The following is a 108,189-nucleotide window of genomic DNA, read 5'->3' as shown; positions in this document are numbered from 1 at the left end:
GAGAAAGAGGAAACTATAGTACCAGGCGTGTTAAATTTCACTCGAATCAGTCTAATTAATTTTTTGTTACATACTTGTAAATTTTCCTGTCTACTTACTTAAGCTGAAAAATAAAATATAGCTTTCTGCGCTCGGCTCTCTTTTTGCAAGAGAAGGTTTCTTTTCAAAGAACTAGACTGAATTAAAATATTTGATAAAGCGATCGCATATTCTGATTACTTTGATTTTAAGGATAGGCGATCGCACGGTCTATTAGGCACTCAGCCTGTTTCAGCTTCTCGACTAAAATAGCCGTTACTTTGGCTTCCTTCGGTCAGTCCAATGCACTAGGGAGGACTAGCTTTCGCCAATTGCTCAGTTAGTTCTCGATCTTCTTGTTTGTAGATCGCATTTTCTTTTTGAATAAAGATGTTTGCTAAAGCATTATAGGCTTCAGCCCATGCTGCAATAACCTCATCAGTTGCGGCATCTTGCAAAACATCTTTCATCGCCTGCAACAGCTTTTCACCAATCAGCGGATATTGCTCTGGTAGTATGCGAGTTTCTACATGACGATGGGCAATTTTATCTACTGCAGTAGCCAATTCATCTAGGTGGTCAATATGAGTCGCATAGGCGTAAACAGCCGCAGCTAATTTGTGTGCTTACCCGCCACCGTCTAGATGCTGCATCCAAGTCGTTTCAAAGCCGCGTTTATAGTCAGGTCGTTCTTCAAATGCAATTTGATACATCCGCCTGGTAATTTCTTCACCTTTTTCTTTAATAATCGGCGCAGTTGCCTTAACAATTTCAATTGTTTTTTGACTAACCATTATTTAAAGTTCTCCTCTTACAATAGAGACTGTTGGGAAACTAAGAGATAACTATTAATACAATTGACTTTTTCTGTCTCATATCTTCAACATGTTTATGACACTAAATTTTGCAATCTAACTTTCCAAACCATGAAATTAAATTGCTGTGTAATTTGTATAATATAATACACTATTGTCTAATTTATTAGGCAGAGAACGGCGTCGAGTGGCGTGCATTCCACTCGACCCTTGAGAATTTATGGGATATTAGACCGGGTGAAAATAGAAAGCTAAGCCCAATACCGTATATGTTGCTAATAGCAATGTTCCTGCTAACCAGTTAGAATGCCCATCTAAACTAATTAGATTTGCAACTAACACAGCGATCGCTACAGCTACGGCTTCAAAGGGGAGGAAATTATAGCTTTCCCAAAAGGCAGAATACCTTTGCATTTGGGGCTACCGAGCCTTTCTCTGAAAAACTCTTGAATCCTGGTAGTAAAGCTTGCGGCTGCAACCTGATAAGCTCTCAAGTCTGGTCTGTGAGTATACCATGATAGTAACAGACAAAACGTTACGACCTTAAGTGAAGATGGGGCTACAAATCTCGATCTCTGATTCGATTGCGCAAGCCCTTCGCTTGCCCGAGCAGCGTATTGAGCAAGAATTGCGTAGGGAACTCGCCATTGCTCTTTATACACAAGACATTCTCTCCTTTGGGAAAGCGCGAGAGCTAGCTGAAATGGACAAATACGAATTTGGACAGTTGCTCTCTCGTCGTGGAGTGTTTCGGCATTATGGTTTTGAAGAATTGGATGATGACTTAAGCTATGCCCGTAGTGAGTAACACTTCACCAATTCTCAATTTGGCAATTGTGAATCAGCTTGAACTCTTACGCCAGCAATTTGGCGAAATTCTGATTCCCAATGCGGTATTGGAAGAACTGAAAGTTGATGAAGAACGACCCGGTTCTCAAGCAATTCGTGAAGCAATTTCATTTGGATGGATTCAAGTACAAGAGGTGAGCAACGAACCGCTTGCCCAACTGCTGAAGCAAACACTGGATCGAGGAGAAGCTGAGGCGATCGCCCTTGCCATTGAACTTAAGGCAGACTGGACACTCTTGGATGAACGTGAAGGCAGAAAAGTTGCCAAGTCTTTAGGATTGAGGGTAACGGGAATTTTGGGAATTCTGCTTCGGGCTAAACAGGCAGGTAAACTCGAATCATTACAGTCCGTTGTGGTCTCCGCTGAAGTACCGGAAGGCGGCAGTTCCGTCTGGGAACGGCTGGATCGCCGCTGCGCGATCGACCGCTTCACGTTCCGTATAGGTGGCTTTATGGATATCGCGATCGTGAGCCAGCATATTGCAGAAGAAGCCGCAGATGAACATCACGGTTGAAGTTAAGTCCACCGCCACGTTAGGGGCAATGAATGCTCGGTAGCCCGCGTCCAAAAAGGCTTTCGCGAACCCTTCACAGCCAGAGTCGCAGGCTGTAGTGATAAACGTCCCGCCAGCATTCTTGACATACTCTCCAATGTTGTCTGGGGTCAGGTTGAACTCTACCTCCTCGTACCTGTATTCCGTCCCGACCACCTTCTCAACAACCATCAGCCAGATACGATTCTCTTTCCCAATGCCGTGAGCACATAGGATTGTGTAATCAGCCTTTGGGATATGCCCTGCCAGAAAGTCTATAGCATTCCGCTTTTCGTTGAGCCAGACCAGAGAGACGTTGAGACCGTAACACTCAAGCATCCCTCGGATCGCGGTTGCCATCTGAAAGTTTTCAAGATTTTTATCGTAGGCAATAACGACCCTGTCGTATATGTTCATAGTAGTTGTCATACAAGTTCATGGTAGTTCCCGTCGTCGAGAAAGCCCATCTTGCAGTCTAACTGTTTATTGTACAGAAAATTTTCGTATAATCTTTTCCTAGATCGAGATATACTAAATACCTACAGTATTTTCCGGTCAGAATACCCAGAAATTTTTATTCTATGGAACAGCTTTTAAAAAAACTGCTCGAATAAGTACAAAACTTTATCCGTCTTAAGCACTATTCTTATCAAACAGAAAGAACTTACATTTACTAGATTAAACGCTATATTCTTTTTCGTAATAAACGTCACCCAAATGACATGAAAAGTGCGGAAGCCGAAGCATTTTTAGCAGATTTGATATTTTGGAAAAGTTCTTTATCTAATCAAAATCAAGCTTTAAATGTAATTTTTTGATGATTTATACTCGTGTATTAAATTGTAAGGATCGAGGAACGCGCAGTCCACTCGACCCTTGAGAATTTATGGGATATTAGACCGGGTGAAAATAGAAAGCTAAGCCCAATACCGTATATGTTGCTAATAGCAATGTTCCTTCTAACCAGTTAGAACGCCCATCTAAACTAATTAGATTTGCAACTAAGACAGCGATCGCTACAGCTACGGCTTCAAATGGATTGAAATCTAAATCCATTGGCTGTCCAATTACCTGTCCAACAATTACCAAGACAGGAGCCATAAACAATGCTACCAAAAGGCTCGAACCCATCGCGATCGAGACGGACAAGTCCATATTATTTTTGACCGCAACTCGCACTGCTGTCACGTATTCTGCCGCACCACCAACCAGAGGTAACAGCACCACACCTGTAAACAAGGGAGTTAGTCCCAATCCAGCGGTAGCTTCCTCCACCTGACCGACAAATAACTCTGATTCGTAAGCAACAGCAAGCGTAGCGGCGGCTAGAACGCCAACCCACAGCCAGAGATTAGGTTTATGGGTAGACGATTCAGACTCAGGTTGAGCTTCATTTTCCAAATCTACCAATCCCACATCGTATAAATAGCTGTGGGTTTTTAACGAAAATAGCAACGTCATTCCGTAGACCAGAATTAACACGACTGCGGCTGCAATGGAGAGATTTTTAATCGCTACTGGTTCGATGCCGCTAGAAGTTTCAATCACCAGTGTCGGTAGAATAATGGCGATCGCAGCTAGTGTCATGGAAGAACCATTCACCCGCGCTACCACAGGTTGAAAGTCCTGTTCTTTGTAACGCAAACCTCCCAACAACATCGCCAAACCCATAGCCAGAAGTAGATTGCTGATAATACTGCCCGTAATACTGGCTTTGACAATATCAACCAATCCTTCCTTGAGGGCAACTAGGGCGATAATTAGCTCTGTGGCATTGCCGAATACGGCATTTAACAACGCACCAATTGAGGAACCCGTAACAATCGCTACTTCTTCTGTTGCCGTACTCAGCCAAATTGCTAAAGGGACGATTGCGATCCCCGACGTGATAAATATTGTTAGCGATCCCCACTCTAAATAACGAGCTGCGATCGAGATGGGAATGAAAACCAACAATCCAAGCGAAATAATATTCTTGATTGACATGAGGGATTATCCGATACCGTCAATTACAGGGTGGAAATAAAACACCAACCCCAACACTGCATATGCAGCTAACAGCAATGTACCCTCTAACCAGTTCGAGCGACCATCAGAACTAATAGAATTTGCAATTAATACAGATACTGCTACCGCTACCAGTTCAAACGGATTGAAGTTGAGATCCATTGGCTGTCCCAACACCCAGCCAGTTATTGCCAGTACGGGAGTCGACAAATAACGCAATCTGCAAGCTCGATCCCAAAGCAACAGATACAGGAAAGATCCATTTTATTTTTCATTACCACGGTGACGGCTGTAGCGTGTTCTGCGGCATTACCGATAATTGGAACTAAAAAGATTAATTATCGGTACAACCGATTTTAGGCGGAGGTAATGGGTAATTCGCAATTCGCGCCTTTTCGCAATCAAAGTGTAAGGGCAGGTTTTGCGTGCAGATTTCCGATCGTAGACGTGAATCTTTGCTAAACCCGCCCTTACAATACCCGATTGCTGATAACTGATAACTGACATGTAACTAAACCTATAGATTCGTGAACCGATCCCCAAACCTAATTGGCAAAATATTAAGCCAAGCTTAAATAAACCTAAACTTGCAGTTTAATAAGATCGAGTGCGATCTCTTGCTTGGGAGCAAGGTCAAGCTAGGGTGCGACTGACTTCAACATCTGCCATCAGTCACCGATTTACCCCCAGCTATCTCGATCGTTGCTTCATTTGAGTTTTAATCTAGAGTCTTAAGCACGTTATTGCACATAGCTACTCCTTTGAGCAATATAGGGTAGCAGATTGTAGAGCTTGTAAAAATTAATTTGTAATTTGGATATAACTTTCATGACCTCTGCTGCCGATCTTCCAGCTGCTGAATCAAATTTTCCGCTCGATCGCGATGCCAAGCATCAAGTAAGTCTCAATCCCTTGCAAACGGCTACAGGTGTATACGTGACCGTTCACGGTCATTTCTATCAGCCACCTCGCGAGAATCCTTACTTAGATGCGATCGAGCGTCAGCCTAGTGCTGCACCCGCTCACGACTGGAACGAGCGCATCCACCATGAATGCTATCGTCCAAACGCTTTTGCCAGGGTATTGAACGATCGCGGTGAAGTTTTGGGGATCGTTAACAACTACGAGTATTTCAGCTTCAATTTCGGTTCTACGCTGCTGTCTTGGTTAGAGCGTTACGATTTGGAGATGTATCAGCGGATAATCGAAGCAGACCGCAACAGTTGCGCTCGTCTTAACGGTCACGGGAATGCGATCGCTCAAGTTTACAATCACATCATCCTACCTCTAGCTAACGAACGGGATAAGTACACCCAAATCCGCTGGGGGATAGAAGATTTCCGCTCTCGTTTTGGACGCGATCCCGAAGGCATGTGGTTGGCGGAAACTGCGGTAGACTATCCCACCTTAGAGGCTTTGGTAGCAGAGGGAATTCGCTTCATTATCCTTGCTCCCTCCCAAGCCCAACGCTGCCGAACGATCCCCACAGACGAACAGCCAGTAACTCAGTGGCACGAAGTTGGAGGTAGCCAGATCGATCCCACTCGTCCCTATCGTTGCTATTTGAAATCGTCTCACAATCCGATCCCCCCAACCCCCCTTGATAAGGGGGGCGAGGGGGGATCTCCATACATAGATATCTTCTTCTACGATGGTCCAATTTCGCGGGATATGGGTTTTAGCGATGCACTCAGCAATTCCCATCACTTTATCGGACGGTTGGGATTGGCAATTCGCGGGGATCGCCGTCCTGCACAGCTAATTTCTGTCGCTACAGATGGCGAAACCTTCGGACATCACAAAGGTGGTACGGAAAAAACTCTCGCCTATGCCTTTACAGAAGAATTTCCTCGCCGAGGTTGGACGGTGACGAACTACGCCCATTACCTCAGCCTCGATCCGCCAACTTGGGAAGTGGAACTCAAACCCGTTACTGCTTGGAGTTGTGCGCATGGTGTAGACCGCTGGCAAGATGATTGCGGTTGCGGTGGTGGCGGCGAGTGGAATCAAAAATGGCGGCGACCCCTACGCAATGCGCTGGATTGGCTGCGCGATCGCTTAATTGATGTTTACGAAACTGCTGCTAAAAATCTATTCTGCGATCCCTGGTTAGTACGGGATGAATATATTCAAGTCATTCGCGATCGCTCGGTGGCTAACGTTCAACGCTTCCTCTCTCGCCATCAATCCCATTCGCTGACGGACTCAGAACGAGTCGATGCCCTGCGGTTATTGGAAATGCAGCGTCATGCCTTGTTAATGTATACGAGTTGTGGTTGGTTCTTTGAAGAAATTTCCCGTCCTGAAGGCACGCAAATTTTGCGTTATGCTGCTAGAGCTTTGGAACTTGCGGAAGATGTGGCAGGCGTACAACTGGAAAAAGAATTTATCAACCATCTCAACCTTGCCCCTAGTAATGTCGAGTCTTTCGGTCATGGGGCGGAAGTCTACCGACAGTTGGTATTAACGGCTCAAGTTAACTTTCAGCAAATTGCCGCTCAATATGCCATTACTTCCTTATTTAGGAAACAGGAAATCGGCTCTAACGGTCAACGGTCAACGGTCAACAGCCAGTTGGATCGCTTTTCCACAACTCACTGTCCGCTTCCTACTCCCCATCTCTATTGCTATACGGTCAATCAGCTAGACTACCAATGGCAGCGCGTCGGTACGCTGACTTTAGCCGTAGGGCAATTGGAACTCACGTCAGAAATTACCTGGGAGAAAGAAGAGTTGGTGTTTGCCGTGTTGCATCTCGGTGGCTGGGATTTCCATTGTTGTATTCAGCCATTTACAGGGTGGCGATCGTACAACCAGATGAAAGAGCAAGTGTTTGAGTCTTTGCAACAAGCTAGCGCCGCCCATGCGATTCAGAAGATGATTCAAATATTTGGCGATCGCGCGTTCAATTTGCAAGATTTAATTGCCGAGGAACGTCACCGAATCGTCCAGATGTTGAGTCAGGAAAGCTTGACGCGCTTAGATCTGCTCTACACCCAAGTTTATCGCGATAACTATGGGGTACTCATGGCTTACCACCGCGATTATTTACCCGTCCCCCAAGAGTTGCAAGTTGCAGCTGAGATTGCTTTAGGTAGTCGCTGTTCAGATTTGGTGCGATCGCTATGTGAAGAAATTGGGGATCGCGACACTTGGGAACACTTGGCAGAATTAGAAGCAGTCGCTACAGAAGCTAACTTGTTACGCTGTCAGTTGAAATTACCAGAAGTCAAACAAAGTCTAGAACAGTTGATGCTGCGATCGCTCTGGCAACTATTACACGGTAATGTCGCTGTAGAAGAAGAAACTCAAAAAATCGAGCGTTCGATCGATATCGGTTGTCAGCTCAATCTCGGTTTATCTTTGGCGCGCGTCCAAGAAGTTTACTGCCGCTGTCTGCACAGTCAAATTATCCCGCAGTGTCTCCAAACTCTTGACGGTGACGCAGAAAGTCGAAATGGCGATCGTCCGATGTGGGATTTGACCCAATTACGCTATCTGTTGAGGTTGGGACAAAAATTATCTGTAGCTGTTGGCGGCTGGTTGGATCGAATTGGGTAGTGGCGAGATTGGGATAAGATGGCATACGTTGCTAGGGGCGCACAGCTGTGCGCCCCTACTACAGGTCTTGTATCTCATCCGGTTGAAAATCACGATCGAAGATCGCATCTCTACCCAGGCAAGAAATTTCTCCTTAAGATCGAAGTAGAAATTTCTTGACATCTGGGCATGAAGCGCATAGTACTGATCGCTGGGTTTGAATCTTTCAACGCTGACTTGTACCGCCAAGCGGCAGATTTGGCACGTTCCCGCTGCCCAGAATTAGAAATTTGCGTATTTAGCGATCGCGATATTTCTACCAAACCTACAGAAATAGAGGCTGCACTCGATAACGCTGATGTTTTCTTCGGTAGCTTGCTATTTGACTACGACCAAGTTTTATGGTTGCGCGATCGCCTCAGCGCGATCCCGATTCGCTTGGTATTTGAGTCAGCCTTGGAATTAATGAGTTTAACCAAACTCGGTGCATTTGCGATCGGTGACAAACCCAAGGGAATGCCCAAGCCAGTTAAATTTATTCTGGATAAATTTAGTCAAGGACGAGAAGAAGACCGCCTTGCAGGATATATCAGCTTTTTGAAAGTGGGACCAAAACTCTTAAAATACGTCCCAGTTCAAAAAGTGCAAGACTTACGCAACTGGCTAATTATTTACGGCTATTGGAATGCGGGTGGATCGGATAACGTTGCGGCACTCTTTTGGACGCTAGCCGAGAAATATTTAGGGTTAAAAATAGGTGATATTCCTCTCCCGATCGAAACACCTAACATGGGATTGTTACACCCCGATTACCAAGGCTTTTTCACCTCACCCCGCGAATATATAAACTGGTATCAAAAATGTAGAGACGTTACATGTAACGTCTCTACACAACCAATTGTCGGAATTCTACTCTACCGCAAACACGTCATTACCAAACAACCTTATATTCCTCAATTAATTCGCTATTTTGAAAGAGCGGGATTGATCCCTTTACCAATTTTTATTAACGGTGTAGAAGGACACGTTGCAGTCAGAGATTGGATGACGACAACTTATGAAACCGCACAAAGACAGTTAGGAAATGTCGAAACTCCTTCTTTATCGAGTGAAGCTGTTACAGTCGATGCAATCGTTTCTACAATTGGCTTTCCTTTGGTAGGTGGTCCGGCGGGTTCGATGGAAGCTGGACGACAGGTAGAAGTTGCAACGCGCATTCTCAGCGCCAAGAATGTACCCTATATCGTTGCTGCACCACTCTTAATTCAAGACATCCATTCTTGGACGCGCCAAGGAATCGGAGGCTTGCAAAGTGTCGTATTATATGCATTACCAGAACTCGACGGCGCGATCGATACCGTGCCTTTAGGTGGCTTGGTGGGAGAAAAGATCTATCTGATCCCCGAACGAGTCCAGCGTTTGGTAGCAAGGTTACAGAAATGGATTGCTTTGCGTCAGAAACCTGCGGCTGAAAGGAAAATAGCTATTATTCTCTATGGTTTTCCCCCTGGTTACGGGGCGACAGGAACGGCAGCCTTATTAAATGTACCGCGATCGCTGCTGAAATTTCTCCAAGCTTTAAAAGATCGAGGCTATACCGTAGGAGATTTACCGGAAGACGGGGAAGAATTGATCCGGTGGGTGAAAGCAGCGGATGAAGAGATCGTGTCGCGCAAAGACGCTAAGCCGCCAAGAGAGAAAGAAGGTAAGCTTTGCGCCTTTGCGTCTTTGCGTGAGATAAAATCCCAAGTTATGATTCCCACGCAGAGGTTAGAAAAATGGCTTGGTTACTTGCAAACATCTCGAATTGAGAAACATTGGAAATCTCTATCCGGTAGTGGAATTAAAACTTACGGTGATGAGTTACTTGTGGGTGGCGTGCAGTTAGGTAATGTTTGGATTGGCGTACAACCACCTTTAGGTATTCCTGGCGATCCGATGCGGTTGATGTTCGATCGCGATTTAACTCCCCATCCCCAATATGCTGCTTACTACAAATGGTTGCAGCAAGAATTTCAAGCGGATGCAGTGATTCATTTTGGAATGCATGGGACGGTGGAATGGTTGCCTGGTTCTCCTTTGGGAAACACAGGCTATTCTTGGTCGGATATTTTGTTAGGCAATCTGCCCAATTTGTATATTTATGCCGCGAATAATCCCTCTGAGTCAATTTTGGCAAAGCGGCGAGGATACGGGACGATTATTTCTCATAACGTTCCTCCTTATGGTCGGGCAGGCTTATACAAAGAGTTAGTAGCGTTGCGCGATTTGATTGCTGAATATCGCGAAGATCCAGAGAAGAACTATGCTTTGAAAGAGGCAATTTGTAAGAAAATTGTAGATGCGGGAATTAATACAGATTGTCCGTTAGCAGAAGCAAAGCATTTAGGGATTGCTTTTACTCCTGAGAACGCCCGGTTATTTAGTAAAGTCGTCTTCGATCGCTATTTATTACAGGTATACGAGTATTTACAAGTATTAGAGAACCGCCTATTTTCCAGTGGCTTACACGTTTTAGGAGAACCGCCCAGTGGAGAACAATTAGCAAGTTATCTGCAAGCATATTTTGGCGAAGAATTATCAGCAGATGTGGTAGACGCGATCGCCAATGGGAAAATTGTAGGGGCGGGTTTAGCCCAAGATTCACAGCTAAGACAAGAAATCTCTCCTCAAAACCCGCCCGTAAATACGATCGCCAATGGGAAAATTGTAGGGGCGGGTTTAGCCAAAAATTCACAGCTAAGACAAGAAATCTCCGTTCAAAACCCGCCCGTAAATGCGATCGCACAATTAGAAGAAGCATTACAAATTCGCGATTTATTGATGCAAACTGATGAGGAATTAATCAATTTACTACGTGGACTCAATGGTGAGTACATCCCTCCTGCACCTGGGGGCGATCTGTTGCGGGATGGTATGGGTGTGTTACCTACAGGACGCAACATTCACGCTTTAGATCCCTACAGAATGCCTTCACCTGCGGCATATGAAAGAGGAAAGGCGATCGCGCAAAATATTATCAGCCAACATCTACAAGAACATGGAGAATATCCCGAAACTGTAGCTGTGATGTTATGGGGACTGGATGCAATTAAGACGCGGGGCGAGTCTTTAGGAATTTTACTGGAATTAGTCGGAGCAGAACCCATCAAAGAAGGTACGGGGCGAATCGTCCGTTATGGATTGAAGCCGCTTGCCCAAGTGGGACATCCTCGAATTGACGTGCTAGGAAATCTTTCCGGCATATTTCGCGATAGCTTTGTCAACATTATCGAATTACTCGACGATCTATTCCAACGGGCGGCTATGGCTGAGGAATCGGAAACAGAAAATTTCATCCGCAAGCACTATTTAGCCTTACAAGCGCAGGGTGTAGAAAATCCGTCAGCGCGGCTATTTTCCAATCCAGCAGGCGATTTCGGTTCGATGGTGAACGAACGAGTCACGGATGGAAATTGGGAATCGGGGGATGAGTTAGGCAATACTTGGCGCGATCGCAATGTATTTAGTTATGGTAGACAAGATAAGGGACGGGCTAGACCGGAAGTCTTGACGCAATTGTTGCAAAAGTGCGATCGCATCGTTCAAGAAATCGATTCTGTCGAATACGGTCTGACGGATATTCAAGAATATTATGCTAATACAGGTGGTTTGAAAAAGGCAGCGGAAAAGCAGCGAGGGAAAAAAGTAACTGCGAGTTTTGTCGAAAGTTTTTCTCAGGATACGACACCGCGTAATTTGGACGATTTACTCAGAATGGAATACCGCACCAAATTACTCAATCCTAAATGGGCGGAGGCAATGGTAAATCAAGGTTCGGGAGGTGCGTTTGAAATTTCTCAGCGCATGACAGCTTTAATTGGTTGGGGTGGTACTGCCGATTTTACCGATGATTGGGTCTATGACCAAGCCGCAGATACTTACGTTCTTGATGCAGAGATGGCAGAAAAGTTACGCAAGGCAAATCCCGAAGCTTTTCGTAATATTGTTGGTAGAGCGATCGAAGCACACGGACGCGGTTTTTGGAACGCCGATCCTGAAAAGTTAGAAAAGTTACGCCAGATGTATGAAATGACCGAAAATGAATTGGAAGGAGTGAAAATTTAGTATCAGTTATCAGGATTTGTAGGGGCGGGTTTTTTTGAAGCTCTCCGTACCATCACCAATAATTCTAAGGTTAAACCCGCCTACCAATTACCAATTACCCATTACCCATGACCTCCTTCATATTACCCATTACCTCCTTCATAAATCGCTGCCAAGTATCATCAGGAACCCAAAGTTTGTGTAAGTCTTTTTGTGCTTGTTCCTCATTTATATTTTGATAAATTCGTCGATAGAGATACATAAATGCAGAAACGCGAAAGTTACCCGCACAGTGGACAAAAACAGGGCTATCGCTATTAGCTTGCATGACTTGCGCAAAGCGATCGAAGTCTTCTAAAGTTGGTTTATTCCAAATCACGGGAATGTGAACGTACTCCATACCGAAAGATTCTACAAGTGCTGCTTCGTTCGGTAATGTAGTTTCAAACTTTTCGAGTGGAGCAAGATTAATTAGCACTTGATAACCTGCATTTTTAATTGCTGTTATTTGTGGTTCAGTTGGTTGTCCTGATGTAGCAATTAAATCTGAAATTTGGAGATAATTAAAAATATCTTCAAGTTTCTCGCCCATGACATTCACACCTAAATTTGTACTAACGACCATTTTCAGAAGACTGTAAATAGTCTTTACTGGATTTGTTATTTTCATATGTTCTAGAACATGTCTATTTAAGTTACAAACACTCGTGAAGGTAGTCATTAGTCATGTGTCAAAGCAGTCTCTTCCACATTAGACTTAGTAGATAAAATGCGCCAAACATGATGAACTAAGGTTGTGGATGCAGAAAATAACGCGAATCCAAACAAGGGATGAAGTACACCTAAAGGTAAGGGTGACTTCAGATGAATCGTGAGAAATTGTAACCCCAGCAATATTGGCATACTTGTTGTCAAACTCCGCACTCGACGCGGATATGGAATTAGGTACACCCACACCAATAAAACTTAAAGACAATCCACTGTAACCACGCACCAGCCACACATGGACATTCCACCACTGAGGACTGTAAAAATAGGCGAGTCCAACGGTTAACACTTGGATAGTCAGGCAAAGGTTAAAAAGTACTGCAACTGTATAAAAACCGATTTGATTCCAGCGTCGAGATGCTGTCGGCGCAAAATTGAAGTTAGAACTGAGTGCCATGCTAAAGTTTTCCTTGAGGGTGAATTGACAAAAGATTGACTGTCACTGAAGTTAAGATAATATTGCTCTCCCAATTGCATCTAGTCCTCGATCGGGTACAGTTTGTACTCACAATGATGAGAGATTCTTTACAATCTTTATTAGCGGCGATCGCTCAGGCGCAAAATCTTCCAGAAGTACACCAGCGTGTCATGGTGACAGTCAGCGAGTACTTTGCAGCCCGCCGCTGTAGGCTATTTTTCTTTGATGAACTTTCCTCTGTCGATCCCAAGTGGCAAGGTATTCTCAAATTCGCTACATCGCTAGAATACAACCCAGTTTTACGTTACTTGGTCGAACACCACGCACCCGTACATGAAGCATTAGTCGTGTCGCCTAAAGCCTGGAGAGCAATTTGTCCCCGTGCCGATCATTGGCACGTCATGACAGGACCAATTGTCTCTAACAGTCAACTAGTGGGTGGAATTGGATTGACTCGCGAACGGGGCAATCTTGCCTTTACCACTCAAGATTTGACCGATCTGGGTGCAATTTGTCTGCATTTATCTACTCGCATGGCAACAATGCGATCGCCTTCTGTTAGCTGCCATTTAGAGATAGATCGAGCTAAATCCAGCGCTGACAATTCTCTTCGTCTTACGCCGCGTGAAATTCAAATTACCGATTTAGTGGCTCAAGGATTGACAAATGCCGAAATTGGCACGCAACTTTGGATTACTGAAAATTCTGTCAAACAAGCGCTCAAACGTATATTTCGCAAATTGAATGTCTCATCCCGCGCTCAAATGGTAGCACAATTGCAAAATGCCCTATCTAGGGCATTCTGATGACTGAGTTACTAGTCATCAAGCGAATCGGGTTCTTGCTGGACGATTCTGTCATACAGCGGTTGAAAGCTAAACCAGCCGATGTGGTGAGAACCTACTTGGCTGTGGGCAATACTTGCTTGTTGAGGATCGATGACGCGAGGCATACCAGCGGCTTCTGCCATGAGTTGCGCTTGACAGGAACGATCCATTGTCATGAACCACCAAGCTGCTTCGTCTACTGTTTCTCCTACAGTCAGTAGACCGTGATTTCTCAGAATAATGGCTTTGTTTTGTCCTAGAGTTTGGGCAATGCGTTTGCCTTCGGCTGGATCGAGTACGACTCCGGTATAGTCGTCAAATAATCTGTGGTCTTGGTAGAAAGCACAAGCATCCTGGAGGGGATCGAGGAGGCGACCGAGGCTAGACCAGCTTTTACCGTAGAGAGAGTGGGCGTGGGCGGCGGCGACGATATCGGGACGGGCGGCGTGAATTTGAGAATGGATGGCGAAGGCGGCTGCGTTAACTGGTTTGTTGCCTTCTACAACTTCACCTTTGTCGTTGACGAGAATCAAATCTCGCGCGCGAATCTGTCCGAAGTGCATTCCAAAGGGATTGACCCAAAAGCAATTGCGGTATTCAGGATCGCGGGCTGTGATGTGTCCGGCGATACCCTCATCAAAGCCGTAGCGGGAGAAGAGGCGGAAAGCAACCGCTAAGCGTTGTTTGCGATCGCGACGTTCTTCTGCAACTGTGGCAAAAGTTGGTGGTACTGGCATCTGAGGAATTGATGTGGATACTGTCATGCGATCGCCTCCTTTAATTTACAGCTATACCCGCACAAATCGACTAACTCTATTTTACCGTTCAGCAAAAATTTATTAGTGTATCTTTCAATTTTTTGTATATAAAATTACAGAGATTTCAAGCATACATAAGCTATTTTTGAACTATACTTTTCTGGAAAAGTATTAGCTTTTATTGTTTCTTGTAACTAGATCCCGGCTATTGTTCTGACTAAATCTTACTAATTTCAGAATGAATATGAGATTAAAGCAAGTCAAACAGATAGATTTATTAGTTTGTATAGGCTTTACGATTTTAGTTTTTCTCTTACGGTTGCCAGCCTTCTTTGAGTTTGGGATCAATAACAATGGTGATGAAGGTTTGTACTTTTTGATAGCCAGAGATTTTCTGGCGGGTAAACTTCCTTATACAGAAATTTGGGACAACAAACCCATTGGGATATACCTAGTTTATTGTCTGGGTATAATTCTATTCGGTAATTCAGTTTTTTCAACAGCTATTATGGCTTGTTTAGCTGTTGCACTGACCTGCTTTCTCTTATATAAGTTTGGTACATTACTGGGTAACGGTCAGCGTCAACTTGGATTAATAGCAGGTTTGCTTTACGCTACTTTTTCAACAGGAAACGATGAACTTGCCGCTAATACAGAAATATTTTTTGCCGTTTTTACCACATTCTCATTTTACCAGTTATTTCAAATAAATACTGAGGGTTCAGTGCGCCGCAATTTCCTACGGCTATTTACTATTGGTTTAGCAATGGGAATAGCACTATCAATTAAGCAAGTCGTGATATTTGAGTTCATTGCTATTGTAATTTTAACGGCGATCGTTTTGCGGTTTTTGCCACCAAAAACTAAAAAGTATCGATTCAAACACCTTTGGCGAAGCTACGTGTTTCTGCTTTCTGGTTTTATCCTTCCTACTATCTTAATCGCAGTTTATTTTTGGATTAACGGTCACTTCAACGATTATGTATCTGCTAATTTCACAGCTAACTTATTGCGTGTCACTGGTGAGAGGGTGACATTGGCAAGCTTGGCATCGGGATTGACAATTCAAATTAAGAGGAACTTATTTCTATTATTGGGTTTATTCGCGACACCTCTTTATATGAGAACAATTGGTAGAAATAATTTAGGCGAGAATAAAAAGCTAGTTTATATACTTGTGTGGATATTTGCAGCCATTCTTGGTGTTTCTTCTCCTAAAAGCTTTTATGCAAACTATTTTATTCAAGTTTTACCTTCTTTGGCTTTGCTAAATGCTTATTTAATTAACAATATAGTTTTAAAAATCAATAAGTTTACGAATTTTAAAAACATTCTTTTATTGACTTTCATCTTAGTAACGCCGATATTTAATAATTTATATCCTCAAATTCAACTCAGCGGAAAGTATATATACTTTCGCGGTATCAAAGGAATAGAAGATTGGGGAAATACTCCCTCTGCGATCGCTCGATACTTGAATCAAAGAGTGATTCCTACAGATTATATATATGTCTTTAACTATCACGCAGTAATTTACTGCTTAGTACCAGCTCAAGTACCAACTAGATATGCGTTTCCTCTATTTATCACCACAAAACTAGCAAAAATTACTGGTCAAGATCCGGCTAGAGAGCTAGATACAATTATGGCAAAAAAACCACTTTATGCGATCGTGTCTAGCGATCGCACTGAAAATAAAAATATTTTAGATAGAATGAAAAACTATCTTCGACAAAACTACAAGCTGGAAAAAACTTTTGTGGATCTAGAAAGGGAAATTCCAGGAAGAGAAAGATTACAGATTCAGCTCTATAGAAGAGTGTAGCGAGAAGAGAATTCAAAAGTCAAAAGTCAAAATCAAGTCACGAGTCACGAGTAATTCCCTCTACTCCCTGCTCCCTGTTAACTGATAAATGTTAAGCGATCGCTCTTTAACTGCAAGAAGATTAGATAATAATAGTAATTAGGAATTAATCAGCAAAGAGGTTCTCATGGCTTACGTATGCGAGATTGGCACGGGTCAAAGAGCCTACCTCGACAATCAAGGTAAGCAAACAATTGTGACTACTGCTAGTAGTAGCCTCGGACAGCAGCAACAATCGAGTCAAAGTTTTGTGACGGGAAGTTGGACAGCATCCCCAGAATCATTCCGAAATGCCAATGGTGTGGTCGTCAAAATTACGACTAGTCAAGGACAATACTTCATCCAAATCCAGGGTAATAGTATGGGCATGATGGCTGAATCTCCCTCACTTCAAGGCGCACAACAAATCCAACTACAGCAGGTCGATTATATTCCTACCTCATTGATGCCACCGATGGAGCCAATGAAACCGATGGAGCCAATGAAACCTATGAAAATGGGTGACATGGAAATGACTATGAACCCAATGCAAATGCGCATGGGTAACATGGAACTGCGCATGGATAAGGCAGTTTCAGGTACGCACCGCTTTTGCAGTCAGTGCGGTACGGAAGTCAGTCCGAGCGATCGCTTCTGTTCTGCTTGCGGACATCGCTTGCAGTAATTCATCAGTTTTAGGGGGCGTACAGCTAGCTGTACGCCCCCTAAAATACCCTATTAGCCTTTTTTAGCTTTTAGAATTGTTCGGTCTGACCAGGCGTACCGCCAGATTGCGTCAGATAGAAATTCTTGGCTCCGTCATTTTGATAAACGCAATTAATTTCTGGAGAAGTGCCTAAATCTCCCGTAAAACCAAACGTATTCATTCGGTTTTTGCAATCTCGCACTTGTTCGTTAGTCACTAATTTACGGTCTTCTAAAAGATTCCAGCTGTTGGTTCTCAGCACGCAACCTGGGCGCATACTAGGCTGAGATACATACACGTTGAAGGGGTTGAGAGAAACAAATAGTCTAGTATCCATGACCATTGCACTAGCGCCATACTGTACGCACAGATCGGCATTAGGTGCGGCGCGATCGATAAACTCGCGAGAGGCAACGTTTCGAGTATCGGTAATTGTCGTGGAACTAAAAGCAATGCCAATACCAATTCCTAAGATCAACACAGCCGCCAGTACCATAACCGAAAGGTAATTAAAGGCAGTTTTGACTGGTGAAGACTTCGGAGCAGGTGCAGTTCTAGTAGTAGCTTTACGTCTCATCGTTGATAGGGGTTTAGGGTGTAGGGTTTAGGGATAAGAAAGACTTAGGGACGAGGAAGACAAGGGAGACAGGGGAGACAAGGAAGCAATTCTAGCCACTATTCACTAGCCACTCTCTTTCCCGACTTCCCGATCCCTGATTTTTCATAAAATTAAGAAGTATGAATTCGTAGTTCGGACTCAAAGTAAGTGAATCTTCAAGTTGGCACGTTAAAAGCAAGAAAGATTTATCTACAAACCCTGATAGCAGATAGTTTAACGATATTTTGGGGCGATTGGCTAGAATTACGGGTGCGGATTGCCCAAGTTGCTGCTTCAGGCTTAGTATCGCCCTTGATTTATATTTTGGCGTTTGGTCTGGGTTTGGGAAGTTCGTTGCCCAAGCCTGCTGTAGGTGATAGCTATCTAGAGTTTATTTTGCCTGGAATGGCAGCGTTATCGTCCATGACCATTAGCTTTGGTGGCACGACATTTTCAATTTGTGGCGATCGCCTATTTGCCAAAACTTTTGAGGAATTGCTCTTAGTCCCTGTTCATCCCCTTGCCTTACACATGGGTAAAATGCTAGCTGGAGTTGTGAGGGGGTTAATGACTTCAGCGACGGTGGTTTTAGTAGCGGCGATCTTTACTGGTAAGGTTTGGAGTTTTCTCAATCCCTTATTTTGGCTACTGTTAGTTTTGAACTGTGCTGTCTTTGCAGGTTTAGGGGTAATAGTTGGGTTAAAGGTGCGATCGCTCGAAAGCGTAGGTTTGGTTAACAACTTTCTCATCGTGCCAATGTCATTCCTGGGAGCCACATTTTTCGAGCCTGGGACGCTACCAGGTTTCCTCAAAGTGGTTGTTTACCTTTTACCACTAACCTACACCAGTATTGGGCTAAGAGCGGCTGCATATTTACCACTATCGCAGTTTCCTTGGTATAGCATTCTTGTTTTATTCATAGTCGCGATCGCCTTATCTCTTTACGGTGCTTACTTGTTCTCCCACCAGCAGGATTAGTCAGGGAGCGCACGAGCAGTGAAGAATCGGGTGTGGGGTGTAGTGGAGAGAATTCGGAATTCGGAAGCGCGGAATTAACGTGAGTTCGACGAGCTTACAGAAGCGCAAAAGGAAAGCTGAGACTACCTTTAAAGGTATGTAATCATTTTAGTCTCAGCGATGGACTCTATCGTATCGCGTCTTGACCTGACTCAAATTTTCTGTGATGTGGATGATTTTTATCAGCAATTTGAACAGTTATGGGAACAGCAGGCACAACTACCTTCTATGCTAGGAGAGAAACGGAGTCGCTCGCGGATGCACCTAAGTGAAATCATTACCATCGTCATCGCCTTTCATGGGTCTGGAGCAAGAACATTTAAGGATTTCGCTTGCCCTGACAGTGCAACCCCATTGGCGTAAAGCATTTCCTCATAAGCGTCAGCTATGACCGCTTCGTAGAATTGATGCCTTGGTGTCTGAATGTTGCTATGCTGTTTATTTTATTCCGTCAACGAACACTGATTGAATCTGTTAACAATCGACTCAAAAACATCTGTCAGATTGAGCATTCTCGCCATCGCAGTGTGTTTAACTTTCTGGTCAATCTCTTGTCAGGTTTGGTGGCTTACACCTATCAGCCCAAGCTGCTTTCTTTAGATTTGCAACCCAAAGGCTTACCTGCCTTACCTCCAGCTATTTTTTAATCCGTCGAACTCAGGTTGTTATAAGGTGATTAATCAAAACAACTGCTGGAAATTGGTAAAACAGATTTAACTCATCGGGAGGATGCCATTCAATGACTGCTCGTCCATACGATCTCGTGCTTTACGGAGCTAGTGGTTTTACTGGAAAGCAAACAGTGCAATACTTTGCCCAGCATGTAGTTCCTGGCGAGGTACGTTGGGCGATCGCAGGTCGTAACCGTGAAAAACTCGAACAGGTAAAGGCGCAAATTGGTGTCAATGTCGATGTATTAGTTGCAGACAGTCAAGATGAAACTGCCGTAGATCGCATCATGTCTCAGACGCGGGTACTGCTGAATACGGCGGGACCATTCGCTCTCTATGGCAATAAAATTGTTGATGCCTGCGTGCGCTTCAAAACCCACTACGTTGATATTACCGGCGAAACTCCTTGGGTGAAGGAACTCTGCGATCGCTACCACGATAGAGCCGCAGCCGATGGCACGCGCATTATTCCCTGCTGTGGATTTGATTCCGTACCTTCAGATTTGGGGACTTACCTGATAGTCCGCTACATCCAGCGAGAACTAGGAGCGTCCTGCCGAGCGGTAAAAGCTTACTATCAAGCTATGGGCGGATTCAACGGTGGGACTCTAGCTTCTGTTTTTAATATCTATGATTCCACTCAGGTAAGTCAGGTAAGCAATCCTTTCCTACTCAATCCAACCAGCGATCGCTCCCCAGAAGAAATAGAACGCAATCGAGATCCAGAATTCCCGCAATACGATCCCGATCTGGATACGTGGGTAGCGCCATTTTTCATGGGTGTGGTTAATACCCGCGTGGCACGCCGTAGTAGTGCATTATACAGTCAGTGGCAGGAGCCATACGGTGTTGACTTTACCTACCAAGAATATCTGAAGTTCGACTCCCCGATAGGGTGGCTGCCAGCAGTTGGAATTACAGCAGCAACGGCTCTATTTGTAGGGGCAATCCAGCAACCGCCAATCCGTAGCCTGCTGCAACCCCTTTTACCCCAACCAGGTAGCGGACCATCGGAGAAAACAATGAACGAGGGATGGTTTCGCTGCGAACTTTTAGGATTGACGAGCGACGGACGCAAGGTACAGGGACTGATTTGCGATCGCGGCGATCCTGGCAACCGCGCCACGGTGAAATTTTTATGCGAGTCAGCACTGTGTTTGGCGTTGAATGAAGACAAACTCCCCGGCGATCGGCGTGGGGGTATCCTCACCCCTGCAACTGGACTTGGTGACGTTCTGGCACAACGGTTGCGCCATGCAGGTATGACTGTCGAGCTTGGAGTAGCTTGAGTTAAGAGATGCGATCGCCTCTAATTTGGGCGATCGCCCCCCTCAAGCAAGCACCACAGAGATTGGTATCGCTCGTGTTTGCGCCTGTTAAGTCTGCCCGCAATAAGTTTGCACTGCTTAAGTCGGCTCCACTCAAATTAGCATCGCTCAAATCTGCCGCAGTCAAGTCAGCACCACTGAGATCTGCACCGCTGAGGTTAGCCCCTCTCAACTTTGCCCAGCCGAAATTTATCTGACTGAGATTGAGATGGCTGAGATCGGCGCACATGAGATTGGCATTGATAAAGTGCCTATCTCCGACCGCATAGCGTCGTTTTAATATCTCAACACTGAGTTTGGGTAATAAAGTACAAGACTTACCGCTGTCACACCATCTAGCTTCCACCAAGCTAGCAGCAGTTTTAATTGCTATTTCATCTGAGCTAGGTATGACCGCACTATTACACTCATCCCATTGACCGTCGAGCATGAAAGCAACATTATAGGCTGCCTCACATGAATCGAATAAGAGAACGCGATTTTCCCCAGAGCGATCGCTTAATCCAACGGTCGCATTTCTCAATGATGAGAATTTTTGCAGTAAGTTTTTCATACTCTCGATCGCCCCATCACGATATTAACTGTTTGCCGATCCTGGCTCAGTCAGCTGGCGGTGCAGTTCGGCGTTGAGTGTATCGGGCAAGACTTTGCTCACCGCACCCTGAATCTTCGTCTTGAGCGATCCAGCGACTATACTATCCTTACCTTTCATCAAGGCTTCAAATCCCTGCTTGGCAACCTCAGCCGGATCGTCCTTTTCACTTGCACCTACATTAGTATCGTCCATTCCGGCACGGTGGAAAAAGTTAGTCTCAGTTGGTCCAGGCATGAGCGCAGTTACAGTTACGCCTGTATCCTTCAGCTTGTTGCGTAACCCTTCCGAAAAGGATTTGATAAAAGCTTTAGAAGCTGCATAGACTGCCTCAAACGAACCAGGCATCAGGGCGGCGATCGATGACGTGAAGAGAATTCGCCCCTTGCCGCGATTTACCATATCCTTGACAACCCGTTTGGCAAGATGGACGGACGATACAACGTTGAGGTTAATTAAATTAAGTTCGTCATGCAAGTCGGTTTCGCGGGCAAACTCACCACCAACACCAACACCTGCGTTAATGGCGATCGCATCCACTGCTCGATTCGAGTCTTGAATCTTCTTATACAGCGCCTCAACACCGTCATAAGTAGCAAGATCCGCCTGCACCGTCTCGACTTTGGCATCCATCCCTTCCAATGTCTGAGCAACTTCGTTCAGGTTTGAATTATTGGCTGTGATGAGGAGATCGAAGCCGTTTTGGGCGAACTGTTTGGCAAGTTCGTAGCCGATACCACTGGAAGCACCTGTAACGACAGCTAAGGGACGGGTGAATGAATTATCCATGAATGGTTAATAACTGCATACTTCTAACCCTTACAATCCTAGAAAAACAACAGTGCGATCGCGTCTTTCCAATGAAGTAGTACTACTGTGCCTTTTAGAGGAGTTTTGACCAAACAGCAGACGATCGCCGCCAATAAAACCCCAAACGCCTGCTACTGAATGAGAATTGTCACCTCTTCGGCTTTGGTATGCAAAGCTTTCTTCACCTGATGCCCGATCTTTTCAATCAGCTCGTCAAAAGCCTGCGGCTCTTGGGTCATTTTTTCCCTCAGACTTGACTCTAGTTCGGGCTTCATTTTGTCACATATACTATCTATTGTTTTATCTCCTAATGCCACAAAACGAATCCAACTAGGAATATCCAACTTTTCCTTAATCGTGGCTTCAATTTTCTCCCGATTTAACCCCACTCCCCCACCAACGAGAGCTGCACCATAAACTAGTGCGATCGGTACAATTAAATGCCCAGTTAAGAGTAGAGCGATAATGCTACCAACAGTACCACTGCCAATGACCAAATTAATTGTAAATGCCACTGCATCGGCAAGGATAGCATTCCCTATCGGTAAGTCAGGATTGACTAAAGTTGGGTCAATGCCACTTTCTAACCTTAAACTGCTTCTAGGAATTTGAAACTGACGACAAATCGGATCGGTTCGCTCTGCGATCTCAGGTTGAATGCTGTTGTTGAACCAAGTCACGCATTTATTATCGATGAGTTGCCGACCGCGATCGCTTTTCAACCACTGTTCTGCTTGGCTTTTCATCCAACTTTCAAGCTCTGCCAGAGTGCGGATTTGACCGTTTTTCCAGTTTTTTAATTCAGGTTTAACAGCATTTTCAATCAAGGCGATCGATAATGGCTGAGTTATTAGCTCAATTAGCTCTGGAATATTTCTGGCGATCGCCTCTTTGAGCTGGTGCGAGTCGTATAGTTTGTCAACTTCTGCTTTAAATGCACTAGCGCGTAGTTCCCATCTTCCTACTCGTGCTAGACCTAATGCAATGCATCGTTCTGGTTCTGGATCGGGACGAACTTGAGTTTCGGGTTCGGGAAAAATTTCTTCGCAAATTTGGCGCGTAAAATTCATGCGAGATGCACCACCAGTCATCAATAAAACTTTGGGCGTTACCCCAAAGTTTTCTAGCTTTTTCTTTGCCTCATTAATTGCCTGACGATACGACTCTTGCCAACTTTTATTTCCTAGTTCGGGTAGGGGCTGGTTTAAAATTTCTGTGATAATTTGCTGGTTGACTTTAGGAATAAAAAAAATCTGTTCGTTAATCGACTCAAAACCGCGTGCGAAGGATTGAGAATCGCTGTATATTTGTTCGTTAGAAAAGTAATCTTCTTTCGCTTTACGACAGGCAAGTTCGCACCGCGCTTGATGATGGGGGTATTCTGCAAATACTTGTTCTAGTAAAACTTTCTGTTCGTGGTTAGCAAGAGTACGAGCAAGAATTGCCTTATCGATCGAGCTAGCTCCTAGAGCATTACTACCAAAATCTAGTGGAATTTCGTGAAAGCTTTTAACTAAGGTAAAATCTGTAGTTGAAGAACCAATATCGACAATTAGCACTGATGACTTAAGCTGGTCGTAGCCAAACTTACCGACTTCTTTGGCTTGCATGAAAGCAGCCCGCGATTCGGGTACGACACTTAATAATGGAATGCCAGTTGACTCTAATAGATGTTGATATTTCTCTCGATCTTCCAACGACCATCCTGAAGGACATCCAACATAAAAATGGCTATTAATTCCACCTTCAATCTGTTTGCTTTCTTTCAGCAGGCGATAGTAAGTTTCTAAAAATCGACGCATCGTCTCTCTAGAATAAAGTTCGACATCTGGTTTTTGCTTAAAAGCAATTTCCAGTTGAGTCACACCAGCTTGAATTAATGCTTGTTCTCCCACAAGATAGCCGAGATCGGGATGCCAACCAAGAGCTGTAATTTGATTCTTTTTATGATTTATTTCTAGCATTTGGGGAGACTCAATACTTTGAGCTGGTGCTTTAGCTACAGCTGTTTCCCCATGCCCCAAATCGAAACCAATTATTTCGGAAACCTTCACGTTCATACTATTATTTATATTCAAGATTTAATCTCAATCTCGCTCGAATTTGAATGCAGCTTTAGACCAACTCACGATGACACAATATTTTCATTTTCGGTCAGAGAACGAGCTGGCTCAATAACTCGACCGCGTAGCAGCAGGCGATCGCCCTTCCATAAGGCAGGAGTTATAGTAATGTATTCTTGAGCCGAGCGGTCTATATTTGGCTCAAAGTCAAAATACTCGCGACGGCTAGATTCGTCCTGCGATCGATACATCTGAATTCTAATTCCCTGCTCTATTAAAATTTGTGGCAGAAGTTTCACGAGTTCGAGCGTCATTTGCGGTCGATCTAGAAATGACGCGCCACTGAGTCTTTGCAAAAAATTTAAAAGTTCTGGCAATTCTTCTATGCCACTAGCATCTATTGTCTTCTTAGTTTCCGAAGCTGCAACGGCAAGATCGATAGAGTTTAGGGCATCGCCTAAACTATTTAAAATGGCAGATTTATCAACCTGCACTTTTGACGGAAGTACGTCTTTCAGTATAGCAGAATCTAAGCGATTTTCTTGACTGACATTGAGTTGAAATACTACTTCTAGTCCGACTAACAGAAAGAGCAACAAAATTGCAATCCAGGCTTGCGAAGAATTTGAATACGATGAGAATAACGCTCCTAAAATGCCGATACAACTGAGTCCTTGCAACAGTTTTAAAATTAAGTTTTTGGGAGAAAACCTGGAAGTTCGACTAACAATTTGTCCCTGTTCTATACTAGAGGCTTGCGTAGAATCGATCGCGCTCAGAGTATTTAGAGACTGCCGCAGCACTTCTAAAAAAAAGGAAGCCAAACGCACCTGAGCGATACTGAGTTCGCCAAGATAACTTCTTTCAAGTTCATCAAGTCGGTTCTGCACCACCTTAACTACTTGCTCTAAGCTAGTCGCTCTCTCAATGTCTGAGTGTAGATCGCTGCGGCTTTCGTTAAAAAGTGTTGTGAGTGTCTTCATTGTGCTAGACGAGGCTTGGAGAGCTAGATTGCCTCTCTAAAAACGGTAACTTCTTCAATAGGCTGACGACCACTAACTCTAGGGTTACTTTTATTAGTCGGTGTGTTGGGGAAGATCTGGGGGGCGATCGCACTCAATATTTAGATAAGGCTCGATCCCCCCAACTCCCGTTGAAAAAGGGGGCTATAATTCGCAAATAATAAGGGGTGCAGTTTTAGAAATGCACCCCAGCTTTAACATAGAGATTTAAATTTAGAATTGAACCGTTGTTACTTATATCTTCAAAACGCGCCAGCTCGATTCCAGAAAATAACGATCCAAAGAACCCTGACCTCTGGTGGAGGTAGTGGGAGTAAAGTTATAGGCATAGTAGAACTGCTTTGTACTTTTGGCACAAACCAATGACTACAAGCAATTCGCATCTAGATGCAGTATTGCAGCGCTCAAACCCCCTCGTTCAGCTGTTTGCAGATGACGGCAGATTTCCTAACAATGAAAAACTTCCTCTAGTTCTGTACCAAAATGCGGTGAAGTTACCCCAATATGGTAAAGATGGACGGCTAGCCAAATACTGGCATTTACAGCAAGCAAAGGTGTGAGTCATGAGCCAGATAATAATCCCAAATACAGAGTTTTACACTTGGAAAAACTACCGCTGCGCTTACGAACACTACCCCACAGAAGCTCAAGATAGCACTCCTTTGCTACTGATTCACCCGATTGGTGTGGGCTTATCGCGTCGATTTTGGCATCGCTTCTGTCAAGCTTGGTATCAAGGCGGACACAATAATCCGATTTACAATCCCGACCTCCTCGGCTGCGGTGAGAGCGAGATGCCACATATCGCCTACACTCCTGCTGATTGGGCTGCGCAGTTGCAACATTTTCTGCAAACAGTCATCCAAAAACCCGTCACCCTAGTAGTGCAAGGGGCGCTGTTACCTGTAGCGCTTGAAACCGTCCGGTTACAAACTCAACCAAATCTCATCCAAAAATTGGTATTGGCTAGCCCTCCAGCGATCGCACTCATGACTCAACCAACTCCGGTGAGGCAGCAAAAACTGACATGGAATTTGCTAGATTCGCCCTTTGGCACTGCTTTTTATTTTTATGCTCGAAGACCGCAGTTTTTGAGTTCTTTCTCGAGCCGCCAGCTATTTGCTAGTAGAGATCGCGTCGATAGTGAATGGTTAGATCTGTTGGTCAAAGGTGCGGCAAATCCTGCCAGCCGTTACGCAGTCTTTTCCTTCTTAGCGGGTTTCTGGCGACAGAATTATCAAGCAGCGATCGCCGCGATCGCTCAACCAACATTAGTTGTTGTGGGCGATCGAACATCAAGTATCAGTAAAGATAAGCAGGATACGCCAGATCGACGATTAGCCGATTATCTTAAGTGTTTGCCTCAAGCCAAAGGTGTCAAGATTTCCGGTCGCAATGTCTTGCCCTACGAGTCAACGACTGATTTTATTGCGACATTAGCAGCATTTGAACCTTAGTCAATCCAATTTGGAAGTACTGAGAGGGAGCATTTATGCATATTCATCATCTGAATTGCGGTTGTATGTGTCCGCTGGGTGGAGCGCTCTTTGATGGCTTCAGCCGAGGTCTGAACGCTTGTCTTGTCTGCCATTGCCTGCTAGTCGAGACAGAACAGGGACTTGTCCTGATCGACACTGGCTTTGGTCAGCGCGATCTTGAAGCGCCTTACTCGCGACTTAGCCCGTTCTTTATTCAAGTTAATAACATTCAATTCGATCGCAAATATACAGCGCTCCACCAGCTCGAACAACTCGGTTTTAGTGCAAATGACGTGCGCCATATTGTAGTAACCCATCTCGATTTCGACCATGCTGGCGGTTTAGAAGATTTTCCCGAAGCAACCGTACATGTGATGCAGGCTGAGATTGAGGCTACCCAGTCAAGGCGCGGTTTCATTGCCAGCCGACGCTATCGTCCCGATCAGTGGGATGAGGTCAAAAGCTGGAAGTATTATTCTGCTGGGGGTGAACCTTGGTTCGGCTTTGAGGCAGTGCGCAACCTTGAGGGACTACCACCAGAAATCCTGATGATTCCGCTCGTCGGTCACACGCGGGGTCATGCTGGGATTGCGATCGACACGCCCGAAGGCTGGCTGCTTCATGCAGGCGATGCCTACTTTTATCGACATGAGATGGGTTCGCCCCAGCGTCGCTGTACGCCCGGTCTACGTGCCTACCAGTGGATGATGGAAGTCGATCGCCAAGCCCGCATCTACAACCAACAACGGCTACACGCACTGTCGCTCGATCGCAACAAAGACGTGCGCCTCTTTTGTAGTCACGACGCTGTTGAGTTTGAGACATTCGCCAAGCGATCGAATAATTGAGCCAGACAATTTCATCACAAATTATCCGTGACTCCGCTCGACCAGATCGTCTAGTTCTGCCTGCATGTGGCTGCAAACCCTTTCGTAACAAGCATCTACATAGTCGCGATCGCGTGCGGCGCTACGACCGTAACGCTCGAATACAACTGGCGCACAAACGCGAGTATGAATCTGCACGGGAAATGGGAAATTGGGAATTGGACCAATTCCAACACCCCAAGGTAGCCCCAGAAAAATTGGAAACACACCTGTATTACCGTCAAGCGATAAGGGAAAACCCCACTCCTGTAGCTGCTTCACCTGCGAGTAAAGATCGGTCAAGATAATGAGAGTTTCATGAGCGCCGTGGGAGACAAGCGGTACAATTGGTGCTGATTCGATCAGAGCTAACTTAATAAACGCCTTATTATTTGCTAGATGAATTTGGTTCCGCATTGCATAGGGACGAAACAAATCTTCTGCCCCGCCTGGGTAAACGAGTAGTGCTGCATCTTCTGAGAGTGCCGCACGAGCCATTTTTGGATGAGCTATAATTGCTCCAACCTGGGAACCTGGTCGAGCGAAAATCGGCGTTTGCCAAGCAGAGGGATGCATTAAGGCGTAGGCTAATCGTTCGTAGCCAAACCGACTAAACCAGTCATACAAAAACATTGATGTATCTGGGGAAGCCAAACCCCCATTATGAGAACCAACCAGCAACACCTTACCTGTCGATGGGATATGATGCCAGCCATCGGTTTGAACTTGGAAATAGTTATGGTAAAACCATTTCCAGATCGGCATCCAAGCTTTTATCGCTTCAGGGTTGCGTTCTGATAAAGACCAACCATCGAATCTGGACTTAGAAGTTGTGGCGCTATGGCTTTTCGTACCTGTGACAATGCCGATCTTTTCCAGTAAATCGGAGAGTTGTTGAGAGATTTGGTCATTACTGCCCCAGTTATGTCTAAATGTGTTCAAAATGATTCCAATAGATAGCTATAGCCCTTAATCATTCTATACATACCACTCAGTCATATTAACAGCGATCGCACTTCTACCACTGTTCGTGGCGATCTGCATAGTCTCAAAAGGTGCTAGCAGTCTAGCCTGACAACAAGCGCTCCTATTTCCAGTTTAGGTAAATCGATTGCCGACTAGCTTAGCTGTATGAAATTGTTTTTGCATCCACGTATACCCCTTATCAATGCAATTCGGACAAGCTTCGCCACAGGTTTCTCCACATTCATTGCATAAAATTATTGTTGCTTCTTTTCTCTCGAAATCTCGCTGACAGAAATAGCAGCGCTGGTATTTTAGAGAATAGCTTCTGTGTTCGATTTGAAATTTCATCATCTTAATCTTACTTAACTAAATTGGTTTACAAAGTATTGTGTGGTATTAAAAACAGCACGTTTTACAAAAAATACTTGTCGTCATGGCAAGTAGGCAAAAGGCTTATATTTATTAAAGATACAAACGAATTGTCCACAGATACGTTTAAGAAAATGTATGACTTTAGTTCTAGTTTGTATGACTTGTTTGTGTTACTTATAGCACTTTTCAATTGCGGGCATGAATCAATACATCTCGGTTAAAATTCGATCCTCCCTAGCCCCCCTTAAAAAGGGGGAAATCATAGCCCCCTTTTTAAGGGGGTTGGGGGGATCTCCAAGGACTATGCACTCTAACCAAGAAGTATTGGGCATCGATAGGAGCGCACATCTGTGCGCCCTTACAGCCCAGATATTTCATTCAATCCTGACAGTATTTGTTATTTAACCCGTCAAAAGAATTGTTAAGTCTTTTTTCAAGGATTCTTTATTGATAGTCGGTAAAAGCCTCTCTTTGACAGCAGAAACTTGTAAGAATGTAATGAGCGTTGCCCCTGAGTAGGTGACAAAATATTCAATTAAAAAGTTAAAAGTGTTATTTTGCTCAAAAAACTCAACTATTGGTATGTGCCAGAGATATATCCACATACTATTCTGGGCAATAAATAAAATCCAAAATTCTAATTTTTTGAACTTCCCGATCGTTGGAATAAATTTATCTGCTACCAGGTAAGCTAAAATAGTCATACCTATAGCATAGGAAATATAATACGCCGAAGGTGGATACTTATGGGTTTGCGTAGTAACCAATTCGCCCTTTTGAGTAAAGTAAACTATTCCCAAAGCAGCAAAGGTTAAGAGAAAAAATCCCGCTAAAATAAAACATCGCTCTTTTCTCAATTGCGGTATCCGAATGCCGATAGCGAACACCAAAGAAAATACTATTCCATAATAGACAAACAACGACACATTTTCTCCTAAATTGGTAGTTGTGTATGGCAAAGTTAGAGCTAGAAGCAATTCATAGAGTAAGTACGAAAAGATTAAAAGGGAGAAATAAACTCTATGGTTTTTGACTATTTGATTCGCTCTTGAAATAAAAGGAGCTGTTAGAGCGACTAAAAGAAATACTCGAATTATCCAAACATAGCCAATTCCCTCTGTCAGGGTGTAGCTATCTAATACAACTTCTGGAGGAATTAACGCGGTCTTTCCTAAGAGTGACAATCCAGTATTCGCTAAAAAGTAGAAAGATAAGAAAAGCCAAACGGGAAAGAGTAATCGTTTAATTCTTTTCCAGAGATAACTTTGATAAGATTCTACTTTTCGGGATTGTGTAAACGCTAGTCCAGAAACTACGACCATTAAAACTACATCAAAGTTTCTGAGCTGAGCCAGCCAGCTTGGTGGATCGACGTGAGCGAGAATAATCAGAGATAAACCTAAAAACCTCAAGAAGTCTATTTTGATGTCTCTCATGAGCATTTCCTATAGACGCAACTACATTATTAGGCTAATTTCATCCAGCCTACAGTACCTCTTTATGTACTAAGACAACAGATAAGCAATCAAAGCTTTGAGAGTCAATTGATCGGACTGCATGTTTGCTACACATGTTATCGAAATTTTTGCGATCGCAATCGCACACTACAAAAATTTTTCTCTTCTTTACACTCTTCTGAGATAGCGCTCGACGTTCGCTTAACGATACGATCGCGCTCAAAAATTGCTGTACGAGCGAAACAGTTCTTGCAACTGAGCTATGCAAAAAGCGCATAATCTAAATTCAGACAAGTGACAATTTCTCAGAATTGCGATCGCTGACTTAAACTCAAAACACAACGATTGAGTAAAACAGCAACGACTGTGTAGCGATCCCCAAACTGCGGTTGAGGCTGTTATTCTCTGAGAGACAAACGTAGATATGTAACAATTTAGAATTTTCTGTTCAGAAATGTTGCTGTCCTTCGATCCCGTTGTTAAGAAGGTATGGTGTGCGCACACAACTAACTCGGTAAATCCCAAATTCAAGGAGGTTGTGTCATGGTAGATTCAATCGCGCTCCCAGTAGCAGTGTTAATCCTCGGTTGGCTCTTAGCTGCCGCTATTGGTTCTTGGGCTTACTTTGCTGGCAGCAACAATGAAAACAACAAGTCGTTTCGCCTGCCTAAATTTGTCATGAAGCGATAAGCGATCGGCAATTATGGTAGAAAGTTTCCCACGTCCTTCGTAGAGGCTGGGAAACTTTACAGCAACTCTTCATCTGGTAGCACCTGTTGATGCTGCATTGGCAATGTGATGATGAATGTTGCTCCTTGTCCCGCCGTACTTGTAGCTGTAATACTACCTCTATGCCGTTCGGCAATCTTGCGGCAAATTGCTAACCCCATGCCTGTACCTTCGTACTGACTGCGACCGTGTAGGCGTTGAAATGTCTGAAAAATTCGCTCCTGATACTTTAGCTCAAACCCAATTCCATTGTCTGCCACTATCACTTGACACGCCGCGATATCTTCTAAGTCCTCTGCTTCGCTCTGGAGTGGAGCGACCAGTTGGCTATAAATCTTGACTACTGGTGGTGTTTGAGGACGATAAAATTTCAGCGCATTTCCGATGAGATTCTGAAACAGTTGTCGCATTTGTACTGGGTCAGCATCAATGGTGGGTAGCTTGTCAACTTCTACTTTTCCTCCTGTCTGTTGCAACCGCACTTCCAAGTCAGACAGTACCTCTTGCACCACTTGTTCTAGATCCGTCGCTACGAATGGCTGCGCTCTGGTAGCAATCCGGGCAAAAACGAGCAAGTCATCAATCAAGCTTTGCATCCGACCGACAGCGCTTTGCATTCGCTCGATATAATCTCGCCCTTGCGCTCCCAGTACTTCGCTAAATTTCTCCTTAAGCTGATTGCCAAAAACTTGAATCTTGCGTAGTGGTTCCTGTAAATCGTGGGAAGCAACAGAAGCAAATTGTTGCAGGTCGCTGTTGGACTGTGCTAAAAGTTGTTGCTGGCGTTTTAATTCCTTCTCCGTCTTTTGCCGTTCCTCTAGTTCGCTTTGCAACTGTTGATAAAGCTCCGCTTGCTGAAGTGCGATCGCCAACTGTGTTGCTAATTGTCGCAACAAGTCAATTTCCCATTGCTGCCATTGTCGTGGTGCTGCACATTGATTCACGACAAGCAGTCCCCATAACTCTTCTGCTTGTAATATTGGTACTACTAAGTCTGCTTGTACTTGAAACTTCGCCAAAAACTCCACATAGCACTCGGTTAGTTCTCCCGCATAAATATCTGCCGTCGCTTGCACTCGACCTTTTTTGTATAATTCAACGTAAGTTGGAGCAAAACTCGGATCTTTAGGTCTGCTACCTAAAATTGATGTCCATTCAGGCGCTACAGATTCAACTATTACGACTCCACCCCAGTCTGGTTCAAAACGGTAAATAAACACTCGATCTGCTTGAAGCAACTGCCGCACTTCTACTACAGTTGTGTTTAGCACTGCCTCTAGTTGCAAGCTTTGCCGAATGCGCTGCGCTATTCTCGCTACCAATAGCTCTCGCTGAGTTTGCTGTTGTAATATCTCCGTTACCTGCTGTTCCCGTGCAGCGCTTTCTAGCTCAACCAAGTGCTGACGCAGTGCGACCAGCTCTCGAATTAGTTGCTCTTTTGTCTTTTGCTCATCTTTCATTGTCATGAATTGACGAAGACAGCTCGATCCAACACTAGAAATTAATCATTACAATTAGCGAGTAACAACGATCCTAGCTTTTGACGGCTGCTATTTAGTGTCAAGTTTTATATAGTTGTGGCAAGGGTAACAGACTGCCCCAATATCGGCAGTTAGATGAATTGCTGAAATTTGGGGTGTATCGAGGCGATCGCTAAACTATAAGTATTACTTGACAAACCGTTCTTGATAGATAGCAACTAAATTCTTATTTTTTTCGCGTATAACCCTTGCGCTAATACGCATCATTAGAGAGTCAATCCGCATTTTGCACGCTCGAAGCCGCATAACCTTAGCTTCAAAACGTAGATTAGACAAATCGTCTTTCTGCTTGGAATACTCATCTTGAGAGGAAGTAGACACGATCGCAAACCACCTTTTTATTCAAAAATAATTTTCAAAATTTATCGTTTTATGAACTACAAAACGAGAATTGTCTAGTACTAAATGTCGAAGAAGTATTATTTGACGTTTTATTTAAGTATCTCCAGTTAGAACTAGAAGAATTTATGTCATTTTCTGCAAAAAATATTCGCTACCTCGATCGTTCTTAAAACACTAGCCTCGTTTATCAATTCATGACGAACTTCATTTACAAAATTTTACAAGAAACTGAATTTCTACCTTTGCTGTCTCAATTTTTAAAGACTAAAAGGTAATTGATATATACCTAGAGAAATAATGTTTTCAACAAAAAGTTGTTGCTTAAAATACACCTTGTGTTTCTTAGCTCTTAATTACTGCGTGTATTTTTACACATAAGTATTTACACTACTGTTATAAGTATATCGCATGATATTTATTCACAGGCACGCTACTTCGATTTTATTTAGCACGTCATTATCAATCGCTTAAATCTACACGTAGCCATAACCCAAATCGTTCTTGTATTAATGATTACAGAGTGGTTTACTATTACGTTCTATCTCTAGATGGAAGGATAAAAAATAAAGTTATAGAAACCTAAATATTAGTAGGGATTTTTGCGATTCCACAAAAGCAATTCATAAATTTTCTCTTCAAAGCTCTTGGGTAAAAGTATTTTGAATGGAGATGTTATGGGATATACAATTATTGCCAATACCTGTGAAGGTATTGCCGATTGCATTGATGCCTGCCCCGTTGCCTGTATTTATCCAGGCTCAGGCAAAAATGCCAAAGATACTGATTGGAACTGGATTGACTTTACTGGCTGCATTGACTGCGGTATTTGTCTGCAAGTATGTCCGGTAGAAGGTGCAATTCTTGCAGAAGAACGACCAGATTTGCAAAAAACTAATGCGTGAATTCATAATGCGTAAACTGGAGCGAAGCGACTCGACTTATTGGCTTCTGACTTGCTGCCAAACCTTTTTAATCAAAATTTCCTCTTGAGGCGAACGGACTAATTTTTGCAGTAATGGTGCAACTCGATTGGCTTCTGCTGCTGGTACTCCAGCGCGGATAAGGTTCCTGATAAGAATCTGTTCCTGCACTGGATTTCTACCTTGAGCATTCAGTTGCAAGTATTCCTCATCACTCATGCCTAGATTGAAAATTTCCGCCATAAATGCTTAGCCAACTCTTGTGCTTACCTCTTATGTAGAAGCGTTAAGACCTTATCCACTTTACCCAGGATGAATACAAGTCCTCTTCTACAACTCCTCGCTTTCCAGAAGTTTCAGCGTAATCTACTAAAACTTTCAATGTCGTTATATAAACACCATTAAGTATTTCGTGTCCGTAACCGATGACTTTACCGATGTGCCCTGTCTTTTGATGAAGCACATACTCTCCAATGCCGAACATAGATTTCTATTCTTTTAGTGAAATTATTGAAGCACCTTTTCATCTCTTATGATGAAAAACTCTAAGTATTACAGCTTCATCCTTTCAGTCTGTTTTACCTAGACTGAAGATATATTTTAGGTTAAGAAAAAAATTGTATTTTTTAATACAAAAGATAGCGATGCTTTTGGCGATTCGCGAAGCGACCATCTCACTTTGCTAAGGCTTCAGCCAAGTTACAGACGGATTGAGAAAATTGCTGGTATTCTAAGCTTACAAATAGATCTGTTGTTTCGCGCGGCAGCGAAGGCGTACAAACAGCGAGGAGTTGGTATTGTATTTAGCGTTACAACTAAACTTTAGATCGAGCTAACTCCTTTGATAGAACCATTTTTCAATCAGCTGGTTCTATAGAAAGATGCAGTCACTAATCAATATTTGAAACTATGGCAATACATGTGTTATTAAAAAACAACTAAACAATCATGCGATCGCCAGATAACCAAACACCAAACACAGAAACCCCCGATTCTCCCAAGAATACAGCTCCCGAAATCGATAACCGCGAAACTGCGCGCCCAGATCCGGCATCGAAAACCCCTCCTGCTTTAGCAAACGACACAACTTCTCACATTAATCCTGACTCGAAATCTGAACCGATAACTCAGGTACAAGCAGATAGCGTACTAACCAGCGAGCAACTGCCTAATACCAAGTTTCGTATCACTCTCAGCATAGTGACTCTAGCAATTCTCGTTTTTATTGCTGCTCTCTACTTCGGCATCATTAACCCTTAACTGAGTTCGGCGCAAAAGTAGTGTCAATCTAATATTAAGCTAATTGTCGCCTTTTCATACCCGCCAGGGTTATATCGCTGGCGGGTATGAAAAGGCGACAATAAAGTAACAAATAAGATAACTACTCTTCAAAGCTCAATCCTCTAACTAAGGAAAGAGATAAATCTCAAGTTTCATTGTGATAAAAATAACTAGAATATTTACCTAGCAACGCAGCTAATGTTCGCAGTCATTGAACTGAAATTTAAAAAATAGTGTCTTCTGAGACTTTATAGAAACTCCAACTTGAGTTTGCCAAGCTTCCCCCAAGTTGATGTTTGAGAATCATAATTGAGCGCGCGTTCTACATCTGTCTCATATTTCTGACACTTCCTAGTGAAACCGTAGTACAGCTCAAGCTTATTTCCTATCTAGCTTCGAGCAACATTTCTAGCACCGGGCGATCGCCAAAGCAAACTAAGAGCCTTGTTTAGAGTTGTAACAATTTTCTGTAATGGTTAAGAAATATTGCCGTTACTTGCTGTAGTTGCTAACGTATGCATGACAGGACGAGATCGAGTATTTCTACTATCAGGAGGTTTTATGTTGCTCCCTTTACTGACATTCATTGCCTTACTAGTTGGCATAGTTACTGTTTGGAGTAGCAAAGAGCGATCGCGATTGACTCAACCTGCTTTTCCCCGTCGTTCGTTCTCACTTTCATTCTCATTGTGGTCGTTCGTACTATTCCTCTTTTTTCCGCCAACAGAGACGCTATGGGCATCAAAGTACAAACCCAGCAGTAGGCAGAGGCATAACTACGGTAGTCAAACTGCCGGAAATCTTAAAATCGCTGCCAACCGGATTAAATTGCATAATTTTGGCGGGATTACCGCCCAAACCTTTGAGGGCGGTCAGGGGGATATCGAGCTGCGATCGCCAGCTTTGGTATTGACAAATAACAGTTATATCACGACCACATCTGGCGGTCGTGGGAATGGTGGCAACCTGAAGATCGACAGCAACATACTAATAGGAGCGCAAGTTACTGAAGCGCGCTAGTTGCAAAAGTGTGGATGATTGGAAAAATCAAATTCTCAATTTTATTGACGACTTCAACAAAACAACGGCTAAACCTTTTAAGTGAACATATAAGGGCAAAGTCTTGGCAATTTAATGGTCTGCTTATTTATGCCACATTGTACTAGAAAAAAGTAGTTAGCAATAACTTACGACTTACGACTTATTAAAGGTTTGTTGAGATGGCTTGCGTTGGACAAGTAGGAATGCATTGTTCGCAGACAATACAGCGCGATCGCGTGAATGTCAGTTCAAATGTGGCAGAATTAAGAGTTAAGGCTTCGGTGGGACAAACTCCAGTACACAAACCGCAGTCTACGCAAAGTTCGCGATCGATGGTAATTTCAGCCATTGCCGAAGAGACGTTGATGTTTTGCGATCGCATCCAATCAACCGCCGCATCGAGTTGATCGATATCTCCTGACAATTCTACAACTAACGTACCAACTTGATTAGGGGCAACTTGAGCGCGGATAATATTAGCAGCAACGTTAAAATCTTTTGCCAGTCTGTATGTCACTGGTACTTGTATGGCACGACGAGGGAAGGTCAGCGTAACTCTTTTTTTCATTAGGGAGCAGGGAGTAGGGAGTAGGGAGTAGGGAGTAGGGAGTAGGGAGTAAGTATTTCCTCCTACCAAATTCTCCTGTCTTCTCTTTCTTTTGTAACAAAAACCTTTGATGACTGTTCGATTAAAATGAGAACTGGTGTTAATTAAGTTTTCATAAAAATTCATGCGTATGAATAATCCAGATCCTCCAATTGAGCCTACTGAGTTAACGGTAGGAAAGCGGGTTAGAAATTTAATTGTAGTTTTAGTTGCGATCGCTCTCAGCGTCGTCTTATTCCTCGGCTTACGGACTCAAACGGGTGCAGTGACTCTAGCAACATTAAGCGATCGCTCGACACCGCTAGAAGTGGCTTTGAGCAACAGCAAGCCAACGCTGATGGAGTTTTATGCTGACTGGTGTACGGTATGTCAGAAAATGGTTCCAGATATTGCTCAGCTAGAACAAGAGTACGCCGGAAAGGTAAACTTTGTCATGCTGAATGTGGATAACAGCAAGTGGTTGCCAGAGATTCTGAAATATCGAGTTGACGGGATTCCCCATTTCGTGTATCTAGGTAAACAAGGAGAGGCGATCGCACAGGCGATCGGAGAACAACCGCGCAGTATTATGGCAAGTAACTTAGATGCGTTATTAAATGATGCCCCCTTGCCTTACACTTCCGCTAGCGGTAAAGTCTCCAAATACGAAGCAAATGTCACTCCATCCTCTGAGACTGACGATCCACGTTTGCATAGCTCCCAGGTGGTGAAGTGATGGATGGTAATTGGTAGTTGGTAGTTGGTAATTGATAAGTCAAAAGTCAGAAGTTAGAAGCGATTCACTCACCACGCACCCTATTTACTACTAGCCACCAGCCACTAGTCACTGACAACTATTTTGGATTGTACGGCGAGTATTCTGCAAATTCCCAGCGTAGATTAGTTGCATTTATCGTTTCTATGACGCGCTCGATTTGAAATTCTACTAAGCGTTCTGCACCGATAAATTGTGCTATGCGATTTGTATCCCAGATAATATTGGCTGTGCCAGTTAGTTGTAAGGTATGTCCATAGACAAAATCAACGAACAGTAAGCCGATTTGAGAATACTGGGCAATGTTACCAAGAGTATTGAACATATTATTGCCCGTATAATCGGGAAATACTAATTCAGTTGCGTTTAACACTTGTACGAAACCTGGATATCCTCCCCGATGAGATGCATCAGCACCACTTTGGGGATGGAAGCTAGCGATGAAAAATGTGTCTGCTTGAGTAATCGATTGCTGTTGTGCCGGAGTCAAGGCTGTGTAACCATAAACTTCGGGTATCGCTTCTTGGCGATCGCTATTAGCTACTAAATCTCGTACTTGAATGTATTTGGGGCAGTTAAAGTAGACTTGCTGTGTACGCACGTCAATATATCCATTTGGCTGAACCATCGCTTTGCCATTAATCCGCAAGCGCCGCCGAGTCGCTAAATCGATCGCCAGAATACCAATGTCATCATGTATTAATAGGTTTTCTAGCAGAGGATCGCTAGGATTGACTGTTGTTTGAATCCGAACTAGTTGTTCTGCTACAACTTCTATAAAACCAGGTTTCTCTATTAGCAGCGATGCCCAAATACCATCTTTACCAACAGTACTAGCGATCGCTAGTCTTTGCGTGTCTAGAAAGTCTCTTGCTATTAAACTGATATTTGCACCAATAATTTTGGTTAAACGTGCTGCTTCTGTCTGCACTCCCGCTTGTGCCTGAACTGCTAATTCCCCGGCATGATAAGTTGATATGTTACGCATATAGTTGACAAAATGTCTGAAACCAAAACACTCTGCATAATGAGTGTCACAATTTTGACTTTTAACTTTTGATTTTTGACTTACAGTCCTGGCATACTGACATAACCTGGAAGTTGCTTGATGCGATCGCACCAGGCAATAACGTGAGGATAGTTATCTAAAGCAACTTTTGCGTCTGCGGCTAGTCCGACATAGGGGAAGCAGGCAAGATCGGCTATTGTAGGATGACTGCATTCCAACCACTGGTTATTTGTTAAATGGCGATCGAGGAGCTGCAATACTTGATGAGCTTTCTGTTGAGTTAAATCTATATCGAGTTGTCCTTGAAAAATAAAATATCTCCTCGCCGCCGCTAGACTATTGGCAATCTCATTCGCGGCAAAAGATAACCACTGCATAATTTTTGCGATCGCTTCAGGCTCTAGAGGGAACCAATCTTCGCCGCCATAGCATCGGGCTAGGTAAACTAAAATAGCTTGGGAATCTCGTAATATTACATCACCATCCGCCAAAACTGGTACTTGTCCGCAAGGGTTGAGTTGCAGAAATCGTTCGGTTTTGTGTTCTCCTGCCTTTAAGTTGACGGGTACTGACTCATAATCTAAGTTCAACATCGACAGCAACAGCCTGACTTTATGACAGTTTCCCGATAATACAAAGTCATATAGCTGCATCATCAGTTCTTCTCCATTACTTCTGAATTCTTGCCCGAATTTTTTGTACCGATCGTTCAGTACAATGTCAAGGAGAATCAAAAATTTTCATCTGTGTAAATGTCCAAAGCAGAAGCGATCGCCCAAATCTTAAAAGTCTTTCGGCAGTATGGTTATGAAGGAACAACCCTATCGCGATTGTCCAAAGCGACGGGTTTGGGTAAAGCCAGTCTCTACCACTACTTTCCTAATGGCAAAGAAGAGATGGCACAAGCCGTACTTGACTTTGTTGATGAATGGATGAAAGCGAATATTTTTGTTCCCTTAAAAGGTGCGGGTACGCCTCGCGATCGCCTGGAGAAAATGAGCGAGAATGTAGATCGGTTGTATTGCGGCGGCGAACAAATGTGTATATTAGCCGTGCTGTCTTTGGGAGAAGCCAAGGATTTATTTAACATTCAAATTCAGCAAGCGCTGAAGAACTGGATCGATATTTTAGCTGAAGTTTTAGTAGAAGCAGGTATCGAGCCAACACTTGCCCGCCAAAAAGCAGAAGACGCTATTATCCAAATTCAAGGCTCTCTCGTCTTAACCAGAGGATTAGATAATACAGCGCCCTTCCAAAGAGTAGTGAAGCGGTTGCCAGAAATGTTGTTAGATAAGTCGTAAGTCGTAAGTCGTAATACCATTTCTTTAAAAATACGCCACAAAAGATCCCCCCAACCCCCCTTGATAAGGGGGGCTAGGGGGATCGAATTTAGTGCAATGATAAACAGAATTGGTATAAGTCGTAAGTCGTGAATTAACTGCTCACTGTTTACTGGTCACTGTTTACTGGTCACTGGTCACTGAAATAAAAGCAACTTGAGCCGCAGCTTGTTCGGCTGCTTTGATGGAACGTCCCGTACCTTCACCTAAGCATTTACCTTGAAGCCAGACTTCGGCTGAAAACCGTGCTGTGGCGCTACGGGGTTGGGGTGACTCTTGGACGCGATATTCTGGTAAAACCTTAAAATGTGCCTGAGTCCATTCTTGCAGTGCAGCTTTGTAGTTTAGTCTCGCCGGATCGGAGCGAATTTCTGCTGCTAGTTGCTTGAAGTGCGGATCGAGCCAAGGACGCACGAGTTCTTGGGTGCGGGTGCTGAGATAAAGAGCGCCGAGAACAGCTTCAAAAGCATCTGCTAGGCGCGATTCTCGTCCCGCTTTATCGGTAGAAGCACTGTTAGAAACAAGCAGATAGAGTTCTAAGCCGTATTCTGTGGCTAGTTGCGCCAAAATGCGATCGCTGACCAAAACTGACCGAATTGCGGCAAATTCTCCTACCGGACATTCAGGGTAAGTTTCCCATAAGACTTCAGCTGCTACGAGTCTCACAACTGCATCTCCGACAAATTCTAATTGTTCGTAGTTTGCTTGAGCTGAGACAGTAGGATGGGTCAATGCTAAGTCTAGCAATTGCCAATTAATTTGAGCTGAGGTCGAGATTCCCAGTTTATTGACTAAGCTTTGTAACTGCTTTTGCCGACGCGGATAGAATAAGGTCATAACGAAGTCAGAAGTCGGAACTCAGAAGTCAGAAGTGAAGATTTGAGGAGCGATTGCTATGTCCGTACTAGAAGGTACTTGGCAACACGAATACATTATCAGTAACGGGCTGAGGCTGCACTACGTCACCCAAGGTGAAGGTTCGTTGATGTTGATGTTACACGGCTTTCCTGAGTTTTGGTACTCTTGGCGACATCAAATCCCTGAGTTTGCCAAAGATTACAAAGTCGTAGCATTAGACTTGCGGGGATATAACGACAGCGACAAACCAAAAGCGCAATCAGCTTATGTCATGGCTGAGTTTATCAAAGATATTGAGGGTGTCATTAAGGGACTGGGATACGACAAGTGTATTTTAGTCGGACACGACTGGGGAGGAGCGATCGCGTGGAGTTTTGCCTACGCTCACCCAGAAATGGTAGAACGGCTGATCGTACTGAATATACCCCATCCTGCCAAATTTGCTGAGGGTTTCCGCACACCGCAACAATTGCTGAAAAGTTCTTATATGTTTCTATTTCAGCTTCCTGTCTTACCAGAAATGCTGCTCCAAGCAGGAGATTACCAAGCAATTGAAAATGGCTTTAAAGGTATGGCTGTGAATAAGAGCGCTTTTACTCCCGAAGATATTGAGGCTTACAAAAATGCGGCAGCTAAGCGTGGAGCATTAACAGCAGCCCTCAATTATTATCGCAATATGTTGCAACAAGGTATGACTAACCCAAATTGGGGTGTACTCAACGTACCAACATTGATGATTTGGGGTGAAAAAGATACAGCTTTGGGTAGGGAACTGAGTTATGGCACTGCTACTTACGTAAATCCATTCCAAGTGAGATACATCCCAGATGCTAGTCACTGGGTACAACAGGAAAAACCCGAATTAGTCAATGAGTATATGCGAGAGTTTCTCAATAGTTAGTCATTTGTCATTTGTCATTTGTCATTTGTGAGTAGCTGGTGGTTGATGACTAGACTCTTTTCTAGCCACTAGCCACCAGTTACTAGTAACTGATACCTGATTGACATTTTAGTCATAAAAATTCATACTAAGGTAAAAATACTCAAAGAACTTTCATCAAAAGCAGGGTTCAGTCATGAAAGATGGCTATTACGCTTTTGTACTGCGACGACTGGCTACAATTCTGGCTGTAGTGATGTTGACTTTAAGCTCGATCGCCGCACTGACAGGAATTTTACTGGCATTTTACTACGAACCAACAGCAGGGGGAGCATATAATTCTCTCAGGGCGATCGCAACTCAGATCCCTAACGGTTGGTTAATCAGACGGATTCACTCTCTTGCTGGTAATGGCTTAATCGGTGTCTCCTTAGTTGAAATTGTTGTCATGTTTTTAGGAGAAAGATTTCGCCCAAGCTGGATAACTGCCTGGATTAGCGGTATTTTACTAACACTCACCGCGATCGGTTTAAGCTGGACGGCAATATTACTTGATTGGACGCAAATTGGTTACTGGCGATTCACAATTGAGTTAGGTACGATTGAAGCACTTCCAGCGATTGGTTCTCAGCTTCGTAATATTCTTACGGGTGGCGGCGCGGTAAATACTGTCACAGTTCAACACCTGTTTACCATTCACAGTTACCTGCTTTCCGGTGGCGCGATCGTTCTATCTATTATTCATTTAACAGGTTTATTGCTACAGGAAAAAGAGGTAAAGCAGATCGAAGCGGTAAATTAGATCCAGATCGTTGTAGGGGCGGGTTCACCAAAAAGCTTTACTGCCAACTGCAATTTCCCGCAAACCCGCCCTTCTAAGAATCGAGCAACATATTTCATTGACACAAAACCGCAGCGTGGTGGCGAATATGATCCCCCACAAAGGTAGCAATAAAGTAATAACTGTGGTCGTAACCTTCCTGAAAGCGCAAAGTTAAAGGTTGTTTAACCCGATCGCAAGCTCGTTCAAATACCTCTGGCATCAACTGTTGACTTAAAAACTTATCTGCTGTACCTTGATCGATTAGGATGGGAGAAGTGTATTTACTACTGAGTATCAATTCACTTGCATCGTAATTTCGCCAAGTTTCCCGCTTGGTTCCCAAATAATTTGTCAAAGCCTTTTGTCCCCAAGCACACTGCATTGGCGCAGCAATTGGTGCAAAAGCAGAAACAGATTTAAAGAGTTCGGGATTGCGTAAAGCACAAACTAACGCCCCATGTCCGCCCATAGAATGACCGAAGATTCCTTGTCGTTCGACTTGGACGGGAAAATGTGCGGCAATTAACGCGGGTAATTCTTTCACTACATAACTATACATCTGATAGTGCGATCGCCACGGTTCCTCTGTTGCATTCACGTAAAAACCCGCACCCGTACCGAAATCCCAGTCTTTATCTTCTCCTGCGATTCCCGTATTGCGGGGACTCGTATCGGGAACTACTAGGATTAACCCATACTCGGCAGCATACCTTTGCGCTCCGGCTTTGGTGATAAAATTTTCTTCAGTGCAGGTTAAGCCAGAGAGAAAATAGAGGACGGGAACGGCTTGCGATCGCGCTTGAGGTGGTTGATAAACTGCAAATCGCATTTCGATATTGCAAGTTTGGGAACGATGGCTATAAAAACCCTGCGTCCCGTCAAAGCATTTGTATTCTGAAATTAAATTAATTTCGGTCATGAATCTTCTTGTGTCATAAATTGCTCTCTTAGCTTGGCACGGAAAGCACGTTTAGTTTGGGCTTCGCCTTGAGTATGGCATTGAGCTAAGAATTCGTAAATTATTGATTTAGTTAACGAAGGAAATGTAGGACTGGTTTCAGATTCCCGATATCGATCTCGCTCTAAAAGGTAAATCGTTAAAATTTTGCCATTGTAGCGCCAGAACTCAGGCACTTGCATTTCTTGATAAAGTTGATTCTTATTAATATCTGTGTGAGTAATATCTACTTCTAAAATTAGATCGGGAGGTGGATCGATAGATAAATCTACTCTCTTACCTCGAACAGCAGGCTCGTTTTGAATGTAGTAGCACTTATCTGGTTCTGCACCAATTTTTAAGGTAGGTATTTTTAGTGTAGTTGAAGCCATACTTTTGATATTTAAATTCAGTTCTTCTGTCAAAATATGAATTAAAATGCCTAAGCGATCGTGAGCGCTTTCATGTTCTTCTAAAGGAGTTACAATTTCTAGAGTCCCTTGATAATAAGTAATTCTAGCAGCGCGACGCTCACCCAAAGCCTCTAAAATTTTTTCATACGATCGCCAATCAATATGATAGAATGCGACTCGCTTTTCCGCTAATAATGTTTCTATAGGAGGACTGTTGACTGTTTCATTAGTAGTAAACATTTAGAACTCCTAGCTTGATTTATGACTCTATAATTATTTGAAAAAAATAGACATTTTTATCGGATGTGGGCATTGCCCACCCTACTAGCGATCGCTTGCTTCCACTAATATATCTTTAAGGATTTGCAGGGCAACTTGAATTTGAGCGCTGTCAATAACTAATGGCGGACAAAAACGAATTGCTGCTTTGCCACAACCTAAGAGTAACAAACCCTTTAAAAAAGCCAGATCGATAATGCGATCGCGTCGCTCTGAATCTAACTTACCATCTGCATCCAAGACATCAACTGCTACCATCAGTCCTTTACCGCGTGGAGGGGAGATCCAAGAAAATTGCTGTGACAGCTCCGTAAGCCCGGACATCAATAAGTTGCCCATGTTTTGAGCATTTTCAATCAAACCACCTTCCAACAACCGTAAAGTCGCGTTAGCCGCCGCACAAGCCACGGGATTACCTCCAAATGTCGTAGCGTGAGAGCCAGGTTGCCAAGTCATCAGGTGCGATCGCGCTAAAATTGCGCCCAAAGGTAGACCGCTAGCAATGCCTTTTGCCAAAGTAATAATATCCGGCACTACACCCCAATGCTCGATCGCAAATAAGCGCCCAGTCCGCCCCATCCCCGCTTGCACTTCATCGACAACCATCAAAATACCGTGGCGATCGCAAATCTGCCGAATTCGTTTTAAAAAACCATCTTCGGGTACGATATAGCCGCCTTCCCCTTGAATCGGTTCGACAAAAATTGCTGCAATATCTTCTGGAGGCAGAACGGTAGGAAAAAGCTTTGATTCTAAATAGTCTAACGCTGCATGAGTACCATAGGGAATGTGAGTCACTCCTGGTAATAGAGGACCGAAGTGCTGTCGTTGCAAGGCTTTAGAACCCGTCAGCGACATTGCCCCGTAAGTACGTCCGTGGAATGCACCCAAGAAAGCAACAACTTGAGAACGTCTGGTATAGTAACGAGCAAGTTTCAACGCCCCCTCGTTAGACTCAGCCCCAGAATTGCTAAAAAAGACTTTTGCCGGAATCAAAAAAGGGGCGCGAGTTGCTAAATTTTCCGCCAACTCCACCATCGACTCGTAGTAAAAATCAGTTCCCGACATATGTAGCAAATTGGCAGCTTGTGCTTGAACTGCTGCTACAACTTCAGGATGAGCGTGTCCAGTCGATGCTACGGCAATACCTGCGGTTAGATCTAAAAATACGTTACCATCGACATCTTCCACCATACAGCCTTCACCACGGGCAACCACAAGCGGATAGCCACGGGTATAGGAAGGAGAAGTAACAGCGCGATCGCGTTCTACCAATACTTGAGCGCGGGGACCAGGTAAGGAAGTCACTAACTGAGGCACAAGCGGCAGAGGGCGTTTAGTTGGGATACTTAGCATAGAAAGGACAAGGGGGACAAGGGGGACAAGGGGGAATAACTACCAACTACCACTTTTCACTGATAACTGATAACTGACAACTGATTTTATCTTCTGTCTCCTTTTTGACAAAAAATACACCATAAGCCCGATACCTCTACGATGACTTCTAAATTAATAATGATGAATTCTGAGTTCTCAATTCTGCCATGCTTGCCTTAGTTGCTGCCGTACTGATTGTCATTTCTGGTTCTGCCCTCTGTTCTAGCGTAGAAGCTGCTTTATTTTCTGTTTCTACACTTAAAGCCAGACAGCTAGCACAGTCAAAAAATCCTGCCGCAGTCGCACTACTAGCAATTCGCGATCGCATGAATCGCCCGATCGCGACAATCGTGGTTCTAAATAATATTTTTAATATTGTTGGTAGTATTGCGATCGCCCGCATTGCCGAGACGGTTTTAGGTAACACTTTATTAGGAGTTTTTTCTGGACTTTTGACTTTTCTCATCATCATCTTTGGTGAAATTATTCCCAAAACTTTAGGCGAACGATATTCTCAAAGATTAGCGCTCCTTGCTGCTCTACCTGTGACTGCACTGACTTTTATTTTCACTCCCTTAGTTTGGATTATGGAGAAAGTCACAGCACCTTTTACCCGCAAAGAAAAACTGCCGACTACAAATGAATCGGAAATCATGCTACTAGCCAAGATTGGCTATCAAGAGGGAATTATTGAAGATGATGAAGCCGAAATGATTCAGAGAGTGTTTATGCTAAACGACCTCACGGCTGCCGATTTAATGACTCCTAGAACAGCTTTAACTTACTTACGAGGTGATTTGACTTTAGCTGCAAGCAGAGTGGACATAATTAATTCTCAGCACACGCGAATTATTGTTATAGAAGATTCATTAGATCGAGTTATTGGAGTTACTTTAAAAGACGAACTTCTAACAGCAATGGTAGAAGGAAAGCGCGAGCGTAAAATTGCTGAATTCACTCGTAAAGTTCGATTTGTGCCAGAAACAATTCATGCCGATCGCTTGTTGAGAGCATTTCAAAAAAGCCGCAATCACCTTGTCGTCGTAGTCGATGAATATGGCACGGTTTCCGGTGTTGTCACTCTCGAAGACGTATTAGAAATCCTGACAGGCGAAATTGTCGATGAAACAGACAAAATCATCGATTTACAAGCAGCAGCACGCAATAGATTAGCCAGAATGTTAAAAATACAGTAAATTTAGGTTCGCTAACATTAGTCAATCGCTAAAAGTTTGACAATCGCATCACTTTTAACTTTTAACTTTTAACTTTTGACTTGCTCAATCGCGATTATCAATTTGGGCGCGTTGCAAACTCCCAGAATAATCTACATAAACAGTTTTCCATTCTGTAAACACATCTAAAGCCGCAGTTCCCACCTCCCGATGCCCGTTTCCCGTCTGTTTCATACCACCAAAAGGCAAATGGACTTCTGCCCCAATTGTAGGACCGTTAATATAAGTAATTCCAGCTTCAATATCGCGCATTGCCTGAAACGCCAAATTGACATCGCGGGTATAAACCGAAGAAGATAAACCGTATGGGGTGTTGTTGAGAATTGCGATCGCCTCTTCAAAAGAACCGACTTCTATTAGCCCCACCACAGGACCAAAAATTTCTTCTTTCGCCACGCGCATCTCTGGCGTGACTTTATCTAATATTGTTGGTTGAAAGAAAAAGCCATGTATGAGATTTTCCGTATTAGCTATCTCCCCACCAGTTAATACTTTTGTTCCCTCAGCACGGGCAATTTCTAAATAATGGTTCACTCTTTGCAATTGGGCAGAATTAATCAGCGGTCCCACTTCAGTTTGCGGATCTGTACCAAGACCTAATCGTAACTGATGAACTCTTTCTAACAACGAGTTAGTAAACTCTTCCTTAATATCGCGGTGGAGGATCAGCCGACTCGTAGCAGTACAACGCTGTCCGCTAGTGCCAAAAGCGCCCCAAACAGCCCCATCTAATGCTAGGTGCAAGTCGGCATCTGCCATCACGATTTGAGCATTCTTACCTCCCATTTCCAAGCAGGAACGCTTGTGAGTGCGTCCGCAAACAGAACCCACTTCAGCCCCCGTTTCCGAAGATCCGGTAAACGACACCAAATTTACGTCAGGATGTTCGACTAACGCCCGTCCTGTCTCTTCTCCCAAACCATGCACGATATTAACAACGCCATTTGGTAAGCCTGCTTTGTGAAATAACTGGCTGAGATAATGAACGCAAGTTGGAGTATCTTCCGCTGGCTTGAGAATGACTGTATTACCGCAAATCAAAGCAGGAAAAGCTTTCCAGCAAGGAATAGCCACAGGAAAATTCCAGGGAGTGATGAGGGCGCAAACTCCTACAGGTATCCGCATTGTCATCGCGAACTTATTGGGCATTTCTGAAGGGGTAGTTTGCCCAAACATCCTTCGTCCTTCTCCTGCCATGTAGAGGGCGCAATCAATGCCTTCTTGCACGTCTCCTCGGGCTTCTGTCAGGGGTTTACCCATTTCCCTGCTAATGAGTTGAGCGAGTTTCTCTTTGTGTTGGAGCAATAATTCTCCAACACGATAAATTATTTCGGCACGGGCGGGAGCAGGTACGAGTCGCCAAGATTTAAAGGCTTTACGGGCAGCTACTACGGCTGCATCGACATCAGCAGCGCTGGAACGGGGAAAAGTTGCTACTATGTCTCGCCAATCAGAGGGATTGCGGCTTTCTAAAGTTTCACCTGATGCGGCAACCCATTGACCGTTGATATAATTCTGGCACTCTAGCAGGGGGGCGGTCATGAGGCAAGACCTCCAACAATTTCTGTAATTCTATGGTAGTTGGTAGCTGACGGCTACGCAGCATAAGTTGTTTGTGGAGCGAATGAGAGCGTCGATATCAGTAAAAATACGATTATTTTGTTGATGGTGTTTATTAAAATGACAAGTTTCTATAGTTTTGAATTAAGTAAGTGTGAATTTACACTGTAATTTTAAATACCTATGCCATACTGATTTTAATTCCACTAGGTTATGGATCCGAAATTCTATGTAGTTCTCTGGTAGTTAAGTTTACACAAATTGATTTACAACTTCACTAAAACTGTGCCATAAAAGATCCCCCCAACCCCCCGATAAATTGGGGGGCTAAGAATGGTCTAGCTTTCACATTTTGAAAGAGAGTGTAGGGTGGGCATTGCCCACTCACAATAAAACTTGCTTATCTATATTAAAACTATGTAATAAATCAGTTTTTATTGCAGTCAAATATTAGAGATAAATAATTAACGTTACAGGTTATCGTCAGACAATGCTTTTATTTGGAAAAAACCCTTTAAATCAATACCAACAAAATTCTAGTCAGGATAATAGCGATCGCCTCATTTTTAACTGGTTTAAAGATATCGGCTTGCGGGAATCATTATTACTATCAATTTATGCATTTGGCTTAACTACAGTCATTTATCTTACTTGCCAAAATAACCAACCTTCATTCGCATCATCAAGTGTTGTCAAACAAGATATTCCGGTGGGAAAATTAGAGTTTACTGGTACAGTTTATCCAGCCAAAAGAATGAAGATTTCTACTAGCACAGCAGCAGTTGTAAAAGAAATCTATGTCGATATTGGCGATCGCATTCAGCCTGGTCAACCGATATTAAAATTAGAAAACTTAGCGAGTTGGCAAAAACTCGATCGGTTAAAAAAAGAACAATTTCAGAGTAATTTAGAACTTGAAAAAGCTCAACAAAAACACGAAAATGCCGCTCAAAAAACAGTGCAACTCCAGCTAAAAACAGCAATTGTTAATCGCAAAATCGGAGCGATCGAACAACTGTTTGATACAGAATCACGTTTGAGTAAGGCTGAATTAACTTTACAATTATGGCAACAACAGCAAGATATCGTTCAAAAAGCTAAAGGCATATACCTAAGAGCAGCAATGCAGCACGATCGCCTCAAAAAATTAGCTAGTCAGGGGGCAGTTTCTTCAAGTGAAGTCGAGCGATCGCAAGCTAAGTTAGCTACTGCTAAAACAAATTTAGTTAAAGCAGAAACAGGCGCAATCTTACAAGAAATCGAGCAACAACAACGCCGACAGTGGCAACTTCGCAAACAACTAACGCTACTCGAACACCAACAACAACTTGCTGCGATCGAAGGACAAATACAACTTGCTCGTTCGCAGTCTCGTCAAGCAACTCAGAGGCTAAATCTGCTTCACCAGCAGCGCTCTTTGTTACCGAAAGAATCAGATCTCACAGGATCGTTTCCAGTCACGGCTAAAGCAGCAGGCGTTGTTGTCAATTTACCCGTAGTTGTGGGCGATCGCATCTACGCAGGTAGAGATTTAGTAGAATTAGCGCAACTAAAATCTTTAAAAGTACGAGTTTCTGTTAGTACTAGTTTAATTAATACATTACGTTTAGGTCAAAGAGCAGTCGTACAACTAGGCAAAGCAGCTTCTGCTCAGCAGATTGAGGCAACAGTCGTGACAATTAGTCCGATTCCAGAGCAAGATCGGACTCATATAGTCGAGGTACAATTTCAAAACCCACAAGAAAACTTGTTAGTCGGTCAGGCTGCAAAAGTTCGCTTTGTTGCAGAAGAATAAAACGTTAAGGACAACGTGGATGATATCCTCCGTAAACGCAAATATAAGCAATCTGCTGGGCATCTAAATTTTTCACCTGGCTAAAATTTACACCCTGCACTAATGCTGCTTGAGTATATTCTGGTGGCGTGGCAATGAAGCGATCGCCTGATGCCGGAGGTTGAGGACTAAACAGGATCGTCCCCCGAAAGTCAGCTCCTGCTAAATTTGCTCCGCGCAAATCTGCCATTCGCAAATCTGCCTGACGCAAGTTGAGATTTTGCATTTGGGCATGATTTAAATTACTGCTGCTGAGACGCGCTAGGCTCAAGTCAGCATGACTGAGATTGGAGTGACTCAGATCCGCACTCGATAAATCTGCCCCCTGCCAATTCGATTTGGTCAAATTAGCTGACTGCAAGCGCGTGCTTAAAGCGCTGACGCGGCTCAAACGAGCGGCGTGTAAATTAACATCAGACAAATTTGCCGTACTCAAGTTTGCTCCTGTCAAGCTAGCATCTACGAGAGTTGCTGCTTGTAAATTAGCCCCTACGAGTTGGGCGCTACTGAGATTAGCATGACCGAGACTAGCCGCAGATAAATTGGCTTGGTTGAGATTTGCCTGCATCAGCTCGATCCGCTCCATCGGTACGCGGCTGAGATTAGCTTTAGTTAGGTTAGCGCCCTTCATCTGGGCATGGTTCAAATTGGCGATCGCGTCGTCAAAAGTATCCCAGTGCCGATCTGCCCCAGCGTCACGCCACTGACTAGCTGGTAAACTAGCACGGTTCAGATTAGCGCCTTTGAATGCTACGCCAGCAAAATTGACTCGTTCTAGCTCTAGGGTAAAAGCCCGATCTTGACTGGTGCTAGGAGCGAGATTAACGCGGCTCAAATCCATGCCCTGTAACCTACCACCATAAACTGCCAAAATTTTGCCGATCGCCTGTTGAGTGGCTTGCAAATGTTGCGTCCGTCGAGCTAATTCGGTAGGGCTACTGTTATAACGTCCGGCAGCTATTTCATTCGCGATCGATTGATTCAAGCGCTGTAAGTATGGCAAAGCCGAGGAACCAGAACTAACCAAAGCTTGCTGTACCGTGCCGATAATCTCGTGGCGTTGCTCTTGTCCGAGCAGATCGACAAGTAACTGAAGTACCTGCGGATCGCCAATCGTACCCAAAGCTAAAATTGCCCTTTGGCGATCGCTCAGGGTAGTGCCACTAGCATCTAGGTGTTGAATTAGAGTGAGAAACTGCGTACTTTTATTCTCTGCTAACTGCCGCTGATATTTTTGCGCCTGAATGTAGATTTGAATTCCAATCAAGGTTCCTAATACTGCCACCATGCAGGACAAAAAAGCTAAAAGTAGTAACACATTAGGATGTTGGCGCATCAACTGCCACCAACTACGCCGCACTTTTGGTTTAGTAGTGACAGATTTACCAACTGATGGCTGAGGCTGTAACCGAGGCGAAGGACTATTATGAAGCCCCCTACTCCCCGCTCCCTGCTCCCTACTCCCTGCCCCCTGCTCCCAGTTCGTCCCTGCGCTCTGCGCTCTGCGCTCTGCTCCCTGCCCCCTGCTCCCTATTAACTGTTTCGCTCTAGTCCCAGGCAAAATAGTCATAGCGCGATTGGCATCTACCACGTAAGTGCCTGCAATTAAATCGTGCCAACAGCGACGCTGACGGTGAAAACGGGCAGTCATGCCTTCACCTAGTACGAAGAAACAAGACAAGCCGAAAAATATGCCCAAATGAGGAAAAGCCGTCGCCCGCCACATAATATAGGCTACGGAGAGTGGTAAGCCCCACATTCCCAAAGCTTCTCGGATCGCGATCCGAGATAGACCTGGAACCGTGCCAGCAGCAGAAACAACCCGTACCCCCAACCAGCGCTTGGGTAGAGTACTGCCTGTTTTTCCCAGTAAATACAGTTGCCATCCCCCTACTAACAAAGGAGTGACGACAGCGACAGACCAAAATATATTCGTCAGGGGTGTGACGAGACGGCGATCGCTCGGCTCGGCGGATATAGTTAGGGTACTGGCGATCGCTTTTTGAGTTAGGACTACCACTGGATTTGGGGTAACTTGCTCCCCCGACGGCTCCAGTTTTGCCTGTTCTCCCAAGCTATAGGGTATGAGTCCGCTGAGTGCAATCAGCGATACTTCTACTGCCCATGCCGCAAAGCGTCTAGTTGCTAATGGTAGCGGTTTGCTTTCCGCCTGCACCGAACGACGAGCGCGATTGGCATTTCTCCTCACACTTGAATTCGCCATCTTAATAGTTCCCCTTATCGTTGTTTTCACTCCTCGATCGCGGGCATCAAGCTATCGGTTATTTGTTTCAGCTCGACTGACAAAAAACCGATATCCCACATACAACACCAATGCCAGCACTCCTAAGCTGATGACCGCTGCTACTAGGTTTAGCACCGCTCTGAGAATTGCAATTCCAAATACAGCTCCAACACTTATGACTATAAGCTTGCTGACACTCGATAGATTACGAAACCAGTTGAAAAACTGTCCCAAAGGCGATGGCTCGCTAGCAGCGATTTTTGTCTCTTGTATTATTTGAGGTGTTGCAGGCTGCGGTCTTGTCACCTCCGCAGATGCAGAATTCGCTTCTCTTTCTAGTTGTTCTAAGCGTTGTTGCAAATCTCGATCTGATTGAGGATTCATATGCTTTTACCGAATCGATTAGAAAGTAGTGAGTGGTGCGTGGTGAGTGGTGCGTCAGAAGAGGAGAGAGGCAAAAGGCGCTCTTGCAAGAGGCAGTTTCTCCCTCAGCTCCCCTACTCCCTACTCCCTGCTCCCTGCTCACTGTTATTAGGGCGATTGTAGCTAATGCAAAGCACAACTACACACTGACTTGGATAGGAAAACTTGACAAACAACTATATATGTTTGTTATGAATGGTTTTCCGCCCAAAAAATGGAGAAATTACGCAAGTTTTTGAGAAAATTCAATTGTTATAATTAGATTCAATAGCAGTCTAACCGTCACTGTAAATTAATTGCAAATTACAGCTACAACTCTATCGGAAGATGCAGATTTAGCGGCGGAGGTTATGAGGTAGTAACAGATTCAGCCTTGTGATAGTTGCAGTAGATTCAAGCATTTGATTCTCGAAAAGCAAATAAATGACCTGCATTTCAGGTAGTTTAAACCTAGTAATTTAAAGTCCGTAATGGATAAATAAAATGACAAAGCAAGCTACTATGTACAAGTTCATAAAGTGGAATATACTACCTTCCGTTTTAATTATGAGTTGTGCGATCGCAGCTACAACTTTCGCTCAGGAAGCAGTAGTAAAAGTTCCCCCCCAATTAGAAGCAGACCCCCTAGTTGTTAAAGGTAGATCTGGAGGAGAAAAAAACAGCGATTGCGGTAACATCAGTACGACTCCCAGTCAGGTGCTACAAGTACCAGAACCTTTACCATATCTCAAGCTACAAGTACAGAGCGAAGGAGAACCTACACTACTGATTGAAGGACCAGGAAAACGGCGTTTTTGCGTACTGGCGGATACAGCAGCAGGAGAAGCTCCCGAAATCTCAGGTTACTGGGAAGCAGGAAAATACTCGCTATACGTTGGCGATCGCACTCAAGGACAATATCCCTATACCCTTTCAATCTCTCAGAAAAAAGGTGAATAGATCGATCGTTGGTCGTTCGTCATTTGTCATTGGTTAACACTGCACTCACGACCAATGACAACTGATAACTTTGTAGAGACGTTACATGTAACGTCTCTACACTGACAACTAAATTATCACTCTTCCGAGCTAGCTGCGACTTCCACAGCTTGTACGTCAATCGTCCCTGGAGGTGTTAAGCGACTCAACTTGCCTTGCTCTACTTTCAAGAGTTCGCCACAACTAGGACACTGAAGTTGGGTACGATTGAGTGCTGCTAGTTCGTAGCTACACACCGGACATTCAGACTGAACGAGGTTGCGTTGCAGCCACCAGCGAAACCAGACGAATGCGATCGCAGGAGCCAACAACAGCAGTCCCATTAAAATTAGAAATGAGTTGACCAACCAGCCAAGACCTACCGCACCCAATAACCAGATGAAGAGGAATAGGGTGAGCCAACCGGAGAGGCGGGAAAAACTAAGTTGAAAAGACTTGAGGCTCATGTTCTTTCTATTAAGCTGCTCTGCCTCTAGGATAGCTAGGGGTCGGGAGTTTTAGGGGCGGGTTTTCAGCATACCTATCGAAGAGCAAACAATTCTACGGTTAAACCCGCCCGTACAGGGAAGTAGGAGAATTGTAAAAAATTTGTCATTAATTACACAATACCAATTACCCTGCGCGATTTATGTCTTAACTTCTTGGCGGTTTTTATCGCTTTTTACAATTAGTAAGCAATTTCTGCCGTCAGCAGCCCGTTCGTATACGACTCGATCTGCTAAGCGTCGCAATAGAAACCAGCCATAGCCTCCTTCTTGTAAGGTTCCTGGTTTAGGTTCGGCAATTGCATCGGGGTTAAAAGGCTGACCCCGATCCCAAATTCTAATCTCAATGCGATCGCTCCATAATAACAGATCGATATCTATTGCCGTTTCTCGCGGTAGGGCTTGATGGGCGTGTCTGACCGCATTCGTAAATCCTTCTGCTAAAGCTAAATTTAAGCGATATAGTTGACCCTCAGACCAAGGTATTTGACCGCTATGTTGAAGACAAAAATCTTCAAACCAGTCTTGTACCTGGTTCAGTAATTTTAAATCGCTACACACCCTCAGATGATTTTGCTCCAACATGCCACGGCTTGACCGCGATCCGATGTTAATTGCTTGTCAACTCAATAAATGTTTACTTATTCTTTTTTTATTCTGTAATCGCGACTACTATCAAGTCTCTGTAATTAAAATTGACACCTGTTGGCGTTTCTCATTCAGTGGATACGCTTTTTGAGAAACCCACAGGTGTCAAGACAAATCCATACTTAATACACTTGATTAAGTGCAGAACTGAACGACTAGAACAGACCGAAAGTAAAAGATTTGTCAATCGGGAAAGCAGCACCAATACCGAGCCACAAGGTAACTAAAGTTCCAACTAAAAACACAGTTGTTGCGACTGGACGGCGGAAGGGATTTTGGAACTTATTGACATTCTCAATAAATGGAACCAGAATTAACCCCAGTGGTACGGAAGCCATCAGCACGACTCCCAATAATTTATTGGGAACTGACCGCAGAATTTGAAATACTGGGTATAAATACCACTCAGGTAAAATTTCCAGAGGCGTAGCGAAAGGATTTGCTGGTTCGCCTACCATTGCTGGGTCTAGTACGGACAAAGCGACTATACAAGCACCCGTTCCCAAAATTACCACAGGGAAAATATAGAGCAAGTCGTTAGGCCAAGCAGGTTCGCCATAATAATTATGACCCATGCCCTTAGCCAGCTTGGCACGTAATTGAGGGTCGCTCAGGTCTGGTTTTTTTAGTGTTCCCATCTTTAAAGTTGTTCTCCTTTTTTGTCATTGGTCATTGGTCAACTGTCATTTGTCAGCAGTTTGATTCAAATGACAAATGACAGTTGACGAACATCAAATTACAACGGACCAGAAATACCTTGCTTGCGGATCATTAGGAAATGCAGCAGCATGAAGACAGCGATCGCCCAAGGTAAGACAAAGGTATGAGCGCTGTAGTAGCGAGTTAGCGTTGCTTGACCTACACTCGAACCGCCGCGCAACAAGTCAGCAATGAGAGTACCGACGACTGGAATCGCTTCTGGTACACCACTAACGATTTTTACCGCCCAATAGCCGACCTGATCCCAAGGTAAGGAGTAACCCGTTACACCAAAGGAAACGGTAATTACTGCCAAAATTACGCCTGTTACCCATGTCAGTTCGCGGGGCTTTTTGAAACCGCCAGTTAAGTAAACTCTGAATGTATGCAAGATCATCATCAGCACCATCATGCTGGCTGACCAGCGGTGGATGGAGCGGATCAACCAGCCGAAGTTTACATCCGTCATGAGGTACTGTACGGAAGCATAAGCTTCAGTTACAGTTGGCTTGTAATAAAAAGTCATGGCGAATCCAGTCGCAAACTGGATTAAAAAGCAAACCAGGGTGATACCACCGAGACAGTAAAAAATATTGACGTGTGGGGGGACGTACTTACTGGTTACATCTTCAGCAAGAGCCTGGATCTCCAAGCGCTCCTCAAACCAGTTGTATGCTTTTGAATCAGTTACCTGTTTACTAAACATCAACCAAAAGTTCCTAAAAATGGATTGCGTCTGTTCAAATTCCCGATTGTCTTTGCAGGGATCGTCTATTCAAGGTTTTCTAGTGGCTAGAAATCCAGTCATTTCGATCTTAATTGCGATCGCGAACAATTTGCTCGTCCAGACTGCATCAGATTCTATAAAAAAAGTAACATAGTCGAGAGGACAGTTGGAAGAAGTCGGAAGTCAGAAGTCGGAAGTCGGAAGTCAGAATTAACTTGCTCCCTACTCCCTGTCCCCTGTTCCCTAGTTCCACTGATAACTGAGTAACTGATAACTGATGATGTCAAAGCGAATTTTCCAGATCGGAGTTTTGTTGGTCATGCCAATTCTGCTAGCGTTGAGTATTTGGACTCAGCCAGCAACCGCCATCACGGAAGAGCAGAGAGTGGTAGTAGAAGCATGGCGAATTGTCAATCGCGCCTATCTGGACGATACGTTTAACCATCAAAATTGGTCGGCAGTGCGGCAACAAGCACTCAAACAACCCCTTGACAACCCAGAGTCAGCATATACAACAGTCGAAAAAATGCTGGCAAGTTTGAACGAGCCTTTTACTCGCTTTTTACGACCAGAACAGTATCGTAGTTTACAAGTTAATACTTCTGGCGAACTGACAGGTGTAGGACTGCAAATTGCCCTCAATTCCAAAACAGGACAGTTAGAGGTCGTAGCACCAATTGCTGGTTCTCCAGCGGAAAAAGCAGGTATTCAATCTCGCGATCGCATTCTCAAAATCGATGGTATCCCGACTACCCAATTAACTCTAGATGAAGCAGCAGCCAAAATGCGGGGTCCGGCAGGCAGTAAAGTTCTGCTGATAGTAGAACGGGATGGTTCGCCAACAGAAATCCAAGTAGCCCGCGATCGCATTGCTGTCAATCCCGTAGTTGCCCAACTCCAAACCTCACCTAGCGGAGCAGAGATCGGCTACATACGCCTGATTCAATTTAATGCCAACGCCACAGCAGAAGTTGCCCACGCGATCGCCAATTTAGAAAAACAAGGTGCTGATGCATACATTTTGGATTTACGCAATAATCCTGGAGGCTTATTGCAATCGGGAATTGAAATTGCCCGTCTGTGGTTAGACGAAGGCACAATCGTCTATACGGTTAACCGCCAAGGCATCCAAGGAAATTTTGAAGCTTTTGGCTCGGCATTAACTCACGACCCCCTAGTCGTCTTAGTCGATCGCGGTACGGCTAGCGCCAGTGAAATTCTCGCTGGAGCGCTGCAAGACAACGGACGAGCGAAAATTGTTGGCGAAAAGACGTTTGGTAAAGGCTTAATTCAATCTTTGTTTGAACTATCGGATGGCTCGGGTATGGCTGTCACCGTTGCCAAATACGAAACCCCAAATCATCGAGACATTCACAAGCAGGGCATTGTCCCAGATCTTAACGTAGCAACCGATCGCCTCAGCCGCGACCAAATCGCCACCGCAGCAGACCCACAATATTTAGCAGCAGTAGAATTATTAAGCAATACACCAGCTATTGCTAAAAGTGACAAATGATTTGTTGGTAGTTGGTAGTTGGTTGTTGATTGACGGTTGACGGTTGACTGATAACTGGTCGCTGATAACTGATAATAAAGCAGAAGTTGTTAAGCGATCGTGTATGTTGCGACAAGTATCTTTAGGAAAGCTAGGTTTAGTTGTTGGTGGTTTAATTACAATTGTGGGATTCGTTGCCTATTTTATTGATAATCCCACACTCAACCTTGTGGGTTTTTTTTATGGCATTCCCCTTTTATTAGGAGGTTTGGCGTTGACGGCAGCGGAACTGAAGCCAGTGCCATACACTCAACCAACTTCCCCTGAAGTAGTTGCTTTGCGCCAACAGCAAGCTACAGCAACTCAAAATCAAGTCCGTCAGGATATTACCCGCTATCGTTACGGTCAGTCAGCTCATTTAGATACAGCGTTGGAACGGCTGGGACTTGCGCCAACAGATGAAGAAAGACCGATTGTTAAGGGCGTGCGAGAAACACAAATCGATGGTGCTTATGGGTTGATTTTAGAATTTGATTCTCCCTTCGTGACACTGGAACAGTGGCAAAAAAAACAAGACAAAATGGAAAGTTTTTTTGGTCCTGGGATACATGTTGAAGTCACACAACCTGCTGAAGATGAGATTGAAATAGCAATGATTGCGACTTCTAGTCAAGGGACTTCCAGCTAGGTGTTAGAACAGTAGCTATCACCATACTTGGCAGGAAGCGATCGAATGCTTGAAGGAATGACGGATGCTATTAACTCTTTTGGATATCTGGGCATCTTCCTGCTAGTCTTAATCGCTCCAACTCCTCCAGAAATTGTTTTACCCTTCGCGGGCTTTTTAGCTGCACAAGGCAAGCTCAGCTTACCATACGCGATTTTAGCTGGAGTTTTGGGTTGTACTCTATCAATCGTACCTTGGTACTTAGCAGGTAAATACTTGGGCGAACGGCGCTTGAAAGTATTTGCTAGGCGCAACCGCAAGTGGTTAAAACTCTCCTTTGGAGAAATAGAGCGAGCCAAACAATGGTTCGATCGCCACGGTGGGAAAACTGTCTTTTTTAGTCGCCCCATCCCCAGCGTCCGCACGTTAATTGCGCTACCAGCAGGTATTAGTGGAATGAGATTGCTACCATTCTTATTCCATGTCATGTCTGGTGAGGCAATCTGGCAAACTGCCTTAGCTTACGCTGGATACCTGCTTGGCAGGCGTTATGAAGTCGTCGTTTGGTATACTGCCCCCATTGCCAGAATTTTAATTGCTGTACTACTGTTAGTACTCCTGTTCTGGTTAATTAGGCGTAACAGATTGAATAGTTAAACTGCGGTGACGTTAAGCTAGTTTACCAGCGCGATCGCCTGCCAAACACTTACACCCTGCTCGTGCGCTCCCTAATTTGTGACTTATCACACCCTGCTCCCAGTTCCCTACTCCCTGCTCCCTGATGTAGCAGAAATTTGTTGCAAGAAAAACTCTTCCAAAGAAGGACGAGACAAATTCATGCCAACGATCTGCCCGCCGAGAGAACGTAACTTTGCCAGAAAATCGTAAGGTTCACCGCTAAGTTCGCCTTTCCAAGTCCCATCAGCTTCTACTTGCAAATTAGTTAACCATTGGCGGAGTATTGCTACATCACCACCTTTGCCTTTGATATGATAAGCATCAGTCGTTCCCAATAATTCATCTAAGGAACCGCTACAAATTAAATTTCCTTGAGTTAAGATGGCAACGCGATCGCAAATTTGCTCGACTTCAGACAATATATGACTGTTGAAAAAGAGTGTCTTTCCTTGAGCTTTGAGAGAAAGAATAATCTGTCGCATCTGGTAACGTCCTAACGGATCTAAACCAGACATCGGCTCGTCTAAAAACACTAATTCGGGGTCATTGATCAAAGCTTGTGCCATTCCTACCCGCTGCACCATACCCTTAGAATATTGGCGTAGTTGCTTTTTGCGGGCAGCAATTAATGGTAGTCCGACTAATTCCAGCAGTTGAGGAATGCGCTGACGTTGAACGCTGCGGGGAATTTGGAACAGTCCCGCTGCCATTTCTAAAACTTCCCAACCAGTTAGATAGTCGTAGTAATAAGCATTTTCTGGTAGATAGCCGATGCGTTGTTTGATCGGGCGATCGCCTAAAGGTTGACCTAATAATAAACCTTGTCCGCTCGTGGGGCGCAGAATACCTAACAATAACTTTAATAGCGTTGTTTTCCCCGCTCCATTGGGACCCAAAAGACCAAAAGTTTCGCCCCGATATACCGTTAGAGAGCAACCTTTGAGCGAGGGAATTTTCTGATTCATCCAAAAGCCAGTACGGTAAACTTTTCGCAATTGAGAAGTTTGGATGACTGCTGGACGCTCGGAAGGATTAGATTCAAAAGTAGGCGAATCAGTAGTAACAGTCTTCATCGCGTCAAACTACCTTTGCTCCAAAAAAATGACAACAGTTATTATGGCTTACTCGATCGCCCAATGCCGACAGCGATCGCACGGTTAGCAATTCGCAATCAGCTTTTTAGCAGTAAACTGCTAAATTAGAGAAAAATGTACTTTTAATAATTTTAATGAACCGCTCGAAAATCGTTGCTATTATCACAGGGGCAATTTCAATCCTATTAGCGATCGCCTATCTCCTCCTCGTACAACTACTAGACTTTCGTGGCGAAATGCAACCAGCACCAGTCAGTCAGTTACCAGTTGTCAGTTATTCAGTTGTCAGTGGTAATTGGTAGTTGGTAGTTGTCCCCCTTGTCCCCCTTGTCCCCCTTGTCCCCCTCAGCTCTCTTCTCTCCCTTGTCTCCCAATTAACGGGGATAATGCTCAAATAGATAACTCTCAGCCTCCGTGCGATCGCGGATAATTCCATCTAGGGTGGCAGCAAGTAGATCGTCGAGAATTTGACGATATTGAGGTCCTGGTTTGTATTCCAATTGTTTCAAGTCGTGACCGCTTAATAGTGGTTGGACGTTAGCCCACTGAGTGACGTATTGCCAGACAAGCGATCGCACAGGGCGATAACTGCGTAGAGCAATTAAGATTAGCATCGGTAGGTCGTATTGCCGCAACAAGTCAAATACTTGACTGGGTAGCCGACAGGAAGGCAAAACCGTCAAGACTTGCTCTTGTGCCTGTTGCAAGTGGCATAAACGATTGATACTGTCATCGGGTAATTGTAAATTTTGGGCAACGCGATCGCGGTATTCTGGGGCAAGATATGCAATGAGAACTTCTAGACGTAACAGCCAAGGAGGGATAGGAACATTTTGACTTTTAACTTTTGATTTTTGACTTTCTCGATTAAATCGTCTCAAACAACGCTCCAAAAACCGCAACTGCTGCCAAAGAGTTTTATCCAGTTTCAAAGTTTCATGCAGGCATTGCAAAGCATCTAAATCTCCCAGTAAACTTAATGCTGCTTGCCAGTAGGGTGCTTGCAGAATGTATTTCAGCTCGTTTTTCAATCGCGTTTGTAAGGCAGGCGCTCTGGAATTATTGCCTTGGGTACGCTTGTAGATACCGCTATTAACGGCATAGCGAATATAATTTTCCGTCTGAGATTCGATCGCAAATTCTAAACGAACGGCAAAGCGGACGGCACGATAAATTCGAGTTGGGTCTTCAATAAAGCTGTTGGGGTGTAAAACCCGAATTTGCTTTGCCTGTAAATCGAGCAATCCGCCAAAGAAATCTAACATTTCCCCTGCTCTTGGTGGTGTCAAACGGACGGCAAGGGAATTAATTGTAAAGTCGCGTCGATATAAGTCTTGGCGAATGGAACTCGCTTCTACTTCAGGATTGGCAGCAGGATAGGGATAAAACTCCGTGCGTGCAGTGGCAATATCAATCCAAAGAGAGCCGAAAATAGGGTCTTTGTGCCACAACAATGCTGCTGTTTGAAATGCCCCATGAATTTCGAGACGAGCAGCAGGGTAAAGTTGCTGAAGGGCGCGAGCTAACTCCACTCCCGCTCCTACATCAGCAGCACGATGAAAGCCATCTACAACTAGATCGATATCTTGTAGATACAGGGGTGCTGCACCGTTCTGTTTTGCCAACAGTAAATCACGCACTCCTCCCCCAACTAAATACAAGTGCCAACCTCGCTGTTCTGCCTGAGCAGAGGCTTGAGTCAGCAGTTCCCAAAAAGGTGCGGCAAGGCGATCGCTTAACAATCTCAAGAATGCCGCAGGTGGAATAATCCCAACAGCATTCCCTCTCACCCCTAGCTCCTCGCTCCTCGCTCCTTCCTGATGCAGTTCCCGCAGTACGTCGGTACGGGTGACAATGCCACGCAATTCTCCGTCTTGCAACACTGGCAAGCGTCCGATATCGTATGTCACCATCAACGCTTGAATTTCTGGCAAGGTTGTATCTGGAGTAATAGTCTTGATATTTGTCGTCATATACCCCTTGGCAGGGGCGTGACTGAAGCCGTGGTGCAAGGCAATATCAATATCGCGGCGGGAAATAATTCCTACCAACTTGCCCGTAGGATCGACCACGGATAATCCAGAGTGACCGTAACGCAGCAAAATTCTCTGTGCCTCGGCAATAGTTGTATCTGGGCGGATCGTGCGGACGGGGGATGACATTAATTCCCTAGCTGTCGGCGGATGGGGAATCGTGGTTTTGAGTCGGTCTACCAAGTGTTGTAAAGTTGCCTGTCCATCGACACCCCGTAACGAGAGAGACGCAGCTTGAGAATGTCCCCCACCGCCGAGGGGCTGAAACAATTCATTCAGATTTGTGCCAGGAATTTGCGATCGCCCAATAACTGTTAGCCTTTCTTCGCCACTGTCTCCCAAAGCATACCTTGCTCCCAGTAGGACGGCATCGCTTTCGGTCAATTCCATTAGTCGCGCTGCCAAGCTAGATAATCCAGATACATAACCTAGAGTTTTTAGCAAGACCCAAGTGACTGTATATCCCCGTAAGCGATCGCAGTGGAAGTTATCCAGTGCCTCAGTTAACAACGCTTGTAACTGCGGCGAAAACCCAGGATCGATGTAATCCCGTACGACATGCAAGCTAGTTCCTTGCTGCATCAACCATGCTAGAGCCAACGCATCGAGATGGTTGGCTTGGTCAAATGAAAGCGAACCCGTATCAACGTGGATGCCTAACGCCATCACAGTTGCTTCAAACGGCGTAATTTCCACCTGCTGAGCTTGTAATTCTTCGACAATTAGCGTCGTGGTCGCTCCCACATCAGCAATATGAGTTGCCGTAGCCGAAATATCGCTATCAATCTCTAAGTGGTGGTCGTAAACAACAATCTGTTCGATTTGGGGCAGATCCAGCCACTCCGCCGCCGCACCCAAGCGATCGCGGTGTTGTGTATCGACGACAATCAGCGATCGAATTTGTTTTGGATTCACAGAACGGCGCTCGATCAATGCATATTCGTCCCGATGCAATGCCAAAAAATCCTTTACCGCTGGATGGCTACCACCCGTTAGCACGATCTTTGCCCCAGCCCACAGCCGCGACAAGCCTACGGCTGCGCCCAGAGCGTCAAAATCTGCTGTTGTGTGACAAAGAATTAGATCCATGTAGTGCGTGATGAGCAGGGTGTGGGAAATTGGTAGTTGGTAGTTGGTAGTTGGTAATGGGTAATAGGTAATGGGTTGTTATTCTCCTCAGCTCCGTCAGCAACCTTACGCTCCCTCAGCTCCCTCAGCCCCCTCAGCTCCCTCAGCTCTCTTCACCGACTCCCTATATTGTGCCAATTTCTGATAGGTTACATATAGGTTATAAGCAAAATTAGCAAGCTTTAAGCTTAATCTAGATCTATTCTGGTTTGTTGCTGTGTAGGGAGACATACTGATGTTATCTGCTCTGTTTCAATTGACTTTAGTTGCCTTGGTATTCTTGTCCTTTGCTTTGGTAATTGGCGTTCCCGTGGCTTACGCTACTCCCCAAAATTGGGTGGAATCAAAAAGGCTGCTTTGGATCGGTTCGATCGCCTGGTTCGGTCTAGTGATCGTCATCGGTGTTTTGAACTTTCTAGTTGTATAAGCAACTTGAGGCGATCGCCCTTGTCGATCGTCGCGATTGACAAGCAAGCGATCGCTACTTTGTAGAGACTTACACGTAATGTCTCTACGCTGACAACTGATAACTGATAACTGATTTAGTAATGGCAGTTTTCGAGGGAACTTTTACTCAGACAGAACCTTTACGGTTTGCGATCGTCATCGGTCGGTTTAACGATTTAGTGATTGGTAAGCTGTTAGAAGGATGTCAAGATTGCTTGAAACGTCATGGCATCGATCCGAATCCTCACGGCAGTCAAGTCGATTATGCTTACGTCCCTGGTAGTTTTGAAGTGCCAATTGTGGCGCGACAATTAGCATTATCTCATCGCTATGATGCCGTGATCTGTCTTGGAGCAGTCATTCGCGGTCAAACTCCTCATTTCGATTATGTTGCGGGAGAAGTAGCTAAGGGCATTGCTGCGGCAGGATTTCAAACTGGCGTACCAGTCATTTTTGGTATTCTGACTGTAGACTCGATGCAGCAAGCTCTGGAAAGAGCCGGAATTAAGAGCAACAAGGGTTGGGACTACGCCATGAACGCGATTGAGATGGCTAGCTTGATGCGGCAACTAAATTCCGATATTACTGTAGAACCCTACAACAATAATTCTCAATCCTTGCCCGCTGCATCGCTGAAAAGTGCCGTTGCTAACGAGCGATCGCCAATTACAGAAAGTGGCGAGTGACAATGCAGGAGTGGCAAGTGAAAAATGCTACTCAATACTCTGAAAAATAGTGGGTAGCGTTAGTTATATGCGCTACCTTTTTTGTCTAGTAAAAATCCTCCAATCGAGGTATATCAATAAGTTGAAATTAGGTTAAGTTCATGGCAGTTGAAGTCTTTGCTTTGAGCCGATCTCCAGCGCATATATTGGCATTAATTTAGTGACAAACTGTAAGCCAGTAATGTACGCTATCAAACATAACTTTTCAGTTTGTAGTCCAGACTAAATTAGGTAGCACAAATGCGAGGCAACACAATTGGTATTGAGCTAGAATCAGAAGATATAGAGTTATTGACCAGAATTGAACGGGAAACTGGTAAGTCAATTCACCAACTCGCAGGTGAAGCCATTAAAAATACTTATAATACAAAATATAAAAGTAATGACGATGATGGTACTGCTCTGCTAGAGGCTATAGACAAAATTGGTAAGCAAGTCCAGCAAGTCAAGATAGCTGTAGAAAGACAGCGCCAGGAAATCGAGCTATTTTCAAACAGCTCAAAAAAACACTTGCGACAATCTACCCCCCCCCCCGCATAGTATTTATACCTAGTACTGAAAGTTAGAAGGGAGAAGTCGTAAGTCGTAAGTCGTAAGTAGAGAATTAACTGCTCCCTGCTCGTGCGCTCCCTGCTCCCCACTCGCTGATAACTGACAACCTCGCAAAAAAAACTTGACAAACTCAGCCAAATCTGAGACATTAGTAAATGCACAGTAAATTGCGGGTATAGCTCAGTGGTAGAGCGCAACCTTGCCAAGGTTGATGTCGCGCGTTCGAATCGCGTTACCCGCTTAAAGTCAACTGAAAAATAGTAAAGCTTTAGAACGAATAAGTTAATTAAATAATCGCTCTGAGTACAGTCAAAGCGACTTTTATCTGTTCTAGAATCTCAGATAGGAGGGAAAACCTACTAACCTCGCGTTGTGTTAAGCAACAAGAAGCAATCTGAGTCGAGAGCAAATCACTTGGCATTTGGAAAATGTAATGGAAAGCTGAGAATTATTTGGTTAGACTTAGAAAGTATTATGTAAACTCGTAGGATAGCCACATTTTGGTTCTACGGCGGCTCGTGCAACCTCAAAAGACCCAAAAAATCGATCTGAGTGTAGATTACCCTTGTCCCTGTCGCCGACACGGGCGATTAATTCCGATTACGCTGACAGAAGCATTCGGCTGCGATCGCTGTCAGCAACTCTTCGTTGTGGAAGAAAACGGGTATGTATTAGAGCAATTATCCACCAGCTACCCCTACAAGAGAGCATGGCGCTGGCTAGGCAATCGCTGGAGCGTAGCTAAGCCACGTTTGGGACAGAGCTATCTTCCAGTCGCACTATTAGTAGTGTTTGGGCTGCTAATTTTTTGGTTGCCTTTGGCACTGCGATCGCCACACCATGCCAGTATTCTAGTATGGGCATTAGTAGCAGTACTGCTAGCAGTACTGCCAGCACTAATGGTCTGGCTGATTTACAGACGTTAAGTCGATGACAGGTGACACATCTCATACTCACTCAGGCTTGGTCGCTACTGCTCGTCGCGCCTACGGAGCTTCCCTAAAACTAGGAATTAGTAAGGGGGCAGACCGCAGTCGTGCCGTGCAAAAAATGGCAGAAGCACTCAAGCAATCTTTCGATGACATTTTGGAAGCCAACACTTTGGACTTGGAAGCTAGTCGCGAAATGGCAGTGCCAGAATTAATCGTGGATTGGCTGAAGTTGACTCCCGAACGCCTCCAAGCTGCGGTAGAAATTTTGCAACGCTTGGGCGAACTGTCAGACCCTTTGCGACGGATCAGAAACGCTGACTACCAACTTGCCGATTCTCAAACTTATTGCCAGTTGATGCCGTTAGGAACGATCGCCTTAGTTTACGAAGCGTTTCCAGAACTTGGGGCGATCGCCGCAGGACTGTGTATCAAAACTGGTAACAGCCTCATTCTCAAAGGTGGGGGTGAAGCCAGTCACTCTAATGCTGCTATTGCCAAGGTTCTGCAAATTGCCTTAGAGGAAAGCGGAATGCCTTCCGGTTGTCTGGAAAGAATTGAGACAGAGGAAGGGAGCTTAACACAGGAATTAATTACCCAAGACCAATACATAAACCTCGTTATTCCCTACGGTCGCCCCAGCTTAGTTCAGCAAGTCGTGCGACAGTCCACCGCCCCAGTTTTGAAATCGGCGATGGGGAACTGTTACCTTTACTGGTCGCTATCTGGCAGCATCGAAATGATGCGCTGGACGATCTTAGACAGTCATGCTAGCGAACCCGATCCGGTGAATGCGATCGAGAAAGTCTTGATTCACCGCACCACCAATCCCTCGTCCCTCGTTACCCTGTGGAACAGCTTGCAAGAAAAAGGTTTTCAAATTAAGGGAGATACCGCATTAGTCGAAGCATTTCCCCAGCTACAACTAGCAAAGGATTCTGAGTGGAGTCAATCATATTTAAACAAAACAGTAGCTTTTAAGGTAGTAGACAACTTAGAAGCAGCCATTTCGTGGATCAATCGTTATAGTAGCGGTCATGCCGACTGCATCGTTACCGAGTCCTATCAAGAAAGCCGTCACTTTGCTTTGCGGGTGAATAGTGCCTCCACTTATATCAACGCCTCCCCGCGTTTTTGCCGCAATCCTGCCCGAGGAGAGTCAATATTTCTGGGGATGTCAAATCAGAAAGGACACCGCCGAGGACTGATCAGCCCCGAAAGCCTGACGACAGTAAAGCATATCGTGCAGGGAAATAGCAGATTTTAGTTGATACAGGAGTTACGCACTTGAAGTTTCAGAACTCGGCGCTCCCTCAAGCGCCTCCCTTAAAAAGGGAGGAATAAAGCCCCCGATTTGGCGGGGGTTGGGGGATCGACTGCGTAACTCCTGTGATAGTTGACAGTTATACAGTTAACCGTTAACTGTTAACGTCAACCTTCAGCCTTTCCAGCCAGCTTCACATTTTTAGCCAAGCCAAGAGCTTGTAGCAAGCAGATTGTCATCCAGGTGAGATCGATTTCCCACCACTCTAAGCCGTGTCGGGCAGAGTATTGGAAAGCGTGGTGGTTGTTGTGCCAGCCTTCGCCAAACACCAACAGGGCTACCCACCAACAGTTAGTCGAGCGATCGCCGGATTCATGGCTGCGATAGCCAAATTTGTGCGTGGCGCTGTTTACCAACCAGGTGCAGTGGTAGACGAACACGACTCGCACGAAAATTCCCCAAACAACAAACGACCAGCCACCGAGTAAAAGCAGGACTACACCCAGAGCGATCTGGATGAAAATCATATTTTTTTCTAGAAATTGATAAACTGGATCGCCAGCAATATCTTTTGTAAAACGAGCAAGATCTAATTCAATCGGTCTGCGATAAATTAACCAGCCGATGTGACTCCACCAAAAACCTTTGTTAGAGTCGTGAGGATCGGGGTCGGTATCGGAGTAAAGATGATGGGCGCGGTGCGTCCCTACCCATTCAATTGGTCCTCCTTGACAGGCGAGTGTTCCGCAAAATACTAAGAAATACTCCAGCCATTTCGGAGTTTGAAAGCTGCGGTGGGTGACAAGACGGTGAAATCCTAGAGTAACTCCCAAACCGCCAGTGACCCAGTAGAGAAACACGGCAACACCAACTGCTTTCCAGCTGAAGTTGCTAGGGAGTAGAGCAAATAAAGCTCCAAAATGCAAACCAATAAAAAATAGGGTATTGACCCAGTTGATTGTCGGTTTGGTTGGGGTAGCAATCGTCATGCGATAACCTAAATTCAAAAACTAGTGCCCGATCCGCCAGAATCAAAGATCCACTGATAAGTTAAACTAAAGCGATAAATTTGACGATGAACAGCTACAAACAGCTGCAACTAGCAGAACAGGAACTATCTCCGATTTTTTCTGGAATTGACGCTCAGGTCAAGCAAAATCTTAAACGAGTGCTGAGTGCTTTTTGTCACCAGCGGGTGGGGGCGCATCATTTTGCTTCTGTCAGTGGCTATGGTCACGACGATCTCGGTCGTCAGACGTTAGATCGGGTGTTTGCCGAGGTGATGCAAGCAGAAGCAGCCGCAGTAAGAGTCCAGTTTGTTTCTGGAACCCACGCGATCGCCTGTGCTTTGTTCGGTGTATTGCGCCCAGGGGATGAGATGCTGGCGGTTGCAGGTGCGCCCTACGATACGCTGGAAGAAGCGATCGGGCTGAGGGGCAGCGGGCAAGGCTCCTTAATTGAGTTTGGCATTAATTATCGTCAACTGGATCTAACCGCAGCAGGAACTATTGATTGGCAAGCGTTAGAAACAGCAGTGAGCGATCGCACCCGTTTAGTCTCGATCCAGCGTTCTTGTGGTTATTCCTGGCGTTCTAGCCTTTCCATTGCCGAGATTGAAAAGATCGTCCACATCGTCAAACAGCAAAACCCGAATACAGTTTGTTTTGTGGATAACTGCTACGGCGAATTTATCGAAGACAAAGAACCTACGGCTGTCGGTGCGGATTTGATGGCGGGGTCTTTGATTAAAAATCCTGGCGGGACGATCGTTACTGCTGGCGGCTACGTGGCGGGGAAAGAGGAGTTGGTAGAAGCGGCTACCTGTCGCCTCACAGCCCCAGGAATTGGTAGTGCTGGTGGGGCGACATTCGACCAGCATCGACTGATGTTTCAAGGGCTATTTCTCGCGCCGCAGATGGTAGGAGAGGCAATGAAAGGTAATCACCTGACTGCATACGTGTTCGACAAGTTAGGATATCCGGTGAATCCTGCCCCGTTGGTTCCGCGTCGAGACACGATTCAAGCAGTTCGATTGGGTTCGCCGCAAAAATTAGTGGCTTTTTGTCGGGCAATTCAGCAAAATTCGCCTATCGGTTCTTATCTCGACCCCGTACCCGCCGAGATGCCTGGTTATGAGAGCGAGTTAGTCATGGCTGGGGGGACGTTTATCGATGGTAGTACTTCGGAATTTTCGGCTGATGGTCCTTTACGAGAGCCATACGTAATTTTTTGTCAAGGGGGTACTCATTGGACGCACGTAGCGATCGCCTTAGAAGCTGCGATTAAGGCAGTAGGAGCTGCCAATTAATCTCCAATTGGAGTGTATAGAACGTCTACCCAGTAATTGCTACTTTTATATGTTTGGCTGGGGAAGCTGGAGCTACCGTATTTATACACGCCATTATTACCATCAAGAAATTGCAAACCAGAATTGCTCATAGGGCTGGCAAAGTGATTCAGCGTGTAAGCGTAGTTACCTTTTGGAGCGTGATAGGAAGCTACGTAAATCGTATCTGCCGAGATCCGAATTGGCTGGTCGAATTTAAGTTGTTGCCAGCCAGAAGTTGTTTCGGAAGCAAACGTACCGCGTGCGATGAGCTGACCTCCAGCAGTCCATAAAGAGCCGACGTGCGTACCAGTGTTAGTAGCGGCTTTGTAGAATCGAATGCCAGTCACAAAGCCTTCTTTTGTGGCTTTAAACTTTACACCTAACTCTATTGCTCTAGAATCAAAAGTGGCGATGTTAGATGGAGCGACAGAATCATTCCAAATACTCGTTGTTTTGGGTTTGAAGACAACATCTATCCAGTAGTTAGTGCTATTGTATGACTGAGTTGGAAAACCACCGCCATAACCGTAAATGTATGTACTGTTACTTCCAGCTTCACCATTACGCAGAGCATGTAAAAACCCATTGTCTACCCCAGCATGCTCGAAGAATTTTTCGCTGGCGACATATCGCCCAGAGTTGACGTAATAAGAAGCAATATATATTTGTTTCGCCTTAACTGGTATGGGTGGATAGAATTGTACGGTTTGCCAACCTGGAGCAGGTTGCTGTCCTTCAAAAGCCATGCCCGTACCGAGTAATTCTCCAGTACTAGACCAAAGATGAACGAAGTAACCGCTTTCGTTTGCTACGGCTCGATAAAATCTAATTGCCGATACTTCCCCATCTACATCGCTACGGAATTTTAGACCTAGCTCTACAGGTTTAGTATCTTTGTCTACAACTGCATTTAAAGGTGCAGAATCAGACCAAATAGAATAACTTGACGGTTCGGCTAGAGAGCGTGGAGCTGCGATCGCCAATAATGCTGTAATGATACTGACACTCGATAATAATAATTTTTTATACATAATTTCTCCGGTTTTTTATAATTAATATATGTATCTAAAAACGAACGAATTAAATCAAATTCAAATTGTTATTTCAACTTAGTTTTGCATACTACAAACTTTCAAATAATCCGTGATAAATTTGGATTTTGATTCTACATAGTTTTCAAAACAAAGCTGCATAACTTTTTCAATGACTCACACTAAAGTTGGCATGAACAACACTAGTATGACTCACTTTTAGAAATTATTGAACTAATTCATAAAATCCACATTTACTCAGTAATTTTACAGGTAGAAAAACAAAGATATGTTAAAGATTGGCAAGGTAAATCGATGAGTATCGAAAATGAAATAACGTATGAAAAACTCAAACTCTATCGAATTAACGGAATGAAACTAAATCGTACTGAAGGATGAGAAGAGTAGATTTTGCCACAGCACGATCGCTAATTCTAGTGATGTCGTAATGCAAAATTCCTCGTCCATTATGCGTCATTCTACCCAAACTAAATTGGATTTTAATATTAGAGTTAGTATGGCGATCGAATTGTTCTAATTTCCACATGAATCCACTCCACGCACCAGTCAGGCGTTGTCGCTCTGCATCAGCTACAACTTCTAATATTTCTACCGTTGTCCCATATGGAGTTTCTAGAAGATTGCGGTCAAGATCGAGTGTGATTCCGGTTAAATTAGACAAAGAATTATTACCTAAAAATACGTATTTATTCCCCTCACGTTTGATTTGTAAGATAGACGTTCCTGTCTTCTTCATAATTAATTTGTGAGAGAGGCTAAGAAATTCTTGATACTCAGTTTTAGAAACACCAAGCCGAGAATCGTAAGGTAGAGGTTGTCCGGCAGAGGTATTTTTGATTAAGCTCGATAACCATTCACTATCGGATTTTTTTTGCAATGCTATTTTAAATTTCTGGCTCAGTTCGACCAAACGAATTGGTGGTACAATTTGCATTAAATCGACAGTTGTACGATTGCTAGGGATGAGAGCTTCAACATCATATATGGGAATGTTGTATAAATTGATTTTATTTATCTGGGGAGAAGATTTGATGCTTGTATGTGAAATAGCGATCGCCTTGACAACTGTATTTAGATAAAATAATAATCCCGTTACTAAATAGCAGAGCGAGAGATAAGAGATTTTAACTTTTATTTTCATAGAATTAAGTCATATAACTTCACTATAATAATGAGTTTTAGGTCGGCACGCTAAGATTAGCGATCGCATCGGTAATATTGACGAACGCGATCGATCGCACTAAAATTTAAAGTTTAGCCGGATCGACTTATTTTTTTTGTAGAAATAACTCGATTTGATAAATACCTATTTTAGATAGACCGAGTTGAATCTATCAGAAATAACAAAATATCCAGTCAAAGGTTTACAATTCTAATTTTGATGCAATAAATCTATTTTTAGATGCGATCGCGTTGAGAAAACATTAGTAACAATATTTAATCAACTATGCGATGAGGATCGAATCACTTCAAAGCTACTGTCTGCGAACTTGACATCAACTGAGTGTATAGAGTATTAGCTTGTGATTGATTCAGATTAGCATCAACAAATCGAAATGCAGAAGTTGCGAGATACGATCTGTTTTGTTCAAACGCGATCCAATGTCGTTGTAATGATTCGGCTGCTGCACCTGTAGTATTAGAACCTGCAAAGATATCGAGGACTGTATCACCTGGTTCTGTCAAAAAATTAATAAAGAACTGGGGAAGTTTCTGCGGAAAACGTGCTGGATGTGCGCCAATCTTAGCTGCTTTACATAATTGGATGTAACGAGAGCCACTTTCAGTATTAGGTATTTGTAATAAATTAGAAGGGATTGCTCCTCCATTATTGTTAGCAAAAGCTTTACCGATATCGTGTCCTGATGGACGTTCTTTTGGTTGATAAAATTTTTCTGGATTCTGGAGTAATTTTTTCATGCGCTCTGAGTAAGGCACAAGTACATTACTCACATTAGCTTTGGGATTATCAGTTTTTGATAACCACCAAATAGTATTGACAGCATCCTTAGTGCGGATCTTGCGTTTATTGACCCACTCAATCGGAGATGGTAATTTTGAGGGATTATACCAAAAAAACTCCTCAGCAAGACGGAAATCTAGCTCGTCGCAAAGTTTAATTAAAATGCGGTAATTATAGAGCGATCGCACGGGACGTTTACTTTGATATGCTCCTCCTAAATCGAGGACAAAACTACCGTGTGGTGCCAAGACTCGATAGACTTTTTCACAAAAATTAAATAACCAATTTACATAAGCCTCTTGCTCGACATTACCATAACTCTTTTCACGTTGTAGGGCAAAAGGTGGAGAAGTAATAACTAAATCGATAGAATTGGATTCGAGGCAGTCAAGTAATTCTAAAGCATTACCAACATATGCAGAACCATAATCAGTATTGTATAAAGGGCAACATAGAAACATATTTACTTTGCTATTAAAACACAATGCGTAACTCATTTTATTTGCAGTCGATAGAATATATTTATGCAACAAGTTGAAATAATTTAGGAAATATCTACTTGTACTTGGCGACTGCGAGTCGTGGAACTATGCAGATACAACCTGCCGATCGCGCTGGCACTGTGCGAAGCGCACCAAACAGGTTCAAAAGCTGTGAATTTCCTCAGTCCGCGCCAGCGAACTTCCCTTTGGGAAGCCGCTATGCACTCATATTTGTGTAGTTGGAGTTTGGAACATGGTGCTAGAAAGCTGGCAGTCTCATAATGGTAAACAGGAAGATGCTATTTTACTCTTTAACTTCAATAGCAAGGACGAGGAGAGCGTTGCGCTATTACACCATCTACTTTCTAGGGTGAGAGAGAATTATCAGCAGTTGTCCGACCTACAATTCCTACCTGTCCGCTTACCTCTACCTGACTTAAAGTTGTGGAGTTACTGGTTAGCTGCTCAATTAATTGCTAAGTGGCGCGATCGCTCGGCAGAGCAAATTGCTGTAGGTACAATTCTCGATCGACTGGGGTTCATCAAGACAGAAAATACTTATCCCATTGTTACAGCTCTGGATCGGATGGAGCAAGGAACGCTGATTTCTGTAGAACTGGTGGCGAACGTTAAGTCGATTGACAAATTCGGCTGGCAATCTTCAGATTCTGATATCAAAGAATGGATCGAGCAGAAAGCTGCCGATCTAGTTGAATTTACTCAACGCACATCTTCTTACCCAGCCGACGGCTTCAGAGCGCAATTGCAGTCAAATGTGGAAGCAATGCGATCGCAGCACCAAGTTCAGATGCAGGAGTTCTTCAACTCACTACAGCACTCCGGTTCGCGCTCGGTGCTAAGAGTATTAGAAACTTTGAGCGCGATCTTCCAGCGATTAATAGAAGAATGCGAGGCTCAAAAACAAGAGTTATTGCAAAAAGCTATGGCAGCGGAACGCGCTTACAGCAATTTAAAAACCAGAATTGAACCGCGAGATCGGCAATTCGGTCGGCGACAGACTGACTGGGAAGCAGTTGTAGAAGCACTTGCCAAGCGATGCTACTTTACATTTAATGCTGAAATTTACGACCGCTTCGGTCAATTAGTTAGCCAGCTCATACAACAGACAGGCGATTGCGTTGCCTCCATAACTCATACAGATCGCTCTCTGACGATTTTGGAAAGTTGGTTTAGCCAACAATGTCCTCAAGAGCCAGTCTTTGCACCTATTTTAAAACAGCGCTTAGAGCAAAAGGTAGACATAATCAAATTACTTAGCGAGATAGAAGCAACAGTAAGCTGTCCTCTGCAAAAATGGCATAGTTTAAGCTGGACTCAAACAGAATTATTGTGTCAGGAAATTTTGATAAAACTGCATCCAGTTTGTATGGAAGTATATATAGAGTGCTACCAATATTTACTAAAAATCAATCGAGCTGAAATTTTAGACCAAAATAGTTAAGCAAATAATTGGTTTTTGTCAAGCAGAAATATGGCTCCAAAACCACCAAAATCATCCATAACCTGTCACAACTGTGGCTATGATGGCAATTCTATTACTGCCATTCGGTGCGATTTATGCAAGCAGCCACTAGAGCTAAATTATGCTTTAAATAGCAATAGTACTTTTAGAAATAGTGGATCTAATAGTAAAAAAACAACTCAGTATCGGTTTTACCTCCCTAGTACTTGGTTGACATTAGCGTCAATACTATCACTGCTACTGGGAGGAAGCTTGTTCTTTTGGCGCAGTCAAAGCGTTAGCACTCAAAATTTTCAGCGGTTAGGAGATCGGGGTAACGCAAAAGCGATCGCAATTTTGGGCGACACCTTTAGCGGCTACAGTACTTTTCGGAGCGATCGCTTGCGACAAGCACTCAAAGAATTTCAAATTGAAGCGCACTATAAAGATGAATTTAATCAAGCTCGACGCGCTCGACTTTTAAGTGAAGGACAAGCCGATTTCTTAGTCACAACTCTAGATCAGTTTTTGAAACAAAAACCCCAAGGGAAAATAGTTGGTTTGATTAACTATACAATGGGAGGTGATGCAGTTGTTTTAAACACGAAACAATATCCTAACCTCAGATCGCTCCAAGCTCTGAACCAATTAGTCCAACAGAGGCGATCGCAGAACCAGTTAGGCATTATTTTTGCTGGCGATTCTCCCAGTGAATATCTAGGTTTGTTGCTAGATGCTAAATTTGAAGCATTTAGGTTATTAGATTTTCAAACAATAAAAGTAGTCGATGCTGCTGATGCCTGGAAGCAATTGCAATCTAATTCAAATCTAGCAGCAGCTATACTTTGGGAACCTTTTGTCACGAAAGCTCGGCAACAAGGATATACAGTAGTCTTATCAAGTCGAGATACTCCAGGTGCAATTGTCGATGTTATTGTTGCTGGCGATCGCATTCTCCAATCGCAACCTGAAAAAATCTCCGCTTTTTTAGAAGCTTATTATCGTTTAATTGATAGATCTACTAGCGATCGTCTGTTATTGCAAAATCAAATCGCTCGGGATAGTAATTTATCAGCTAGCGATGCAACATCGGTCATGCAAGGAATTGAGTTTTTTACGTCAGTTGAGGCGAAAAACTGGATGACCAATGGCACACTAGAAAAAAGAATAAATTCTACAGCTGCGGTGTTGGCACTAACAGGTAGGATAGAACAAGTGCCTCCAGTTCCTCAAAACTTATTTACTTACCAGTTCCTCGATCGCGCCGCTAGTCATACCCAGAAGCTCATTAGTTCGATCCGCTCTGACAATCCAAAACTAGCTGATAGTCTACTAGAAGGAGTAGCGAACGATCCTAATTCTAAATTTGAAACTGCCTCTAATCTGGGAAATTTGCGCGTACAAGGAGAGATAGAGTTTCAATTTGGCTCGACTACACTCACTAGGAAAGGTAAGCAAACACTCGATAGGTTGGCTAAGCAAATAGCCGAGTTTAACTCGCAGACTGTAGCTATAAGAGTGAGCGGTCATACTTCTAGAAAAGGATTAGCCGATTTAAACCAAAAATTAAGTCAGCAAAGAGCGCAAGAAGTTGTTAATTATCTCAAACAACGCGGTCTGCAACACAAAATGTTTGCAGTAGGAAAAGGTTTTAGCCAGCTCAGAGAGGATATTTCTCCCTATGATAATCGGAACCAACGAACAGAGATTCAATTGTTGCGATTGAAGAGTTAAATGTCTGGGTACAGTTATCAGTTATCAGTTATCGTAGGGGAGGACAGTTGCGTGCGGGGGTATCCCCCGTTGATTTGCTTCTGCGTTGCGGGGGTGTCCCCCGTTGTAGCACGTCGCGTCAAACTGCCCGTGCGGGTTTTGATCAAAAATTTATAGCTTTGGTTGTCAATCTATATGCTAAACCCGTCCGTACAGTTATCAGTATAGAGACGTTACATGTAACGTCTGTATAAAGCGATCGGTGAAGAGAGGGTGTGGGGTGTAGAGATGAGCGAGAAATTATCAGATTATTTTTATAATTGGTTAATGTTGTATGTAGCAATATATGCAGTCTTAAGCGGTCAAGTGTAGATCGGGAGAGCGATCGCCTGAAAAGTCACGCGCGACTATGACTAACTTTATTGCTATCTTAGGCTGATATTCTGTAATTTGAAGCGACGAATGAAAGCAAACTTATTTGGGAGGTATTTACAACCACGTCGAAGCTGGATTCCCTATTTTGTTTTGACGATCTCGCTCTTATTTACTACGGCAGCTACTTATTATGTATCGAGTACGGTTCAAAATAAAGAGCGGTTACGGTTTGAAAATGATGTCCAAACAACTCAAGCCAAGATTCAAGATCGGATTGAGGCTTACATAACTCTGTTACGGGCAGGAAGTGGTCTATTTGCCGCAAGTGAAGCAGTAACATCGCAAGAATTTCGGGCTTTTGTCAATCGGATGAAATTGCGCGGTAGCTATCCTGGGATTCAAGGAATTGGCTATTCGGCGCGAGTGCCAGCAGCAGCGAAAGATGCCTTTGTCACCCAGATGCAGCAACAGGGAATCGCTAACTTCAATATCCGCCCCAACTATCCTCGTTTGGAATATCATGCCATTATTTATCTAGAACCACAAGAGCGTCGCAACCGAGTTGCAGTTGGTTACGATATGTTCTCCGAGCCAGTGCGCCGTGCTGCGATGGAACGCGCCCGCGATACTGGTATTCCCGCTGCTTCAGGTAAAGTGACTTTAGTTCAAGAAATTGACAAACACAAGCAAGCGGGTTTTCTCATCTACGTTCCGGTTTACCGTGGTGGTAATATTCCCGCCACAAAAACGCAAAGGCAAACAGAGTTAATGGGTTTTATTTACAGTCCTTTTCGGGCTGACGATCTAATTAATGGTATTTTTGGCGATGAAGACCGCTTGGTGAATTTTGAAATTTACGATAGTAACAACCTTAGCTCGGTGAATTTGCTACACTCATCCAGATCTTATACGCTAAATAACCGCGATCGGTCGCAATTTCAGACTAACAAAAAGATCGATCTTGGCGGACGGACTTGGAGTTTAGTTTTTACCTCTCGCCCTGAATTAGAACTGGCTTCAGAAATCAATCTCGCGCCTTTCGTCGCCTTTATTGGAGTGGCAATGAGTATGACTCTATTTGCCATGACGCACTCGCTCTCTTCGTCGCGCCAAGCCGCCGAGCGATCGGCAGCAGCTCTTACAGAAAGTGAAAAGCGGTTTCGACGTTTGGTAGAGTCAAATATTTTTGGCGTTGCCTTTGGGGACTTTCAGGGGAAAATTCATTATGCAAACGACTATTTTCTCCAACTCATAGGTTACGAGCGAGAAGATTTGCTGGCAGGAAGATTGCATTGGGATAGTTTAACTCCTGCGGAGTTTCTTCCTTTAGATCTTCAAGCAGCTGAAGAACTGAAAAAACACGGAATTGCAGCTCCGTTTGAGAAACAATATATCCGTAAAGATGGTACGCGAGTCCCAATTCTAATTGGTGGCGCATTGTTAGCAGATACGGATACGTTTCGATCGGAAATTATCGGCTTTATTCTAGATTTGAGCGATCGCAAAGCTGCGCAGGAAGCTCTACGTTGGAGTGAAGAACGTTATCGTTCTTTGGTAGAAGCGACGACAAACATTATTTGGGATACCAAAGCAGAAGGGGAAGTCGTTACCGAACTGCCTGGATGGAGTGCTTTTACCGGACAAAAGTTTGAAGAGTATCAAGGATGGGGATGGATTGCCGCCATTCATCCAGAAGATCGCGATCGCACTGCGCAAGCATGGTTAAAAGCTCTGGCTCATCGCAGTGTGTACGAGATGGAGCATCGGGTGCGGCGCTATGACGGCGAGTATAGGTATATGAATGCCCGTGGCGTGCCAGTTTTAGAAACAGATGGTAGCGTGAGGGAATGGATTGGCGTTCATACGGACATTACGGAACGCAAGCAAGCGGAAGTAGAACGAGAACGATTGTTACAACGGGAAAAGGTAGCTCGCGAAGAAGCAGAAACAGCCAATCGAATCAAGGACGAGTTTTTGGCTACCCTGTCTCACGAATTACGCACGCCTTTAAATGCGATGCTGGGGTGGACGCAGTTACTTCGTAACCGCAAGTTTAATGAAGAGATGACAGCGCGCGCTTTAGAGACAATCGATCGCAACACAAAATCTCTGGCGCAGTTGATCGAAGATATTTTAGATATGTCGCGGATCGTTACGGGAAAGCTGCATTTAGAGATTCACACGATAGACATTGCACCAGTTATCGTTGACGCGATTGAAACGGTCTTACCCGCAGCAACAGCCAAAAACATTCAGATTGAATCGAAATTAGATTCTAGCGTTAGACCAGTCATGGGAGATGCCAATCGCTTGCAGCAAGTATTCTGGAATTTGCTTGCTAATGCCGTTAATTTACTCCCAAGGACGGACGAATTGAAGTGCGTTTATTTCAGTTTGATTCTCAAGTACAAGTACAAGTTGCTGATAACGGACAAGGTATTAGTTCCGAGTTTTTACCCCACGTCTTCGATCGCTTCCTGCAAGCAGACAGCACTACGACCAGAGAGTATGGTGGTTTAGGACTGGGTTTATCGATCGTACGTCATTTGGTAGAACTGCACGGTGGTATGGTAGGAGCTGAAAGTGCGGGATTGGGTAAAGGGGCTACATTTACCGTAGCTCTGCCAATTCGCGCCGTAGATTATCATCTGGATGAGCCAGAGCAACCTCAGAGCCAAAAAGCAGAAACTGCGATCGCGCCTTCATCCCTAGAAGGTTTACGGATTGTTGTCGTCGATGATGAAGCCGATGCCAGAGACTTACTCAATACAGTTTTGACCCAGTATGGAGCTAAAGTCGTGACTCATGAAACTGCCCGGGATACAATTGAGGCGATCGCTCAATTTCAGCCGCACGTCCTCGTCAGCGATATTGGAATGCCAGAAGAGGATGGATATGCTTTGATTCAGCGCTTGCGACAACTACCACCAGAACAAGGCGGACAAATTCCCGCGATCGCGCTTACAGCCTATGCTAGAACAGAAGACCGCGATCGAGCTTTAGCAGCAGGTTTTCAGCGCCATATTGCCAAGCCAGTCAATCCTGATAAATTAGCTGCGGTTGTAAGTGAATTGGCTCGAAAAGTGAGTTGATGGCTATTGGTTGTTTTCTCCCTTGTCTCCCCTGTCTCCCTTGTCTCCCTCAGCTCTCTTCCCTCTGCTCCCTGCTCCCAATTTTATGCATGTAAATTCGCTTGTTCCTGCAACCAAGGATCGACTGGTTGTCCGTCTTTGCGCCGGAGTTCAATTTCAACTGCAATGACGGCTTTGGAGCTTGGTGGAGCTGGTTTTTGATGGAAAAGAATGTCGTAGTCAGCAGGATTTTCGTTACGTTGTTTTAACCAATCTTGCACCTTGATTGTGGCAAAAAACGATTGTCCCTGCTCGAACAAGCGGGTAATTTCCATCTGCAAGTTGTAGGGATTATGTCGCGGCATAGTAATATTTTTCGTTAGGTTTTTCTAATAAATGCTTTTCTAAAAAATGTAAATCGAGCCAGTCTTAGCAATTCTGACTACACTCATTCTGCTATCTTCTCTAGATAAAACTTGGACTGTCACATCATTATTTTGTTTATCAACAGTAGTTTTATACTTCAATCCGCCAGTCTTGCTAGTAGGGGTTTGAGGCACGGGATCGTAAATAGCAATATCGATGGGGAGGAAAGAAATTTTTTCTTGAACGCTGTCCCCGACTGGTAAATCTTTCTCACCGCGATCGTCGAGAAAATTGTATTTTAAAGGCGACTTGGTGCGATTAACTAACATCACATTAACAGGACCACCAGGATTTACTCGCGATACTGGCTGCCAGTAATTAGATTGATAAGCGCTGACAGGAGAGTTTTGGGCAAAAATTGGCACGGCTATGCTGATACAGAGCGAAACTATCGTCAGCCAAAGTAATTTTTTCCAAGCTTGCCCTAGCATAACTTCCCTACCTTGCAACGACTGCTATCTAAACAAGTGAGATGCTAATTAACTCAAGTTTGTATATTATGATTCATATTTTGCGAAGTGTGAACTATACTGGCGTAGATTTACGTAAGTAACCGCAATTGCAGGCGGGAGTCGGGAGTCGGGGAGCAGAGGGGCAGAGGGACAGAGGGGCAGAGGGAGCAAGAACTGTCAACCAACTACCAACTACCACTTTTCACTGATAACTGATAACTGATTATTGCCAGCCGTTCCAGTCTCTTTATAGAGTGAGTAAAGTAAACAAACATCAGCACTCATTGTCAGCTGCTCATCACTGACGACTTACAACTTACGACTTACAACTTTTTTTAATGCCTCGTACTCCTACTCTATCGTTCGATCGCGGTACGTTAATTTTGCACCCACCACCCAGAGGTAAATCGTGGATGGACTATGCGACGTGGGATGACAGAGTAGAAAAATTTCGCATTCCTGCCATTCAATATCGCCAAGTTGTAGAAGCACTACAAGCAGAAGGAAGTTACTTTAGCGACGAAGCCAAAGCCTTTGAACCGCTAGAACTATCTCCTAGCATGGAAATGGAGCCATATCCGCATCAAAGCGAGGCATTGGCAGCCTGGAAACTAGCCGGACGTAGGGGAGTTGTCGTGTTACCAACAGCGGCGGGGAAAACTTATCTAGCGCAGTTGGCGATGCAAGCTACTCCTCGCAGCACGTTGATTGTCGTGCCAACTTTGGATTTGATGCACCAGTGGTACGCCCACCTAACAGCTGCATTTCCCGATGTTGAAGTGGGATTATTGGGGGGTGGTTCCCGCGATCGCACACCCATATTAGTATCGACATACGATAGTGCGGCAATTCATGCCGAAGCATTAGGCAACCGTTATGCATTGTTGATCTTTGACGAATGCCATCACCTACCCACAGATTTTAATCGCGTCATTGCTGAATACGCGATCGCGCCCTATCGTCTCGGACTGACTGCAACCCCAGAACGCACCGATGGCAAACATTCAGACTTAAATCTGCTTATCGGACAAGAAATCTATCGCAAAACTGCCGCAGATTTAGCAGGTAAAGCGCTGGCAGAACACGAAGTCGTGCAGATTAAAGTCAAACTATCACAACACGAACGCGATCGCTACAACCAACTGATTCAAACCCGTAACGACTTTCTCCGCGAAGCCAAAATCTCTCTTGGTAGCCTCAAAGGCTGGCAATTATTCGTCCAAGCCAGCGCCAGATCCGCCGCCGGACGCAGAGCCATGCTAGCACACCGTCAAGCCAAAGAAATTGCTTTAGGTACAGATGGCAAAATCAGAATTCTCGCCGACTTGTTAGCAGAACACTATCCAGAACGAACGCTAATTTTCACCGCCGACAACGCCACAGTCTATCGCATTTCGCAAGAATTTCTCATTCCCGCCATCACCCACCAAACCCCCGTCAAAGAACGCCACGAAGTTTTAACCAAATTTCGTTCAGGGGAATACAAAACCCTCATCGCCTCTCACGTCCTCAACGAAGGTGTAGACGTACCAGCCGCCAGAATTGCCATTATTTTATCCGGTACAGGCTCAGCACGGGAATACATTCAACGCTTGGGGCGAGTTCTGCGTAAAGGCAAAGACAAAGACAAATTTGCCCTCATGTATGAAGTCATAGCCGAAGACACCAGCGAAGAAAGAACTTCAGTGAGAAGACGAGGGGAGACAAAGACAAGGGGACAGGGAGACAAGGAGACAAGGGGAAATGAGAAAGTCAGGCAGTTGGAGATCTTACCTACCAAACAGATTACCTACGGAAGTGGAGATCGCACCAGCCAACGCGCCGCCGAATCCCCAGGAAAATGGGACGATAATACTTCCTTAGAAACCGAAGAATAACTTTGTCCCTTTGCGCCTTTGCGCCTTTGCGTGACATTAATCTGGCAATTGATTGCACTAACATTCGGTAAGGGCGGGTTTTGACCAAAGATTTACCATTGAGGTTGTCCACCTATTTGCTAAACCCGCCCCTACGATAATTACGGGCGGGTTTTGACCAAAGATTTACCATTGAGGTTGTCCACCTATTTGCTAAACCCGCCCCTACGATAACTGAATTATGCTTCCAACCGACTTACTCATGCACCGCCAAAATGGGGAAGAAATCACCCCCAAACGGCTCAAAATAGACAAACACAATCTAGAAATCGCCACTGATATTATTACCACATTCCAAGAAAATCTCGGTAACATCCAAGCAGCACTCGACCGACAACTGCAAGAACTCGAAGGAGATAGTCCCGACTATCGCCTCAAACGCGGCTTAGCATATCTCCTGCGCAGTGGCTTTTGTGAATTTGAAATTGTCAGCCCCTTAGAACCACCAATGCTGCGCGAACGAGTTTTCGCCCTTGCAGCACAATCAGCGCCCAGTCCCCAGCAAAGCCACCAAGTATTGGAACAGTTAGCATTACAACTCAGCCGCGAATTAGACAAAGAAGTCTTCCCCGAACAAATTCGCACGGGTTTGTATGCAGACTTAGCAGAAAATCGCATCATGACACGGTTCGAGCCACCAACACCAGAAGCACTACTGCACCGCTACAATTTATCCCAAGTCCAGGGGGTATTTTATCGCGCCAGCCACTTAACTCTCAACGCTCATCGCAACGTTCCAGGAGAATATAAGCTGTTATTTCGCTATCTCAAATTATTTCAATTAATGGCATACATCGAAGGAGATGCCGACCACGGATTTACAATTACAGTTGATGGTCCGGCGAGTTTATTTAATCCTAGTACGAGATATGGGCTGGCGATCGCTAAACTTATTCCGGCTTTACTCCACGTCACCAAATGGAGTTTGAGCGCAATTTTACAAACCCGCGATTTCTACACTAATAACTGGAAAACAGGACGATTTACGCTGAATTCTGAGTGCGGTTTAGTCTCTCATTATCCACCAGGTAAGCCTTATGACAGTATGCTAGAAGCGGCTTTTGTCGAGCGTTGGAATGCTACAAAAACCGAATGGGTACTAGAGCGAGAAGTCGATCTAATTCCAATTCCTGGTAGCGTCATGATTCCCGATTTTCGTTTGGTACATCCTGACGGACGAGTATTTTTGTTAGAAATTGTGGGGTACTGGCGACCGGAATATTTACAAAAGAAATTTTCTCAAGTTCGTCGCGCTCAATCAGATAATTTGATTTTGGCAATTTCCGAGCGGTTGAATTTAGAAAAAGCAGGTGTCAAAATGAATGATGTGCCAGCTAGGATTGTTTGGTTTAAAGATAAGCTCTTGCCAAGAGATGTATTGAAGGTGATGGATTAAACTTCATCGTTCGATTAGAAGAATCAGTTTACATACCAGTACAGCGATCGCAATTCTCAACTGTCCTAGTTTAAATACACTGAATTGTACCGGGTACAGTTTGGAAAAATCTTTTATAGTGCAATTATCAGTTATCAGTTATCGTAAAGGCGGGTTTAGCTAATAGATTGACAATTAAAACGGTAAATTAGGAGTCAAAAACCGCCCGTACACAAGTCAGTTATCAGTGGTGGTTGACAAGTGAAATAACCAATTACCCATTACCCATTACCCATTACCAGTTTATTATGAAAATTATTTTAAATCGCCACTCTCCCCAACCGCTTTATCTACAAATCCGCGACTATTTGAGCCGTTTAATTCAATCTGGTAAACTCCCACCTGGGGAAAAGTTGCCTTCAATTCGGAATTTAGCAGCAAGTATTAGTGTGAATAAATTGACGATTGTTGAGGCTTATGCTGTATTAGAAGCTGACAGTTTAATTCAATCTCGTCCAGGTGCGGGATATTTTGTCAGCAGTGCTTTATCCTCGCCACAGCGCCAATCGCATTTTGCTCCCACTCAAAAAGTGACTATTTCTGAAACGGGAGAAACTTTTTGCGAACAAATTATGGCTACTTTGCAAGCTCAACAACAAAAAGACATTATTAATTTTAGTTCTGGATTTCCTCTCACACCAGAATCGGCTAATTTCCAACGCATTGCCAAACGAGCGATCGCCAATTCTACCGATACTTTATTTCGCTACGATCTGCCACAAGGACAGCTTGTTTTACGTCAACAAATAGCTCAGATGCTATTAAACCAAGGTCTAGAAGTTTCCCCTGAAGAAATTATCGTGACCACTGGTTCGGAACAAGGATTATCGCTGGCAATGCGTTACTATCTTCAGCCTGGAGATTGGGTAATTGTTGAAACACCTACCTATCATGGAGCGTTGGGAATCTTAGCAAGTTTAGGAGTAAAAGTTATTGGTATTCCTATGACAGCAGAAGGTATGAATTTAGAGCTGTTAGAACAATATCTTTGCAGTCATTGCCCTAAATTAATTTATACAATTAGTACTTTACACAATCCGACTGGGATTACGACTTCCCAAACTCATCGCCAAAAATTGTTAGCCCTGGCTCAACAATACGAATGTCCCATTTTGGAAGATAATGCTTATGAAGCCCTAAATTTTGAATCTGAGCCTGTTGCAGCTCCAATTAAAGCTTTAGATCGCAGCGATATTGTCACCTATATCAGTACGTTTTCTAAAACTTTAATGCCTGGTTTGCGAGTTGGTTACACGGTTGTGACGGGCAGGCATTATCAACCAATTTTAGAACAGAAAATTCTGCAAGATTTGCACTCATCTACAGTTTCGCAAGCAATTGTCAGCGAGTTTTTGGCTGGCGGACATTATCGTCGCTATCTCAACCGCTTGCGGACAAACCATCTTCAAAGTCGTAACGCCATGCTTCAGGCTTTAGAGCGTTATTTTCCTGCTCAAGCCAGTTGGACTATTCCCCAGGGAGGGCTATTTCTTTGGGTACATTTACCAGAAGGTATATCCGTACAAGCGATTTGTCGAGAAGCATTGTCTCGTAAGATTCTCGTCGCCTCGGGAACGGCATTTTTTCCCAATCACCAAGGTTATCCAGCCCTGCGCTTAAATTTTTCTAATTCCCTTGCAGACATCGATCGCGGGGTTGCTGTGTTGGGTGAGCTAGTCCAAAAATATTTAGCAGCAGTCGTGCCTCAACCTAGCCGCGCGATTAGCGATCGCCCGCTGGAAATAGCGAGTAACGTGCGCGTTCCAAATCTGGGAATGTTGACAAAAAATTAGGTACAAGGCTATTGACAAATTACATCTTTTTTGCAGTTAGCCTTAATGTTTTCTCTCTAAGGTTGAGTATAATTGCTATCCAGTTCCACCTATTGCCCGATGAAAATACCATGTTAATTGAGCGATTCTAATAACAAGCTACTTAGTAGCTGCATCCGTGAATTGAGGTGAAGCAAGATGAAACTAGCAATGCTCTCTACAACGGTTGCGATCGCTGCTCTTTCGATTGCGACTCCTGTACAGGCAGAAAACCCAGCCCATGTCAGACAATTAATGGCAACTGGAGAATGTCAGAGTTGCGATCTTTCTGGGGCAAATTTGAGTGGCGCTCATTTAATTGGTGCGGATTTGCGAAATGCAAATTTATCAGGCGCTAACCTGACAAATGCCAATTTAGAAGGTGCAGATTTAGAGGGTGCTAACTTACAAAAAGCCAATTTGCAGAAAGTTTTGGCTAGCGATACAAGTTTGATTGATGCAAATTTAAAAGGTGCTAATTTTCAACAAGCGCAACTAGCAAGTACAATCTTTGACGGTGCTGTTGTAACTGGCGCAAATTTCCAAGGTGCGAAGCTTTATACGGCAAATTTTAATAATTAGTGACCAGTTATAGCGATTCTCAGTTAAATGAGGTACGCGGATCTGTAGGGGCGCACAGCCGTGCGCCCCTGCGAATGTATTACACCCGCATGGGAATGATATATCAGTGACTAATTAATAGGGTGCGGGATGTAGAGTGTAGGGAGATTTTATTACTTCTGCCTCTGCCTCCTACCTTCTTACACTAAACTATAATATGTCGGTCTACATTCCCAGGTTTAAATGCGATGTCCCTGGCAAAAGACTTAGAAACTCCAGAATTTGAACCAGAAGATGTTATCTTTCCTCCTGGGGACTTATGGAGTGACGAACCGCCTTTGGAAAGCGAACTGCATTTACGCCAACTGCTGCTACTAATTGAATGCCTGGAATTGTGGTGGAAGGATCGTCAAGATTTCTATGCTTTCGGCAATCTCACCATATACTACAGTCCTCGCCAACTTAAATCAGAACAATTTCGGGGTCCAGATTTTTTTGTCGTGCTGGGTACAGAACGCAAACCGCGCAAAAGCTGGGTTGTTTGGCAAGAGGATGGTAAATATCCGAATGTCATTGTAGAAGTTCTCTCCGATACAACCGCCAAAACTGATAGGGGTTTAAAAAAACAAATTTATCAAGATACTTTTCGCACTCCAGAATATTTCTGGTTCGACCCAAAAAGTTTTGAATTTAAAGGCTTTCAATTGGTTGGAGGTCAATACCAAGAATTACAGCCAAATCCTCAAGGTTGGTTGTGGAGTCAGCAACTAGAGTTGTACTTGGGGATTCATGAAGAAAGGTTACGGTTTTTTACTCCTGATGGTCAATTAGTCCCGACTCCGCAAGAAGTTGCGATCGCCGAACAGCAGCAAAGAGAAATAGCGCAGCAACAGGCACAAGCAGCGCAGCAACAGGCAACAGAGTTAAAGTCTATGTTGACACGCTATCGGGAATGCTTTGGTGAATTACCTGAGTGAGGTCATGGTTATATTTTCAACAAATTAAACTTTAGTTAACACGAAGATACTACCTTCATTACCCCGTCCGATGCGTAAATCGCTATCGAGATAGGTAATATCTACCCAACCTTGTTGTCTGTTACTATTAATCTTGGTATCCAAAGCCGTAAATTTTTTTCCTGCTTCTATTTCTTGAATAAAACTAGCAGGAGACTGATAGCTAAACAAGCGTTGTAACCCAATAATCGATCGCTCGAATTTAACTTCAATCCGGCGTTCGGAGACAGGAGTAAATTTAGCTACAACGCTAACTACCCCTTCAAGAAAAGGTAAACCGTAAACCTCAGCAATATTGTAAAGACTTTGAGTTTGAACGCGAACGCATTGATAAATTTGTCCGAGTTTGAGTAATGGGAATTGGTCGATATTTAACAATCCTTTACTTGTCGTATAGAGCAAGCGCCAGTCTCCATTCAAAAGTTCGCTAGCTTCTACCGGACGAGGTGTAGGATTACGGTCTTCTAACTGAGCGATCGCGGCGAGGACAGCTTGTTTATCTACCTCTGTTGATAACAACCCGCGATTCTTACCAGCAATCTTTTCCAAAAGTGTTTCTTTTCCTAACATTTTTTATCTCCTCTTTGTCGGGAGTCGGGAGTCAACTCTGACTTCTGACTTCTTTGCTATATAGTCTCATCATACGAAGCCATGTAGTTTTTGCTATCTGTGATTAGATAATTTTTTTGTCATACTTGTTATTGTCGATCGTTTGTCACTTACAACAACTAGCAATCAACTACCAACTACCAATTATCCATTACCAATTACCAAGTGATAAACTTTAGATGTATAATTGCATCTCCTTGTCTAGACAAAGCCTAAATATGCACAACTCTCCGCTTAGAGAAGAACCACGGGAACAGCCAGCTCGCGTCATTCCTTTAAAACAAGAATCGTCACTAATTGACTGGTTGAAATCTAACGGTCGGTTGATCCCCCGCGATGGTGTTCAGGAACCAGATTTGCTAACCGAAGTGGAAGACGGCGACTCTTCTCTCGACTTGCTTGAAGGTGATGATGTTGGCGATTTCTATGATGATGACGATGATTTAGGAGATATTGATGAAGCTGATGACGCGTAGCTGAGAGTCATTTGTCATCTATCATTGGTCATTAGCAACTCACAAATGACGAATAACTAATGACCAATGACTCTTCAAAAATATTACATTTAAATACTTTCAAGGCAGCACTTTCGATTCAGTTCCGATAATGTCCTCAGCACATATCTAGTCAAAAGGCAACTTTGTTGTGGACGCGAAATCATCTTCTTTCTGGTCTTTCCATCTCTCCGGTACGAGACTGCTTATCGTCCTAAGCCTTGCACTCGCTACCGCCTCGCTGACTCTCGATCTAACAGCGCAGCGCCTACCCTGGCAAGGGCGATCGCTAACTTTTCCTTTCTTATTCTGCGCTGCTGTCACTGCCGCAGTTGGCTTTTGGATCGTCCCGATCCTCCAGCAGTTAAAAGCTGGACAAGTCATTCGCGAAGACGGTCCCCAAGCACACTTAAAAAAAGCAGGTACGCCGACGATGGGTGGCATATTTTTCGTACCTGTAGCGGTCATCGCTAGCATCATCTTATCGGCGTTGGTGCTGGAAATTCATCACCTTGCCCCTGTATTGGCGATCGCTGGAATTACGGTCGGTTACGGGTTTATTGGCTGGTTGGATGATTGGCAAATTTTGCGTCGCCAGTCTAATAAAGGTATTTCCCCACGTCTGAAACTGGCTCTGCAAGTTGGTTTTGGTTGTCTATATTGCCTGTGGCTGTGGAGTCGATCGGGGGATCTGACGACGATCGCGTTACCGTTTGGGTTTGCTTTACCCTTGGGTTTGCTATTCTGGGCGTTAGCAGTGTTTGTCTTGACTGCCGAAAGCAATGCCACTAATTTAACCGACGGTGTGGATGGTTTGGCAGGAGGAACGGTAGCGATCGCGCTTTTAGGATTGGGAGCGATCGTCGCGCCTAATTTCCCCAGTTTGGCAATTTTCTGTGCTTGTTTAAGTGGTAGCTGTATCGGCTTTTTAGTACATAACCGCAATCCCGCTCGCGTCTTTATGGGAGATACGGGTTCTTTAGCACTAGGAGGCGCGTTAGCAGGAGTCGCTCTCATGAGTAACACCCTCTGGGCGCTATTTATCCTCAGTGGGATCTTTTTTGTCGAATCTTTATCAGTGATCGCACAAGTTAGTTATTACAAAGCCACCAAAGGAGCCGATGGTAAAGGCAAGCGTCTGTTTAAAATGGCTCCCTTCCATCACCATTTAGAATTGTCTGGATGGTCTGAATTACAAGTGGTTGCGGTATTTTATACAGTTAATGCTTTTTTGGCTTTGATATCTATGTGGCTAGCTGGAGCGATCTAAAAATAAACCACAATCATTTCGTAGGGGCGTAGACATAGACATTTTGTAGGGATATTTAGTAGGGGCGCACATTTTTAGGGATATTTAGTAGGGGCGCACAGCTGTGCGCCCCTACAAGTTTTATGCACTGGACTGAGAATCGCTATCAGTTAAACGGCGATCGCGCCACAGAACTACATGAATCCGCCGCCAGCACCACCGCCGAAAGGATTGCCCCCGCCACCGAAGGGATTTTCGCCGCCGCCAGCACCACCACCGAAGGGATTTTCGCCGCCGCCAGAAGCACCACCGCCGAAGGGATTTTCGCCACCGCCAGCACCGCCGCCAAAGGGGTTTTCGCCACCGCCAGAAGCACCAACATTGCCGAAGACATCTTCAAAGCTGTCGATGCCAACTTCTTGCAACGAACCCCAAGGCGATCGTTGAAAGAGGCTATCCATATCGGTGCTGTCGCTCATCCCGGTGCTGTCACCACTACCCTCGCTACCTTCACTACCTTCACTAGCAGGGCTTGACTCCCCGCCAGATACCTGACTAAAATCCCATGTATAGCTACCGGAATCGCCAGTAGGCGATTGGTTAGCACCGCTATCACCAGTCAGAGAATCGCTTCCTTCTGGCGTGTCACCCCAAGGAGCTGAGTTTGTCCCTACAATGTTGTCTGAGCTTAACTGTTCGCCTTGTGGTTGACCGCTATCATCTGTGAATTGTATTGTCATATTCGTACCTACAGCAAAGGGTTCGCTACTATCACTTGGTGGGTTGCTATCAGAGGGAAGTTGCAATGTAATGTTCGATCCAACAGCAAAAGGTGTATCTTCACTATTGGTGGTGTTGCCACCGTTATTGTCGTTTTCAGACGTTGCCATTCAACACAAATCCTCTTACTTCTATGACTGAAATTGCCTAGAGTTCAAGCACAACTTTTTGCTAAAAATGTTTTTTGGTTAGCAATTTATAGGTACTTAAAAACTCAAGGATTGCCTTTTTACTTCTAGTTTTGGCACTTTAAGCTAGAAAAGCGTGAAAAAGAGAGCATAGCAAGCTCGACAATTTGCCCGATTGCAGTCAAATTACAAGCTTAATTCCATCAATAAAAATGCAACAACCGCTACACTATGCCTAGCAGTTTATGCAAGTTGAGAAAAGATTACTATGAGAAATATTTAGATTGACTTGTCAGTTCTTTTGAATGGTGGAGAGACAAAATTTTATGTTTCTACTTATATCTTTTGCTAGATGTCTGCGCATCTACCAACGATCGCCAACTACTTTTGTAACTGTCTGACTAAATGAGTCAACTCTGGCAAAATTAGCTTTTCCATTGCCAGTTGTACGGCGTTAGTAGAACCTGGAAGCGAAAAAATTAGTTTACCCTGATATACACCCGCGATCGCTCGCGAAGCTATGGCGCGGGAACCAATGTCTTGATAGCTCAGATACCGAAATAATTCGCCAAATCCTGGTAAAGTTTTCTCCAGTAAAGAGGCGATCGCGTCGTAGGTTGTATCTCTGGGGGCGATACCCGTACCCCCGTTAAAAATTGCCACATCTAAATCTACACGCTGGCTGAACGATTCTATCTGCGATTGAATTTGCTCTGGTTCGTCTTTAACAATCGCATAAAATCCCACAGTATGACGCGCTGCTACGAGCAATTGCTCGATTCGGCGACCGCTTTTATCTGTTTCTGGGGAACGGGTATCGCTAACGGTGATAACAGCACAACTGACTGTCAATCCTGGTATGTCAGGGTGAGGCTGATGTGTCACAGATTCCTAAAAAACTATGATTTGTTGAATCCCAAGCCGTGTTCGTTGGCGTATCTTTCCATAAACCGCATAAACCGATCCCACTCTTCGGTCGATTTCATCAGGTAGATCGCTTCAATGGCTTCTGGTTTGCCGTTGATAAATTTTCCTTTGACTTCGCGGGTCACGAGTTCCCCTTCTTCATCAATCAAGTACATCCCCGTCACTTCTTCATTGCTACCCTCACTCAAAATTTGGGGATTTTGAAAATAAAAAGTTGCCGTACCATTACTCCCATCTCGCGATCGCGTCAAGCGTACATCTGGGACTGTTTTTTCGGTAACACCTTTAGAAAACTGAATCTGAGCCATAATGACGATCTGTAAATTTCTATGATGAGTTGTTTAAGTATTTTCTCATCATTTTGAGCTACCTAACGCATCAGTCAGTGTAGAGACATTACATGTAACGTCTCTACACTGACTTAACCACTACCAAGTTGAATTGTTTTCGGATTGCGTTGGTGCGGCAGATTCGGGAACATTACCTGAATCAGTAGAGTTAGTGGGTTGAGTGTTGGTTGGTTGGTTTAGATTGGTGGAATTATCTGATGGTGAAGTTGTTGTTGGAGTCACTACAGGTGCGGGTACTGCGGGAATTACTGGCATTGCTTGAATGCTCTCAATTTTCTCCAATGCTTTTTGATAATTCGCGCTGTCGTTTTTTTGCTGGAATATGTTAGCAGCCAGCTGTAAGTCCTCGATCGCACCTTGGCGATCGCCTAAATCGCGCCGCACGAGACCTCGGTTGTAATGAGCTTCCGCGTTTTTCGGCTCTATACTGATGACTTTACTAAAATCATCAACTGCCCCTTGTCGGTCTCCCAAGCGGCGGCGGAGAATTGCTCTGTTGTTGTACACTGTCGTCCAACTAGGATCGAGATTTAAAGCATGGCTAAAATCATCCAGCGCTCCTTTAGAGTCTCGCAACATTGTCCGAGCCAAGCCACGATTGTAATATGCCCTAGAATTATCCGGTTCGAGCCGGACGACGCGATCGAAATCGTCAAACGTTCCCTGACCGTCTCCCATACTGCGGCGAATCGCACCGCGACTGTGATAGGCTTGAGCGTCGTTAGGAACGAGAGTGATGTAGCGATCGAAATTTGACAGCGCTCCCTGCTTGTTGCCCCGATTATAAAGAATCACTGCTCTTTGGTAATAAGCATTAGCATAGTTGGGGTCAAATTTCAGCGCTTGGTCGTAGTCTACTAGCGCCCCCTGCTTGTCTCCTTGGTCGTAACGGGCGTTTCCCCGTTGATAGTAAGCATCGGCGTAGTTGGGGTTGCGGGCGATCGCTTGGGTGTAGTTAGCAATTGCTCTCGATCGATCGCCGCGATCGCGTTCTACCGATCCTTTAGCGAAAAAGTCTGAAGCAGATTTGGGATTTTCTAACCTTTGAGCTGGTTTATCCGTACTGGGGGCAGTATCCACCGCGACTGCTGGAGCTTGAGGGATCTGCGATCGCATTGCCAAAAACGTATTAATCGGAATTGCCCCATTAAAGCCAGTTTTCATATTCACCGCCATCGTCGCGTCGCTCCCCTGCTGCTTCACGTCTACGCGATCGCTACCTCCCAACCCATGAATCCCAACGACGCGACCATCAATATCAAAGACAGGACCACCGCTCATTCCACCTTTTGTCACTGAGTTATAACGCAGTGTATAGCCTTCTGGCGCACTGCTGGGGCGACTGGTCACGAATCCCGGCGAAAAGACAAAATCGCGGTCTGCACCAAATTTCCGATCTAAAGCAGGGAAGCCCATGACAAAAATTTCTGCTCCTACAGGCACGTTAGACGGCGCTAGCTTGGCAACGGGGTATACAGCCGCACTACTAAATGTCACCAATGCCAAATCGGGTTCGTTCGGGCTTTTTTGCAATTTTTCCGTACTCACAACTGCATAACTCTGACCGTCATGAGTACGAATCGTATGCGGTGCAGGCATTAAAGCAACATGATTGCACGTCAGGACAGTGTAAGTATTGCCCTGCCGTTGAATAATCACTCCAGAACCGCCATCTTTAACTCCCATCGGAGGATTGACTTGCACCGTCATGGGACTGCCAATTTTGACAATTTCTTGAGGAGATAGAGCCAGCGCTAAATTATGACTCGTTACTAACACTGCTAAAGTTACCGTTCCGGTCAACAAAGGATAAGTAAAGTTTGTTTTCATAAATCAGTTATCAGTTATCAGTTATCAGTTAATTTTGACTTTTGACTTCTTCACGCTTCTACTTCAGTGCTTGCCAAAAAGCCGTGGCGGGGATTGCCCAGCTCAATGCTTCCATTTGCTGGTACATTTGCTCGGATGGTGCAGAGCCATCAGTAAATGTAAATGCACTAATACCTTGAGGCGGATATTTCAAGCGACCGTTGATTCCAATTAGTTGTCCTTTGCGATTTAAAACTGGTCCACCGCTCATCCCTGGATCGATCTCGTTGGTATAACCCAGTTGATACCCTTCCTGTAGAGATTTTTCTGGCAGCATTGCCACTTCACCATCCGTCACTCGTAAGGCTTTAATACCCCAAGTCCGAGTGTCTTCAACTGCATCCGCACTCGTCCATTGCCAATTAGGAAATCCGGCAGCATAGATGGAATCGCCGACAGCTACAGCTTTGGTATCGGCGATCGCCACGACTTGATATGCTGTTTTGCTGGTAAACTCTACCAAGGCTAAATCCGATCCAGACAATACAGGCGATCGCAACCGCTTGCCTACGTGCTTTTGTCCGTCTGCGGTTAGAATCGTGAAGCGCTCGTCCTCACCCTCACCCACAATGTGAGCGCAGGTCAATATGGTGTACGTTTCTCCTCTGTGCCGCACGATCGCGCCCGAACCTGTAGCAGCAGTGGCAAAAATTCGTACGGTCACTTGTCTAGCAACTACTGGCACTGCGATCGCTACGGCGGTTTCTGCACTTGTAACCTGACTCATCAGCATCGGCTGAGACTGCGATCGCGCTAAGGCTTGCTCGGAGTTTTTTAGTATAGAAATATACACCAACATTATAGCGATCGGTGTACTTACAAAGACTTTAACAATCAATTTACCTCTTGCCTCTCGCCAACTACCAATTACCAACTACTATTTGCAGGAGAGTTACTAGGTTGCTGCACGGGAGATGCTTCGCTTGCGCCTGTACCTGCTGATTCGTAACCAGCTGAAAAAGCCTCCTCTACTGCTGCTTCCATATCAATAGCGCCAGTAGGTGCACTCTCACCTTCACCGCTAGCACTCTCACGAATTGCCGAATAGTCGGCACGCTGACCGAAACGCAGCAAATTAGCTAAAGCTGCACCAGGGTTTTTAGCATTTTCTGGAGAGAGAGTAAATAGTGTATTGCTTGTATCGCACCTAGCGCCAGAATTGACATAACAGATAACTGTCTCATTTTTAATGATTCCAGTTGTCAGTAGTAAATTACTTAGTCTCCCACCATTCGCGGCAACTGCTTTAGTCAACTTCTGGGAAACTAGCTGACAGCGTTCTTGAGGCGTATATTCTGCACTGACTTGTCTTTGCCAGGTAATCATTGGTGCAGAGCGTTGATTTCCCCTAGCTGCAACCGTAGCAAAGCCATTCCCAGAACGGACGCAAACAAAAGTGGTTGCCTGATTGGAGGTATTTTGTGGAGATCCTTGACTACGACTGGTATTCTGCGCCCCTACTCGATCCTGAAATCCTATGACACTGGCAGATGTCACGCTAGCTACTAAAACAAAGATTGGAAATTTGAATTTCATGAGGAACTTTTTTAATTATCAGTTATCAGTTATTCAGTGTAGAGACGTTACATGCAACGTTTGTACCAAGTTATCGGTTAATTCCGACTTACGACTTATGACTTCCTTTACACTACTCACTCTCTATACAAACTGACATCTTAAATTTTCGTGAAATGTCTCGAATAATTTATTCAATTTTTCTTAACTTACATAGAAAATAGTACCTTTTTTCTACCTATCCGCAGGAAATTTAAGAATTTTTTGATTATTTTTCGTAAATTATTATACTTTATTTGTATACGTATTTTAAGGAGCTATGGCGCGATCGCTTACTTACCACGGTTCCAGCGGTTGTGGTGATGTGGGTGGAGTTGAAGGGGTTTGAGTTGGAGGCTTGGATTGAGGTAGCAAAAAATACAAATAGAAAATGCCAGCCACAAGTGCCACTCCTGCTACTCCTAACACAAAGCCCGCACTAGACAATAACCATAAGTTTCTTCTAGTTCTTTGTGGTTCGCGACTATTTTGCTCAACAGGAGGGTTTTGCAACTGAGTTTGGCTCAACTGTTGCGCTCGTCTTGAGTCGATTCGATTCGAGTTTATGGCATCGGTACGATGAGCTGGCGGCGTATATTGCTTGGGTTGATGTTGGTGCAGATCGAATATGCGCGTTTGAGGAGTCTGAGTTCGATTGGACGAGGGGGGAGTTACTGACGGCGGTGTAGGCTTTCTCTCATCTGTAGCTGAGTTTGCCGAATTTGGGGCGATCGCCTCCTTGGTGGGTTGAGAATGGATAAAACCAGCAGTATGCCCCAAAGAAGTTGGTAGCACGGATTGTAGTGCCGCACTCAATTCCATCACTGAGCCAAAGCGTTGCTCTGGTTGCTTGTTTAAACAGCGCATGACAATTGCTTCTAGCTCGACCGACAAGTGGGCGCATTTAGGTTGCGATCGCAATGATTGAGGCATTTGGGAAGTGTGGGCAATTCCCCATGACACGCCACTTGTTTTGCGGGCTTCAGTTCCGAAGCCAAATGGATCGGAACCACTGAGCATCTCGTAGAGAATCATCCCCAAACTGTAAATATCTGCCCGTCCATCGATATTTTTCTCTATCTGTAACTGTTCCGGTGCAGCGTAGCGGAACGTACCCAAGAACGTACTGGTCAGGTTAGTTAACTCTAGTGCTTCATCGCGGATTTTAGCAATTCCGAAATCGAGAATTTTGACCAACTCTCCCAAAGCGGTTGGAATCAGAAAAATATTATCGGGTTTGAGGTCGCGGTGAACGATTTGGATCGGATCGCTCGTGGTGACAACTCCCTCACGCCGAATCCTAACACCTTGGTGAGCAAGTTGCAGTCCCGCACAGACTTGACAGGCAATTTCAATCGTTCGTTCTACAGGCAATCGTGTCTCTCGTCGTAGGAGTTGACCTAGCGTTTCGCCAACGAGGTATTCCATCACGTAGAAAGGGTATCCCTCTTCCGTCACGCCGTAGTCACTAATATCGACAATATGGTCGCTTTTGAGGGCAGCACAAAGCATCGCCTCGCGCTCAAAACGTTTATGCAATGGAATCGAGACAGCGAGCGTGTCTCTCAGTAATTTCAGCGCTACCTCCTGTCCCAGCCGCGTATCCATAGCTAGATAAACGTTACCCATCCCACCCGCACCGATGCGCTGTTCTAGATAATAGCGTCGGCAATCGCCAATAAAACGACCGATCCAGGGATCTGAGCTTGAAGTGTTCATCAAGAAGGTGGTGCGTTGTGCGTGGTGCGTGACAAATGATTGTAGGGTGAAGGGTGTGGGGTGTAGGGAATTTTAAATTTTGAATTGTGAATTTGTAGTTGCTCCCCCAGCTCTCTTTCTCCCTGCTCGTGCGCTCCCTGCTCCCTTTCCTATGCTACATATTTATGCTGTAACTCTTGCTGCAACTGACTGGGAGAAAAAGCCCCATGCTCGGTAATAATTGCTGTAATCAAATGAGCGGGAGTTACGTCAAAAGCTGGGTTGTAAAATTCCACGCCTGCTGGAGTCAAGATAGTATCGTCAATCTGATAGACTTCAACCGGATCGCGTTCCTCAATTGGGATTTCTCGACCAGTTGCGATCGCAAAATCAATTGTTGCTACGGGTGCGGCAACATAAAAAGGAACGTCATGTGCCTTAGCTACCAGCGCTAAGCTGTACGTGCCAATTTTATTTGCTGTATCGCCATTAGCGGCGATGCGGTCAGCGCCCACCACAACGGCGTGAATCATACCTTGCTGCATACAGTGGGCAGCCATACTATCTGTAATTACCGTAACGGGTATCCCTTCCTGGACGCATTCCCAAGCAGTTAGTTTTGCCCCCTGGAGACGAGGGCGAGTTTCATCGGCATAGAGGCGCGATAACCTACCACAAGACCAAGCAGAACGCACAACACCCAAAGCCGTACCATAACCTGCGGTTGCTAAGGCTCCAGCATTGCAATGAGTTAAGAGATTGAGTTGAGCGGGAGTTTTTGGCAAGAGTTCCAGACCGCGATCGCCAATTGCCTGACAAGTTTGTAAATCTTCGGTTTGAATTGTCTGTGCTGTAGTTAACAAAACTTGGCGAATTTCCTCAACCGTGCCGATCGTTTCGTAGGCAGTTTTTAACATGCGAGAGATCGCCCAAAACAAATTTACCGCTGTCGGACGGGTTGTTCGCAACATCTGAGCCACTTGCTCTAGCTGCGACAAAAACTGCTCTCGATCTTGGGTTTCAATCTCCCGCGCCCCCAAGTACATACCGTAGGCAGCAGCGATGCCGATTGCTGGTGCGCCTCGGACAATCATCGTTTTGATTGCCTGCGCCATATCTTCACAGCGATGAATTTCCACAAAGGCATACTCGGCTGGCAAGTGCGTTTGGTCGATAAGTAAAACCGAGCCTTCGTACCAAATTACAGGGTAGACGTGGGTAGGACTAGAGATCATAAAGAGCTAGGGGCTAGGGAAAAGTCAAAAGTCAAAAGCCAGGAGAAGCTGGATATAAATTCTTATATATCACTACTCACTACCTACTCTACTCACTCATAACAAATGACGAATGAGGAATGACTATTTACCAATTACCAATATAAAAAAGGTGGGCGATCGCCCACCTCAAAATCAAAAATTACGAACCTACAGGAGATAACTGCTGGCTGAAGAACGCTTGACGCACGGTTTCAGCAATTTGCGGACTGGTCAAACCCAAATCGGCTTTCGATTCATTTGGTTCGGCGTGATCTACCAAAGTATCTGGTATGCCAATTCGCTTGACAGGAACGACAACATTTGCATCGAGTAAAGCTTCGGCTACCGCAGAACCAAACCCACCCATCAAGCAGCCTTCTTCTAGAGTCACGACGCGCCCGATTTGTTTTGCCAAAGGTAGAATTAGCTCTGTATCTAAAGGCTTAGCAAAACGAGCGTTAATCACTGTTGCTTCAATCCCATGTTCGCGCAAAATTTCTGCGACTTGCATCGCAGGGTGAACCATCGCACCAAAACCAATCAGTAAGAGATCGTCCCCATGTCTGAGGATTTCCCCTTTCCCAATTGGCAAGGATTCCCAACCTTCCTCCATGAGGGGAACGCCGTAACCGTTACCGCGTGGATAACGCATGGCGATCGGTCCATCAGTGTAGTTAACTCCAGTAACGACCATCTGCTGCAACTCAGCTTCGTCTTTAGGAGCCATCAAAACCATGTTGGGCAAGCAGCGCAGGTAGGCAATATCGTACATACCTTGGTGCGTCGGACCGTCAGACCCCACAATTCCCGCCCTGTCCATACAGAAAAAGACGGGTAGATTTTGGATGCAGACATCGTGGACTATCTGATCGTAGGCACGTTGCAAGAAAGTCGAGTAGATAGCCACTACAGGACGCATTCCCTCACAAGCCAAGCCAGCGCCTAGAGTGACGGCGTGTTGTTCGGCAATCCCAACATCGATATATTGCTTGGGTAACTTGCTGGCAAGTTTATCCAGTCCCGTACCAGTTGCCATCGCTGCTGTAATCCCAATAATTTTGGGGTTATTTTCGGCTAGTTTAACCAAAGTATGAGCAAAAACTTTAGAGTAGCCAGGGGGTTTGGGCTTGCTGGAGGGTATGGCTTTACCCGTTGTCAAGTCGAAGGGCGATTGGGCGTGGTATCCCACTTGGTCTTTTTCGGCAATCTCGTAACCTTTCCCTTTAACTGTTGCAACGTGGACGAGTACTGGTCCTTGGATGTGATGTGCTTGCTCGAAGGTCGCAATCAATTCTGCCAGATTATGACCGTCTACTGGTCCGAGATAGGTGAATCCGAGTTCTTCGATAATTGCTCCAACTTTTGACACGGCTAACCGCTTCATGCCACCCTTAAGCCGATGCAATTCGGGGGTGAGAGATTCGCCAACAAAGGGAATGTGTTTAACTTGTTCTTCTAAATTATCGGCAAGAAACTGTACTGGTGCAGAAAGACGCATTTTATTTAAGTAACGAGAGATTGCACCAACATTCGGTGAAATTGACATCTCGTTATCGTTCAATATCACGAGTAAATTTGTCTTAGGCAAGTGTCCGGCGTGGTTGATCGCTTCAAGTGCCATACCACCTGTTAGCGCTCCATCACCAATAATTGCTGCGACTTTAAATTTATCCCCTTTGAGATCTCGTGCCAGTGCCATTCCCAGTGCAGCAGAAATACTCGTAGAAGCATGTCCCGCGCCGAAATGGTCGAATTTGCTCTCACAGCGCTTGAGATAGCCAGCGACTCCATCTTTCTGCCGGAGAGTGTGAAACTCACTGTATCGACCAGTAATCAGCTTGTGCGGATAGGCTTGATGCCCGACATCCCAAATCACCTTGTCGCGATCGAGATCTAATGTATGATATAGCGCTAGGGTCAATTCCACCACGCCTAGCCCTGGTCCCAGGTGTCCGCCACTAGCGGCGATCGTTTGCAAGTGTTTTTCGCGAATTTGACGAGCAATCTGTTGTAATTGACGAATCGACAAACCGTGCAACTGATTAGGATGGGTGATTTCACTCAGGTGCATATTGGGTGTTCCCTCTGCGTTGCGTCTTGTGCTTCACCGCTCGACTATTGCCAACTGTCTTGGGTGGAGTCGTAGTGGTGAAGTATGTATTCCTTCCTCAATGTAAAAGATTTCGGGTGCAATGCATATTAGTAAATATTTTCTGTTCGGAGATTTACCGCGATCGCCCTCTCTGCTATACCTTAAATTCACATCCTACAGGTTATACCCGAGTTTTAGTCATTAAATTGACATAAAAAGTTGTTGCCTTGCCAAGGCTTTAACTCTACTGTAAAGATTGGGTAAATAGCTAGTAGAGGGTAGGGAATATGTCATCTACCTTATGTATTAGCTTTCATCCACAAATTAAGGATTATGGATGAAGGTACTCTTTATGAGTAAAAATCTTAATTGCTTAAAGTTTTTGACGAAAAACCGTAGGTTAACTGCAAGTATCTTATCAATTGGTAGTTGTTTGGGAGCGATCGCAACCACACTCGAATCTGCAAGAGCAAATATTATTGGGCAAGATGACCGCGTTTTGCCTGCGTATGAGTGGTTGACAGTAGCACCTCGTAAAGCAGTGGGGCAGTTAGAAACTCAGAGGGCAGATGGACAATGGGGACTTTGTACTTTCACCGTTGTCGGTCGTAATATTGGATTGACAAATAGCCATTGTGTATTGGACGAACAAGGAAGGAGACCAGTACAGGCTAAAGCCTATATCGTACGCTATGGAACGGCTCAATTAACTGTGGCAAATGTTGACGCTTACTGGACAGGACTGACAGCTTTTCCAAAAAACATCGAAGAATGGAGACGAGATTGGGCAATTATTCGGTTTACTACAAATTTAGGAGACAGCACGGGTTGGTATGGTAATCTCGGTTGGAATGCAAACGATATAAGCAATGCTGGAGCCACTGTTGTAGGTCAGCCTACAAACTACATCGGTTATCCTACTGATTGGCCCACAGATCCGGCTTTGAAAGATTATCAAGGGTACTTACCAGCCTTGCAAGCTGGCTGTAATATTTTGAGCAAAGATCCACAGGTAGAACTCCTCTTACATGACTGTGACATCATGAAAGGAACCTCCGGTTCGTCTCTGTTTTCTGCGGTTTCAGAAACAGACTTTCGGACTATGGCTTTGAATAACGGTTTCTTAACGTTTCCTGACGGCACATCAATTAGTACAGCCGTACCTCTAGAGCGGTTTATGCCAGCTATTCTCAAACTGAGAGCCACAGGAGCAACTAACGACACCGTAGTCCCCGTTCCATAGGTTACCTCGATCGCCACAATGATAAACAAGCAAAACCAATACTTACTATTATTAGGGTTAGTTACAACATCGATATCTGTTGTTGCAACCGCATTTATCTCAAGTGCTAGTGCTAACGAGCTACTCTGTTACCTTCAAACTCGGGATGGTAAACAAGTGGATCTTTCTCAAATGTGCAACAAGAAGACATCTCCCACTCCCGCTAAACCTGAGACTACGAATACAAGTCATCCTACTACCGCTCCTAGCAATTTACAAACAGCTCCTAACCAGTCCAAAGTTCCTGTTATCGATCCCAAAATGCCAGCCAAGGTTCCTCTCGTCCTCAAAGACAAACCATCTGCATTGTGGAACTCCGTTCCCGATCTACCTTATCCCGCCATCGAAGGACGGACAATTCGGCATTAAATGAGTAGCTAGTGGCTAGTGATTAGATTCTATCTCTAGTCACCAGCCACGCTTTCACTAGTCACTCTCTACTGATAACTGTCAAAAAGCTGTCAACAAGCACAGAAACAAAGCTTCCGTCCATTCAACCACTGCGCCGTAGGTATCTCCCGTGTGACCGCCTAACTTATAATTGAGCCAAGCTCCAGTTACAATCGCGATTGCGCTGCCACCTAATGCCATAGCCAGCGATGCTAGGAGACGATCGCGGTTTAGCAAGATTTGTACTCCACTAAGACCGAGTAATAATAACAGTCCTGGGAATAAATCCCAATAAGACCGAATCGCTGCTTTGTGCAATGCTCCTTTCCCTGTAGGTTTGAGATAAGGATAACAGGCGATCGCGACTTGTTGTCCCCATCGTCCCCAACCACAAGCTGCCATCAATATTAGAGGGCGATAAGTATCGAGATCGGTTAAGGCTGATAATTTTAATAGTAGGATGGCGATAGCAACCATTGCTCCAAACGCACCTGTAACGCTATCTGCCATAACTTGTAAGCGTCTTTGCGGGTCTTGTACTGCCAAGCCATCAGCAGTATCCATTGCTCCATCTAGGTGCAGTCCCCCAGTAATTGCTATCCAACTCACAACAACTACAGCAGTGCGAGTTAGTATGGGTACGCCTAATAAAAATAAGCCCAGATCTAACAATCCCAGAATTCCACCAACAATCAAACCTACCAGCGGTACAAGACGCGCTACGCGCTGAAAGTCTAAATTCAACTTAGGGATGGGCAGACAAGTATAAAATGCGATCGCTGCTAGAAAATCTAATCCAAGTTTTAATATCACAATTTACAAGTCTCCCTTTCTAAAGGGAATTGAGGGGGATATAATCTATGTTCTCACCCTCATGCGATCTCGCCACCAATTATCGATCGCTAGCAGCTAATTGCTCAGAACTACTCATAAGAATAACTGTTTACTATTCTTCAATACGGAGGAGTTTGCGGTAAAAAGGTTTAGAAAAATCTGTACTGCGGCTGCGCTGAAAATTGAGAATAACATCAATTAAATGATCGATATATTCCGAGCTTTGCATTAGCAACTCGTAACTCAACTCGGCGTTACCATCAAATTGTAGCCGACACCGAATCAGGTCTGCTGGTAATGTGGAAATATTCCAAGTTGCTATAAAGGGAATACCATCCGCGCCTTCAATTCTACGCTGTCCTTCCATCACTCCTTTTTTAAACAAACTGATGGCAAGAGGTAAGATATTACGTTTATTGCCTTGAAAATATGGAAGGTAAACTCTTAATTCTTGCTGGTTGGCGGGTTGAAGTTGTTGAATAGACATAGATATTTAAGGGATAATAGTTACTGGGAGTTGGTAATAGGTAGTTGGTAGTTGTTGATAACTGACAACTAATAACTGATAATTGTTCGCTATTTTTCAGTATTCCCAGAAATTGCCCTATGACAACACTTACTTGCTGAAATAAAAAAGGTGAGCCTTGCCCACCCTACTATTGAAATAAAAAAAGGTGAGCCTTGCCCACCCTACTAATGTTGATGTTTTGAACAACTATGCGATCGCAGCTGTTCTAACATCGTTATTTGCTAACAACTCTTGCAATTCGTCTGCATCTACAGTTTCTTTCTCTACTAGCATTTGAGCTAGCCGATCTAGAATGGCACGGTTGTTAGTTAGGACTGATTTTGCTCGCTTGTAAGCGGTATCAACTAGCTGATGCACTTCTTCGTCAATGACGGCGGCTGTCTCTTCGGAAAAGTCGCGTTCGGCAACGATATCGCGTCCGAGGAACATATTACCTTGTTGACGACCGAGAGCAACCGGACCGAGGCGATCGCTCATACCAAAACGAGTGATCATTTGTCTGGCGACTCTGGCGACTTGTTGTAAGTCGTTAGATGCACCAGTGGTGACTTCTTCTTCGCCAAAGATAATTTCTTCGGCAATCCGACCACCTAAAGCTACAGCCATCTGATTTTCTAAATACGAACGGCTGTAAAGTCCGGTGTCCATCCGGTCTTCGCTAGGTGTGAACCAAGTCAAACCACCAGCGCGACCGCGAGGAATGATGCTAATTTTCTGTACGGGGTCGTAGTCTGGCATCAGCGCCCCTACTAAGGCGTGACCGGCTTCGTGATAGGCGACCAGTTGCTTGCGCTTTTCGCTCATCACGCGGTCTTTCTTCTCTGGACCTGCCAACACGCGATCGATCGCGTCATTGACTTCATCCATCGAAATTTCGCTCAGGTTACGTCTAGCAGCTAAAATTGCAGCTTCGTTCAACAGGTTCGATAGGTCTGCACCTGTAAAGCCTGGGGTACGACGGGCAATTCTGTCTAGATCTACGTCTTTTGCCAAAGTCTTGCCACGGGCGTGAACTTTGAGGATTTCCAAACGTCCGGCGTAATCGGGTCGATCTACAACGACTTGGCGATCGAAACGACCGGGACGCAATAACGCTGCATCGAGTACGTCTGGGCGGTTAGTTGCAGCAATAATGATGATTCCAGTATTGCCTTCAAAGCCATCCATTTCGGTGAGTAACTGGTTCAGGGTTTGCTCCCGTTCGTCGTTACCACCACCTAAACCAGCACCCCGCTGCCGTCCGACAGCATCGATTTCATCGATAAATACGATACAAGGTGCGTTTGCCTTTGCTTGCTCGAATAGGTCGCGGACGCGAGACGCACCCACACCAACGAACATTTCAACGAATTCAGAACCGGAAATTGAGAAGAAGGGAACGCCAGCCTCACCCGCTACAGCACGAGCCAGCAGCGTTTTACCCGTCCCTGGAGGTCCAACTAGCAATACACCTTTAGGAATTTTCGCCCCGACTGCGGTGAAGCGATCTGCATTTTTCAGGAAGTCTACAACTTCGTTTAATTCCAATTTGGCTTGATCGATTCCAGCCACATCGCCAAATGTTACCTGAGTTTGTGGCTCCATTTGCACCCTGGCTTTAGACTTGCCAAAGTTCATTGCTTGGCTGCCAGGACCATTTTGGGCGCGGCGTAGTAAAAAGAATAAGCCAACTAAAAGCAAGACGGGGACAAATAAGCTGCTTAGGGCTTTAAACCAAAAACCTTCATCGGTTTGAGGTAGAACCGCAATATCAACTCCTCTCTCCGTCAAGATCGAAATTAATTCAGGGTCATCGGGTAAATTAACGATGACTTGGCTGCCATCTTGAGGCTTGACAAGTGCTCTGGTGCGATCTGCACTAAGTCTGACCTGAGCAACTCTACCTTTTTCAACTGCTTGAATAAAATCGCTGTATCGCCATGTCTCTCGACTCTGAGGCTGTTTGTCAAAGAACGCCGTTCCCAGCGCAATGACCACAATTGCCAGTAATGCGTACAGCCCTGCGTTTCTCCACCGTTTATTCACCGAGGGTTAGCCTCCTAAAGCTTACGGGCAAGGGCGTTTTTTTCTTATGTTAATTAATTTTAATCTACCTTAGAAACTTGCCACTTGTCAGGTACCAATTATCAGTGACTGGTGACTGGTGACTGGCGGCTAGACATAACAATTCAGTTGCCAGCCACTAAGTGCTAGCCACTAGCCACTATTCTTAGGGGTGATTTGTTGCGGCGGCTGATGTTGAATTATGGTTGATTGGGGTTACGCGATCGCACTTCGATCGACGATGTTGGTGAACGATGAAAAAGATTGGTTTTCAGCCTACTCTATCGCCTACAAGTTTGGTGTTGCTGTCGATCGCCTCGACTCAGTTAGGTTCGGCGATCGCGAAAACGTTGTTTAGTACGCTCAGTCCTGCTGCTGTAGTGCTGTTACGGGTAGGTTTTGCAGCGGTGGTGTTGCTGGTGCTATGGCGATCGCAAATTAAGGGTATTCAGCGTCGGAACTACGGGGTGCTGATTTTATTTGGTTTGGCTCTGGGTTTGATGAATCTCTCATTTTATTTGGCAATCGAGCGGATTCCAATTGGCATTGCGGTAGCGCTGGAGTTTATTGGTCCTTTGGGAGTGGCGATCGCCAATTCTCGGCGCTTGCTCGATCTGTTGTGGGTGTTGCTGGCTGGATGCGGTATCGTGTTGCTGGCTCCAATTGGTGGTTTGAGTGTCAATCTGACTGGAATTATTTTGGCGCTGACGGCGGGGGGATTTTGGGCGGCTTATATTCTCCTTTCTGCTAAAGTAGGGCGGGTTGTCCCTGGAGGCGTGGGGCTGGCTTTGGCGATGGCTGTGGCGGCGATCGTCATGTTGCCAATGGGAATTGTTACGGGTGGCTCGGCGCTGTTAAATCCACAAATGCTATTTATTGGGTTTGGGGTGGCGATTCTGTCTTCGGCGATTCCATACTCGTTTGAGTTAGAGGCGTTACGGTGGCTACCTGTAAGGGTGTTTGGTGTGTTATTGAGTTTGGAGCCTGTGGCGGCGGCTGTTATTGGTTTTATTGTTTTGCGGGAAACTTTGGAGTTACGGGCAATAATGGCGATCGCGTTGGTGACGGTTGCGGCGGGTGGGGCTTCTCTTTATGGAAGTGGGAGAGGATAATGTCGCGCAAAGACGCTAAGGCGCGAAGAGGAAGGCATTGAGAGTTAGCCTATAAACAATTTGCGTAGTTGCTCAAAGGCTGGATGATGGGGGTTGTAGTTTAACTGATTCATTTTTTCTTGCCCTCGTCCCTCAAATACGGTATGGATGGGAATGAATTCTACTATGCTGTTGCTGTAGGCGATCGCTTCCATTTTTACAACTACGTCTGCTGTCCAGGGTTTTTCCATAACTGATTGATTTTGATTTTTGAGCCAGTCTATGAGTTGCGATCGCATCACTCCTGGTAAGATTCCAGCCTCTAATGGTGGTGTCCACCAGCTACCGTCTTGCCATCCCCACAAATTACCCGTGCTGGTTTCTAGCCAGTTACCGTTGGCATCGATAAGAATTGCTTCGCTGGCTGTCATGTGTTGGGCTTTTGTCTTAGCTAGCCACGCACCTAAGTAGTTACCTGTTTTATAGGTGGGTAGGAAGCGGTGAAATTCTTCTCCAGATACTAAGCTAGCTACCACCCCATGTCTTTGCTTTTCTGTCAAGTCCGTTGGTAGCGATCGCCCTGTTATCCACTCTCTGCCGTCAGGAAAGATTGTGACTCTTAATACGGGAAAATCTTGCAGTAAGATTTCCGCGCCTTGTCGGACTTTTTGCCAGTCTGGTTCTTGCCAGTATAGGAATTGAATGCTGGTGCGGAGGCGATCGCAATGCCTTTTCCAGTTCGTTAAGGGGCGATCGAGGGAGCGATCGTAAATTCTTAGTGTAGTAAATACTGTGGCTCCATACAGGAGTCCAAAATCGTCAATTGCTAACTCTATTTTGTTTGATTTAATTAAGTCGCCACTATACCAGAAAATCGCTGTTACCTCAGTTTAGTATTAGTAATTAAACTTTAATCTTTTTGGGAATTAGTTCAAAAATTCTTGTCAAAGAAAAACAAGCAATTTTTCCTCAATGAATAGTTTTCTTGTAAGGTGGGCAATGCCCACCCTACACTTAAAATTCCTACATTAAATGAGGACTGCTATAGATATGGATTGTTAAGTTTTAGGCAAATTTGACACTCAAAGCCTTGCGTTTTTACACCTTAATTCATATCATTTCACAAATTCAATTTATAAAACTATGGATAGAGATAGACAAGAAGCATACTGGCGGGCAAACACGGCTTTAATTCGGAATCTATTAATTGTTTGGGCGCTGGTATCCCTGGTGTTTAGCATCCTGTTAGCACAGCCGTTGAATGCAATCCGACTTGGAAGCGTTCCTCTAGGCTTTTGGATGGCACAACAAGGCTCGATCTTAACTTTTGTCGTCTTGATTTTTATCTATGCGTTTCAAATGGACAAGCTCGATCGCAAATATGGGATTAGGAAGTGAGGGGAAATCATGTCAGCAGAACTTTGGACGATTATTTTAGTTGCCCTCTCTTTCCTACTGTATCTCTACATCGGTTGGCGATCGCGAGTGAAAGACAGTTCCGGCTTTTATGTCGCTGGGCAAAATGTCCCCCAGATTGCAAACGGGGCGGCGACGGCGGCAGATTG

98 protein-coding genes, 1 tRNA gene and 6 pseudogenes are annotated in these 108,189 nt (G+C 44.5%); 52 read left to right on the top strand and 53 right to left on the bottom strand.

Annotated features, from left to right (window positions below; genetic code table 11):
- Nucleotides 1–326: 326 nt before the first annotated feature.
- Both H6G17_RS34730 and H6G17_RS19350 read right to left on the bottom strand, forming a co-directional pair.
- Nucleotides 327–812: pseudogene (locus H6G17_RS34730) on the bottom strand (globin domain-containing protein).
- A gap of 249 nt (nt 813–1,061) precedes the next feature.
- A pseudogene (locus H6G17_RS19350) lies at nt 1,062–1,214 on the bottom strand (cation transporter); the annotation flags it as partial.
- Between the two features lie 172 nt (nt 1,215–1,386).
- Here H6G17_RS19350 and H6G17_RS19345 point away from each other — a divergent pair.
- The gene (locus tag H6G17_RS19345; protein ID WP_192159874.1) at nt 1,387–1,641 is read left to right on the top strand and encodes a UPF0175 family protein; all 255 of its coding nucleotides are present in this window, start codon (nt 1,387–1,389) and stop codon (nt 1,639–1,641) included.
- Nucleotides 1,625–2,197 carry a DUF3368 domain-containing protein gene (locus H6G17_RS19340; RefSeq protein ID WP_199316853.1) on the top strand — a complete coding sequence of 191 codons (573 nt, stop codon included), beginning with the start codon at nt 1,625–1,627 and terminating at the stop codon, nt 2,195–2,197. Before H6G17_RS19345 ends, H6G17_RS19340 begins: the two co-directional genes overlap by 17 nt.
- Before the next feature lie 912 nt (nt 2,198–3,109).
- Here H6G17_RS19340 and cax read toward each other — a convergent pair.
- Both cax and H6G17_RS19330 read right to left on the bottom strand, forming a co-directional pair.
- Nucleotides 3,110–4,201 carry a calcium/proton exchanger gene (cax, locus tag H6G17_RS19335; RefSeq protein ID WP_192159872.1) on the bottom strand — a complete coding sequence of 364 codons (1,092 nt, stop codon included), beginning with the start codon at nt 4,199–4,201 and terminating at the stop codon, nt 3,110–3,112.
- A gap of 6 nt (nt 4,202–4,207) precedes the next feature.
- Nucleotides 4,208–4,560, bottom strand: a pseudogene (locus tag H6G17_RS19330) (cation transporter); the annotation flags it as partial.
- 490 nt (nt 4,561–5,050) lie between these two features.
- Here H6G17_RS19330 and H6G17_RS19325 point away from each other — a divergent pair.
- Both H6G17_RS19325 and bchH read left to right on the top strand, forming a co-directional pair.
- Complete coding sequence (locus H6G17_RS19325) at nt 5,051–7,783, top strand: DUF3536 domain-containing protein (RefSeq protein WP_192159870.1); 2,733 nt, start codon at nt 5,051–5,053, stop codon at nt 7,781–7,783.
- A gap of 168 nt (nt 7,784–7,951) precedes the next feature.
- A complete protein-coding gene (bchH, locus tag H6G17_RS19315; RefSeq protein WP_192159866.1) occupies nt 7,952–11,869 on the top strand; it encodes a magnesium chelatase subunit H in 3,918 nt (1,305 codons plus the stop codon).
- Nucleotides 11,870–11,963: 94 nt separating this feature from the next.
- On the opposite strand, the gene H6G17_RS19310 is transcribed toward bchH, so the two are convergent.
- Complete coding sequence (locus tag H6G17_RS19310; RefSeq protein ID WP_242038485.1) at nt 11,964–12,473, bottom strand: protein tyrosine phosphatase family protein; 510 nt, start codon at nt 12,471–12,473, stop codon at nt 11,964–11,966.
- A gap of 95 nt (nt 12,474–12,568) precedes the next feature.
- Nucleotides 12,569–13,013, bottom strand: a pseudogene (locus tag H6G17_RS19305) (DUF6220 domain-containing protein).
- Between the two features lie 116 nt (nt 13,014–13,129).
- Here H6G17_RS19305 and H6G17_RS19300 point away from each other — a divergent pair.
- On the top strand, nt 13,130–13,840 hold the full coding sequence (locus H6G17_RS19300; RefSeq protein WP_192159889.1) for a LuxR C-terminal-related transcriptional regulator: 711 nt from the start codon (nt 13,130–13,132) through the stop codon (nt 13,838–13,840).
- 11 nt (nt 13,841–13,851) lie between these two features.
- Here H6G17_RS19300 and H6G17_RS19295 read toward each other — a convergent pair whose 3' ends face one another.
- Nucleotides 13,852–14,625 (bottom strand): class II aldolase/adducin family protein, encoded by a 774-nt coding sequence (locus tag H6G17_RS19295; RefSeq protein WP_192159862.1) that lies wholly within the window; start codon nt 14,623–14,625, stop codon nt 13,852–13,854.
- A 238-nt stretch (nt 14,626–14,863) separates the two neighbouring features.
- On the opposite strand from H6G17_RS19295, the gene H6G17_RS19290 reads away from it, so the two are divergent.
- The gene (locus tag H6G17_RS19290; RefSeq protein ID WP_192159860.1) at nt 14,864–16,444 is read left to right on the top strand and encodes a glycosyltransferase family 39 protein; all 1,581 of its coding nucleotides are present in this window, start codon (nt 14,864–14,866) and stop codon (nt 16,442–16,444) included.
- A 166-nt stretch (nt 16,445–16,610) separates the two neighbouring features.
- On the top strand, nt 16,611–17,147 hold the full coding sequence (locus H6G17_RS19285; protein WP_192159857.1) for a zinc ribbon domain-containing protein: 537 nt from the start codon (nt 16,611–16,613) through the stop codon (nt 17,145–17,147).
- A gap of 70 nt (nt 17,148–17,217) precedes the next feature.
- Here H6G17_RS19285 and H6G17_RS19280 read toward each other — a convergent pair whose 3' ends face one another.
- Complete coding sequence (locus H6G17_RS19280; RefSeq protein WP_015155203.1) at nt 17,218–17,745, bottom strand: DUF3172 domain-containing protein; 528 nt, start codon at nt 17,743–17,745, stop codon at nt 17,218–17,220.
- Nucleotides 17,746–17,934: 189 nt separating this feature from the next.
- On the opposite strand from H6G17_RS19280, the gene H6G17_RS19275 reads away from it, so the two are divergent.
- From H6G17_RS19275 to H6G17_RS19265, 4 genes and pseudogenes are all read left to right on the top strand, one after another.
- Nucleotides 17,935–18,744: an ABC transporter permease gene (locus H6G17_RS19275; protein WP_192159855.1), complete on the top strand. Its 810-nt coding sequence runs from the start codon at nt 17,935–17,937 to the stop codon at nt 18,742–18,744.
- 159 nt (nt 18,745–18,903) lie between these two features.
- Nucleotides 18,904–19,146: a hypothetical protein gene (locus tag H6G17_RS32760; RefSeq protein WP_199316849.1), complete on the top strand. Its 243-nt coding sequence runs from the start codon at nt 18,904–18,906 to the stop codon at nt 19,144–19,146.
- Between the two features lie 77 nt (nt 19,147–19,223).
- Nucleotides 19,224–19,430 (top strand): annotated as a pseudogene (locus H6G17_RS32755) (transposase); the annotation flags it as partial.
- Nucleotides 19,431–19,522: 92 nt separating this feature from the next.
- On the top strand, nt 19,523–20,743 hold the full coding sequence (locus tag H6G17_RS19265) for a saccharopine dehydrogenase NADP-binding domain-containing protein (RefSeq protein ID WP_192159853.1): 1,221 nt from the start codon (nt 19,523–19,525) through the stop codon (nt 20,741–20,743).
- A gap of 1 nt (nt 20,744) precedes the next feature.
- On the opposite strand, the gene H6G17_RS34190 is transcribed toward H6G17_RS19265, so the two are convergent.
- The 4 genes from H6G17_RS34190 to H6G17_RS19245 form a co-directional block, all read right to left on the bottom strand.
- The gene (locus H6G17_RS34190; protein WP_199316847.1) at nt 20,745–21,335 is read right to left on the bottom strand and encodes a pentapeptide repeat-containing protein; all 591 of its coding nucleotides are present in this window, start codon (nt 21,333–21,335) and stop codon (nt 20,745–20,747) included.
- Nucleotides 21,336–21,359: 24 nt separating this feature from the next.
- Nucleotides 21,360–22,163, bottom strand: a complete 804-nt coding sequence (locus H6G17_RS19255; RefSeq protein ID WP_192159851.1) for an SDR family NAD(P)-dependent oxidoreductase — start codon at nt 22,161–22,163, stop codon at nt 21,360–21,362.
- Nucleotides 22,164–22,315: 152 nt separating this feature from the next.
- Entirely contained in the window at nt 22,316–24,238 is a 1,923-nt protein-coding gene (locus H6G17_RS19250) for a hypothetical protein (RefSeq protein ID WP_192159886.1), read from the bottom strand.
- 71 nt (nt 24,239–24,309) lie between these two features.
- Complete coding sequence (locus tag H6G17_RS19245) at nt 24,310–25,230, bottom strand: hypothetical protein (protein ID WP_192159848.1); 921 nt, start codon at nt 25,228–25,230, stop codon at nt 24,310–24,312.
- 401 nt (nt 25,231–25,631) lie between these two features.
- On the opposite strand from H6G17_RS19245, the gene H6G17_RS19240 reads away from it, so the two are divergent.
- The 3 genes from H6G17_RS19240 to H6G17_RS19230 are packed head-to-tail and all read left to right on the top strand — an operon-like array spanning nt 25,632 to nt 27,595.
- Nucleotides 25,632–25,829 carry a hypothetical protein gene (locus H6G17_RS19240; protein ID WP_192159846.1) on the top strand — a complete coding sequence of 66 codons (198 nt, stop codon included), beginning with the start codon at nt 25,632–25,634 and terminating at the stop codon, nt 25,827–25,829.
- 3 nt (nt 25,830–25,832) lie between these two features.
- Nucleotides 25,833–26,726 carry an alpha/beta hydrolase gene (locus H6G17_RS19235; protein WP_192159844.1) on the top strand — a complete coding sequence of 298 codons (894 nt, stop codon included), beginning with the start codon at nt 25,833–25,835 and terminating at the stop codon, nt 26,724–26,726.
- 35 nt (nt 26,727–26,761) lie between these two features.
- Nucleotides 26,762–27,595, top strand: a complete 834-nt coding sequence (locus tag H6G17_RS19230; RefSeq protein WP_192159842.1) for an MBL fold metallo-hydrolase — start codon at nt 26,762–26,764, stop codon at nt 27,593–27,595.
- 21 nt (nt 27,596–27,616) lie between these two features.
- On the opposite strand, the gene H6G17_RS19225 is transcribed toward H6G17_RS19230, so the two are convergent.
- From H6G17_RS19225 to H6G17_RS19215, 3 genes are all read right to left on the bottom strand, one after another.
- The gene (locus H6G17_RS19225; RefSeq protein ID WP_199316846.1) at nt 27,617–28,555 is read right to left on the bottom strand and encodes a glycerol acyltransferase; all 939 of its coding nucleotides are present in this window, start codon (nt 28,553–28,555) and stop codon (nt 27,617–27,619) included.
- A 156-nt stretch (nt 28,556–28,711) separates the two neighbouring features.
- Nucleotides 28,712–28,930 (bottom strand): hypothetical protein, encoded by a 219-nt coding sequence (locus H6G17_RS19220; protein ID WP_192159840.1) that lies wholly within the window; start codon nt 28,928–28,930, stop codon nt 28,712–28,714.
- A 422-nt stretch (nt 28,931–29,352) separates the two neighbouring features.
- A complete protein-coding gene (locus H6G17_RS19215) occupies nt 29,353–30,387 on the bottom strand; it encodes an acyltransferase (protein WP_192159838.1) in 1,035 nt (344 codons plus the stop codon).
- Nucleotides 30,388–30,951: 564 nt separating this feature from the next.
- Here H6G17_RS19215 and H6G17_RS19210 point away from each other — a divergent pair.
- The gene (locus H6G17_RS19210) at nt 30,952–31,098 is read left to right on the top strand and encodes a hypothetical protein (protein WP_192159836.1); all 147 of its coding nucleotides are present in this window, start codon (nt 30,952–30,954) and stop codon (nt 31,096–31,098) included.
- Nucleotides 31,099–31,154: 56 nt separating this feature from the next.
- Here H6G17_RS19210 and H6G17_RS19205 read toward each other — a convergent pair whose 3' ends face one another.
- Entirely contained in the window at nt 31,155–32,603 is a 1,449-nt protein-coding gene (locus H6G17_RS19205; RefSeq protein ID WP_192159834.1) for an ATP-binding protein, read from the bottom strand.
- 1,091 nt (nt 32,604–33,694) lie between these two features.
- Here H6G17_RS19205 and H6G17_RS19200 point away from each other — a divergent pair.
- Entirely contained in the window at nt 33,695–33,922 is a 228-nt protein-coding gene (locus tag H6G17_RS19200; RefSeq protein WP_192159831.1) for a 4Fe-4S dicluster domain-containing protein, read from the top strand.
- Nucleotides 33,923–33,958: 36 nt separating this feature from the next.
- Here H6G17_RS19200 and H6G17_RS19195 read toward each other — a convergent pair whose 3' ends face one another.
- Nucleotides 33,959–34,183 (bottom strand): hypothetical protein, encoded by a 225-nt coding sequence (locus H6G17_RS19195; protein ID WP_192159829.1) that lies wholly within the window; start codon nt 34,181–34,183, stop codon nt 33,959–33,961.
- Between the two features lie 705 nt (nt 34,184–34,888).
- Between H6G17_RS19195 and H6G17_RS19190 the strand changes: the two genes are divergently transcribed.
- A complete protein-coding gene (locus H6G17_RS19190; RefSeq protein WP_192159827.1) occupies nt 34,889–35,200 on the top strand; it encodes a hypothetical protein in 312 nt (103 codons plus the stop codon).
- A 582-nt stretch (nt 35,201–35,782) separates the two neighbouring features.
- Entirely contained in the window at nt 35,783–36,241 is a 459-nt protein-coding gene (locus H6G17_RS19185) for a hypothetical protein (protein WP_192159825.1), read from the top strand.
- 184 nt (nt 36,242–36,425) lie between these two features.
- On the opposite strand, the gene H6G17_RS19180 is transcribed toward H6G17_RS19185, so the two are convergent.
- Nucleotides 36,426–36,830 (bottom strand): NIL domain-containing protein, encoded by a 405-nt coding sequence (locus H6G17_RS19180; RefSeq protein ID WP_015156053.1) that lies wholly within the window; start codon nt 36,828–36,830, stop codon nt 36,426–36,428.
- 163 nt (nt 36,831–36,993) lie between these two features.
- Between H6G17_RS19180 and H6G17_RS19175 the strand changes: the two genes are divergently transcribed.
- Complete coding sequence (locus tag H6G17_RS19175; protein ID WP_192159823.1) at nt 36,994–37,584, top strand: thioredoxin family protein; 591 nt, start codon at nt 36,994–36,996, stop codon at nt 37,582–37,584.
- Nucleotides 37,585–37,702: 118 nt separating this feature from the next.
- Here H6G17_RS19175 and H6G17_RS19170 read toward each other — a convergent pair whose 3' ends face one another.
- Together H6G17_RS19170 and H6G17_RS19165 are read right to left on the bottom strand one after the other, a co-directional pair.
- Complete coding sequence (locus H6G17_RS19170; RefSeq protein WP_192159821.1) at nt 37,703–38,611, bottom strand: pyridoxamine 5'-phosphate oxidase family protein; 909 nt, start codon at nt 38,609–38,611, stop codon at nt 37,703–37,705.
- A gap of 80 nt (nt 38,612–38,691) precedes the next feature.
- On the bottom strand, nt 38,692–39,288 hold the full coding sequence (locus H6G17_RS19165) for a glutathione S-transferase family protein (protein WP_192159819.1): 597 nt from the start codon (nt 39,286–39,288) through the stop codon (nt 38,692–38,694).
- A gap of 96 nt (nt 39,289–39,384) precedes the next feature.
- Here H6G17_RS19165 and H6G17_RS19160 point away from each other — a divergent pair, with 96 nt between their 5' ends.
- Nucleotides 39,385–39,933, top strand: a complete 549-nt coding sequence (locus H6G17_RS19160) for a TetR/AcrR family transcriptional regulator (RefSeq protein ID WP_192159818.1) — start codon at nt 39,385–39,387, stop codon at nt 39,931–39,933.
- 162 nt (nt 39,934–40,095) lie between these two features.
- Here H6G17_RS19160 and rnc read toward each other — a convergent pair whose 3' ends face one another.
- Nucleotides 40,096–40,809 carry a ribonuclease III gene (gene rnc / locus H6G17_RS19155; RefSeq protein ID WP_192159817.1) on the bottom strand — a complete coding sequence of 238 codons (714 nt, stop codon included), beginning with the start codon at nt 40,807–40,809 and terminating at the stop codon, nt 40,096–40,098.
- Between the two features lie 58 nt (nt 40,810–40,867).
- On the opposite strand from rnc, the gene H6G17_RS19150 reads away from it, so the two are divergent.
- Nucleotides 40,868–41,731: an alpha/beta hydrolase gene (locus H6G17_RS19150; RefSeq protein WP_192159816.1), complete on the top strand. Its 864-nt coding sequence runs from the start codon at nt 40,868–40,870 to the stop codon at nt 41,729–41,731.
- Nucleotides 41,732–41,906: 175 nt separating this feature from the next.
- Nucleotides 41,907–42,512 carry a cytochrome b N-terminal domain-containing protein gene (locus tag H6G17_RS19145; protein WP_192159815.1) on the top strand — a complete coding sequence of 202 codons (606 nt, stop codon included), beginning with the start codon at nt 41,907–41,909 and terminating at the stop codon, nt 42,510–42,512.
- Between the two features lie 94 nt (nt 42,513–42,606).
- Here the strand turns inward: H6G17_RS19145 and fghA are convergent, their stop codons facing one another.
- The 3 genes from fghA to H6G17_RS19130 all read right to left on the bottom strand — a co-directional run bounded on the left by fghA (nt 42,607) and on the right by H6G17_RS19130 (nt 45,518).
- A complete protein-coding gene (gene fghA, locus H6G17_RS19140; RefSeq protein WP_199316845.1) occupies nt 42,607–43,452 on the bottom strand; it encodes an S-formylglutathione hydrolase in 846 nt (281 codons plus the stop codon).
- Nucleotides 43,449–44,123, bottom strand: a complete 675-nt coding sequence (locus H6G17_RS19135; RefSeq protein WP_192159814.1) for a Uma2 family endonuclease — start codon at nt 44,121–44,123, stop codon at nt 43,449–43,451. The genes fghA and H6G17_RS19135 overlap by 4 nt, the downstream gene beginning before the upstream one ends.
- An 84-nt stretch (nt 44,124–44,207) precedes the next feature.
- Nucleotides 44,208–45,518 carry an acetyl ornithine aminotransferase family protein gene (locus H6G17_RS19130; RefSeq protein ID WP_192159813.1) on the bottom strand — a complete coding sequence of 437 codons (1,311 nt, stop codon included), beginning with the start codon at nt 45,516–45,518 and terminating at the stop codon, nt 44,208–44,210.
- 188 nt (nt 45,519–45,706) lie between these two features.
- Between H6G17_RS19130 and H6G17_RS19125 the strand changes: the two genes are divergently transcribed.
- Nucleotides 45,707–46,735 (top strand): hemolysin family protein, encoded by a 1,029-nt coding sequence (locus H6G17_RS19125; RefSeq protein ID WP_192159812.1) that lies wholly within the window; start codon nt 45,707–45,709, stop codon nt 46,733–46,735.
- A gap of 84 nt (nt 46,736–46,819) precedes the next feature.
- Here the strand turns inward: H6G17_RS19125 and H6G17_RS19120 are convergent, their stop codons facing one another.
- A complete protein-coding gene (locus H6G17_RS19120; RefSeq protein ID WP_192159810.1) occupies nt 46,820–48,316 on the bottom strand; it encodes an aldehyde dehydrogenase family protein in 1,497 nt (498 codons plus the stop codon).
- 508 nt (nt 48,317–48,824) lie between these two features.
- Here H6G17_RS19120 and H6G17_RS19115 point away from each other — a divergent pair.
- Nucleotides 48,825–50,129: an efflux RND transporter periplasmic adaptor subunit gene (locus H6G17_RS19115; RefSeq protein WP_192159808.1), complete on the top strand. Its 1,305-nt coding sequence runs from the start codon at nt 48,825–48,827 to the stop codon at nt 50,127–50,129.
- Nucleotides 50,130–50,133: 4 nt separating this feature from the next.
- Here H6G17_RS19115 and H6G17_RS19110 read toward each other — a convergent pair whose 3' ends face one another.
- Both H6G17_RS19110 and H6G17_RS19105 read right to left on the bottom strand, forming a co-directional pair.
- A complete protein-coding gene (locus tag H6G17_RS19110) occupies nt 50,134–52,392 on the bottom strand; it encodes a pentapeptide repeat-containing protein (RefSeq protein WP_192159806.1) in 2,259 nt (752 codons plus the stop codon).
- 51 nt (nt 52,393–52,443) lie between these two features.
- Nucleotides 52,444–52,797, bottom strand: coding sequence for a hypothetical protein (locus H6G17_RS19105; RefSeq protein ID WP_015156067.1), 354 nt, complete (start codon nt 52,795–52,797; stop codon nt 52,444–52,446).
- A 540-nt stretch (nt 52,798–53,337) separates the two neighbouring features.
- Here H6G17_RS19105 and H6G17_RS19100 point away from each other — a divergent pair.
- Nucleotides 53,338–53,775 (top strand): hypothetical protein, encoded by a 438-nt coding sequence (locus H6G17_RS19100; RefSeq protein ID WP_242038484.1) that lies wholly within the window; start codon nt 53,338–53,340, stop codon nt 53,773–53,775.
- 116 nt (nt 53,776–53,891) lie between these two features.
- On the opposite strand, the gene H6G17_RS19095 is transcribed toward H6G17_RS19100, so the two are convergent.
- The 4 genes from H6G17_RS19095 to petB form a co-directional block, all read right to left on the bottom strand.
- Nucleotides 53,892–54,260 carry a hypothetical protein gene (locus tag H6G17_RS19095; RefSeq protein ID WP_015156069.1) on the bottom strand — a complete coding sequence of 123 codons (369 nt, stop codon included), beginning with the start codon at nt 54,258–54,260 and terminating at the stop codon, nt 53,892–53,894.
- A 180-nt stretch (nt 54,261–54,440) separates the two neighbouring features.
- Complete coding sequence (locus H6G17_RS19090) at nt 54,441–54,884, bottom strand: anti-sigma regulatory factor (protein ID WP_015156070.1); 444 nt, start codon at nt 54,882–54,884, stop codon at nt 54,441–54,443.
- Nucleotides 54,885–55,102: 218 nt separating this feature from the next.
- A complete protein-coding gene (petD, locus tag H6G17_RS19085) occupies nt 55,103–55,585 on the bottom strand; it encodes a cytochrome b6-f complex subunit IV (RefSeq protein ID WP_039716396.1) in 483 nt (160 codons plus the stop codon).
- A gap of 98 nt (nt 55,586–55,683) precedes the next feature.
- Entirely contained in the window at nt 55,684–56,352 is a 669-nt protein-coding gene (petB, locus tag H6G17_RS19080; protein ID WP_015156072.1) for a cytochrome b6, read from the bottom strand.
- A gap of 298 nt (nt 56,353–56,650) precedes the next feature.
- Between petB and ctpA the strand changes: the two genes are divergently transcribed.
- From ctpA to H6G17_RS19065, 3 genes are all read left to right on the top strand, one after another.
- The gene (gene ctpA / locus H6G17_RS19075) at nt 56,651–57,889 is read left to right on the top strand and encodes a carboxyl-terminal processing protease CtpA (RefSeq protein WP_192159802.1); all 1,239 of its coding nucleotides are present in this window, start codon (nt 56,651–56,653) and stop codon (nt 57,887–57,889) included.
- Nucleotides 57,890–57,992: 103 nt separating this feature from the next.
- Complete coding sequence (locus tag H6G17_RS19070) at nt 57,993–58,556, top strand: DUF2854 domain-containing protein (RefSeq protein WP_192159882.1); 564 nt, start codon at nt 57,993–57,995, stop codon at nt 58,554–58,556.
- A 45-nt stretch (nt 58,557–58,601) separates the two neighbouring features.
- On the top strand, nt 58,602–59,192 hold the full coding sequence (locus tag H6G17_RS19065) for a DedA family protein (protein WP_192159800.1): 591 nt from the start codon (nt 58,602–58,604) through the stop codon (nt 59,190–59,192).
- A gap of 107 nt (nt 59,193–59,299) precedes the next feature.
- Here H6G17_RS19065 and H6G17_RS19060 read toward each other — a convergent pair whose 3' ends face one another.
- On the bottom strand, nt 59,300–60,286 hold the full coding sequence (locus H6G17_RS19060) for an ABC transporter ATP-binding protein (protein ID WP_192159798.1): 987 nt from the start codon (nt 60,284–60,286) through the stop codon (nt 59,300–59,302).
- Nucleotides 60,287–60,441: 155 nt separating this feature from the next.
- Here H6G17_RS19060 and H6G17_RS19055 point away from each other — a divergent pair, with 155 nt between their 5' ends.
- Nucleotides 60,442–60,609, top strand: a complete 168-nt coding sequence (locus H6G17_RS19055) for a hypothetical protein (protein ID WP_192159796.1) — start codon at nt 60,442–60,444, stop codon at nt 60,607–60,609.
- A gap of 72 nt (nt 60,610–60,681) precedes the next feature.
- Here H6G17_RS19055 and H6G17_RS19050 read toward each other — a convergent pair whose 3' ends face one another.
- Complete coding sequence (locus H6G17_RS19050) at nt 60,682–63,429, bottom strand: CBS domain-containing protein (protein WP_192159794.1); 2,748 nt, start codon at nt 63,427–63,429, stop codon at nt 60,682–60,684.
- A 274-nt stretch (nt 63,430–63,703) separates the two neighbouring features.
- Between H6G17_RS19050 and psbZ the strand changes: the two genes are divergently transcribed.
- The 6 genes from psbZ to H6G17_RS19020 all read left to right on the top strand — a co-directional run bounded on the left by psbZ (nt 63,704) and on the right by H6G17_RS19020 (nt 67,388).
- Nucleotides 63,704–63,895: a photosystem II reaction center protein PsbZ gene (gene psbZ, locus H6G17_RS19045; RefSeq protein WP_039716389.1), complete on the top strand. Its 192-nt coding sequence runs from the start codon at nt 63,704–63,706 to the stop codon at nt 63,893–63,895.
- A gap of 121 nt (nt 63,896–64,016) precedes the next feature.
- Nucleotides 64,017–64,601 (top strand): 6,7-dimethyl-8-ribityllumazine synthase, encoded by a 585-nt coding sequence (gene ribH / locus H6G17_RS19040; RefSeq protein WP_192159784.1) that lies wholly within the window; start codon nt 64,017–64,019, stop codon nt 64,599–64,601.
- A gap of 279 nt (nt 64,602–64,880) precedes the next feature.
- Nucleotides 64,881–65,180, top strand: coding sequence for a hypothetical protein (locus H6G17_RS19035; RefSeq protein ID WP_192159782.1), 300 nt, complete (start codon nt 64,881–64,883; stop codon nt 65,178–65,180).
- A 181-nt stretch (nt 65,181–65,361) separates the two neighbouring features.
- A tRNA-Gly gene (locus tag H6G17_RS19030) sits at nt 65,362–65,433 on the top strand.
- Between the two features lie 277 nt (nt 65,434–65,710).
- Nucleotides 65,711–66,118: a hypothetical protein gene (locus tag H6G17_RS19025; RefSeq protein WP_015156083.1), complete on the top strand. Its 408-nt coding sequence runs from the start codon at nt 65,711–65,713 to the stop codon at nt 66,116–66,118.
- A 4-nt stretch (nt 66,119–66,122) separates the two neighbouring features.
- A complete protein-coding gene (locus tag H6G17_RS19020) occupies nt 66,123–67,388 on the top strand; it encodes a glutamate-5-semialdehyde dehydrogenase (protein WP_192159780.1) in 1,266 nt (421 codons plus the stop codon).
- 164 nt (nt 67,389–67,552) lie between these two features.
- Here H6G17_RS19020 and H6G17_RS19015 read toward each other — a convergent pair whose 3' ends face one another.
- On the bottom strand, nt 67,553–68,374 hold the full coding sequence (locus tag H6G17_RS19015; RefSeq protein ID WP_192159880.1) for an acyl-CoA desaturase: 822 nt from the start codon (nt 68,372–68,374) through the stop codon (nt 67,553–67,555).
- Nucleotides 68,375–68,460: 86 nt separating this feature from the next.
- Between H6G17_RS19015 and H6G17_RS19010 the strand changes: the two genes are divergently transcribed.
- Nucleotides 68,461–69,693: a methionine gamma-lyase family protein gene (locus tag H6G17_RS19010; RefSeq protein WP_192159778.1), complete on the top strand. Its 1,233-nt coding sequence runs from the start codon at nt 68,461–68,463 to the stop codon at nt 69,691–69,693.
- On the opposite strand, the gene H6G17_RS19005 is transcribed toward H6G17_RS19010, so the two are convergent.
- The 3 genes from H6G17_RS19005 to H6G17_RS18995 form a co-directional block, all read right to left on the bottom strand.
- A complete protein-coding gene (locus H6G17_RS19005; RefSeq protein ID WP_192159776.1) occupies nt 69,690–70,745 on the bottom strand; it encodes a DUF4082 domain-containing protein in 1,056 nt (351 codons plus the stop codon). The two genes, H6G17_RS19010 and H6G17_RS19005, sit on opposite strands and share 4 nt — an antisense overlap.
- A gap of 364 nt (nt 70,746–71,109) precedes the next feature.
- Nucleotides 71,110–71,907: a hypothetical protein gene (locus H6G17_RS19000; RefSeq protein WP_192159774.1), complete on the bottom strand. Its 798-nt coding sequence runs from the start codon at nt 71,905–71,907 to the stop codon at nt 71,110–71,112.
- A gap of 323 nt (nt 71,908–72,230) precedes the next feature.
- Nucleotides 72,231–73,190 (bottom strand): site-specific DNA-methyltransferase, encoded by a 960-nt coding sequence (locus H6G17_RS18995; protein WP_192159771.1) that lies wholly within the window; start codon nt 73,188–73,190, stop codon nt 72,231–72,233.
- A 120-nt stretch (nt 73,191–73,310) separates the two neighbouring features.
- On the opposite strand from H6G17_RS18995, the gene H6G17_RS18990 reads away from it, so the two are divergent.
- The 5 genes and pseudogenes from H6G17_RS18990 to H6G17_RS33520 all read left to right on the top strand — a co-directional run bounded on the left by H6G17_RS18990 (nt 73,311) and on the right by H6G17_RS33520 (nt 79,853).
- Entirely contained in the window at nt 73,311–73,493 is a 183-nt protein-coding gene (locus H6G17_RS18990) for a hypothetical protein (RefSeq protein WP_192159769.1), read from the top strand.
- Nucleotides 73,465–74,673 (top strand): hypothetical protein, encoded by a 1,209-nt coding sequence (locus tag H6G17_RS18985; protein ID WP_192159767.1) that lies wholly within the window; start codon nt 73,465–73,467, stop codon nt 74,671–74,673. Before H6G17_RS18990 ends, H6G17_RS18985 begins: the two co-directional genes overlap by 29 nt.
- 30 nt (nt 74,674–74,703) lie before the next feature.
- Nucleotides 74,704–76,407 (top strand): phosphate ABC transporter substrate-binding/OmpA family protein, encoded by a 1,704-nt coding sequence (locus H6G17_RS18980; protein WP_192159765.1) that lies wholly within the window; start codon nt 74,704–74,706, stop codon nt 76,405–76,407.
- 441 nt (nt 76,408–76,848) lie between these two features.
- Nucleotides 76,849–78,903: pseudogene (locus tag H6G17_RS32750) on the top strand (CHASE domain-containing protein); the annotation flags it as partial.
- Between the two features lie 236 nt (nt 78,904–79,139).
- Nucleotides 79,140–79,853: a response regulator gene (locus tag H6G17_RS33520; protein ID WP_192159763.1), complete on the top strand. Its 714-nt coding sequence runs from the start codon at nt 79,140–79,142 to the stop codon at nt 79,851–79,853.
- An 83-nt stretch (nt 79,854–79,936) separates the two neighbouring features.
- On the opposite strand, the gene H6G17_RS18960 is transcribed toward H6G17_RS33520, so the two are convergent.
- Nucleotides 79,937–80,197, bottom strand: coding sequence for a hypothetical protein (locus H6G17_RS18960; protein WP_192159761.1), 261 nt, complete (start codon nt 80,195–80,197; stop codon nt 79,937–79,939).
- 39 nt (nt 80,198–80,236) lie between these two features.
- Entirely contained in the window at nt 80,237–80,689 is a 453-nt protein-coding gene (locus tag H6G17_RS18955; RefSeq protein WP_192159759.1) for a hypothetical protein, read from the bottom strand.
- Between the two features lie 359 nt (nt 80,690–81,048).
- On the opposite strand from H6G17_RS18955, the gene H6G17_RS18950 reads away from it, so the two are divergent.
- From H6G17_RS18950 to H6G17_RS18930, 5 genes are all read left to right on the top strand, one after another.
- Nucleotides 81,049–82,587, top strand: a complete 1,539-nt coding sequence (locus H6G17_RS18950) for a DEAD/DEAH box helicase family protein (protein WP_192159757.1) — start codon at nt 81,049–81,051, stop codon at nt 82,585–82,587.
- 220 nt (nt 82,588–82,807) lie between these two features.
- Complete coding sequence (locus tag H6G17_RS18945; protein ID WP_192159755.1) at nt 82,808–84,022, top strand: DUF790 family protein; 1,215 nt, start codon at nt 82,808–82,810, stop codon at nt 84,020–84,022.
- Nucleotides 84,023–84,309: 287 nt separating this feature from the next.
- Nucleotides 84,310–85,854, top strand: a complete 1,545-nt coding sequence (locus H6G17_RS18940; protein WP_192159753.1) for a PLP-dependent aminotransferase family protein — start codon at nt 84,310–84,312, stop codon at nt 85,852–85,854.
- Between the two features lie 177 nt (nt 85,855–86,031).
- The gene (locus H6G17_RS18935) at nt 86,032–86,454 is read left to right on the top strand and encodes a pentapeptide repeat-containing protein (protein ID WP_192159752.1); all 423 of its coding nucleotides are present in this window, start codon (nt 86,032–86,034) and stop codon (nt 86,452–86,454) included.
- A gap of 227 nt (nt 86,455–86,681) precedes the next feature.
- Entirely contained in the window at nt 86,682–87,410 is a 729-nt protein-coding gene (locus H6G17_RS18930; protein ID WP_192159751.1) for a Uma2 family endonuclease, read from the top strand.
- A 24-nt stretch (nt 87,411–87,434) separates the two neighbouring features.
- Here H6G17_RS18930 and H6G17_RS18925 read toward each other — a convergent pair whose 3' ends face one another.
- Nucleotides 87,435–88,019 carry a PAP/fibrillin family protein gene (locus H6G17_RS18925; protein ID WP_192159750.1) on the bottom strand — a complete coding sequence of 195 codons (585 nt, stop codon included), beginning with the start codon at nt 88,017–88,019 and terminating at the stop codon, nt 87,435–87,437.
- 257 nt (nt 88,020–88,276) lie between these two features.
- On the opposite strand from H6G17_RS18925, the gene H6G17_RS18920 reads away from it, so the two are divergent.
- Together H6G17_RS18920 and mraY are read left to right on the top strand one after the other, a co-directional pair.
- Nucleotides 88,277–88,534, top strand: coding sequence for a DUF3134 domain-containing protein (locus H6G17_RS18920; protein ID WP_192159749.1), 258 nt, complete (start codon nt 88,277–88,279; stop codon nt 88,532–88,534).
- A gap of 169 nt (nt 88,535–88,703) precedes the next feature.
- On the top strand, nt 88,704–89,822 hold the full coding sequence (gene mraY / locus H6G17_RS18915; RefSeq protein WP_192159748.1) for a phospho-N-acetylmuramoyl-pentapeptide-transferase: 1,119 nt from the start codon (nt 88,704–88,706) through the stop codon (nt 89,820–89,822).
- Nucleotides 89,823–89,995: 173 nt separating this feature from the next.
- Here the strand turns inward: mraY and H6G17_RS18910 are convergent, their stop codons facing one another.
- From H6G17_RS18910 to dxs, 9 genes are all read right to left on the bottom strand, one after another.
- The gene (locus tag H6G17_RS18910) at nt 89,996–90,691 is read right to left on the bottom strand and encodes a hypothetical protein (protein WP_192159747.1); all 696 of its coding nucleotides are present in this window, start codon (nt 90,689–90,691) and stop codon (nt 89,996–89,998) included.
- A gap of 399 nt (nt 90,692–91,090) precedes the next feature.
- Nucleotides 91,091–91,594: a molybdenum cofactor synthesis domain-containing protein gene (locus H6G17_RS18905; protein WP_192159746.1), complete on the bottom strand. Its 504-nt coding sequence runs from the start codon at nt 91,592–91,594 to the stop codon at nt 91,091–91,093.
- A gap of 14 nt (nt 91,595–91,608) precedes the next feature.
- Complete coding sequence (gene psb28 / locus H6G17_RS18900) at nt 91,609–91,944, bottom strand: photosystem II reaction center protein Psb28 (protein ID WP_192159744.1); 336 nt, start codon at nt 91,942–91,944, stop codon at nt 91,609–91,611.
- Between the two features lie 120 nt (nt 91,945–92,064).
- Nucleotides 92,065–93,816, bottom strand: a complete 1,752-nt coding sequence (locus tag H6G17_RS18895; RefSeq protein ID WP_192159742.1) for a tetratricopeptide repeat-containing serine protease family protein — start codon at nt 93,814–93,816, stop codon at nt 92,065–92,067.
- Between the two features lie 58 nt (nt 93,817–93,874).
- Nucleotides 93,875–94,729, bottom strand: a complete 855-nt coding sequence (locus H6G17_RS18890; RefSeq protein WP_242038483.1) for a serine protease — start codon at nt 94,727–94,729, stop codon at nt 93,875–93,877.
- Complete coding sequence (locus H6G17_RS18885; RefSeq protein WP_192159740.1) at nt 94,723–95,391, bottom strand: COP23 domain-containing protein; 669 nt, start codon at nt 95,389–95,391, stop codon at nt 94,723–94,725. The genes H6G17_RS18890 and H6G17_RS18885 overlap by 7 nt, the downstream gene beginning before the upstream one ends.
- Before the next feature lie 315 nt (nt 95,392–95,706).
- The gene (locus H6G17_RS18880) at nt 95,707–97,128 is read right to left on the bottom strand and encodes a serine/threonine-protein kinase (protein WP_192159738.1); all 1,422 of its coding nucleotides are present in this window, start codon (nt 97,126–97,128) and stop codon (nt 95,707–95,709) included.
- Between the two features lie 149 nt (nt 97,129–97,277).
- Nucleotides 97,278–98,342, bottom strand: a complete 1,065-nt coding sequence (gene mtnA / locus H6G17_RS18875) for an S-methyl-5-thioribose-1-phosphate isomerase (RefSeq protein ID WP_192159736.1) — start codon at nt 98,340–98,342, stop codon at nt 97,278–97,280.
- A 181-nt stretch (nt 98,343–98,523) separates the two neighbouring features.
- Nucleotides 98,524–100,434 (bottom strand): 1-deoxy-D-xylulose-5-phosphate synthase, encoded by a 1,911-nt coding sequence (dxs, locus tag H6G17_RS18870; protein ID WP_192159734.1) that lies wholly within the window; start codon nt 100,432–100,434, stop codon nt 98,524–98,526.
- Between the two features lie 373 nt (nt 100,435–100,807).
- Here dxs and H6G17_RS18865 point away from each other — a divergent pair, with 373 nt between their 5' ends.
- Both H6G17_RS18865 and H6G17_RS18860 read left to right on the top strand, forming a co-directional pair.
- Nucleotides 100,808–101,698: a trypsin-like peptidase domain-containing protein gene (locus H6G17_RS18865; RefSeq protein ID WP_192159732.1), complete on the top strand. Its 891-nt coding sequence runs from the start codon at nt 100,808–100,810 to the stop codon at nt 101,696–101,698.
- Nucleotides 101,699–101,854: 156 nt separating this feature from the next.
- Nucleotides 101,855–102,106: a hypothetical protein gene (locus H6G17_RS18860; RefSeq protein WP_192159730.1), complete on the top strand. Its 252-nt coding sequence runs from the start codon at nt 101,855–101,857 to the stop codon at nt 102,104–102,106.
- An 81-nt stretch (nt 102,107–102,187) separates the two neighbouring features.
- Here the strand turns inward: H6G17_RS18860 and cobS are convergent, their stop codons facing one another.
- From cobS to ftsH3, 3 genes are all read right to left on the bottom strand, one after another.
- Nucleotides 102,188–102,940 (bottom strand): adenosylcobinamide-GDP ribazoletransferase, encoded by a 753-nt coding sequence (gene cobS / locus H6G17_RS18855; protein WP_192159728.1) that lies wholly within the window; start codon nt 102,938–102,940, stop codon nt 102,188–102,190.
- Nucleotides 102,941–103,073: 133 nt separating this feature from the next.
- Nucleotides 103,074–103,448, bottom strand: a complete 375-nt coding sequence (gene ebsA, locus H6G17_RS18850) for a type IV pilus biogenesis protein EbsA (RefSeq protein ID WP_106547096.1) — start codon at nt 103,446–103,448, stop codon at nt 103,074–103,076.
- A 228-nt stretch (nt 103,449–103,676) separates the two neighbouring features.
- Nucleotides 103,677–105,515, bottom strand: a complete 1,839-nt coding sequence (gene ftsH3 / locus H6G17_RS18845; protein ID WP_039716361.1) for an ATP-dependent zinc metalloprotease FtsH3 — start codon at nt 105,513–105,515, stop codon at nt 103,677–103,679.
- 272 nt (nt 105,516–105,787) lie between these two features.
- Here ftsH3 and H6G17_RS18840 point away from each other — a divergent pair, with 272 nt between their 5' ends.
- Nucleotides 105,788–106,645, top strand: a complete 858-nt coding sequence (locus tag H6G17_RS18840; protein ID WP_192159727.1) for an EamA family transporter — start codon at nt 105,788–105,790, stop codon at nt 106,643–106,645.
- Nucleotides 106,646–106,689: 44 nt separating this feature from the next.
- On the opposite strand, the gene H6G17_RS18835 is transcribed toward H6G17_RS18840, so the two are convergent.
- The gene (locus H6G17_RS18835; protein WP_192159876.1) at nt 106,690–107,499 is read right to left on the bottom strand and encodes an aminotransferase class IV; all 810 of its coding nucleotides are present in this window, start codon (nt 107,497–107,499) and stop codon (nt 106,690–106,692) included.
- A 268-nt stretch (nt 107,500–107,767) separates the two neighbouring features.
- On the opposite strand from H6G17_RS18835, the gene H6G17_RS18830 reads away from it, so the two are divergent.
- Nucleotides 107,768–108,022 carry a DUF4212 domain-containing protein gene (locus tag H6G17_RS18830; RefSeq protein WP_015156119.1) on the top strand — a complete coding sequence of 85 codons (255 nt, stop codon included), beginning with the start codon at nt 107,768–107,770 and terminating at the stop codon, nt 108,020–108,022.
- Nucleotides 108,023–108,189 lie beyond the last annotated feature (167 nt).

Source organism: Chroococcidiopsis sp. [FACHB-1243] (assembly GCF_014696895.1).
GTDB lineage: Bacteria > Cyanobacteriota > Cyanobacteriia > Cyanobacteriales > Chroococcidiopsidaceae > Chroococcidiopsis.
This window is presented reverse-complemented; position numbering and strand designations above follow the sequence as displayed.

Excerpts from the sequence above, each read along its gene's own strand:
- H6G17_RS19105 (WP_015156067.1), bottom strand. The coding sequence starts at position 52,797 with ATGAATCCTCAATCAGATCGAGATTTGCAACAACGCTTAGAACAACTA.
- H6G17_RS18985 (WP_192159767.1), top strand. The coding sequence starts at position 73,465 with ATGGTGCTAGAAAGCTGGCAGTCTCATAATGGTAAACAGGAAGATGCT.
- H6G17_RS19095 (WP_015156069.1), bottom strand. The coding sequence starts at position 54,260 with ATGAGCCTCAAGTCTTTTCAACTTAGTTTTTCCCGCCTCTCCGGTTGG.
- H6G17_RS19010 (WP_192159778.1), top strand. The coding sequence starts at position 68,461 with ATGAACAGCTACAAACAGCTGCAACTAGCAGAACAGGAACTATCTCCG.
- H6G17_RS19090 (WP_015156070.1), bottom strand. The coding sequence starts at position 54,884 with ATGTTGGAGCAAAATCATCTGAGGGTGTGTAGCGATTTAAAATTACTG.
- H6G17_RS18945 (WP_192159755.1), top strand. The coding sequence starts at position 82,808 with ATGCTTCCAACCGACTTACTCATGCACCGCCAAAATGGGGAAGAAATC.
- H6G17_RS19185 (WP_192159825.1), top strand. The coding sequence starts at position 35,783 with ATGTTGCTCCCTTTACTGACATTCATTGCCTTACTAGTTGGCATAGTT.
- H6G17_RS19345 (WP_192159874.1), top strand. The coding sequence starts at position 1,387 with ATGGGGCTACAAATCTCGATCTCTGATTCGATTGCGCAAGCCCTTCGC.
- rnc (WP_192159817.1), bottom strand. The coding sequence starts at position 40,809 with ATGACCTTATTCTATCCGCGTCGGCAAAAGCAGTTACAAAGCTTAGTC.
- H6G17_RS19055 (WP_192159796.1), top strand. The coding sequence starts at position 60,442 with ATGAACCGCTCGAAAATCGTTGCTATTATCACAGGGGCAATTTCAATC.
- H6G17_RS34190 (WP_199316847.1), bottom strand. The coding sequence starts at position 21,335 with ATGAAAAACTTACTGCAAAAATTCTCATCATTGAGAAATGCGACCGTT.
- H6G17_RS19180 (WP_015156053.1), bottom strand. The coding sequence starts at position 36,830 with ATGAAAAAAAGAGTTACGCTGACCTTCCCTCGTCGTGCCATACAAGTA.
- H6G17_RS19020 (WP_192159780.1), top strand. The coding sequence starts at position 66,123 with ATGACAGGTGACACATCTCATACTCACTCAGGCTTGGTCGCTACTGCT.
- H6G17_RS19175 (WP_192159823.1), top strand. The coding sequence starts at position 36,994 with ATGCGTATGAATAATCCAGATCCTCCAATTGAGCCTACTGAGTTAACG.
- H6G17_RS18935 (WP_192159752.1), top strand. The coding sequence starts at position 86,032 with ATGAAACTAGCAATGCTCTCTACAACGGTTGCGATCGCTGCTCTTTCG.
- H6G17_RS19290 (WP_192159860.1), top strand. The coding sequence starts at position 14,864 with ATGAGATTAAAGCAAGTCAAACAGATAGATTTATTAGTTTGTATAGGC.
- H6G17_RS19130 (WP_192159813.1), bottom strand. The coding sequence starts at position 45,518 with ATGCTAAGTATCCCAACTAAACGCCCTCTGCCGCTTGTGCCTCAGTTA.
- H6G17_RS18940 (WP_192159753.1), top strand. The coding sequence starts at position 84,310 with ATGAAAATTATTTTAAATCGCCACTCTCCCCAACCGCTTTATCTACAA.
- H6G17_RS19215 (WP_192159838.1), bottom strand. The coding sequence starts at position 30,387 with ATGAGAGACATCAAAATAGACTTCTTGAGGTTTTTAGGTTTATCTCTG.
- H6G17_RS19300 (WP_192159889.1), top strand. The coding sequence starts at position 13,130 with ATGAGAGATTCTTTACAATCTTTATTAGCGGCGATCGCTCAGGCGCAA.
- H6G17_RS19145 (WP_192159815.1), top strand. The coding sequence starts at position 41,907 with ATGAAAGATGGCTATTACGCTTTTGTACTGCGACGACTGGCTACAATT.
- H6G17_RS19015 (WP_192159880.1), bottom strand. The coding sequence starts at position 68,374 with ATGACGATTGCTACCCCAACCAAACCGACAATCAACTGGGTCAATACC.
- cax (WP_192159872.1), bottom strand. The coding sequence starts at position 4,201 with ATGTCAATCAAGAATATTATTTCGCTTGGATTGTTGGTTTTCATTCCC.
- H6G17_RS19295 (WP_192159862.1), bottom strand. The coding sequence starts at position 14,625 with ATGACAGTATCCACATCAATTCCTCAGATGCCAGTACCACCAACTTTT.
- H6G17_RS18980 (WP_192159765.1), top strand. The coding sequence starts at position 74,704 with ATGGCTCCAAAACCACCAAAATCATCCATAACCTGTCACAACTGTGGC.
- H6G17_RS18955 (WP_192159759.1), bottom strand. The coding sequence starts at position 80,689 with ATGCTAGGGCAAGCTTGGAAAAAATTACTTTGGCTGACGATAGTTTCG.
- H6G17_RS19230 (WP_192159842.1), top strand. The coding sequence starts at position 26,762 with ATGCATATTCATCATCTGAATTGCGGTTGTATGTGTCCGCTGGGTGGA.
- H6G17_RS18925 (WP_192159750.1), bottom strand. The coding sequence starts at position 88,019 with ATGTTAGGAAAAGAAACACTTTTGGAAAAGATTGCTGGTAAGAATCGC.
- H6G17_RS19165 (WP_192159819.1), bottom strand. The coding sequence starts at position 39,288 with ATGATGCAGCTATATGACTTTGTATTATCGGGAAACTGTCATAAAGTC.
- H6G17_RS19000 (WP_192159774.1), bottom strand. The coding sequence starts at position 71,907 with ATGAAAATAAAAGTTAAAATCTCTTATCTCTCGCTCTGCTATTTAGTA.
- petB (WP_015156072.1), bottom strand. The coding sequence starts at position 56,352 with ATGTTTAGTAAACAGGTAACTGATTCAAAAGCATACAACTGGTTTGAG.
- H6G17_RS19120 (WP_192159810.1), bottom strand. The coding sequence starts at position 48,316 with ATGACCGCCCCCCTGCTAGAGTGCCAGAATTATATCAACGGTCAATGG.
- H6G17_RS18840 (WP_192159727.1), top strand. The coding sequence starts at position 105,788 with ATGAAAAAGATTGGTTTTCAGCCTACTCTATCGCCTACAAGTTTGGTG.
- psbZ (WP_039716389.1), top strand. The coding sequence starts at position 63,704 with ATGTTATCTGCTCTGTTTCAATTGACTTTAGTTGCCTTGGTATTCTTG.
- H6G17_RS19310 (WP_242038485.1), bottom strand. The coding sequence starts at position 12,473 with ATGGTCGTTAGTACAAATTTAGGTGTGAATGTCATGGGCGAGAAACTT.
- H6G17_RS19160 (WP_192159818.1), top strand. The coding sequence starts at position 39,385 with ATGTCCAAAGCAGAAGCGATCGCCCAAATCTTAAAAGTCTTTCGGCAG.
- H6G17_RS19240 (WP_192159846.1), top strand. The coding sequence starts at position 25,632 with ATGACTACAAGCAATTCGCATCTAGATGCAGTATTGCAGCGCTCAAAC.
- H6G17_RS19325 (WP_192159870.1), top strand. The coding sequence starts at position 5,051 with ATGACCTCTGCTGCCGATCTTCCAGCTGCTGAATCAAATTTTCCGCTC.
- ribH (WP_192159784.1), top strand. The coding sequence starts at position 64,017 with ATGGCAGTTTTCGAGGGAACTTTTACTCAGACAGAACCTTTACGGTTT.
- H6G17_RS19235 (WP_192159844.1), top strand. The coding sequence starts at position 25,833 with ATGAGCCAGATAATAATCCCAAATACAGAGTTTTACACTTGGAAAAAC.
- H6G17_RS19110 (WP_192159806.1), bottom strand. The coding sequence starts at position 52,392 with ATGGCGAATTCAAGTGTGAGGAGAAATGCCAATCGCGCTCGTCGTTCG.
- H6G17_RS18885 (WP_192159740.1), bottom strand. The coding sequence starts at position 95,391 with ATGAAATTCAAATTTCCAATCTTTGTTTTAGTAGCTAGCGTGACATCT.
- petD (WP_039716396.1), bottom strand. The coding sequence starts at position 55,585 with ATGGGAACACTAAAAAAACCAGACCTGAGCGACCCTCAATTACGTGCC.
- H6G17_RS18895 (WP_192159742.1), bottom strand. The coding sequence starts at position 93,816 with ATGAAAACAAACTTTACTTATCCTTTGTTGACCGGAACGGTAACTTTA.
- H6G17_RS18995 (WP_192159771.1), bottom strand. The coding sequence starts at position 73,190 with ATGTTTCTATGTTGCCCTTTATACAATACTGATTATGGTTCTGCATAT.
- H6G17_RS19210 (WP_192159836.1), top strand. The coding sequence starts at position 30,952 with ATGGTAGATTCAATCGCGCTCCCAGTAGCAGTGTTAATCCTCGGTTGG.
- H6G17_RS18865 (WP_192159732.1), top strand. The coding sequence starts at position 100,808 with ATGAGTAAAAATCTTAATTGCTTAAAGTTTTTGACGAAAAACCGTAGG.
- H6G17_RS18830 (WP_015156119.1), top strand. The coding sequence starts at position 107,768 with ATGGATAGAGATAGACAAGAAGCATACTGGCGGGCAAACACGGCTTTA.
- dxs (WP_192159734.1), bottom strand. The coding sequence starts at position 100,434 with ATGCACCTGAGTGAAATCACCCATCCTAATCAGTTGCACGGTTTGTCG.
- H6G17_RS19200 (WP_192159831.1), top strand. The coding sequence starts at position 33,695 with ATGGGATATACAATTATTGCCAATACCTGTGAAGGTATTGCCGATTGC.
- H6G17_RS19255 (WP_192159851.1), bottom strand. The coding sequence starts at position 22,163 with ATGGATAATTCATTCACCCGTCCCTTAGCTGTCGTTACAGGTGCTTCC.
- H6G17_RS19280 (WP_015155203.1), bottom strand. The coding sequence starts at position 17,745 with ATGAGACGTAAAGCTACTACTAGAACTGCACCTGCTCCGAAGTCTTCA.
- H6G17_RS19220 (WP_192159840.1), bottom strand. The coding sequence starts at position 28,930 with ATGATGAAATTTCAAATCGAACACAGAAGCTATTCTCTAAAATACCAG.
- fghA (WP_199316845.1), bottom strand. The coding sequence starts at position 43,452 with ATGACCGAAATTAATTTAATTTCAGAATACAAATGCTTTGACGGGACG.
- H6G17_RS19190 (WP_192159827.1), top strand. The coding sequence starts at position 34,889 with ATGCGATCGCCAGATAACCAAACACCAAACACAGAAACCCCCGATTCT.
- H6G17_RS19205 (WP_192159834.1), bottom strand. The coding sequence starts at position 32,603 with ATGACAATGAAAGATGAGCAAAAGACAAAAGAGCAACTAATTCGAGAG.
- H6G17_RS19150 (WP_192159816.1), top strand. The coding sequence starts at position 40,868 with ATGTCCGTACTAGAAGGTACTTGGCAACACGAATACATTATCAGTAAC.
- H6G17_RS19035 (WP_192159782.1), top strand. The coding sequence starts at position 64,881 with ATGCGAGGCAACACAATTGGTATTGAGCTAGAATCAGAAGATATAGAG.
- H6G17_RS18960 (WP_192159761.1), bottom strand. The coding sequence starts at position 80,197 with ATGCCGCGACATAATCCCTACAACTTGCAGATGGAAATTACCCGCTTG.
- H6G17_RS19070 (WP_192159882.1), top strand. The coding sequence starts at position 57,993 with ATGTTGCGACAAGTATCTTTAGGAAAGCTAGGTTTAGTTGTTGGTGGT.
- H6G17_RS18950 (WP_192159757.1), top strand. The coding sequence starts at position 81,049 with ATGCCTCGTACTCCTACTCTATCGTTCGATCGCGGTACGTTAATTTTG.
- H6G17_RS19170 (WP_192159821.1), bottom strand. The coding sequence starts at position 38,611 with ATGCGTAACATATCAACTTATCATGCCGGGGAATTAGCAGTTCAGGCA.
- bchH (WP_192159866.1), top strand. The coding sequence starts at position 7,952 with ATGAAGCGCATAGTACTGATCGCTGGGTTTGAATCTTTCAACGCTGAC.
- H6G17_RS19065 (WP_192159800.1), top strand. The coding sequence starts at position 58,602 with ATGCTTGAAGGAATGACGGATGCTATTAACTCTTTTGGATATCTGGGC.
- H6G17_RS19135 (WP_192159814.1), bottom strand. The coding sequence starts at position 44,123 with ATGTTTACTACTAATGAAACAGTCAACAGTCCTCCTATAGAAACATTA.
- H6G17_RS19100 (WP_242038484.1), top strand. The coding sequence starts at position 53,338 with ATGTACAAGTTCATAAAGTGGAATATACTACCTTCCGTTTTAATTATG.
- ebsA (WP_106547096.1), bottom strand. The coding sequence starts at position 103,448 with ATGTCTATTCAACAACTTCAACCCGCCAACCAGCAAGAATTAAGAGTT.
- H6G17_RS19285 (WP_192159857.1), top strand. The coding sequence starts at position 16,611 with ATGGCTTACGTATGCGAGATTGGCACGGGTCAAAGAGCCTACCTCGAC.
- H6G17_RS32760 (WP_199316849.1), top strand. The coding sequence starts at position 18,904 with ATGGACTCTATCGTATCGCGTCTTGACCTGACTCAAATTTTCTGTGAT.
- H6G17_RS19195 (WP_192159829.1), bottom strand. The coding sequence starts at position 34,183 with ATGGCGGAAATTTTCAATCTAGGCATGAGTGATGAGGAATACTTGCAA.
- H6G17_RS19125 (WP_192159812.1), top strand. The coding sequence starts at position 45,707 with ATGCTTGCCTTAGTTGCTGCCGTACTGATTGTCATTTCTGGTTCTGCC.
- H6G17_RS18920 (WP_192159749.1), top strand. The coding sequence starts at position 88,277 with ATGCACAACTCTCCGCTTAGAGAAGAACCACGGGAACAGCCAGCTCGC.
- H6G17_RS18910 (WP_192159747.1), bottom strand. The coding sequence starts at position 90,691 with ATGGCAACGTCTGAAAACGACAATAACGGTGGCAACACCACCAATAGT.
- H6G17_RS19340 (WP_199316853.1), top strand. The coding sequence starts at position 1,625 with ATGCCCGTAGTGAGTAACACTTCACCAATTCTCAATTTGGCAATTGTG.
- H6G17_RS19245 (WP_192159848.1), bottom strand. The coding sequence starts at position 25,230 with ATGAAGACACTCACAACACTTTTTAACGAAAGCCGCAGCGATCTACAC.
- mtnA (WP_192159736.1), bottom strand. The coding sequence starts at position 98,342 with ATGATCTCTAGTCCTACCCACGTCTACCCTGTAATTTGGTACGAAGGC.
- H6G17_RS19265 (WP_192159853.1), top strand. The coding sequence starts at position 19,523 with ATGACTGCTCGTCCATACGATCTCGTGCTTTACGGAGCTAGTGGTTTT.
- H6G17_RS19005 (WP_192159776.1), bottom strand. The coding sequence starts at position 70,745 with ATGTATAAAAAATTATTATTATCGAGTGTCAGTATCATTACAGCATTA.
- ctpA (WP_192159802.1), top strand. The coding sequence starts at position 56,651 with ATGATGTCAAAGCGAATTTTCCAGATCGGAGTTTTGTTGGTCATGCCA.
- H6G17_RS19060 (WP_192159798.1), bottom strand. The coding sequence starts at position 60,286 with ATGAAGACTGTTACTACTGATTCGCCTACTTTTGAATCTAATCCTTCC.
- psb28 (WP_192159744.1), bottom strand. The coding sequence starts at position 91,944 with ATGGCTCAGATTCAGTTTTCTAAAGGTGTTACCGAAAAAACAGTCCCA.
- H6G17_RS19115 (WP_192159808.1), top strand. The coding sequence starts at position 48,825 with ATGCTTTTATTTGGAAAAAACCCTTTAAATCAATACCAACAAAATTCT.
- H6G17_RS18930 (WP_192159751.1), top strand. The coding sequence starts at position 86,682 with ATGTCCCTGGCAAAAGACTTAGAAACTCCAGAATTTGAACCAGAAGAT.
- H6G17_RS19050 (WP_192159794.1), bottom strand. The coding sequence starts at position 63,429 with ATGGATCTAATTCTTTGTCACACAACAGCAGATTTTGACGCTCTGGGC.
- H6G17_RS18880 (WP_192159738.1), bottom strand. The coding sequence starts at position 97,128 with ATGAACACTTCAAGCTCAGATCCCTGGATCGGTCGTTTTATTGGCGAT.